The 115,343-nt window shown below is 44.0% G+C and carries 93 protein-coding genes, 19 pseudogenes and 4 riboswitches (1 of these 116 running past the window's edge); of the genes and pseudogenes, 29 read left to right on the top strand and 83 right to left on the bottom strand.

Annotated elements, in window-relative coordinates; genetic code table 11:
- Nucleotides 1-284 carry the 3' portion of a branched-chain amino acid aminotransferase gene (locus tag MOF34_RS12900; RefSeq protein WP_268400422.1) on the top strand. The gene continues 808 nt to the left of window position 1, outside the view, so only the last 284 of its 1,092 coding nucleotides appear in the window; its start codon lies beyond the left edge, outside the window; the stop codon is at nucleotides 282-284.
- Between the two features lie 32 nt (nucleotides 285-316).
- Here MOF34_RS12900 and licH read toward each other — a convergent pair whose 3' ends face one another.
- From licH to MOF34_RS12865, 7 genes are all read right to left on the bottom strand, one after another.
- A complete protein-coding gene (licH, locus tag MOF34_RS12895) occupies nucleotides 317-1,645 on the bottom strand; it encodes a 6-phospho-beta-glucosidase LicH (protein WP_268400421.1) in 1,329 nt (442 codons plus the stop codon).
- Nucleotides 1,642-1,974 carry a PTS lichenan transporter subunit IIA gene (gene licA / locus MOF34_RS12890; RefSeq protein WP_019716187.1) on the bottom strand — a complete coding sequence of 111 codons (333 nt, stop codon included), beginning with the start codon at nucleotides 1,972-1,974 and terminating at the stop codon, nucleotides 1,642-1,644. The genes licH and licA overlap by 4 nt, the downstream gene beginning before the upstream one ends.
- Before the next feature lie 18 nt (nucleotides 1,975-1,992).
- Nucleotides 1,993-3,351: a PTS lichenan transporter subunit IIC gene (gene licC, locus MOF34_RS12885; RefSeq protein ID WP_019716188.1), complete on the bottom strand. Its 1,359-nt coding sequence runs from the start codon at nucleotides 3,349-3,351 to the stop codon at nucleotides 1,993-1,995.
- 15 nt (nucleotides 3,352-3,366) lie between these two features.
- Nucleotides 3,367-3,675: a PTS lichenan transporter subunit IIB gene (gene licB / locus MOF34_RS12880; RefSeq protein ID WP_003218755.1), complete on the bottom strand. Its 309-nt coding sequence runs from the start codon at nucleotides 3,673-3,675 to the stop codon at nucleotides 3,367-3,369.
- Nucleotides 3,676-3,808: 133 nt separating this feature from the next.
- Nucleotides 3,809-5,728 (bottom strand): transcriptional regulator LicR, encoded by a 1,920-nt coding sequence (gene licR / locus MOF34_RS12875; RefSeq protein WP_268400419.1) that lies wholly within the window; start codon nucleotides 5,726-5,728, stop codon nucleotides 3,809-3,811.
- A gap of 162 nt (nucleotides 5,729-5,890) precedes the next feature.
- Entirely contained in the window at nucleotides 5,891-6,049 is a 159-nt protein-coding gene (locus MOF34_RS12870) for a hypothetical protein (protein WP_019716190.1), read from the bottom strand.
- Between the two features lie 28 nt (nucleotides 6,050-6,077).
- On the bottom strand, nucleotides 6,078-6,668 hold the full coding sequence (locus tag MOF34_RS12865) for a DNA-3-methyladenine glycosylase (RefSeq protein ID WP_019716191.1): 591 nt from the start codon (nucleotides 6,666-6,668) through the stop codon (nucleotides 6,078-6,080).
- Nucleotides 6,669-6,801: 133 nt separating this feature from the next.
- On the opposite strand from MOF34_RS12865, the gene katX reads away from it, so the two are divergent.
- Together katX and MOF34_RS12855 are read left to right on the top strand one after the other, a co-directional pair.
- Nucleotides 6,802-8,445 (top strand): catalase KatX, encoded by a 1,644-nt coding sequence (gene katX / locus MOF34_RS12860; protein WP_268400418.1) that lies wholly within the window; start codon nucleotides 6,802-6,804, stop codon nucleotides 8,443-8,445.
- A gap of 97 nt (nucleotides 8,446-8,542) precedes the next feature.
- Nucleotides 8,543-8,774, top strand: a pseudogene (locus MOF34_RS12855) (MFS transporter); the annotation flags it as partial.
- Nucleotides 8,775-8,816: 42 nt separating this feature from the next.
- Here MOF34_RS12855 and MOF34_RS12850 read toward each other — a convergent pair.
- The 6 genes and pseudogenes from MOF34_RS12850 to sigY all read right to left on the bottom strand — a co-directional run bounded on the left by MOF34_RS12850 (nucleotide 8,817) and on the right by sigY (nucleotide 11,718).
- Nucleotides 8,817-9,594, bottom strand: a pseudogene (locus MOF34_RS12850) (ABC transporter permease).
- A pseudogene (locus MOF34_RS12845) lies at nucleotides 9,591-10,474 on the bottom strand (ATP-binding cassette domain-containing protein). Before MOF34_RS12845 ends, MOF34_RS12850 begins: the two co-directional pseudogenes overlap by 4 nt.
- A gap of 6 nt (nucleotides 10,475-10,480) precedes the next feature.
- Complete coding sequence (yxlE, locus tag MOF34_RS12840; RefSeq protein ID WP_019716195.1) at nucleotides 10,481-10,669, bottom strand: sigma Y negative regulator YxlE; 189 nt, start codon at nucleotides 10,667-10,669, stop codon at nucleotides 10,481-10,483.
- On the bottom strand, nucleotides 10,666-10,872 hold the full coding sequence (gene yxlD / locus MOF34_RS12835) for a sigma Y negative regulator YxlD (RefSeq protein ID WP_019716196.1): 207 nt from the start codon (nucleotides 10,870-10,872) through the stop codon (nucleotides 10,666-10,668). The genes yxlE and yxlD overlap by 4 nt, the downstream gene beginning before the upstream one ends.
- Nucleotides 10,872-11,189: a YxlC family protein gene (locus tag MOF34_RS12830; RefSeq protein ID WP_268400417.1), complete on the bottom strand. Its 318-nt coding sequence runs from the start codon at nucleotides 11,187-11,189 to the stop codon at nucleotides 10,872-10,874. Before MOF34_RS12830 ends, yxlD begins: the two co-directional genes overlap by 1 nt.
- Complete coding sequence (gene sigY / locus MOF34_RS12825; RefSeq protein WP_268400416.1) at nucleotides 11,182-11,718, bottom strand: RNA polymerase sigma factor SigY; 537 nt, start codon at nucleotides 11,716-11,718, stop codon at nucleotides 11,182-11,184. Before sigY ends, MOF34_RS12830 begins: the two co-directional genes overlap by 8 nt.
- Nucleotides 11,719-11,928: 210 nt before the next feature.
- Between sigY and MOF34_RS12820 the strand changes: the two genes are divergently transcribed.
- Nucleotides 11,929-13,302 carry a cytosine permease gene (locus tag MOF34_RS12820; protein ID WP_121643600.1) on the top strand — a complete coding sequence of 458 codons (1,374 nt, stop codon included), beginning with the start codon at nucleotides 11,929-11,931 and terminating at the stop codon, nucleotides 13,300-13,302.
- Nucleotides 13,303-13,329: 27 nt separating this feature from the next.
- On the opposite strand, the gene MOF34_RS12815 is transcribed toward MOF34_RS12820, so the two are convergent.
- The 5 genes from MOF34_RS12815 to cydA all read right to left on the bottom strand — a co-directional run bounded on the left by MOF34_RS12815 (nucleotide 13,330) and on the right by cydA (nucleotide 20,074).
- The gene (locus MOF34_RS12815) at nucleotides 13,330-14,160 is read right to left on the bottom strand and encodes an NAD(P)H-hydrate dehydratase (RefSeq protein WP_268400415.1); all 831 of its coding nucleotides are present in this window, start codon (nucleotides 14,158-14,160) and stop codon (nucleotides 13,330-13,332) included.
- Between the two features lie 83 nt (nucleotides 14,161-14,243).
- A complete protein-coding gene (gene cydC / locus MOF34_RS12810) occupies nucleotides 14,244-15,971 on the bottom strand; it encodes a thiol reductant ABC exporter subunit CydC (RefSeq protein WP_268400414.1) in 1,728 nt (575 codons plus the stop codon).
- Nucleotides 15,968-17,671, bottom strand: a complete 1,704-nt coding sequence (cydD, locus tag MOF34_RS12805; RefSeq protein ID WP_268400413.1) for a thiol reductant ABC exporter subunit CydD — start codon at nucleotides 17,669-17,671, stop codon at nucleotides 15,968-15,970. The genes cydC and cydD overlap by 4 nt, the downstream gene beginning before the upstream one ends.
- The gene (gene cydB, locus MOF34_RS12800) at nucleotides 17,671-18,687 is read right to left on the bottom strand and encodes a cytochrome d ubiquinol oxidase subunit II (protein WP_268400428.1); all 1,017 of its coding nucleotides are present in this window, start codon (nucleotides 18,685-18,687) and stop codon (nucleotides 17,671-17,673) included. Before cydB ends, cydD begins: the two co-directional genes overlap by 1 nt.
- Nucleotides 18,671-20,074: a cytochrome ubiquinol oxidase subunit I gene (gene cydA / locus MOF34_RS12795; RefSeq protein WP_268400412.1), complete on the bottom strand. Its 1,404-nt coding sequence runs from the start codon at nucleotides 20,072-20,074 to the stop codon at nucleotides 18,671-18,673. The genes cydB and cydA overlap by 17 nt, the downstream gene beginning before the upstream one ends.
- Nucleotides 20,075-20,621: 547 nt before the next feature.
- Between cydA and cimH the strand changes: the two genes are divergently transcribed.
- The 3 genes from cimH (at nucleotide 20,622) to MOF34_RS12780 (ending at nucleotide 24,042) form a co-directional block, all read left to right on the top strand.
- The gene (gene cimH, locus MOF34_RS12790) at nucleotides 20,622-21,974 is read left to right on the top strand and encodes a citrate/malate transporter CimH (protein WP_268400411.1); all 1,353 of its coding nucleotides are present in this window, start codon (nucleotides 20,622-20,624) and stop codon (nucleotides 21,972-21,974) included.
- A 122-nt stretch (nucleotides 21,975-22,096) separates the two neighbouring features.
- Nucleotides 22,097-23,785: a M56 family metallopeptidase gene (locus tag MOF34_RS12785; protein ID WP_268400427.1), complete on the top strand. Its 1,689-nt coding sequence runs from the start codon at nucleotides 22,097-22,099 to the stop codon at nucleotides 23,783-23,785.
- A 56-nt stretch (nucleotides 23,786-23,841) separates the two neighbouring features.
- A complete protein-coding gene (locus MOF34_RS12780; RefSeq protein WP_268400410.1) occupies nucleotides 23,842-24,042 on the top strand; it encodes a hypothetical protein in 201 nt (66 codons plus the stop codon).
- A gap of 13 nt (nucleotides 24,043-24,055) precedes the next feature.
- Here MOF34_RS12780 and MOF34_RS12775 read toward each other — a convergent pair whose 3' ends face one another.
- Nucleotides 24,056-24,895: a polysaccharide deacetylase family protein gene (locus tag MOF34_RS12775; protein WP_268400409.1), complete on the bottom strand. Its 840-nt coding sequence runs from the start codon at nucleotides 24,893-24,895 to the stop codon at nucleotides 24,056-24,058.
- 180 nt (nucleotides 24,896-25,075) lie between these two features.
- On the opposite strand from MOF34_RS12775, the gene MOF34_RS12770 reads away from it, so the two are divergent.
- On the top strand, nucleotides 25,076-25,441 hold the full coding sequence (locus MOF34_RS12770) for an Ig-like domain-containing protein (RefSeq protein ID WP_019716207.1): 366 nt from the start codon (nucleotides 25,076-25,078) through the stop codon (nucleotides 25,439-25,441).
- A gap of 53 nt (nucleotides 25,442-25,494) precedes the next feature.
- Here MOF34_RS12770 and MOF34_RS12765 read toward each other — a convergent pair.
- The 3 genes and pseudogenes from MOF34_RS12765 to MOF34_RS12755 all read right to left on the bottom strand — a co-directional run bounded on the left by MOF34_RS12765 (nucleotide 25,495) and on the right by MOF34_RS12755 (nucleotide 28,196).
- Nucleotides 25,495-25,981: pseudogene (locus tag MOF34_RS12765) on the bottom strand (hypothetical protein).
- A 104-nt stretch (nucleotides 25,982-26,085) separates the two neighbouring features.
- Nucleotides 26,086-27,183 carry a maltodextrin ABC transporter ATP-binding protein MsmX gene (msmX, locus tag MOF34_RS12760; RefSeq protein ID WP_019716209.1) on the bottom strand — a complete coding sequence of 366 codons (1,098 nt, stop codon included), beginning with the start codon at nucleotides 27,181-27,183 and terminating at the stop codon, nucleotides 26,086-26,088.
- A gap of 119 nt (nucleotides 27,184-27,302) precedes the next feature.
- Nucleotides 27,303-28,196 (bottom strand): PucR family transcriptional regulator, encoded by an 894-nt coding sequence (locus MOF34_RS12755; RefSeq protein WP_268400408.1) that lies wholly within the window; start codon nucleotides 28,194-28,196, stop codon nucleotides 27,303-27,305.
- 184 nt (nucleotides 28,197-28,380) lie between these two features.
- Between MOF34_RS12755 and MOF34_RS12750 the strand changes: the two genes are divergently transcribed.
- Complete coding sequence (locus MOF34_RS12750; RefSeq protein WP_268400407.1) at nucleotides 28,381-29,838, top strand: aldehyde dehydrogenase family protein; 1,458 nt, start codon at nucleotides 28,381-28,383, stop codon at nucleotides 29,836-29,838.
- A 40-nt stretch (nucleotides 29,839-29,878) separates the two neighbouring features.
- Here the strand turns inward: MOF34_RS12750 and MOF34_RS12745 are convergent.
- The 3 genes and pseudogenes from MOF34_RS12745 to MOF34_RS12735 form a co-directional block, all read right to left on the bottom strand.
- Nucleotides 29,879-30,094, bottom strand: a pseudogene (locus tag MOF34_RS12745) (YitT family protein); the annotation flags it as partial.
- 799 nt (nucleotides 30,095-30,893) lie between these two features.
- Nucleotides 30,894-31,571, bottom strand: a complete 678-nt coding sequence (locus MOF34_RS12740; RefSeq protein WP_100739812.1) for a hypothetical protein — start codon at nucleotides 31,569-31,571, stop codon at nucleotides 30,894-30,896.
- 75 nt (nucleotides 31,572-31,646) lie between these two features.
- Nucleotides 31,647-31,796 carry a hypothetical protein gene (locus MOF34_RS12735; RefSeq protein WP_268400406.1) on the bottom strand — a complete coding sequence of 50 codons (150 nt, stop codon included), beginning with the start codon at nucleotides 31,794-31,796 and terminating at the stop codon, nucleotides 31,647-31,649.
- Nucleotides 31,797-32,713: 917 nt separating this feature from the next.
- On the opposite strand from MOF34_RS12735, the pseudogene MOF34_RS12730 reads away from it, so the two are divergent.
- A pseudogene (locus tag MOF34_RS12730) lies at nucleotides 32,714-33,019 on the top strand (transposase); the annotation flags it as partial.
- A 209-nt stretch (nucleotides 33,020-33,228) separates the two neighbouring features.
- On the opposite strand, the gene MOF34_RS12725 reads toward MOF34_RS12730, so the two are convergent.
- Nucleotides 33,229-34,065 carry a YitT family protein gene (locus tag MOF34_RS12725; protein WP_268400405.1) on the bottom strand — a complete coding sequence of 279 codons (837 nt, stop codon included), beginning with the start codon at nucleotides 34,063-34,065 and terminating at the stop codon, nucleotides 33,229-33,231.
- A 69-nt stretch (nucleotides 34,066-34,134) separates the two neighbouring features.
- Nucleotides 34,135-34,237: riboswitch (guanidine-I (ykkC/yxkD leader) on the bottom strand.
- Between the two features lie 387 nt (nucleotides 34,238-34,624).
- On the opposite strand from MOF34_RS12725, the gene MOF34_RS12720 reads away from it, so the two are divergent.
- Nucleotides 34,625-35,164, top strand: coding sequence for a DUF4352 domain-containing protein (locus tag MOF34_RS12720; RefSeq protein ID WP_136975890.1), 540 nt, complete (start codon nucleotides 34,625-34,627; stop codon nucleotides 35,162-35,164).
- A 75-nt stretch (nucleotides 35,165-35,239) separates the two neighbouring features.
- Here MOF34_RS12720 and galE read toward each other — a convergent pair whose 3' ends face one another.
- Entirely contained in the window at nucleotides 35,240-36,259 is a 1,020-nt protein-coding gene (gene galE / locus MOF34_RS12715) for a UDP-glucose 4-epimerase GalE (RefSeq protein WP_268400404.1), read from the bottom strand.
- Between the two features lie 227 nt (nucleotides 36,260-36,486).
- On the opposite strand from galE, the pseudogene MOF34_RS12710 reads away from it, so the two are divergent.
- From MOF34_RS12710 to MOF34_RS12685, 6 genes and pseudogenes are all read left to right on the top strand, one after another.
- Nucleotides 36,487-36,732: pseudogene (locus MOF34_RS12710) on the top strand (response regulator transcription factor); the annotation flags it as partial.
- Nucleotides 36,733-36,781: 49 nt separating this feature from the next.
- Nucleotides 36,782-38,014, top strand: coding sequence for a peptidase T (gene pepT, locus MOF34_RS12705; protein WP_268400403.1), 1,233 nt, complete (start codon nucleotides 36,782-36,784; stop codon nucleotides 38,012-38,014).
- A gap of 506 nt (nucleotides 38,015-38,520) precedes the next feature.
- Nucleotides 38,521-38,799, top strand: a pseudogene (locus MOF34_RS12700) (hypothetical protein).
- A 171-nt stretch (nucleotides 38,800-38,970) separates the two neighbouring features.
- Nucleotides 38,971-39,459 carry an LURP-one-related/scramblase family protein gene (locus MOF34_RS12695; RefSeq protein WP_268400402.1) on the top strand — a complete coding sequence of 163 codons (489 nt, stop codon included), beginning with the start codon at nucleotides 38,971-38,973 and terminating at the stop codon, nucleotides 39,457-39,459.
- 65 nt (nucleotides 39,460-39,524) lie between these two features.
- Nucleotides 39,525-39,631: riboswitch (SAM riboswitch) on the top strand.
- 83 nt (nucleotides 39,632-39,714) lie between these two features.
- Nucleotides 39,715-40,848: a 5-methyltetrahydropteroyltriglutamate--homocysteine S-methyltransferase gene (locus tag MOF34_RS12690; protein ID WP_268400401.1), complete on the top strand. Its 1,134-nt coding sequence runs from the start codon at nucleotides 39,715-39,717 to the stop codon at nucleotides 40,846-40,848.
- A gap of 68 nt (nucleotides 40,849-40,916) precedes the next feature.
- Nucleotides 40,917-41,023: riboswitch (SAM riboswitch) on the top strand.
- 78 nt (nucleotides 41,024-41,101) lie between these two features.
- Nucleotides 41,102-42,238, top strand: coding sequence for a 5-methyltetrahydropteroyltriglutamate--homocysteine S-methyltransferase (locus MOF34_RS12685; RefSeq protein ID WP_268400400.1), 1,137 nt, complete (start codon nucleotides 41,102-41,104; stop codon nucleotides 42,236-42,238).
- Between the two features lie 52 nt (nucleotides 42,239-42,290).
- On the opposite strand, the gene MOF34_RS12680 is transcribed toward MOF34_RS12685, so the two are convergent.
- Nucleotides 42,291-42,947 (bottom strand): 3-oxoacid CoA-transferase subunit B, encoded by a 657-nt coding sequence (locus MOF34_RS12680; RefSeq protein WP_268400398.1) that lies wholly within the window; start codon nucleotides 42,945-42,947, stop codon nucleotides 42,291-42,293.
- Nucleotides 42,944-43,660 (bottom strand): CoA transferase subunit A, encoded by a 717-nt coding sequence (locus MOF34_RS12675; protein WP_268400397.1) that lies wholly within the window; start codon nucleotides 43,658-43,660, stop codon nucleotides 42,944-42,946. The genes MOF34_RS12680 and MOF34_RS12675 overlap by 4 nt, the downstream gene beginning before the upstream one ends.
- Nucleotides 43,661-44,367: 707 nt before the next feature.
- Nucleotides 44,368-44,469: riboswitch (purine riboswitch) on the top strand.
- Nucleotides 44,470-44,596: 127 nt separating this feature from the next.
- Here MOF34_RS12675 and MOF34_RS12670 point away from each other — a divergent pair.
- The gene (locus MOF34_RS12670; protein ID WP_019716227.1) at nucleotides 44,597-45,790 is read left to right on the top strand and encodes a NupC/NupG family nucleoside CNT transporter; all 1,194 of its coding nucleotides are present in this window, start codon (nucleotides 44,597-44,599) and stop codon (nucleotides 45,788-45,790) included.
- Nucleotides 45,791-45,830: 40 nt separating this feature from the next.
- Here MOF34_RS12670 and MOF34_RS12665 read toward each other — a convergent pair whose 3' ends face one another.
- The 3 genes from MOF34_RS12665 to MOF34_RS12655 form a co-directional block, all read right to left on the bottom strand.
- The gene (locus tag MOF34_RS12665) at nucleotides 45,831-46,502 is read right to left on the bottom strand and encodes a DUF3298 and DUF4163 domain-containing protein (RefSeq protein WP_268400395.1); all 672 of its coding nucleotides are present in this window, start codon (nucleotides 46,500-46,502) and stop codon (nucleotides 45,831-45,833) included.
- Between the two features lie 104 nt (nucleotides 46,503-46,606).
- Complete coding sequence (locus tag MOF34_RS12660; RefSeq protein ID WP_019716229.1) at nucleotides 46,607-46,897, bottom strand: hypothetical protein; 291 nt, start codon at nucleotides 46,895-46,897, stop codon at nucleotides 46,607-46,609.
- A gap of 49 nt (nucleotides 46,898-46,946) precedes the next feature.
- Nucleotides 46,947-49,007, bottom strand: coding sequence for a catalase (locus MOF34_RS12655; protein WP_268400392.1), 2,061 nt, complete (start codon nucleotides 49,005-49,007; stop codon nucleotides 46,947-46,949).
- A gap of 194 nt (nucleotides 49,008-49,201) precedes the next feature.
- Between MOF34_RS12655 and citH the strand changes: the two genes are divergently transcribed.
- Both citH and MOF34_RS12645 read left to right on the top strand, forming a co-directional pair.
- Nucleotides 49,202-50,482 carry a citrate transporter CitH gene (gene citH, locus MOF34_RS12650; RefSeq protein WP_268400390.1) on the top strand — a complete coding sequence of 427 codons (1,281 nt, stop codon included), beginning with the start codon at nucleotides 49,202-49,204 and terminating at the stop codon, nucleotides 50,480-50,482.
- A 98-nt stretch (nucleotides 50,483-50,580) separates the two neighbouring features.
- Entirely contained in the window at nucleotides 50,581-51,159 is a 579-nt protein-coding gene (locus MOF34_RS12645) for a DUF421 domain-containing protein (protein WP_268400388.1), read from the top strand.
- Between the two features lie 37 nt (nucleotides 51,160-51,196).
- On the opposite strand, the gene MOF34_RS12640 is transcribed toward MOF34_RS12645, so the two are convergent.
- From MOF34_RS12640 to MOF34_RS12620, 5 genes are all read right to left on the bottom strand, one after another.
- Nucleotides 51,197-52,183 carry a hypothetical protein gene (locus MOF34_RS12640; protein ID WP_268400385.1) on the bottom strand — a complete coding sequence of 329 codons (987 nt, stop codon included), beginning with the start codon at nucleotides 52,181-52,183 and terminating at the stop codon, nucleotides 51,197-51,199.
- A 215-nt stretch (nucleotides 52,184-52,398) separates the two neighbouring features.
- The gene (locus MOF34_RS12635) at nucleotides 52,399-53,820 is read right to left on the bottom strand and encodes a glycoside hydrolase family 1 protein (protein ID WP_268400383.1); all 1,422 of its coding nucleotides are present in this window, start codon (nucleotides 53,818-53,820) and stop codon (nucleotides 52,399-52,401) included.
- A gap of 20 nt (nucleotides 53,821-53,840) precedes the next feature.
- A complete protein-coding gene (locus MOF34_RS12630; RefSeq protein ID WP_268400381.1) occupies nucleotides 53,841-55,673 on the bottom strand; it encodes a beta-glucoside-specific PTS transporter subunit IIABC in 1,833 nt (610 codons plus the stop codon).
- A 312-nt stretch (nucleotides 55,674-55,985) separates the two neighbouring features.
- A complete protein-coding gene (gene licT, locus MOF34_RS12625; protein WP_268400379.1) occupies nucleotides 55,986-56,819 on the bottom strand; it encodes a transcriptional antiterminator LicT in 834 nt (277 codons plus the stop codon).
- 94 nt (nucleotides 56,820-56,913) lie between these two features.
- A complete protein-coding gene (locus MOF34_RS12620; RefSeq protein WP_268400377.1) occupies nucleotides 56,914-57,594 on the bottom strand; it encodes a hypothetical protein in 681 nt (226 codons plus the stop codon).
- 205 nt (nucleotides 57,595-57,799) lie between these two features.
- On the opposite strand from MOF34_RS12620, the pseudogene MOF34_RS12615 reads away from it, so the two are divergent.
- Nucleotides 57,800-59,086 (top strand): annotated as a pseudogene (locus tag MOF34_RS12615) (MFS transporter).
- A gap of 20 nt (nucleotides 59,087-59,106) precedes the next feature.
- On the opposite strand, the gene dbpA reads toward MOF34_RS12615, so the two are convergent.
- Nucleotides 59,107-60,546, bottom strand: coding sequence for an ATP-dependent RNA helicase DbpA (dbpA, locus tag MOF34_RS12610; RefSeq protein WP_019716239.1), 1,440 nt, complete (start codon nucleotides 60,544-60,546; stop codon nucleotides 59,107-59,109).
- An 81-nt stretch (nucleotides 60,547-60,627) separates the two neighbouring features.
- On the bottom strand, nucleotides 60,628-61,776 hold the full coding sequence (locus MOF34_RS12605; protein ID WP_268400375.1) for a GDSL-type esterase/lipase family protein: 1,149 nt from the start codon (nucleotides 61,774-61,776) through the stop codon (nucleotides 60,628-60,630).
- Nucleotides 61,777-61,940: 164 nt separating this feature from the next.
- Here MOF34_RS12605 and MOF34_RS12600 point away from each other — a divergent pair, with 164 nt between their 5' ends.
- Nucleotides 61,941-62,282, top strand: coding sequence for a helix-turn-helix transcriptional regulator (locus tag MOF34_RS12600; protein ID WP_268400373.1), 342 nt, complete (start codon nucleotides 61,941-61,943; stop codon nucleotides 62,280-62,282).
- Nucleotides 62,279-62,800, top strand: coding sequence for a DUF2812 domain-containing protein (locus MOF34_RS12595; protein ID WP_268400372.1), 522 nt, complete (start codon nucleotides 62,279-62,281; stop codon nucleotides 62,798-62,800). Before MOF34_RS12600 ends, MOF34_RS12595 begins: the two co-directional genes overlap by 4 nt.
- 213 nt (nucleotides 62,801-63,013) lie before the next feature.
- Here the strand turns inward: MOF34_RS12595 and MOF34_RS12590 are convergent.
- A pseudogene (locus tag MOF34_RS12590) lies at nucleotides 63,014-63,142 on the bottom strand (hypothetical protein); the annotation flags it as partial.
- 775 nt (nucleotides 63,143-63,917) lie between these two features.
- Between MOF34_RS12590 and MOF34_RS12585 the strand changes: the two are divergent.
- On the top strand, nucleotides 63,918-64,142 hold the full coding sequence (locus MOF34_RS12585) for a hypothetical protein (RefSeq protein WP_019716243.1): 225 nt from the start codon (nucleotides 63,918-63,920) through the stop codon (nucleotides 64,140-64,142).
- Nucleotides 64,143-64,178: 36 nt separating this feature from the next.
- On the opposite strand, the gene MOF34_RS12580 is transcribed toward MOF34_RS12585, so the two are convergent.
- The 32 genes and pseudogenes from MOF34_RS12580 to MOF34_RS12425 form a co-directional block, all read right to left on the bottom strand.
- Complete coding sequence (locus tag MOF34_RS12580; protein ID WP_268400371.1) at nucleotides 64,179-64,853, bottom strand: hypothetical protein; 675 nt, start codon at nucleotides 64,851-64,853, stop codon at nucleotides 64,179-64,181.
- A 147-nt stretch (nucleotides 64,854-65,000) separates the two neighbouring features.
- Nucleotides 65,001-65,544, bottom strand: a pseudogene (locus tag MOF34_RS21025) (protein rep); the annotation flags it as partial.
- A 162-nt stretch (nucleotides 65,545-65,706) separates the two neighbouring features.
- A pseudogene (locus MOF34_RS12570) lies at nucleotides 65,707-66,179 on the bottom strand (YxiF family protein).
- Between the two features lie 142 nt (nucleotides 66,180-66,321).
- Nucleotides 66,322-66,876: a DUF4240 domain-containing protein gene (locus MOF34_RS12565; protein WP_268400370.1), complete on the bottom strand. Its 555-nt coding sequence runs from the start codon at nucleotides 66,874-66,876 to the stop codon at nucleotides 66,322-66,324.
- A gap of 512 nt (nucleotides 66,877-67,388) precedes the next feature.
- Nucleotides 67,389-67,715: pseudogene (locus tag MOF34_RS12560) on the bottom strand (DNA-binding protein); the annotation flags it as partial.
- A 225-nt stretch (nucleotides 67,716-67,940) separates the two neighbouring features.
- Nucleotides 67,941-68,348 (bottom strand): hypothetical protein, encoded by a 408-nt coding sequence (locus MOF34_RS12555; RefSeq protein WP_268400369.1) that lies wholly within the window; start codon nucleotides 68,346-68,348, stop codon nucleotides 67,941-67,943.
- Between the two features lie 3 nt (nucleotides 68,349-68,351).
- A complete protein-coding gene (locus MOF34_RS12550; protein WP_419901031.1) occupies nucleotides 68,352-69,146 on the bottom strand; it encodes an RHS repeat-associated core domain-containing protein in 795 nt (264 codons plus the stop codon).
- Nucleotides 69,147-69,257: 111 nt separating this feature from the next.
- A pseudogene (locus tag MOF34_RS12545) lies at nucleotides 69,258-69,569 on the bottom strand (YxiG family protein).
- Between the two features lie 59 nt (nucleotides 69,570-69,628).
- A pseudogene (locus tag MOF34_RS12540) lies at nucleotides 69,629-69,906 on the bottom strand (DNA-binding protein).
- A gap of 231 nt (nucleotides 69,907-70,137) precedes the next feature.
- On the bottom strand, nucleotides 70,138-70,746 hold the full coding sequence (locus MOF34_RS12535; RefSeq protein WP_268400368.1) for a hypothetical protein: 609 nt from the start codon (nucleotides 70,744-70,746) through the stop codon (nucleotides 70,138-70,140).
- A gap of 16 nt (nucleotides 70,747-70,762) precedes the next feature.
- Nucleotides 70,763-71,642: pseudogene (locus MOF34_RS12530) on the bottom strand (RHS repeat-associated core domain-containing protein); the annotation flags it as partial.
- Between the two features lie 38 nt (nucleotides 71,643-71,680).
- Nucleotides 71,681-72,079: a hypothetical protein gene (locus MOF34_RS12525; RefSeq protein ID WP_268400367.1), complete on the bottom strand. Its 399-nt coding sequence runs from the start codon at nucleotides 72,077-72,079 to the stop codon at nucleotides 71,681-71,683.
- A gap of 723 nt (nucleotides 72,080-72,802) precedes the next feature.
- Entirely contained in the window at nucleotides 72,803-73,180 is a 378-nt protein-coding gene (locus MOF34_RS12520; RefSeq protein ID WP_268400366.1) for a DUF2750 domain-containing protein, read from the bottom strand.
- A 15-nt stretch (nucleotides 73,181-73,195) separates the two neighbouring features.
- The gene (locus tag MOF34_RS12515; protein ID WP_268400364.1) at nucleotides 73,196-80,218 is read right to left on the bottom strand and encodes a DNRLRE domain-containing protein; all 7,023 of its coding nucleotides are present in this window, start codon (nucleotides 80,216-80,218) and stop codon (nucleotides 73,196-73,198) included.
- 169 nt (nucleotides 80,219-80,387) lie between these two features.
- Nucleotides 80,388-81,323 (bottom strand): DMT family transporter, encoded by a 936-nt coding sequence (locus MOF34_RS12510; RefSeq protein ID WP_268400426.1) that lies wholly within the window; start codon nucleotides 81,321-81,323, stop codon nucleotides 80,388-80,390.
- A 104-nt stretch (nucleotides 81,324-81,427) separates the two neighbouring features.
- Nucleotides 81,428-81,643, bottom strand: a pseudogene (locus tag MOF34_RS12505) (universal stress protein); the annotation flags it as partial.
- 36 nt (nucleotides 81,644-81,679) lie between these two features.
- Nucleotides 81,680-83,089 (bottom strand): aryl-phospho-beta-d-glucosidase, encoded by a 1,410-nt coding sequence (bglH, locus tag MOF34_RS12500; RefSeq protein WP_268400363.1) that lies wholly within the window; start codon nucleotides 83,087-83,089, stop codon nucleotides 81,680-81,682.
- A 24-nt stretch (nucleotides 83,090-83,113) separates the two neighbouring features.
- Complete coding sequence (gene bglP, locus MOF34_RS12495; protein ID WP_268400362.1) at nucleotides 83,114-84,958, bottom strand: PTS beta-glucoside transporter subunit IIABC; 1,845 nt, start codon at nucleotides 84,956-84,958, stop codon at nucleotides 83,114-83,116.
- 293 nt (nucleotides 84,959-85,251) lie between these two features.
- A pseudogene (locus MOF34_RS12490) lies at nucleotides 85,252-86,046 on the bottom strand (T7SS effector LXG polymorphic toxin); the annotation flags it as partial.
- Nucleotides 86,047-86,362: 316 nt separating this feature from the next.
- The gene (locus MOF34_RS12485; RefSeq protein WP_268400361.1) at nucleotides 86,363-87,781 is read right to left on the bottom strand and encodes a glycoside hydrolase family 43 protein; all 1,419 of its coding nucleotides are present in this window, start codon (nucleotides 87,779-87,781) and stop codon (nucleotides 86,363-86,365) included.
- 128 nt (nucleotides 87,782-87,909) lie between these two features.
- Nucleotides 87,910-88,137, bottom strand: coding sequence for a hypothetical protein (locus MOF34_RS12480; RefSeq protein ID WP_268400360.1), 228 nt, complete (start codon nucleotides 88,135-88,137; stop codon nucleotides 87,910-87,912).
- A 343-nt stretch (nucleotides 88,138-88,480) separates the two neighbouring features.
- Nucleotides 88,481-90,184 (bottom strand): ABC transporter ATP-binding protein, encoded by a 1,704-nt coding sequence (locus tag MOF34_RS12475; RefSeq protein WP_311766030.1) that lies wholly within the window; start codon nucleotides 90,182-90,184, stop codon nucleotides 88,481-88,483.
- Nucleotides 90,185-90,995: 811 nt separating this feature from the next.
- Nucleotides 90,996-91,475 (bottom strand): DUF6773 family protein, encoded by a 480-nt coding sequence (locus tag MOF34_RS12470; RefSeq protein ID WP_268400356.1) that lies wholly within the window; start codon nucleotides 91,473-91,475, stop codon nucleotides 90,996-90,998.
- A 1-nt stretch (nucleotide 91,476) separates the two neighbouring features.
- Entirely contained in the window at nucleotides 91,477-91,671 is a 195-nt protein-coding gene (locus tag MOF34_RS12465; RefSeq protein WP_268400354.1) for a helix-turn-helix transcriptional regulator, read from the bottom strand.
- 261 nt (nucleotides 91,672-91,932) lie between these two features.
- Complete coding sequence (locus tag MOF34_RS12460; protein WP_268400353.1) at nucleotides 91,933-93,234, bottom strand: pyrimidine-nucleoside phosphorylase; 1,302 nt, start codon at nucleotides 93,232-93,234, stop codon at nucleotides 91,933-91,935.
- 29 nt (nucleotides 93,235-93,263) lie between these two features.
- Nucleotides 93,264-94,445 (bottom strand): nucleoside permease NupC, encoded by a 1,182-nt coding sequence (gene nupC, locus MOF34_RS12455; protein ID WP_268400350.1) that lies wholly within the window; start codon nucleotides 94,443-94,445, stop codon nucleotides 93,264-93,266.
- Between the two features lie 95 nt (nucleotides 94,446-94,540).
- Nucleotides 94,541-95,212, bottom strand: coding sequence for a deoxyribose-phosphate aldolase (gene deoC, locus MOF34_RS12450; protein ID WP_019716261.1), 672 nt, complete (start codon nucleotides 95,210-95,212; stop codon nucleotides 94,541-94,543).
- A 105-nt stretch (nucleotides 95,213-95,317) separates the two neighbouring features.
- Nucleotides 95,318-96,259, bottom strand: coding sequence for a DNA-binding transcriptional repressor DeoR (gene deoR, locus MOF34_RS12445; RefSeq protein WP_019716262.1), 942 nt, complete (start codon nucleotides 96,257-96,259; stop codon nucleotides 95,318-95,320).
- Nucleotides 96,260-96,394: 135 nt separating this feature from the next.
- Nucleotides 96,395-97,222, bottom strand: a complete 828-nt coding sequence (locus MOF34_RS12440) for a DUF1206 domain-containing protein (RefSeq protein WP_268400349.1) — start codon at nucleotides 97,220-97,222, stop codon at nucleotides 96,395-96,397.
- Between the two features lie 189 nt (nucleotides 97,223-97,411).
- Nucleotides 97,412-98,224, bottom strand: coding sequence for a sugar-phosphatase (gene yidA, locus MOF34_RS12435; protein WP_268400348.1), 813 nt, complete (start codon nucleotides 98,222-98,224; stop codon nucleotides 97,412-97,414).
- Nucleotides 98,225-98,263: 39 nt separating this feature from the next.
- A complete protein-coding gene (locus tag MOF34_RS12430) occupies nucleotides 98,264-98,824 on the bottom strand; it encodes a hypothetical protein (protein WP_268400347.1) in 561 nt (186 codons plus the stop codon).
- Nucleotides 98,825-98,843: 19 nt separating this feature from the next.
- Nucleotides 98,844-99,138 (bottom strand): annotated as a pseudogene (locus MOF34_RS12425) (DUF3255 family protein).
- Nucleotides 99,139-99,237: 99 nt separating this feature from the next.
- Here MOF34_RS12425 and cotNE point away from each other — a divergent pair.
- Nucleotides 99,238-99,603, top strand: coding sequence for an inner spore coat protein CotNE (cotNE, locus tag MOF34_RS12420; protein WP_268400346.1), 366 nt, complete (start codon nucleotides 99,238-99,240; stop codon nucleotides 99,601-99,603).
- 249 nt (nucleotides 99,604-99,852) lie between these two features.
- A complete protein-coding gene (locus tag MOF34_RS12415; RefSeq protein ID WP_268400344.1) occupies nucleotides 99,853-100,206 on the top strand; it encodes a hypothetical protein in 354 nt (117 codons plus the stop codon).
- A gap of 41 nt (nucleotides 100,207-100,247) precedes the next feature.
- Here the strand turns inward: MOF34_RS12415 and MOF34_RS12410 are convergent, their stop codons facing one another.
- A complete protein-coding gene (locus MOF34_RS12410; protein WP_268400343.1) occupies nucleotides 100,248-100,646 on the bottom strand; it encodes a hypothetical protein in 399 nt (132 codons plus the stop codon).
- Between the two features lie 172 nt (nucleotides 100,647-100,818).
- On the opposite strand from MOF34_RS12410, the gene MOF34_RS12405 reads away from it, so the two are divergent.
- Nucleotides 100,819-101,784 (top strand): iron-hydroxamate ABC transporter substrate-binding protein, encoded by a 966-nt coding sequence (locus MOF34_RS12405; protein ID WP_268400342.1) that lies wholly within the window; start codon nucleotides 100,819-100,821, stop codon nucleotides 101,782-101,784.
- A 29-nt stretch (nucleotides 101,785-101,813) separates the two neighbouring features.
- Here MOF34_RS12405 and fba read toward each other — a convergent pair whose 3' ends face one another.
- The 10 genes from fba to iolA form a co-directional block, all read right to left on the bottom strand.
- Entirely contained in the window at nucleotides 101,814-102,686 is an 873-nt protein-coding gene (fba, locus tag MOF34_RS12400; RefSeq protein ID WP_268400340.1) for a class II fructose-1,6-bisphosphate aldolase, read from the bottom strand.
- A 20-nt stretch (nucleotides 102,687-102,706) separates the two neighbouring features.
- The gene (iolI, locus tag MOF34_RS12395) at nucleotides 102,707-103,543 is read right to left on the bottom strand and encodes a 2-keto-myo-inositol isomerase (RefSeq protein WP_268400339.1); all 837 of its coding nucleotides are present in this window, start codon (nucleotides 103,541-103,543) and stop codon (nucleotides 102,707-102,709) included.
- A gap of 86 nt (nucleotides 103,544-103,629) precedes the next feature.
- Nucleotides 103,630-104,499 carry a sugar phosphate isomerase/epimerase family protein gene (locus tag MOF34_RS12390; RefSeq protein ID WP_268400337.1) on the bottom strand — a complete coding sequence of 290 codons (870 nt, stop codon included), beginning with the start codon at nucleotides 104,497-104,499 and terminating at the stop codon, nucleotides 103,630-103,632.
- An 18-nt stretch (nucleotides 104,500-104,517) separates the two neighbouring features.
- Nucleotides 104,518-105,552 (bottom strand): bifunctional inositol 2-dehydrogenase/D-chiro-inositol 1-dehydrogenase, encoded by a 1,035-nt coding sequence (gene iolG / locus MOF34_RS12385; protein ID WP_268400336.1) that lies wholly within the window; start codon nucleotides 105,550-105,552, stop codon nucleotides 104,518-104,520.
- A 22-nt stretch (nucleotides 105,553-105,574) separates the two neighbouring features.
- Nucleotides 105,575-106,903, bottom strand: coding sequence for a myo-inositol transporter IolF (gene iolF / locus MOF34_RS12380; RefSeq protein WP_019716273.1), 1,329 nt, complete (start codon nucleotides 106,901-106,903; stop codon nucleotides 105,575-105,577).
- A 14-nt stretch (nucleotides 106,904-106,917) separates the two neighbouring features.
- Nucleotides 106,918-107,811, bottom strand: coding sequence for a myo-inosose-2 dehydratase (gene iolE / locus MOF34_RS12375; protein ID WP_268400335.1), 894 nt, complete (start codon nucleotides 107,809-107,811; stop codon nucleotides 106,918-106,920).
- A 16-nt stretch (nucleotides 107,812-107,827) separates the two neighbouring features.
- Nucleotides 107,828-109,741 (bottom strand): 3D-(3,5/4)-trihydroxycyclohexane-1,2-dione acylhydrolase (decyclizing), encoded by a 1,914-nt coding sequence (gene iolD, locus MOF34_RS12370; protein WP_268400333.1) that lies wholly within the window; start codon nucleotides 109,739-109,741, stop codon nucleotides 107,828-107,830.
- A 32-nt stretch (nucleotides 109,742-109,773) separates the two neighbouring features.
- Nucleotides 109,774-110,751 (bottom strand): 5-dehydro-2-deoxygluconokinase, encoded by a 978-nt coding sequence (iolC, locus tag MOF34_RS12365; RefSeq protein WP_268400332.1) that lies wholly within the window; start codon nucleotides 110,749-110,751, stop codon nucleotides 109,774-109,776.
- 23 nt (nucleotides 110,752-110,774) lie between these two features.
- A complete protein-coding gene (gene iolB / locus MOF34_RS12360; RefSeq protein ID WP_268400330.1) occupies nucleotides 110,775-111,590 on the bottom strand; it encodes a 5-deoxy-glucuronate isomerase in 816 nt (271 codons plus the stop codon).
- A 74-nt stretch (nucleotides 111,591-111,664) separates the two neighbouring features.
- Nucleotides 111,665-113,128 (bottom strand): methylmalonate-semialdehyde dehydrogenase, encoded by a 1,464-nt coding sequence (iolA, locus tag MOF34_RS12355; protein WP_268400328.1) that lies wholly within the window; start codon nucleotides 113,126-113,128, stop codon nucleotides 111,665-111,667.
- Between the two features lie 417 nt (nucleotides 113,129-113,545).
- Here iolA and iolR point away from each other — a divergent pair, with 417 nt between their 5' ends.
- Both iolR and MOF34_RS12345 read left to right on the top strand, forming a co-directional pair.
- Nucleotides 113,546-114,301 (top strand): myo-inositol utilization transcriptional regulator IolR, encoded by a 756-nt coding sequence (iolR, locus tag MOF34_RS12350; RefSeq protein ID WP_019716279.1) that lies wholly within the window; start codon nucleotides 113,546-113,548, stop codon nucleotides 114,299-114,301.
- A 53-nt stretch (nucleotides 114,302-114,354) separates the two neighbouring features.
- Nucleotides 114,355-115,287 (top strand): aldo/keto reductase, encoded by a 933-nt coding sequence (locus MOF34_RS12345; RefSeq protein ID WP_268400327.1) that lies wholly within the window; start codon nucleotides 114,355-114,357, stop codon nucleotides 115,285-115,287.
- Nucleotides 115,288-115,343: the final 56 nt, after the last annotated feature.

Below are 115,343 nucleotides of genomic sequence, written 5' to 3'. Positions count from 1 at the left end.
AGCATTGGGGCCTTCAAGTTTCAGAACGGAAAATTGCGATCGATGAGGTCATCCAAGCCCATAAAGACGGCATCCTTGAAGAAGCCTTCGGAACTGGTACAGCAGCTGTAATCTCCCCAGTCGGCGAACTGATCTGGCAGGATGAAACACTTTCGATCAACAACGGTGAAACAGGTGAAATCGCCAAAAAACTATATGACACGATTACAGGCATTCAAAAAGGCGCCGTCACAGACGAATTCGGATGGACGACCAAGGTTGCAGCGCTGACTGAAAGCAAGTAAGAAACAAGCCGGCCACTGAGGGCCGGCTTTTTTTACGCTTCAATTTTGTTAAAAAACTGCGGCAGATGTGCTTTGTGTGCCTCCAGCATTTCGTCTAAAATCTGCTTAGCCACAGTGTCGGACGGAACGAGCGGGTTAATCGTCATGGCGAGGAGCGCTGTTTGGTAATCACCTGTGACCGCCGCTTCTGCCGCGACACGTTCAAAGGATTTGATTTGCTGGACGAGGCCCCGGACAGACACCGGCAAGTCGCCGACAGCAATTGGCTGAGGGCCGTTTTTCGTCATCACGCAGTTCACTTCAACCGCGGAATCGTCTGGGATACTGGCTATTGCTCCGTTATTCATCGTGTTCACCGGCTGAATGTCGTGTGTATCATTGTAAATGGAGCTAATTAAATTACATGCTGCATCGCTGTAATAAGCACCGCCCCGCTTTTCCAGCTGCGGCGGCTTGATCGCCAAATTTGGATCCTTATAAAGCTCGAACAGCTCTTGCTCTACCTTTTGCACCACTTCAGCACGAGTGCCTTCCGTTTGTGATGCTTCAAGCTCGTGTTCGAACATTTCTTTTGTTTTGAAATAGTAGCGGTGATAGCCGCAAGGGATCATGTCGAGAGCTTTTAAGAATTCTGGCTCCCACTCAGCTCCGGAGATGTTTTTCATTGTCATCGCGTTTTTCGGATCACCCATCGCTTCAATGACTTTATCCTTCACGCTGACGCCGTCTAAGAAGACATCCAGTCCGAACACCATATGATTCAGTCCGGCGAATTGGACTTCTACGCGGTCCACATCTACATGAAGCGCTTTGGCTACGCCCATTTTGATGCCGATTGGAACGTTACAGAGACCGACGACTTTCTTCAGGTTGGAGTAGCGAAGCAAGGCTTCCGTCACCATGCCGGCAGGGTTTGTGAAATTGACGAGCCATGCGTTCGGACAGAGGTCTTCAATGTCCTTTGCGATCTCAAGTATGATAGGAATCGTGCGCAATCCTTTAAACAGACCTCCCGGGCCATTCGTTTCCTGGCCGATGACACCGTATTTTAATGGAATGCGCTCATCCTTGGCTCTCGCCTGCAACAGTCCGACCCGGAATTGAGTCGTCACAAAGTCTGCATCTTTCAGCGCCTCCCTCCTGTCCAAAGTGAGGTGAATGTCGATCGGGACACCGGCTTTTTCAACCATCCGCTTGGCGAGCGTGCCGACAATGTTCAATTTTTCCTCGCCTTCAGGAATATCAACGAGCCATAATTCACGAACAGGAAGCTCATCATACCGTTTAATCAACCCTTCTACGAGCTCGGGCGTATAGCTTGAACCTCCGCCAATCGTTACAATCTTCAATCCTTTTGTCATATGCTTGCTCCCCTTTGCTCGGTGATTTTTCCATATAACTCAATGATCTCCGCCGCAAGATCCTTCACTGTCATTGCATTCATTAAATGATCCTGTGCATGCACCATCAGAAGCGTCATTTCCGTTTTTTCTCCGCCCGCTTCATTTTGAATCAGCTCTGTCTGATAATGATGGGCTTTTGATAATTCTTCTGCCGCGTCTTGAAGCTTTTTCCGCGCTTCTTCTGCGTCACCGCTTTTGGCAGCGGCAATGGCCTCCATTGCGGAGCTCCTTCCGTTTCCTCCGTGAAGGATAATCTGAAATATGATTTGCTCCATTTTTTCATTCACGCGATACACTTCCTTTCTCTACAGAGCAGCTTCTTTGCCATCTGATGCTGCAGGCGTTTGGACCAGCTCCAAATCGGTTTCTTCTTTCAGCTTCTGTTTATCCCACATTCTGAAGAACGGATAGTAGACAACAAAGGATACGGCGATATTAATGGCTTGCATGACCGCGCCTGAAACTTTCCCCCCTGTCGCCAAATAGCCTGAAAAGATTGGCGGCATGGTCCACGGCACTGCGATCCCCGCCGGTTTGGCGACAAGTCCGGTGCTCATTCCGATATAAGTGAGTGTCAGTGTGATAAGCGGTGTGATGATAAACGGAAGTAAAAGCATCGGGTTCATGACGATCGGCATTCCGAAAATAATCGGTTCGTTAATATTGAAGATGGCCGGGCCGATCGCAAGCTTTCCGAGCTGCTTCATTTGTTTGCTTCGGGCGCGCAGGAACATCGTGACAACCAGTGCCAAAGTTGCGCCGCTTCCGCCGATATTGATCCAGATTTCGAAAAATTGCTGGGTGAAAATGTTTGGCATTGCCTCACCAGCTTGGAAGGCGATCCGGTTGGCATCCATGGCACCATACCAAATCGGTGCCATGACGCCGCCGACAATGTTAGCGCCGTGAAGACCGCAGGCCCATAAAAGCATTTTCACAGCTTCTGCGACAAGGCTTCCCCCGAGGCTTCCTCCCAGAATGGAAAGCGGGGTTCCGAGTAAAACGCTTACAATATTATGAAGGCTTTCAAACGGTGTCGCTTCAACAATCAGCCGGGCTGCCCAAATCAGAAAGATGACGGCAAAGCCGGGGATTAACGCGACAAATGACTTGCTGACTGCCGGCGGAACGCCATCCGGCATTTTGAAGACCAAATTGCGCTGGACAATGAGACGGTAAATCTCTGTCGACAGCATGGCGATAATCATGGCGACAAACAGGCCTTTGCTTCCCATCAGCGAGAGCGGAATCCCGCCGCCGACCATGATTTCTTTGGTCGAACCATCAGGCATAAATGGCACTTGATACGGTGTCGCTAGCAAAAATGCCGCTAGGGAAATGGCTCCGGCCGACAAGGCATCAACGCCATATTTCTCGGCGAGCCGGTAGGCGATGCCGAACGCGGCGACAAGACCCATAATTTCAAAGGTGGCGTCAACTGGGTAGGCCAGTTTTTCAGACCAAGAGCTGCCAAACGTTTTTGCCATAAACTCAGCGTATCCCGGTATCGGGAGGTTGCCGATGATGAGAAAAAAGGAACCGATGATAATCAGCGGCATTGTGAGGATGATACCGTCACGCAGCGCCTGCAAATGGCGCTGTCCCGCAATTCTTCCCGCTATAGGCATGACCTTTTCTTCTAAGATCTGATTGACTTTATTCACATAGCCCGCCCCTCTCTATGACACATGTCCAAGCTGTTCGGCTGATTTCAGCACTTCCGCCCCGTTGCACGTGCCATAATGGACGGTATTAATGACATCGACCGGAACCCCCTTTGACTCTCCTAATTTTTTTAGCTGAGGAAGCATATAGCGGACTTGCGGGCCGAGAAGCAATACATCCGCTTTATCAATATGATTTTGTACAGAATCGCCTGAAACTGCCCAAATGGTATAGTCTTTTCCTTGTTCCTGCGCACTTTTTTCCATCTTGCTCACCAATAAGCTAGTAGACATTCCTGCTGCACAAACGAGTAAGATATTCATGTAAAAGACCCCCTAGAGTTTGATCAATTTTGTCATGTCCTGCTATTGATATCATCATATTATGAAATCGCTTTCATAAACACTCAAGGTTTTTCCGCAGGAAACGGAAAAAAGGTATATACAGGCTGTCAGCTCAGCATTTTTGGTCAAACACATCAGATAGTTCTTGATACGAACGGCATTTGATCAGCTGGTTCACTGCTGCCGGGTCATCCAAAATACTGCCAAGCAGTTTATACATGCTTTGCAAATCCGCTTTGTTCTCCTTTTCGACACAAAGCAAACAGACAAATTGAACACGCTGATTCTCCCAATCTATCGGTTTTTTGAGCGTACTAACGGCCCAAAACGTAGTTTTTGTCTGCGGAACGAGCGGGTGCGGGATGGCAACAAGATTACCAAAGCATGTTGGCGACATGTCTTCTCTTTCAAAAATGGAATCTATGATTTCTTCATCGGCATAGCCGCATTCGACCGCTTTTTGCCCTAAAAATTGAATCACTTCTTCTTTTGAGCGCAGATCCTTCTGGAAAAAAACGAGTTCTTTTTTAAGATAACGGGCCGCTTTTTCTTTTTCATTACTCAGAATGGATTCGATTTTTGCAAAGTCAGTTCCGCCTAAGAGTGTATTGACCTTCAGCACTGGTACAGGGAGCTCTTTTTTAATCGGGATGGTGCTGATGACAAAATCAATGGATTCATAGGACATCTGGTCAAGACTGTAATACTCGGCAGTACTGAGAATATCGAGCCGCTTGCCGAAATGGGAGCGGAGTTTTTCACGCAGTAGCTGGGCGCTTCCGGCACCCGATGCGCACACAATGATACATTGTTTTGGCGGACTTTCTGTTTTTTTCCGTTCAATTGCGGCGCCAAAGTGAAGAGCCAGGTACCCAATTTCATTTTCATGAATGTCGATGTCCGTTTGTTCCTTTATGACCATCCCCGCAATGATCCCGGCTTCAAAAGCGAGAGGATAATGTTCCTTGATCGCTGCCAGCATCGGATTTCGAAGGTTCATGCCGTATCGGTTGCGGCTGATCGCCGGCTTCACATGCAGGGCCAAGCCGATTTTCAGCTCTTTGTCATGCAGGATGCCGAGCTTCAGTTCGCGATCAACGGTTTCAATCATCGCAAATGTCAGCTGATCGGTTTCCTCGTCTATTGAAAATGCGTCCTCCCCGCAGTGTGGTTGTGTCATTCGTTTAGCGCCGAGGAGATGCATGGCGATATAGGCCGTCTCGTCTTTCGGAAATATAACAGCAAGTACTGATTCCAGCTCTTTTACGATGGATTCGGCAACCTGATATTCTTTTTGATGCAGGATATGATCCATATCTTCCGGGAAAAGAGATACATAGTTTTCCGTTCTGATCCGTTTACAGGCGATGGCGATATGGATAATGAGGTTATTCAGCCCTAAGTTGGACAGAGGAATGCGGTCGTTTTTTATTTTTTTCAGGATGGCGGAACGGATGATCTCAATTTCTTCATTTGGCAAAATATCAGCCTTTTCATTCAGAATATCAATCTCCGTTTCTCTTTCATCGACAATGTACTCCGCCATACAGTACCTCATCTGCACCTCGTCCCCGCGCAGCTTGAAGCCATAATTTGGGCGTGTTTCCATGACGATGCGGTAAGGCAGCAGCCGTTTCTTTACTTCTTTTAAATCCGTTTGGAGTGTAGACTTTGAGATAAATAGTTCTTCAGCCAGTTCATCGAGTTTGAGGTAATGCTCTGCCAGCAGCAGCCGTTTCATGAGATAAGCCATTCTCTCCTCCGGCAATACCGGCAGGCTCTTTTTTTGCTGAAACACATCTTGCAGCAGCGTTCTGAATGTCTGCTCGTCATGAATGCGGAGTTTGTAACCGGAGCCCCTTACCGATTGGACATAGGCGCCATAGCCGCTTAGCACACTTTGCAGTTCCTTTATATCATTGCGGACCGTCCGCGTCGTCACATTTAAATGCGCGGCAAAATACGAGCTTGTCACCGGGATTTCAGCCGCCATCAGCAAGCGCAGAATATCACGAAGTCGCCCATGAAGCATGAGAAAAACCTCCTATCAAGTAGATGCAGGGATAAAGTGAATAGGCAGAAAAGATGATGAAGGAATGCGAAATGTATATAAATTCTATAATGGGGAGAATGGCAAGTCAATGAACATCGGGAAGACTAGAGGGAAAACTGACCCATAAAAAAACAACCGGGGTCAGCCGGCTGTTCGGGATGCGGACATATTCTTTCGTTTAGACGCCTTACGATCCTTCATGATTTTTCGCACAACTGGGTAAATGACCGGCGCCCATTTGATAACGGTTTTGATCATCTTTTTCAAAGCTCCGATTCTCCCTTCTTTTTTCTCAACCATTCCCCTGATTGCCTTGCGCTTAAACATTCTACCGTGATACGTACCTGTTTCCCGTCACCCAGAAACGCCAAGGATAATCGCGCGCCTCTCCGCTGTTGTCGATGCCGATACGCGGGCCGGTTGAAATGTCTTCCGGTGTATACCCGCTTTCGATGTAAAGCGGCTGTTCCGTGATCCAGCGACCGTAGTCATTCATCGTGACACCAAGCGCTTTCGTCAGTTTTCCTGGCCCGTTTGTCCATTCCCTCGGATGCCGGTCCGGGCGTCTCTCTTCCATTAACAGCTGGCCTTCATGAGGCTCAATCGCCCTGATTAATACCGCTTGCGGGACATCTTTTTCTGCGGCAACGACATTCAGCAATGTATGAGTGTGCATCACGTATGTATACACCCTCCCAGCTTCTGCAAACATTATCTCAGTCCGCTTCGTCCGGCGGTTATTAAAGCTGTGGGCCGCTCTGTCTCCGGCACCCATATAGGCTTCTGTTTCCACAATATAGCCTGACACTGTGCCTTCATCTGTCTCTTTTACGAGAAGGCAGCCAAGAAGCGCCGGGGCAAGCTCAAGAGCGGTTCTTTGGTAAAACGTGATGGGCAGCGGATTTTTTTCTCTCGTCACGAATCGACCTCTCCTTTTACCGATTTTTGTACATTGTACCATTCCCGACCCCGATGAAAAAAAAAAAAACAGCTGTTTTAAAATCTTTCCATTAAGGGAATATTATTACCGTTCAAAAAAGGAGGGTCAACCAATGAAAGATGATCATCAAAACAAACAGCATGGAACCAATGCCCATCGCGGTGAGGATGCGCTTTCTCATAAGACATCCGGGGAAAACGAGTCAGAGGATACCTTAACGAACAGACAGGGCCACCCTGTCACTGACAACCAAAATGTGAGAACGGTCGGGAACAGAGGGCCTACAACACTTGAGAACTACGATTTTCTCGAAAAAATCAGCCACTTTGACCGTGAACGCATCCCGGAGCGGGTTGTTCATGCCAGAGGAGCGGGGGCACACGGGTATTTTGAAGCGTATGGAAGCTTTGGAGACGAACCGATTTCAAAATACACGCGGGCCAAGCTCTTTCAGGAAAAAGGCAAGAAAACACCGGCATTTGTCCGTTTTTCTACGGTGAATCATGGAAAACATTCACCTGAAACATTGAGAGACCCGCGCGGTTTTGCCGTTAAGCTTTATACTGAAGACGGCAACTGGGATTTGGTCGGGAACAACCTGAAAATCTTTTTTATCCGCGACCCACTGAAATTTCCGGATCTTGTGCACGCATTTCAGCCTGATCCAGTGACCAACATCCAAGATGGTGAACGTATTTTCGACTTCATTTCTCAATCTCCTGAAGCGACACATATGATCACATTCTTGTTTTCGCCTTGGGGCATACCAGCCAACTACCGGCAAATGCAGGGTTCGGGCGTACACGCCTATAAATGGGTGAATGAGGAAGGCAAGGCCGTACTCGTGAAATACCATTTCGAACCGAAGCAGGGCATCCGCAACCTGACACAAAAGGAAGCGGAAGAGATTCAAGGGAAAAACTTTAACCATGCCACACAGGATTTGTATGAAGCGATTGAAAATGGCGATTATCCAGAATGGGAAGTGTATGCCCAAATCATGAGCGATGATGAGCATCCTGAACTGGACTTTGATCCGCTTGATCCGACAAAGCTTTGGTATAAAGACGATTTCCCATGGAAGCCGATCGGCAAATTGGTACTAAACAAAAACCCGGAAAACTACCATGCGGAAGTGGAACAAGCTTCATTCGGAACGGGAGTGCTTGTTGACGGACTTGATTTTTCAGATGACAAGCTGCTTCAGGGGCGGACGTTTTCGTACTCAGATACGCAGCGCTACCGTGTAGGAGCAAATTACCTGCAGCTTCCGATCAACTCGCCGAAAAAACATGTTGCCACCAACCAGGAAGGCGGGCAAATGCAATATCGGGTCGATAGAGCAGAAGGCCAAAACCCGCACGTCAACTATGAACCATCGATTATGGGCGGGCTAAAGGAAGCGAAGCAGGATGGAAAAGATCATACGCCGCATGTTGAAGGTGATGTTAAGCGTGAAGCGATCGACAGACCGAACAACTTCGGACAGGCTGGAGAGACCTACCGGAGATTTTCTGAATTTGAACGGAACGAATTGATCTCAAATCTAGTCAATACCCTTTCCACATGCCGAAAAGAAATTCAGGATCAGATGATTGAAAATTTCACAAAAGCTGATCCCGACTACGGAAAACGCGTGGCGGAAGGACTGAAAAAAGCCTCAGAAAACAACAGCAACGGACCGATCGGTACAACAGAGACTGAACAGGCTGCCATGCAGGCTGAACAGGAAAGCCATCCGTCTGATCCGTATTAAAAATGGCAAACAGGACTTTTTAAGGTCCTGTTTTTTATTTTCTATTGAAACGCTTTCAACACTTGTGTTGTACTGGAAAAGAAGGTGGAGAGGAAAGATGGAATTACAGCAGGACATGATGTCACAGAAAAAAACAATCAGTGCTTTAGATCACGCCGTTTTCTTATGCATGGTATTTTGTTTTTGGTTTTCAGGCTATATTTACGTACCTGTTTTCAGCCTGTATTTAGGACCTGCACTTTTCATACGGTGCCATCGGCATCATTCTCGGAGGCTACGGGGTGACGCAAATCCTTCTTCGATTTCCGCTCGGCCTTCTGTCAGACATCCGCCCTTCTAGTAATGCTTGTGCAAAAACGAAATATGATCAATTAATAGCTTTCATACTGCCGGAAACGCCACACTGAAAACATGGCCAGAAGCACGATGCACAAAATGGAAAATGTGAGCGACCACCCGAAAAAATTCGCCCGCTCTCCATGAAGAATGATGTGCTCAGCCTGCTTGCAAAGCGTGGCCGGAAGCCATTTCGCTCCATCAGGAAATAGCGAAACAACAGAGGAAACTGCAGCTGTCAGTCCGATCCCGGCAGCCGCGGCTGCTCCGAGAGACCGAAACATCGTGCTTCCGGCAAGGCCTGCAGTCACAATAAACATGATTCAAAGAGCGTAGAGGGCAAGGCTGCCGGCAAAACGGCTGAAGGATGTGTCCTCAAACAGCAGCTGGATGTAATAATAAGCAAGACCATATCCAGCTGCAAACGACGCAATGCCGATCACGCTTTGGGTAAGCCATTTGCTCACGATATAATGGACTGCCGTCACAGGCCGCGACATGATCAGAGACGTTTACGCCTTGATTTCTTTCATTCGCCACGCAGCCCATGACACTGAAGACAATTAGAGCCATGCCAAGCGTGTTGAATTGAGAAAGCGTACTGAGCATCACTTCAGACCCGGAAGGCATCGTAAAACTGATTTTCATGCCGTCAGGAAGGTTTCCTCCGTGTTCAATGATTTCCGGCATATAATAAATGGTCAGCGGCTGTGTCAACCCCACAATCATCATCGCGATCGGCAGCCAGATCAGCTTGCCGCTTTTCCACCCATCGAGCCACTCTTTCTGCAATAGCGTTATCATCACCTTCATGCGTGCACCACCTTTAGATAAACGTCTTCAAGCGACTCCGTTTTCTGTTCAAAATGGGTGACGGTCAATCCCGTTCGGATACAATCACTCAGCAAAGTCCGGCCAGCCTGTATATCTGACAGCTCGAAAACAGCTTGAGACGGATTGATATAGACAATAGCTGAGACGTAAGGCTTCTTTTCTAGCCAGCCCTTCAGCTTCTCATTCACTGTAAGGGTGAAAACGTTCGTTTGATGCTGTTTCTTAAGCTGCTGTAATTCGCCTTTCCATGAAATCTCCCCGTTTTTCATGATCACCACCTGATCACACACCTGCTCCGCATCATGCAAAACGTGTGTAGAAAAAAGGATAGCCATATGCTTCTTTAGCTCCCGCATCATGTCCAGCACCTCGAACCGTCCTGATGGATCAAGAGCAGACACCGGTTCATCCAATATCAGCAGCTTCGGTTTATGGAGCAGCGCTTGTGCCAGCCCGAGTCTTTGTTTCATGCCGCCTAGCCGCCGATTCTTTTGTGCGCGGATTCCTGCAAGCCGACAAATTGTAGCATCTCGCCGATTTCCTCTTGGCATTTTTTCTTCGAAAGACCCGACAGTCTCCAGGCAAAGGTTAAAAACTCGGTTGCAGTCATCCACGAATAAAAAGCAGGATACTGCGGGAGGTACCCAATCAAACGCCTGTCCGGCTTTTTCTCCCCTAACAGCTTGATCGTTCCAGAAGTTGGCGAAAGCAGCCCGGCCAGCATTTGCAGCGTTGTTGTCTTACCAGCTCCATTAGGGCCTAATAGTGCGACACACTCGTTTTCATTCACGTGAAAACTGATTTTCTTTACAGCTTGATGATGCCGGTACGATTTGCATAATGACTCAATAGACAGCATGCCTGCTCACCTTTGCTTTCTGCCGACGGTAAAAAATAGAATCGGCCCGATAATATTGATACATACAATAACCGCTGCCCACATCCACTTTGGGCCGTTTGTCTGCTCTTCCTTTATACAGCTGATAAGGGCGAATACCGCCAGCACAAGCTGCAATACAATCAGCGGCAAAATCATTTCCCAAGAAATATTCATTGCTTGATCCCCCTTTTCTCCCGGTCCGGCTTAATCACAAAAAAGTAATAGCAAATCAGAGGCATCGGCGCTTGAATCAGCCCGACAATTCCCCATACCCATGCCAAACGATCCCGTTTTTTGGCATCAATGAATAAAAAGGTTCCCTGTGCCAATAGGATGAGACAAGCAGCCACCGCTACGATCATTTCTGTTTGGGACATCAGCGCTTCACCTCACGTTCGCCGAGGTATCGTTTTTTCTCAGCCGCAATCAAAATCGGCAGGATAGCCAGCGCACAGACCTGAAGCACGACAAAAGCAGCGGGAACTTGAGTAAATGCCAGCATCGCCGCGCTTACCATCCCCAGCGCACAGAACATAAATAACATCACTTCTTTCAGCAGGTTTTTTCTTCGTTCGGCTTTTTTTTGTGACAATTGATCAAGCAACTCTTTTTGACTCGGTATGTTCGGGTTGGCGCATTGGTCGATTCTCTGTAATTCCGATTTTAAATGAACAGATCGCTTTTCTTTATTCATCAGTCCACTCCTTCCTGATTTGCTGGAGCCCTTTATGTACCCTAGACTTAACCGTGCCTTCCTTGATCTGCAGCATCAGCCCGATTTCGGCGTAGGTATAGCTGTAATAGTGCCTTAATAAAACAGGCGTGCGCAGCTTCGGGTCAAGCTTAGAAAAGAGATCAAGCGTTTCGCTCCACTCAGATCCTTTCATCGACATGTCCCACTTTATTTTGCGTATTGTTTCCTCTGTAACCGCCTGATTCCGTTTCCATTCTCTCTTTCTCTTTTTCTGGTGATCGAGGTAGAGCCTCGATGCAATAGAGATCAGCCACGTGGAGAATTTGGAACGGCCTTGGAAACTCCTTAAATGAATGTACCCTTTTAGAAAGGTTTCCTGAACAAGTTCCTCGCTGAGATCAGGGTGAAGGGAAAGCTTCAACAAGTATTTATATAAAAAAGAATAATGATAGTGGAATAGGGCTGAAAACGCCTCGTCGTTCCCCTCTTTCGCCTGCTGAATCAGCTTCTGTTCTTCATGTGTATCCAATGGCCGCGATCCCCCCTTTTTTGTTTTTCTGCCTTATGAGACGACACCGGATTCAAAGCCGTTCATTTTTTTTACAACTCTATTCAGCTATGGACAGATAGGCTTCCCGGCCGATTGGCCGCATATCCTCATTTGTAAACCCCCTCATAGTCTGTTAAGCTATGTCTTTATGTCGATTTTAAAATAACATCCAATATGGAGGACGATGCATTGAAAGTAGAAAGGCGAACGATTGAACATATTCCAAATGAAGAAAGACATGGTAAAGCGAAAGATTTATTCCCCGTGTGGTTTGGGGCTAATATGCATATCACTACGTTAGTGACCGGTACTCTTCCCGTGGCAATGGGGCTTAATCTGTTTTGGAGTGTTGCCGCTATTATTTGCGGAACCTTACTCGGTGCCATATTTATGGCGTCTCATTCCGCGCAAGGCCCTCAGCTTGGCATCCCGCAAATGATTCAAAGCCGTGCCCAATTCGGCGTAATCGGAGCGATTCTTCCCCTCTTCTTAGTCATGTTTATCTACCTTGGTTTCTTCGCAAGCAGCACGATTCTGGCGGCCGGAACCTTAAGCAGCTTTGTTCCCATCCCGGGATCATGGAGCATTATAGGCTTAAGCGCCGTATGTTTTTTACTCACCATTTTCGGCCATGATTTGATTCACAAAATGCAAAAAATCCTGTCTTGGACCTCTTTTGCTGTATTTTTTGCTGCAACGATTCTTATTTTTCAATTGCCGATCCCGGCAGGCAGCTGGATTCCCGGGGCGGTTGATCTGCCTGTTTTCTTGGTTGCGGTCAGCGCAGTCGCGACGTGGCAGCTGGCATACGCGCCGTATGTTGCCGATTATTCACGATATCTGCCAGTTCAAACACCGGCTTCTCAAACATTTTGGTACAGCTACGCAGGCACATCTGTCAGCTCCATCTGGATGATGCTGCTCGGCGCTTTACTGACGACGGCACTGCCTGACTTTACAACAAACTCAGGCAGCCAGATTGTCCAACTGTTCGGCCCTTTCTCGTTCATTATGCTGATCATCGTGTTATTCGGGCAAATGGCGATCAATGTCTTTAACCTGTATGGGGCTTTCATGTCCACAACCACAACGCTTGAGCCATTTCTGAAGTTAAAAGTCACGCCCAACGTCAGAATCATCATGATCCTCGGTGTCACGCTTGTCGGTACAGTCTTAAGCCTGCTCGGACAAAGTAATTTTATGGAGCTGTTTTTGAATTTTATCTTTTTCATCAGTTATTTCTTAATTCCATGGACGGCAATCAATTTAGTCGATTACTACTTCGTCCGCCATGGAAACTATCAAGTCAAAGCCATGTTCGATGTAAACGGGCCGTATGGAAAGGTCAATTGGATCACGACGATGGCGTTTGTTCTTTCCATCTTGCTAGAGATCCCGTTTATCAATACATCCTTTTACATCGGGCCGCTGGCCAAAATGTTTGGCGGCGGAGACATCGCATGGATTGTCGGCTTGGTCGTGCCTTCTGTTCTATATTATGTATTGATGAAACCGCGTCTGAAAAAACAAGCCGGTTATCAAGAAAAGCTGTCTTCCTTGTGAAGACAGCTTTTTATGTTACTGCTATTCTTATTCAAACCGTTTCCACACGCGAGGCAATACATCCGAAAGCTCGTGAGCGAGCAGGGTATGGGCGGAGTGCTCGTCGGTCCAGAGCTCGGCGCACGCACCGTGCAAATAGACCGCGTTTAATATCGCATGTTTCGGGTTTTCATGACAGCAGAGCATGCCCAATATCATGCCTGTCAGCGTGTCACCGGTGCCGCCCTTGGCGAGCGCCCCGTTTCCAGTTTGGTTGCACCAGCAGTCGCCATCGGGAAACGCGATCATGGTTTGATTTCCTTTTAACACAATGACAGCCTGCAGCTGAGCCGCCCATTCCTTTGCATATTCGGCTCTTTTGTTTTGCAGCTCTTTTACAGGCACCCCTGTCATGCGGGAAAACTCACCCGGGTGCGGCGTGAGGATGGTGGGCGCCTTCCGTTTCGGATACGTGCGCTTGACCAGCGCTCCGGCATCCAAAATAACAGGGCAATCCGCCGCAAGCACATGATCAACTGCCTGCTGCACGCTTTCGGTTTGCGGAAGACCCGGACCGATGGCAATGGCCCGGTACGTCTCTTCAAGCTGAGCGTCCGCCGCTTTTTGCCAGCCATTACGCCAATAGGTCGCCTCGGGCAGAACAGGAACGACCAGCGGGATCACGCTTTCCGACGTGCCGATGACAAGCTTTCCGAGACCGCTCCGCATAGCCCCAAGCCCCGCCAGAAGCGTTGCGCCCGGCATATCGTCGCTTCCCGCCAGAAGCAATGCGGTACCGTACGTGCCTTTATGGCTCTCCGCCTCTCTTTCAGGAAGCGAGGCCCTCACATGCTCCTCCGTCCAAATTGAAATCTTCATCTCTATCCCTCCTCTGCATTCTCTTCCTATTTTTCCTGCACCTTTTCTATTTCAAACAAAAAAGACAGCCTTAGGGCTGCCTTCTATTTTACAGGAACATCAAGATGGTACAGGCGGCGATACCGTTCGTTTGCCGCCAGCAGTTCTTCGTGTGTTCCTTCCATTTCTGTTTTTCCGTTTTCAAGAAACACGATTTTATCGGCCGCTTCCACTCCGGCGAGGTGGTGCGTAATCCATAAGATTGTTTTTCCTTTCAGCACGTCAAACACCGTATCCATTAGTTCACGCTCTGTAATAGGATCAAGGCCGACTGTCGGCTCATCGAGAATAATGATCGGCGTATCCTGAAGCAAAATGCGGGCGAGCGCAATCCGCTGGCGCTCCCCTCCGGAAAAGCGGATGCCGGTTTCCTGAACAGAGGTATGATATCCGTCAGGGAGTGACTCAATATAATCATGGAGCTTCACCTGCTTTGCGGCGCGGCGCACATCCTCGTCGCTTGCGTCTCCATTTCCAAGCCTGATGTTGTTTAGAATGCTTGTATCAAAGAGGTGCGGTTTTTGGTTTAACACAGCTACCGCATCGGCAATTTGATCCTTTACCAGCACAGTCTCCACTCCGTTTAACGTTACAGATCCTGAATCCGGCTTCAAGGCGCCCTCGATTAATGCGAGCGACGTTGATTTCCCAGACCCGCTTCGGCCGAGCAGCGCCATTTTTTCTCCTTGGCGCAGTGTAAAAGAAAAGTCGTGCAGCACGTGGCTGGTGTTGTCATACGAAAACGCCACATCACGAAAGGACAGTGTGACATCTTGGAGATCGAGTGTTTCAGCCGCAGTTTCTGTTTGTGACGCCTCCGGCTGAGAGGCCACCTTGTTCATGCGTCTAATGGAATCCTGATAGCCGGGCACTTCTCCCAAGGCATCGGACAGCGGCAGAAAGGCTTCTGTCAGCGGGAACACCACAAGCACAAAAGCTGCGATCATCGTGTTGGCGAGTTCGCCGTCCGCATGCTGCCCAGCCGTCCAAAACAGCATCAGCAAAATAAGGCCGGCGACAAGGCATTGTGCGGCAAAGTCCCGCCATCTTATAAAGCGGTGTTTGTTCCGTTCAAGCTCAAACCAAGCAAGTTCTTCTTTTTCATAGGAGTCTACAAACTCATGCCGGCGGCCGCTGAACATCCAGTCGCTGACACCCATCACGGCATCTGTCAGTCGGCTGTACAGCACGTTCCTCCCGCTTTTCAGCTTTGCATTCTTCGCTCTTGTCACGAGCAAAGACACAACTGGAAACAGCACAACGAGAACAAACAAGTAAAGCCCAAGCAATACGGCAAACGGCCAAGAAAAGAACCCGAGTGCAATCACTGAAACAGCGTACAGGAGCAAGGCTGAGATCGCAGGAAAAATCGTTTTTAAGAAGGCATCCTGCAAATGTTCAATGTCCTCAGACAAAATGCCGAGCATATCCCCCGTGCGAAAACGGGAACGCAGCATCAAAGCACCCGGCTCAAGCATGTTGTACAGGCGGACACGCATGTCGGACACGATTTTCAAAATGATATGATGCCCGACGAGGCGTTCCACATATCGTGACACAGACCGTGCAATCCCAAAGGTGCGGACAGCGACAATCGGCACATAAATGAGCAGGATGTTTTCCGGTCTTGTCGCCGCCTTAGAGATCAAAAACCCTGAGGTGAACATGAGAAAAGCAGCAGAAAAAATTGTCACCGCGCCCAAAAGGATAACCAGAACGAACAGACGGGCATTTTGCTTGATATATGGCAGAATCCATTCTTCTTTCTTCATGCTCTTTCCCCCAGTTGTGCCTCCACGAGTTTGGCGTACACACCGTTTTTCTTCAGCAATTCATCGTGAGTCCCGATTTCCGCAATCCTGCCTCCGTCCAGCACGATTATTTCATCCATATCGAGCATCCAGTGAAGGCGGTGAGTCGCGAGAAAGACGAGCTTATCCTCAAATAGATCCAGCATCGTTTCTTTGATTTCATATTCTGTTTCGATATCAAGATGGGCGGTTGGCTCATCCAGCAGCAGGATCGGACGGTTTCCCAAAAAGGCGCGAGCCAGGGCGACACGCTGAGCCTGGCCGCCGCTGAGCGCCCGGCCACCTTCCCCGATCCGTCCCTCTAGTCCGTCCGGCAGTTTGTCCACCAGCTCTGCCAGTCCCGCCGCGGCAGCTGCGCTGGCCGCATCCTCATCTGAAGCGCTTGGATGATAGAAGCGAACGTTATTCGCCAACGTATCATCAAAAATGTACGGATGCTGCGGAATATATAGAAGGTTTTTCTGCCAGCTGCCGTCCTGCAAATGGGACCGTTCTGAACCGTTGACCTCTATCGTACCGCCATTTGGCTCTAAAAAACCGCCGAGGATATCAATTAAAGTTGATTTTCCCGCACCGCTTGCGCCAATGATGCCAATTTTTTTCTTGCCTTTGCATGACAGATCAATATCGGACACTGACCGGCCGACTGACACGCCTGACAGCTTCAGCTCATCCTGTTCGGACCAAGCCTCAAGCTGAAGCGGCGCCTCTTCTTTAAAACCAGGCTGCGACAAAATTTCTTGAATGGTTTTGCCTGCTTCCTGTCCGTTCAGCGTCGCATGATAATCATTTCCCACTTCCCGCACCGGCAGAAAATACTCAGGTGCGAGAATAAGCGCCGTTAAAGCTGGACCAAGCAAAATATCGCCGTCAATCAGGCGCAGGCCCAGAAACACGGCAACTGTTGCCACCGACAGCATGGCGAAAAAATCGAGCGCGAATGAAGATAAAAATGCCACCCGAAGCGTGCTCATCGTTGCTTTGCGATACCGCTCACTCACGTAGAAAATGTTTTTGCTGTGCGAGGTGCTCAAACCTAAAAAACGCAATGTCTCCAGCCCGCGAAGAGAATCAACGAAATGATTGGAAAGCCTCTGATAGGATTTCCACTGGCGATCCGCTTTTCTCTGCGCGACAAGACCGAGGAGAATCATAAAAATAATGAGAATCGGCATCGCCGCAACCAAAATAAGGGCTGATGTGCGATCCTGAAAAAACACATAAATGACAACAGCCGCAGGCACAATCGCCATGCTGACCATTTTCGGCAGAAACAGCTCAAGGTAACGGCGGAACTGGCTGATGCCTTCCATCGCCAGCGTCACCATTTGCCCCGTCCCCTCTTTCTTTGCAAAGCGGGGACCTAACCGGAACAGCTGATCAAGAAAACTCTTTCTCATATCTGCTCCTGTCCGGGCAGCATATTGATAGACGATTTTCTGGCGCGCCACCGCGACCCCGTGCCGGGCGACAAAAGCGATGAGGAAAAAGCCGATCACCGGAAACAGGGAGGCCATACTCTTCCCGTTGAACAGACCGGTTACGGCTTCACTCAGCCACTCTGCCTGCATAATAATGGCGGCTGTCTGAAATAACGTTAAACAAGTAATCACGGTGAGAATTCGCTTCATTCCTTTATATCGAAACAGGTCTTTTCCCATTAATAAATCATAGGCTCCTTATGGCTGACGCGCTTCCGGAAGACATAATAACTCCAGATCTGGCTGCCAATAACAAACGGCAATAGCGTTAACGCCAAAATTGACATGACTTTAAGCGAATAATCACCGGAAGAAGCGTTAGCTACTGTTAAATCGTACGCGCTTTGAAGGGAGCTGACCATGACCCGAGGGAATAATGAAATAAAGATCATTCCTACAGTCAGCGCCAGCCCCGCGCCTGTCATCCCAAATGTCCAGCCGTCTTTTTTCTTACGGATAAAGACAGCCGCGAGCATAAAGCAGATGACAATCAAAACAACAAGCGGAATGGTAATCTCGCCGCGGCGTGTAAACATGTCTGTCTGATAGGCAGAAAGGGCGGCGAAGGCAAGAACCGCTACAAAAACAACACCCATTATCTTCTGCGCCATTTTGCGGGCGCGGTTTTGCAAATCACCAATCGTACGCAGCGTGATAAATATTAATCCATGCTGGAAGCAAAGGAGTGTTACAGTCACACCGCCAAGTACAGAGTACACATTGATATAATCGGATACATGCGCGTGAATGTTCATATCGGCATCAATCGGCATCCCGCGGAATAATGTCGCGAACAATACACCGAGCACAAACGGAGGAATCAGACTGCCGAAGAAAACGACCCAGTCCCAAACCTTCACCCATTTTCCATGCTCCACCTTGCCGCGGAACTCAAATGCGACCCCGCGGCCCATTAACGCTAGAAGCACAATGACAAACGGAATGTAATAACCGCTCAGCATCGTTGCATACCAGTTCGGAAACGCCGCGAAAATGGCGCCTGCACCAGTCAATAGCCATACTTCATTCGCGTCCCAAAACGGCCCGATCGTGTTGATCAGCACTCTGCGTTCTAATTCATTATGGCCAAGAAAACGGGTCGCCATGCCGACTCCGAAATCAAAGCCTTCCAAAAAGAAGAAACCTACAAACAATACAGCAACGAGTATAAACCAAAGATCATGAAGAGACATGATATACCTCCTGACTAAATGGGTCTGTTGATACAGGAACATCATGATGATCACCATGCTCCGCGCCTTTTTTAATTTCACGGACAAATAAGAAGACAAGCAGTGCGCCCAGAATCAAGTACATCACACCGAATGCGATGATTGAGAATAACAGGGAGCCCGCTGTTACGTTAGGCGACACGGATTGAGCGGTTGTCATCAAGCCCATGACCGTCCACGGCTGACGCCCGATTTCTGTCATAATCCAGCCCGCGGAGTTGGCGATAAACGGGAAGGAAATCAAGGCGATCATCAATCGCAAGTACCATTTGCTGGTTTCAAGTGTTTTGCGGCGGTTTAGCCAAAGGCCGCCTAACGTGGCAAGAATCATGACAACACCTGCGCCAACCATGATGCGGAAACTCCAGAATGTCGTTTTAACAGGCGGAATATAGTCGCCTTTTCCGTATATTTTTTCGTACTCAGCCTGAAGTGTTTTCATCCCTTTGACACTTCCGCTGAATTTTTGATACGCCAGGTAGCTCAATGCATAAGGAACTTTGATTTCATTTGAGCTTTTTTCATTTTTTGTATCGATCATGGCAAAAGCTGTCCAAGCAGCAGGGTCACCGCTGTCTTCCCAAAGGCCTTCACTGGCAGCCATTTTCATCGGCTGAGATTCCATCAAGTGCTCAGCCTGCGCATGGCCGCTAAGTGCGACGCCAAGACCGGCGCAAAGGCCGACGATCATTGCGAGTTTAAAAGAATGCTTGAAAAACGGCACTTCTTTTTTCTTCAATAGTTTAAAAGCACTCACACCGGCGATAAAGAAAGCCCCGGTGGCAAGCGCACCGAAAATGACGTGCGGAAATTCAACCCAAAGCTGAGGGTTTGTGATCAGTGCGGCAAAGTCGTTCATTTCCGCGCGGCCGTTTTTGATCGTAAAGCCGACCGGCTCCTGCATAAAGGAATTGGCGGTTAAAATCCAGAAAGACGACATAATTGTTCCAAATGAGACGAGCCAAATACAGAGAACGTGAATTTTTTTCGGCAGGCGGTCCCAGCCGAAAATCCATAATCCGATAAAGATTGATTCCATGAAAAACGCCAATAATGCTTCAATTGCAAGGGGAGCGCCAAATACGTCTCCGACAAAACGGGAATAATCAGACCAGTTCATGCCAAACTGAAATTCTTGCAAAATCCCCGTTACAACACCGACTGCGAAATTTATTAAGAATAAGTGCCCCCAAAACTTTGCCATTTTGAGGTACAGCTCATTTTTTTTCACAAGATAAAGAGTCTCCATCAACGCAACCATAAATACAAGCCCGATAGACAACGGCACAAACAAGAAGTGAAACAACGTTGTTGATGCAAATTGAATGCGGGCTAAAACCAATTCACTCATGCTTTCTCCTCCATTTCCGGTTAGTATTTGCTCAATACTTCACAATCAGCACCAAGACTTTGATCAGTATTTCACAAAATAGACGAAAAAAATGTTGCTCAATATTTCACAAATGTGTCAGTAAGTCATTCAATATGATGCTAGATTGCCAGACTGATCAAATGACACATTCTCTGACTAGTTCATATTAAGTACTTTACAACGATTCATTTCAAAAATAAAGCCTAAAATACCTAAAAAGTCCCGCACTATGTGACGGATTATTGTCTATTTTATTGCTGATTGATGACGGTATTTAGGATGAATGACCCTTTATTATCGTACATCAACACATCGTTCCTTGCGAATAAAATGCTTGTCCAGCACCCACACTCCTTTCTCAGCACTCCGTCATAGCCCGTTTTTAGTCAGAATGCCTCTTTCCATTTGAAGCGTGAAGATTTGAAAAGCTGAATAGTAAATTTTTAATATATTAATAATTTCAATTTTTTAGTATGCTTAACATAGTGAATAATTTCACTGCATCAAGAATAGGGGAGGTTTTTCAATGGGAGAGCTTCAAACACAAATGCAATTGCAAACGGATACAATTCACGAAGGGGTTCGAAAAGGGAATTGGTTTGCAAAAGCCATGAATATAAAAGTAGGCATCATACCGCTTCCTGTGTATGTCTTGCTGTTTATATTAATCACTGTTTTTGTCATGCATCACGATGTAAAAAGTGACATCTTGACATCCATTGCGGTCATGGCATTTTTCGGGTTCACCTTTGCCCAAATCGGCAAATCGATCCCGATTGTTCGTTCTATCGGCGGCCCGGCCATCCTAGCTACTTTTATTCCGTCCGCTGTCGTCTACTATCACCTGCTGCCTAATGATATCGTTAAATCCACCACGGAATTTACAGAAAACTCAAACTTTCTATACTTGTTTATCGCCGGGATTGTCGTCGGAAGCATCCTCGGCATGAAAAGAGAAACACTCATAAGAGCATTCATGAAAATCTTTATTCCGCTTATTGCCGGTTCTGTCGCAGCCGCTATTGTCGGACTGGCTGTCGGCACTTTGCTCGGGCTCGGATTTCAGCATACATTGCTGTACATTGTTATTCCTATCATGGCAGGGGGAGTCGGAGAAGGTGCTATTCCGCTGTCCATTGGTTATTCTGACATTATGCCCATGTCTCAAGGGGAAGCATTTGCACTTGTTCTGCCGTCTATCATGCTGGGCAGCCTGTGCGCGATTATCCTAGCGGGATTGCTGAATAGAATCGGAAAGAAAAAACCGGAATGGACAGGCAACGGCAAAGTGGACCGCTCTGAAAAGGAGTCCCCTGCGCTGGAGGAATCGCAAAGCGGACAGCAAATGTTTAACCTTTCCTTATTTGCGTCAGGCGGTATCCTTGCTGTTTCTTTATACTTAGTCGGCATGCTCACTCACGACTTTTTTGGATTTCCGGCACCTGTTGCCATGCTGTTACTGGCTGTCCTGATTAAGCTGTTTAGATTGGCACCTGCCTCAATAGAAAATGGCGCGTTTGGGGTGTCCCGCTTCTTTTCAACTGCTGTGACCTATCCGCTGCTCTTTGCAATCGGGGTGTCCATGACGCCGTGGGACAAGCTTATCGCTGCCTTTAACCTTAGCAATATCATTACGATTCTGTCTGTCGTTGTGACCATGATGGCCGTCGGCTTCTTCACTGGAAAGTGGCTGAACATGTATCCGATTGAGACCGCCATTATCAATGCGTGCCACTCAGGACAAGGAGGCACCGGAGACGTCGCCATTTTAAGCGCCGCAGAAAGGCTTGAGCTAATGCCATTTGCCCAGGTGTCTACCCGAATCGGGGGAGCAATTACAGTATCCTTAACCTTATTGCTGCTTCACCAGTTTTATTGATACACCGCAAGCAAGCTCTTCGTAACATGAAAGAGCTTGCTTTTTTGCATGTTCCTATTTTTTCAAGTTCCCGCATCATGCTATAGTAATAGTTGGAAATAATAGATAGAAAGGACTCTAGCATACCTATGGGAACTGAACTACTTCTCTGTATGATTCTCGGGCTGGGATTATATTTTATATCAGCTCTGGCAACAAAATTTATTCCACTTATAGACTTCTGGATTGATATCGTTCTTTGGGTTTTCGCTGCTGTTTATATTTTCTCTTATCAATCATTCATGGACGGCATTGTCTCGATCGCGACAATGCACTACTGCTACTGGACAGCAATGGATCTCACTGTCTCCGAACGCGCGGCAAAACCTTCGGGAGACTGGCAGGAAATCGAGCTTGCCAGAAACAAAACACGCCTCCTGTCAGACATCACGCTTACCGCCGTTGTGTTTGCGGGCGCCGTCATCTTTTTGATCTATGGACCTGACCCAAGCCCCCTCAAATATGTGATCCTTTTCGGCATGATCTCCGGCGGAGGGGCAATGGTGAAACGCATATTGAATGTTTTCAGCGTGAACGTTTTGTATTCAGCATCCTTAGAAAAATTGCACATCAGCTCACGTTATGAAACCCGTACATACCCGCTTTCCGATTTGAGAGACATTCAGCTTGAATCAACGGCTGATCTCTTAAAGCTTCATCCGCTTTTGACGATGTATTCATCCCGGTTAGACCTGACAACAAGCTTTCATCAAGTCATCAAACTGTCTCTTCCCGGTGAAACGCTGTTTCTGACGGTGAAGGAACCGCAAAAATGGAAAGCGTTCTTCCGTCAATACACAGAATCGGAAAACAACGAGGATACTGTGATTTCTGTTTTACCGTTTTATCATAGGAAAAATGTGAAGCGGCTGCTTGGGAAGCTATATTTTGCCGCCAGTGTAAAAGGCGTCTCGGCTTACGCCTTATTGGTGCTCGTTTTATATGGATTACATGCCTCTCCATGGATCATGGCCGTTGCCGTGATGCTGTACTGGATACTCAACATGTATCTGTCAGACCGTGTTTTGCGGGCGGCAATGGATACCAAGCCTTGTCATCATCCGCATGTACAGGCAGCGGCCGACAGGATTTTCAGCAAGGCCGGCATTTCCCATGTCCGCATATACGAAACGGAGAGTGATGATTACAACGGAATGGCAGTCGGCATGAATGTCGGGAGGTCAATGGTCATTCTGACAAGTGCCACACTAACACTTCCGTTGCGTGTCATTGAAGGCATTCTGGCTCATGAGGCGATACATATTAAAAAACGTGACGTACTGTCATCACAGCTTTTGCGATTTCTATATCTAGGAGTCGTCGTTGGGATCATCCTCTTATTTGAACAGCATATCGTCCATCCCGAGGCCCATAAAATTGTGCTTTGGGTCTTCATCATGGCAATCATCATCCTGTTTCAGCTCTATCAATCCTTTTGTTCACAATGGATGGAGGTACGCGCTGACAACCTTGGCGCATCACTGCTGGAAGGCGGGCACAAACAAATGGCTGAAGTTTTGAGGATCTTGGCGGTTCGGCAGGATCGGAATATACAGAAACAAAGCGCCTACAGCTCTGAAGCAGATGAGGACGCGCTTCAGATCGACTCTCTTACCCGCGATAAAAGCTGGCTTTTCAGATTCATTGATTTTCAGTTCGCTCCTCATCCCCCTATGTACTGGCGTGTCAGCACGTTATTGTCAAACAAAGGACACGGGGTGCTGAAGCGCTGGCTCAGAGACCGTCTGAAAGAATCGATCTCTTTGAAGTGAAACTGATCTGCGTTTCACCCGTATAACAGATATGGTGAAAAAAGGGAGTGATCAAAGTGATTGTGATCATCTTATTGATTATAGCTATTATTGTTTTTCTTTCAGTCATCCAGCCGCAGCCCTCGGAAAACAAAAGCCGCCAGCAGGCGGACAGCGGGTTTTCCGGTTATTCTGGCCATAGCTCGCACCATGATGGATGCGGCAGTGACGGAGGTTTCAGCGATTCCGGCTGTGGCGGCGGAGGGGGCGGCGATTGAGCGCCGCCTTTTTTTATTTCATGGATTCGATGTACGCGCCAAAAGCCGCGCCTGACATGCCCGGGGACACGCGCACGCGATGGAGGGCGTACATTCCCTGGTCTCTAGATGCCGCGCCCGGTTCTGTCGTCACGCCCATTTGATAGCCCGTTTCCTTGGCAGCCTTCAGCGTCTCCTCATTGTAGCGCCCTACCGGATAGCTGATGATAGAGGTTTGCTGATGAAACATGTTGTCAAACAGCTTTTTCGAATCAGCCATCTCACTGTACTGCTGTTCAGGCGTTAACCCGTTCAGTTCAAGGTGGTTAATCGTATGGCTTTCAATGGATATGCCATGCTTCGCCATTTCTTTCATTTGCTCCTCTGTCAGATGGTGTTTATGTGCGATTGAGTTGCCGATCATAAAAATCGTCGCCTTCATCCCGTACTGTTTTAGCACCGGATACGCTTCTAGGTAATTGTCGGTGTATCCGTCATCAAACGTAATCAGCACGCATTTCTCACTCGGCTTTTTATCCTGCGTCAGCATGAGATACGCCTCTTTCGGCGTTAATGTCTGATAACCGTTTTCGTGCAGCCACTTCATATGCGCTTCGAATTCTTCCTTCGGAACACGGAGGCTGTTTCCAGAGGAAATGCTGTGGTACATCAAAATCGGTAGCTTTGCCGGTTTATCTGTTTTAATCCATGCGGATGTATCGTCTTCTTTTTTCTGTACATGTACTGTCTTTTCTTCCGGTTTCTTTTGTTCGGCTTTCGGCACCTGCTGCTCCGCGTTCGCCTCTTGATCAGCGCAAGCCGCGAGAGCCAAGCAGCTTCCCAAAAGAAATATGCTTAGGATAAAACGTTTCATCGTTTCCCTGCTTTCTGTCTATTTCTTCCTCCCTTTTCATCGGTTAATTTGTAGAATTTTCAAGTGTAAGAAGGCAACTTCCAAATGTTCACAAATAGTTTACATATATTTACAAGGATATTTAATTATGTAAATTGAATAGGTTACTTGTAATAAAAAATGACATTTGGAGGAATTGATATGAAAATGAAGAAAACGATTGTTTCCTTACTTTCTGTTTCAGCTGTTGTTTTATCAATCGGAGGTCAAGCTTCTGCTAAAGAGGAAACTCAGAATTCTACAGTTGTTCCAGAAAGTCAAACTGTCCCTGCATCACTCGCTCCTATTGAGGCAAAATTAGCTGACTTAAATGTACAGGTCGGTCATGCAAAAGCAGTCCCAAGCCATTTATTGGGGTCAGGATTTTCATATCATAGTGACAACAAAGCTGTTTTCACTGTAGATGCTAATGGGATCGTAACAGGTCAAAGTGTAGGTCAGGGAAAACTTACTGTTTTTAAAAACGGTTCACTTTATGGACAATTAAGTGTTTCGGTTTATCGATAATGCGAAAAAAAAGAGAGTGGATAAGCCACTCTCTTTTCAATACATTTCATAACTTAAGAAAACTGATTCAAAACCAAAGAGGTTAACAACCCAAGTGCAGCGATTAACCCTGTCATCGGGCCGCTGTCTTCGTACGCCTCAGGCATCATCGTCGAAGCAATCACCGCAATGATCCCCCCGCCTGCAAATGCTGCAATTGCTGACATCACTTCTTCAGAAGCACCGTCGAGAAAGAAGTATCCTCTGGCAGCTGCTTGTCCCGATCTTTTTCTTTGTGACGCGCCTCTTTTGGAAACCGCGTAATCAAAAACCGTAAACACGGCAGCTCCCATATTAAATCCGGCGCCTGTCGCTGCCATTCCGCCTTCTGCTACTGCATCTCCGAGAAGTTTGTAAGCGGCCGCGCCAATTAATACACCTGTGCCAAAAGCCATAATATAGCCGATGATCTGTTTGTGAATCGAAAAAAAACATGGACGCCGGCACGCCCAGTAATACAGCAGAGCCTGAGATCCCGCCCCACATTGCCGGATGCCACATCTCTATCTCCCTTTCTTACCAACCACTACCCGCTGTGTTTTTTTCTGTGACCCTTAAAAAGAACACAAAAATGCCGGACATGTCTCTATGTCCGGCATTTGAGCTTATCGAATTCTCACTTCAGTCTCACTGTCAAAGAAATGGCCTTTATTCATATCAAACGCAACTGTCAGCTCATCACCTGATTGAATATCGAGGCGAGCGTCAATCCGCGCAATAAAATCTTGATTATCAATCTGCGAATAAATCATGATTTCAGAACCGAGCAGCTCAGCGACATTGATTTTCGCTTTAATCGAAGAATTTTTATACGACTCCACGACAACCAATTCATCATGGATATCCTCAGGACGGATGCCGAAGATGACTTCTTTGCCAATGTAGCCCTTTTCACGCAGCACCTTCATTTTTCCTTCCGGCACGGTTAATGCCGCAGATCCGATTTTGATTAGGCCATCCGTCAGCTTTCCTTTGAAAAAATTCATCGCCGGTGAGCCGATAAATCCACCGACAAAGACGTTTTCAGGGAATTCGTATACATCCTTCGGCGTCCCGATCTGCTGGATTTTTCCGTCTTTCATGACCACGATCCGTGTCGCCATTGTCAGCGCTTCTGTCTGGTCATGCGTCACGTAAATTGTTGTGGTTTGCAGCCTCTGGTGGAGCTTAATGATTTCCGCCCTCATTTGCACCCTCAGCTTCGCGTCCAGGTTTGACAAAGGCTCATCCATCAGGAACACCTTTGCATCTCGCACGATTGCCCGTCCAAGCGCGACCCGCTGTCTCTGCCCGCCTGACAGCGCTTTCGGTTTTCGGTGCAAATATTCCTCCAGCCCTAGAATTTTAGCGGCTTCCTCTACCCTTTTCTTGATCTCAGGCTTCGGCATTTTCCGAAGCTTCAGCCCGAATGCAATATTATCGTAGACAGTCATATGCGGATAGAGCGCGTAGTTTTGAAATACCATCGCAATATCCCTGTCCTTTGGCGCTACATCATTTACACGTTTTCCTCCAATATAAAAATCGCCTTTCGAAATTTCCTCAAGCCCTGCGACCATCCGAAGCGTCGTTGATTTTCCGCAGCCGGACGGGCCGACGAATACGATAAACTCCTTATCGTCAATGTGAAGGTTAAAGTCATCAACAGCCGCTTCCTTCTGATCATAATATTTATAAATGTGCTCCATCCGCAGTTCAGCCATCTAACATCCCCCTTTGTTATTGTAAACGCTTTCTTAATTAGAGTGTAACAGCATTCCTCTATCGCTGAAATGGGCAGCATTCATAAAATCAGCAACCATTTTTCGTGCATGTTTCCAATTTATTCTGAAACTTCGCTTTGCAGGCAGATAAAATAGGCAAGCAGCGCGCCTTTATACGTTTTAATGTCTATCCCTGACCGCTCAATAAATTTATCAATTCGATATTGCAGGCTGTTGCGGTGCAGATGCAGCTTTTTCGCCGTTAACGTCACGTTTGAGTTGTTTTCAATAAAGAGTTTGATTGTCTTCCTCAGGTCAGATTCATCTCCGAACAAAAGCTCGGCTTCTTCAGAGAGCAGCGTTTCAAGTTTTTCTTTTTCTGCTTCTAATAATAAAAAAGGAAAGATCATCTCAAAGGTCACACTCTGCACCTGAGGCAGCCGTTTTTCAGCAAATAGAAAATACGTCTGCTCACGGGCGTAATGTGTTCGCAGACTTTCATCGGGCTCGTAAAATCTCCCGGTGTAAAAACGGACACTGAAGTAGAAATCACTTTCAAGAACCTTAGCGAGTGATTCCAGTTCGTCCTTCCCCGCCGCCGCTTCACTTTCCTGCTCGACAATCACGCCTCTGTCCTCATGCATCCACACAATCACAAAAGGAACCGGCCAGAAATGGCGGACCGCTTCCGCAAAAGATGCCCGCTCTATTTTACCGAGTAAATGAAAATGAACAAATCTCGTTCGCTTCTTTATATTCGCCGGTACTTCCCCTCTGGAAAAAAGAAACGCAAACCACTTGTTTTCTTCCGGCGATTTCAAAGACATTTGATTGGCCTCATCCGCAGGCGTCAAAAATGATTGCAGCAGCAACGTCTCTTTCTCACTGATCTCCGTTTTCGGAATGGATATATACTTCTGACTGTTCTCATCAAAAAAGCATAGATAGTCTTCCTTTACGCAAAGCTCCTCAGACACATTCAAACCGGGATAAATAGACAGCAGCGATTTCATAAGGTCTCCTCTCTTATGTAAGGATTTGTATATCCAGTATAAGGCGAAACGCTTTTGTTCTCCAATAAAAAAGAGTATATTTGGCATAGATGGACGGAAACTGAAAGGGAAACCTCATTCGTTTACATATTGGCATCAACGGAAATAGAAGAGGATATGCAGGACCAAAGGAGGATGATCAATAATGGGACTAGAAGCGTTAAACAAAAGTTTTATTAACGGAAAATGGACCGAAGGGGAAAGCGGGCGTACGGAGGACATTTTGAATCCGTATGACCAGTCTGTCATTACAACAGCATCGTTGGCAACAAACAAACAGCTGGAGGATGCGTTTGACATTGCACAACAGGCGCAAAAAAAGTGGGCCAAGAGCACAGCAGAAGAACGAAAAGCAGTTCTGCAAAAAGCGCGCGCCTACTTACAGGAAAACCGTGATGACATCATCATGATGATTTCCCGCGAAACCGGCGGAACAATCATTAAAGCAACGATCGAGCTTGAACAAACAATTGCGATTTTAGATGAAGCCATGACATATACTGGCGAATTAGGCGGCGTCAAAGAGGTTCCATCCGACATTGAAGGGAAAATCAATAAGATTTACCGCCTACCGCTCGGTGTCATTTCATCGATTTCTCCCTTTAATTTTCCGATGAATTTATCAATGAGAACAATTGCGCCTTCGATTGCGCTGGGAAACAGTATTGTACACAAGCCTGATATTCAAACTGCTCTTTCCGGTGGAACCATCATTGCAAAGGCATTTGAACACGCCGGTCTTCCTGCGGGTGTCCTCAATGTCATGTTGACGGACCTAAAGGAAATTGGGGACGGCATGCTGACCAATCCAATTCCGAAATTAATCAGCTTTACGGGATCAACCGCAGTCGGGCGCCATATCGGTGAAATCGCCGGGCGTAACTTTAAACGAATGGCCCTTGAGCTCGGCGGCAACAACCCATTTGCCGTCCTTTCAGACGCGGATGTCGATCGTGCTGTAGACGCCGCGATTTTCGGAAAATTTATTCACCAGGGACAAATCTGCATGATTATCAACAGAATCATTGTTCATCAAGATGTGTACGATGAGTTTGTTGAAAAATTCACCGCACGTGTCAAACAGCTTCCGTACGGCGACCAAACCGATCCGAAAACCGTTGTAGGTCCGCTGATCAACGAGCGCCAAATCGAGAAAGCGCTGGAGATCATTGAGCAGGCAAAGGCAGACGGCATTGAGCTTGCGGTTGAAGGAAAACGCGTCGGAAACGTGCTCACACCTTTTGTCTTTGTAGGTGCAGACAACAACAGCAAAATTGCCCAAACGGAGCTGTTTGCCCCGATTGCCACCATTATCAAAGCCTCCAGCGATCAAGAAGCGATTGATATGGCAAATGATACAGAATACGGCCTCAGCTCGGCTGTTTTCACTTCTGATTTAGAAAAAGGCGAACAATTTGCCCTGCAAATTGACAGCGGCATGACTCATGTCAACGACCAGTCCGTTAATGACTCGCCGAATATCGCCTTTGGCGGCAACAAAGCCAGCGGTGTCGGCCGCTTCGGAAATCCATGGGTGGTCGAGGAATTTACTGTGACGAAATGGATATCAATCCAGAAGCAATACCGCAAATATCCGTTCTAAACGAACAAATCCCTCTGCTTCAAGTGCAGAGGGATTTTTATTATTTAGATATATCAACAAACCCTTCGCCAAACACATCGCGTACGTCATGAACAATCACAAACGCCTTTTTGTCACAGCTTCTGATAATTTTCTTCAGCATGGACAGTTCCTGTTTGTTTATGACGATGTACAAAATCTCTTTTGATTGCCCCGTATAGTTTCCCTTCCCTGATAAAATCGTCACGCCCCGATCCATCAAGGTATTTACTTGCTCTCACTTTCGAACCGGATAAATAGCCAGCTACGATTTCATATAGTCTCCTTATGTAAGAATCTGTATATCCAGTATAAGTCGAAACGCTTTTGTTCTCCAATAAAAAAGAGTATATTCGACATAGATAGACGGGAAACTGAAAGAGAGACCTCATTCGTTTACCTATCGGCTTCAACGGAAATAGAAGAGTAATGCAGGATCCAAGGAGGATGAACAAAAGTTTCATCAATTGATGTTTCAATTTCTTTAGTGGGCTGATTCTTGGGTTTTTATTTAGATATCTGTCAGTTTAGTGTCTATTGAGTCGTTACGCCTCGAAACTCTTTGTTAAAAGTGAGGAAGCTTCTCAATTATTGTCCAAACATCATCTAACCATACTATCACGCACTTCGGAAATTCAATAACTCTTTCTTTACAGCTCTCCATTCTTCTTCAATAGTTGTAAGTAAAGAAAGTTTCGATAATAAAGTCTTTTAGATATTAGGTCGATTCATACCCGTTTGATAATAAATTATAATAAGTGAACGGATGGTTTTGTTGAGAGAAGTGATGTCTGTCTAATACTAAACAAAAAAAGAAAAGCTTTAAATATAATTCACAGGAAAGGTGAACTTGCTCTTTACAAGCCTTGACTGACAATACATGTGTGTCAAATAAAAACACCTTCTATTTTGAATAAGGATAGTTATTATCCGTTATAATACTAGAAGGTGTTTTTTCTATGGGGACAAGAGTGAATTACCCGGTTGTCCTTTTAATACGGTTTAGTTAAGTTTCGTTTACTAAAATTACCTTTTAACTAAGCCTTATATACTGTCCAATAACGACCATCTTTTATTCTGAATTCTAACTTAGCTAGATAACTTATACCACTAATTCCAATTTGCAACTTCTGCATTGCTACAGCATCCCTACTTGCTGTTTCACTAGCTCTATAGATCCCTCTATAATCAACACTAGAGACAGCTCCCAAATAGTACCAATCGTAAGCTCTTAAAATTTTAGCATATCCGATTAAAGGAAAATCAATCTCAACTTTAAAAGATTCATATCCCCAAGCCGCAGTATTAGAGATCTTTAAAATTCTGTGCTCATTCATACCTCCAATTTGCTCTATTCCTAATGGTCTAAATACATTTTTATTTTCTTCTTCAGTAATATCTTCTATACTATTTTCAATAAATGATCCATCTCCAAATTCTATACGCTGATTAGGGTTTTCTTGACTAGCAATTTCAACCCCTTTAGATTCATCACTTTCTAAATATTTGTCAGCATCTAATTTTTCACCTTTTTTTATTTTTTTTGCAAGATTATGTATATGTTCAGACTCTACACCTTTTTCTACTAATTCGTCTTCAATTTCACTTAAAGATTTAGCATTAATAGATTCTTTGTTTTCCTTCGCCCCTACAGGATTAGCAGATAAAATTAAAAATCCCAGACACAAACTTAGTAGTAATGTTATTTTTTTCATATTAATCCTCCTATTTACAATATAACCAATATTAACATATAGAAATAAAAAAAATCCACCTTGCAATGGATTTTTTTATCTTTTATTAGAAATATCATTTAGTTTTTCCTCAATCTTTTCTAATTTTGCCCTTGTTTTATTAGATGATTTAATAAAAGCAAAAATAACAGACACGATTAGTGCTAGTATGAATATATTGATTATAACAAATACAATATCCCCCATTTTAGAGGAGCCTCCTTTAATTATTATTAACTTATTATATATACACTAAAAGCAGAGATCTATTTGGCCCACCGCAAGTCATACTAAGCATATAAACCTCCCCAACAAGTTAATTGTTTTTTGGTGAGCTTCGAATACTACTGCATCTGTATTAATAAGCTCATGTTTCAATGTCAAAACTTAATCATAAGTTAAAATTTTTTTACGGTTTTTCTGATCCTTTCGAATGAAGCTTTTTTACTTTTCTTTAGCACTTTTCCCTTTTTGACATTGTATTATTAGCGTCTCATTAAGTTTGATGGTAACGCCTTCCTCATACGAATAAACATATCTCCCAAACGTAATTACTTTATGATATACTCTAATTAGAAAAATATTTCCCCTTGCCATGAATGTTTTACCGTTAACTGAAGTAGGCATCTTTTACCAAATAAAAACATAAAAGAGATTCATTAACTTAATAATAATATATCACTTTGTGATTTAAGTGTCCATCTAACATACAAAAAACTATTTACTGATTACAAAATCCATAAAAGACCCTCAAGGGCCTTTTGTTTAGTGAAAATCACGATACACTCTCTAGCAGGGATCTTATTTGGCACTATAGGATTCAAAAACGAACTTCCTTTAATATCATTAATATTAAATACAATGAGGAGCCGATAACCTTTTTTGATTTTTCCCATCTTCTCTTTGTCTTTTTAGTTATTGGTTCATTACTTTATTACAATTCCAGGCAACGATACTTGCAACAAATCAACATCTAGCTGTTGGAAAATATCTTTATTTAATTTTTAGTTGATTTAATAGATAATGATTCATAGTCCAGGCTGTCGAGAAATCTCGACAGCCTTTATTTTCCCCTTAAAATATCCATTCTCCAAAAAAAGACTAAAAAGGACGGTGTCTTTCTTATGTTCCACACAAGAAATCCTTCTCAAAATGCATCCGAATTTGTTCTGCTTGACCAACTCGTCGAAGAGGATCATTTGCTTCGAAAATTGATAAACACATAGACTCTTCTTTTATCCTTGAAAGGGTTAAGCCTTACTACAGCGAAAACAAAGGCCGCCCCTCACTCGACCTGATAATTTTCTTCAAAATGATGTTTATCGGCTACCTCTACGGTATTCGTTCAGAAAGACAGCTCGAAAAAAATTTACTACAATATGGCGTACAGATGGTTTTTGGGACTGAATAACAATGACCCTGTTCCGCATGCCCATTGCTTACACAATTCACAAGATCAAAGAACCGCCAGAAGGTCATCACCCAGCCAAACAGGGCTTGGTATGTGGGAGCTCTTTTTCAGTTTTTGAAATACGCTGAAAATCCAAAGAAACAGCACACAAAAAAAGCTTGGAGAAAAACATAGTTTTCTCCACAAGCTGAGCCCAGTAATACTTATCTTGTTGATTTATCATGTAAATTATTTAGATATATCAACAAACCCTTCGCCAAACACATCACGTACGTCATGAACGATCACAAACGCTTTTTTATCACAGCTTCTGATGATTTTCTTCAGCATGGACAGCTCCTGTTTGTTAATGACGATATACAAAATCTCTTTTGACTGGCCCGTATAGCTCCCCTTCCCTGATAAAATCGTCACGCCCCGATCCATCAAGGTATTTACCTGCTCGGCAATTTCACCCTTATTTTCCGAAATGACCGTAATCGCTTTTTTCGTATTCAAGCCTTCAATAATAAAGTCCATCACTTTCGTTCCGATATACAGCATTACGATCGTAAACATCATTTTTTCCGCACCAATAATAAAATAAGAGCTAAATACTACGAGTAAATCAAAAAACAGAAGCGCGTAGCTGATATTCCAGTCTAAATATTTATTAGCAATTCTGGCCAGAATCGCAGAGCCGGCTGTCGTTCCGCCGACACGTATAATCATGCCGATACCGACACCCGCAAATACACCCGCGAAAATCGTATTAATGATCAATTCATCAGACGGTGTGCTCCACCCATGTGTCAGATGAAGGAAAAGCGAATTCGCCGCTACGGCAATGATTGTATAGACAGTCGTTTTACCGTCCAGAAACTTGTAGCCGATTAAAAGCAGAAGTGCATTTAAGATAAAGTTCGTTACCCCAGGAGACCATTGAAACACATAATACAAAATCAGCGTAATCCCAGTGACCCCGCCTTCCCCAAGGTCATTGGGAATCGCAAACAAATTCACTGCAAGCGCGAAGAAAAAAGCGCCAATCAGAAGCATTAGCACATCAAGCATTTTCTTTTTCATCACAAAACACTCCTTCTCAATATAGTATCAACAAAAAAACCCAGGAGTACGCTCTCGCAAAAGAGCAGAAACTCCTGGGCTTTTATCCCACCGTGTCATAACAGCCGGGCTGCTATGTGTTTTCTCTCGGTCACAGTCCAATTTGCATTGCGGAACCCTAGAAAACCACTGTTTTTATCATATCATCTTTACTTTCCAATATTAGCATTATAAGGGACGGTTTGAATTGGTTCAAGAGGTATGTGCGGAGATTTATTCAGATGAGCTACAGAAAAAAAGATTTTCCTATTAACAAATAACAGAAATGACCGATAAGAAAAAAAGCATATATTTTAAAGGTAAAATTAACTATAAATGATAATATTTATAAGATATTCATAATTTTATATTGACTAAGTGAAATAATATAGGCATTATAGTACATATGTTTTGTACATTTAATTACATAGGAGGAAATAGAATGGCAGGAAAACTAGTACCCTGTAAAGCTTGCGGCCAAGAAATTGCAAAGGGTGTAAAAAAATGTCCTAACTGCGGTAAGGATCAACGTAACTTTTTTATGCGACATAAAATCATTACGTTTATTCTCGCAGTTGTTGTCATCATTATTATTGCTAACATTGGCGGCGGAGGCGGTTCAGAAGCCACTTCCAAAACATCGAGCAGCAGCAAAGCAGAAACTGAAAAAACATACAATATCGGTGATACTGTAAAAACTGAAAAAACTGAAGTAACAGTTACAAAAGTAGAGGACAGAGATACTGTCGGAACTCAATATGTTGAAAAGAAAGCCTCTGATGGAGGTACGATTGTAGCTGTTCAATATACAATTAAAAACGTATCTAAAAAGCCGATAAGTTCTTTTTCAATTCCAACTGTTAAATTAGTTGATGCTGATGGCACTTCTTATGATTCTGATATTGATGCTTCTGTAAACTATGCAACTGAGACAAAAGTTGATAACTCTAAAATTTTGAGTGATCTAAATCCTAATATTAAAGTAACAGGTGTGAAAGCATTTGAAGTTGACAAAGAAGCTTATGCAAAAGGAACTTGGAAACTCAAATTCAGTAATGATGTTATTGTAAAAATCAAATAATAGCAGACAAGGGTGCTTTAACAGGCACCCTTTTTCTCTAATAAAAGGCCTTCTCTGTTGAGAAGGCCTCCATTCTTATTCCGCACTCTTATACCCATTCACATTAGAAGACTGCCACCTCCATGAATCGGCACACATTTCCTCAAGGCCTCGTTTTGCTTCCCAGCCTAGTTCTTGCTTGGCTTTTGCAGGATCTGCGAAGCAGGTGGCGATGTCTCCAGGACGGCGGTCCGCAAAACGGTACGGAATCTCTTTTCCTGACACTTTTTCAAAGGCTTTGACCATTTCAAGCACACTGTAGCCTGTGCCTGTTCCGAGGTTGTATGCATCTGCTCCAGTGGAGTTCAATACTTTTTCAAGCGCTTTGACGTGGCCCTCTGCGAGATCAACGACGTGAATATAATCGCGCACGCCTGTCCCGTCTTTTGTCGGATAGTCATTGCCGAATACGCTTAATTGCTCAAGTTTGCCGACGGCTACCTGCGTTACATACGGCATGAGGTTATTCGGAATGCCGTTCGGGTCTTCACCGATCCGTCCGCTTGGATGCGCGCCGAACGGATTAAAATAACGAAGCAGTGCAACGCTCCACTCATTGTCGGCTGTGTACAGATCACGCAATATTTGTTCTAACATGAGCTTCGTCTGCCCATAAGGATTTGTCGCGCCTAATGGAAAGTCCTCCGTAATGGGTGATGTTTCCGGAACGCCATACACCGTCGCAGACGAACTGAATACGATTTTCTTTACGCCGTATTTCTCCATGACCTCACATAAAATAAACGTTCCCGTCAGGTTGTTATGATAATATTTGAGCGGAATCGCAACAGATTCACCGACTGCTTTTAACCCCGCAAAATGAATCACAGCTTCAATCTTGTTCTCTGCAAAAACCGAATCTACCGCTTCCCGATCCAATAGATCCGCTTTATAGAACGTTAAATCTTTTCCTGTAATCTCTTTTACACGGTTCAGTGCCTCAGCTGAACTGTTGGACAAATTATCAAGAACAACAATCTCATAGCCGCTGTTCAATAACTCCACACATGTGTGGCTTCCGATGTACCCGGCACCGCCAGTAACAAGTATTGCCATGATGTAAACCCTCCTAAAAAATGACCTGATTTAATTATATAGTGTTTATGACTGGTCTACATCCATTTTCAAGAAGTTTAATCGTTTATTAATAGTTTTTTCATATTTGCAGGCTATCCGATATAGGTTTACAGCCTTTTCACGCCATATTATGCCGAATGCGTGTAGCAGCTGTAAAATCAATCTGCCGGTTGACGTTTTCTTTTCCAATATTCGCTATGCTTAATATCAGTGACACATTTCGCACGAAGCAACAAACTCAAGCCGAAGAACTGGCAGATCCGTTTACAAAAAGAGAGCTCGAGGTTCTTCAGCAAATGGCCTATGGGTTGAGAAATGAAGACATTGGTGAAAAGCTTTTCGTCAGCGAAAGCACTGTGAAAACTCACGTGCACCGCATCCTGCAAAAATGCAATGCCCAAGATCGGACACAGGCAGTCGTTTTTGCGATTCGAAACGGTATTGTGCAATAGAAAACTCGCATCCTGTCATGATAAAATAAGAGAAAGGAGATGATTGGAAATGAAAGAAGAGATTATTGAACGGTTTACTACATATGTAAAAGTCGACACGCAGTCCGACGAATCCGTCGACACCTGCCCTTCCACACCCGGCCAATTGACACTAGGAAACATGCTCGTTGATGAATTGAACTCCATTGGCATGCAGGATGTAGCCATTGATGAAAACGGCTATGTCATGGCGACTCTTCCCTCCAATACTGAAAAAGACGTGCCGACTATCGGCTTTCTCGCTCACGTCGATACTGCCACAGACTTTACCGGCAAAAACGTGAATCCGCAAATCATTGAAAACTACGATGGAAAAGACATTGTGCTTAATGAACAGCTGCAGGTGATCCTGTCGCCTGATCAATTCCCTGAACTGCCCGGCTATAAGGGCCATACTCTCATTACCACAGACGGCACAACCCTTCTCGGCGCAGACAATAAGGCCGGTATCGCCGAAATCATGACAGCCATGGATTACCTTATCAAACACCCTGAAATCAAACACGGCACCATCAGAGTCGCTTTTACGCCTGATGAAGAAATCGGAAGAGGGCCGCACAAATTTGATGTGAAACGATTCAATGCGTCCTTTGCCTACACAGTTGACGGCGGCCCGCTCGGCGAACTAGAATACGAAAGCTTCAATGCAGCTGCTGCAAAAATCACAATCAAAGGCAACAACGTACATCCCGGAACGGCAAAAGGGAAAATGATCAACTCTGCGAAAATCGCAATGAAGCTGAACAGCCTGCTGCCGGCAGACGAAGCGCCTGAATATACAGAAGGGTACGAAGGCTTCTACCACTTGCTGTCGATTCAAGGAGATGTAGAGGAAACAAAACTCCACTACATTATCAGAGACTTTGACAAAGGCAACTTCCAAAGCAGAAAAGAAACAATGAAGCGTGTCGTTGAAGAACTTCAAAACGAATACGGGCAAGATCGGATTCAGCTTGATATGAACGATCAATACTACAATATGAGAGAGAAAATTGAACCTGTGATCGAAATTGTCCACATTGCCAAGCAAGCGATGGAAAACCTCGGCATCGAACCGAAGATTTCTCCAATCCGCGGGGGCACGGACGGATCCCAGCTGTCCTACATGGGACTCCCTACGCCAAACATCTTTACCGGTGGGGAAAACTTTCACGGCAAATTTGAATACATCTCAGCCGATAACATGGTGAAAGCCGTAAATGTCATCGTCGAGATTGCAAAACTGTTTGAAGAACAGGCATAATACCAAGAGCCAGTCCTAAAAAGGACTGGTTTTTTTGTGTAAATATGAAACATTTTGAATACTTCCTCCGTAAAACAAGTATCAACAGTTGAGGAGGAAAACAATGACAAAACATGCTATAGCTGCAAAAAGTCTATTGAAAAAATGGATAAGGAGCAGGCCGCTTAACATACAAAAGAAATCGAGCCCATTTCAAAAAATCAGAAAAATGTTCAAACGCTTCTTCTAACATTCTTCCAAATCCACAAAACCACAATCAGCATACCCTCGTACCGCCCAAATGCTCCGAAATTTGGGTTTTTTGTGTTTAATTCCGCAAAATAGGGTATAAACCAAACAAGAAAGAAAACAACAACCTAAAACAGGTAATTTGAATTATTAATTTTTAGGTTAAAAGTAATATAAAAGATTTTATTTTATCGTCGATAGTAACTATAGAACCAATCACCAACCAGAACTAACACCCTGTTGTAAGACTATTTTCAGGTCAACAGGTTAGACTGTTTTTGAGGGGCAGTTATTTATTTTTTATTGATTTAGAATTTTTTGAATACTTTTTGGCTTTTTATCCGTACAATAGATAATACCAAAACTTTTTTTGGGAGGTATGTAAAATGATCCTATTTATTATCATCGCATTATGTGGCTATCTTCTTTTTTCTTTCAGCAAGGACAATCGCCGTAAACCGCAAAAGACAAGCCCTCTGCCAGCAGCTGCACCTCATCACAACAACCTAATCGACCTTGACGCGATCCGCCAAAAACGCCGGATGCATCTTTCCTAATCCTATATTTTAAACGAAAAGGCTGCTGAATGATGCAGCCTTTTCAATTTAAAAACATTTATCACTCGGGAAAACAACCAGCAGGTTTCTGATTACTAGATTTGGAACTTGAAACTTTCTTGCCGCCAGTCCGTAATTTCTTACAAGGCAAATCTAAAGGAGACTTCAGCAATGATCGAATTATTTATGAAACAGAAAATGTTCTCTTTTAAAGATGAATTTCACATTTATGACCGAGATGAACAAGAGGCTTTCAAGGTCGAGGGCCGATTCTTTTCGTTAGGGGACTCGCTACAAATGACAGATTCATCCGGTAAAACACTCGTTTCCATAGAACAAAAAACAATGTCTGTTCTGCCGCGATACAAGATTTCCATTGGCGGGGAAACAGCTTGTGAGGTGGCGAAGAAACTAACGTTTTTCAAACCGAAATTTGAAATTTCCCAGCTCAACTGGGAAATTGACGGTGACTTGTGGAAGAATGAATTTCAACTGACGGACGGGGAGAATGTCCGTATGTCAGTGAGCAAAAAGTGGCTCAGCTGGGGTGATTCCTATCATTTACAGATTGCAAAAGAGGAAGATGTGCTGATCTGTACAGCCATTGCTATCGTGCTTGATATGGTATTATATAACGACGAAGATGAGAGCATTTTCTAAAAAAGGTTGACAATTGAGTAAAAAGTAATAATATTAAGATAATTGAAATCTGAATATGAAGATATACCTTATCAAGAGAGGTGGAGGGACTGGCCCTATGATACCCGGCAACCGCTGTTTCAAACAGAATGGTGCTAAATCCTTTAGAACATTGTGTTCTTGCAGATGAGGCGGAGATTTGATCATTCAAGCTCTTCCTTACACAAAGGGAGAGCTTTTTTATGCTCACCACATTGCAGAAAAGAGGCGAATGACATGGCTCAACAAACAAATGTTGCAGGACAAATAACAGAAAAACAACGCAAAGCTCCTTTCCGTGCCGATCATGTCGGCAGTTTACTGAGATCTGCTCCAATAAAAGAAGCCCGGCAAAAAAAAGCGGCCGGCGAGATCACTGCAGATCAGCTTCGTGATATCGAAAATCAAGAAATCACCCGCATTGTAGAAAAACAAAAAGAAATCGGTCTCGATGTGGTAACAGATGGGGAATTCCGCCGATCTTGGTGGCATTACGATTTCCTGGAAGGCCTTGACGGTGTGGAAGCGTTCATCCCGGCTGAAGGGATTCAATTCCATCATGCGAAAACAAAAGCACGGAGCATCAAAGTGACGGGTAAACTCGATTTTACGAGCCACCCAGCGCTTGCCGATTATCAATTTTTACATGAGATCGCCGGCGACGCGACACCAAAATTGACGATTCCGAGCCCGAATATGCTGTTTTTCGGTGAAAAGGCGGATAAAGAGATTTATGACGACCAAGAGGAATATTTTCATGATCTGGCCCAAACGTACAAAAAAGCAATTAAAGCCTTCTATGATGCTGGATGCCGCTATCTTCAGCTTGATGATACGTCATGGTCTCTCTTCTTTGAGGAAAAAGGCAGAGAGGTCGTCCGGGCACTTGGCGGTGATCCAGAAACATTGCCTGCCTTATTCGCCAAAACGATTAACGATGCAGTGGCAGACCGCCCTGATGATTTAGCAATCACGATGCACATTTGCCGCGGCAACTTCAAGTCGACTTGGGCGGCATCAGGAGGCTATGACGCTATAGCGGAAACAATTTTGGACGGCTTGAATCTGGATGGGCTGTTCTTAGAATACGATGATGACCGCTCAGGAAATTTTGATCCGCTCCGTTTCGTAAAACGCAAGGATCTGCGCATTGTGCTCGGCTTAATTACATCCAAATACGGCGATCTGGAAAATCCTGAGGATGTGAAGCGCCGCATCAATGAAGCGGCGCGCTTTGTCAGCCTTGACCAGCTGTGCCTCAGCCCGCAGTGCGGTTTCGCCTCTACGGAAGAAGGCAATCTTTTGACAGAAGAGCAGCAATGGGCGAAGCTGCGCCACGTCATCGACATCGCCAACGATGTGTGGAGATAATCTATCATTGACAGAAACAGAAAATGTGTGAATAATAGATACTATCAGAAAATTTCATAAAATGGTTTTCCTTATCAAGAGAGGTGGAGGGACTGGCCCTGCGATACCCGGCAACCGCTGTTTAACAGAATGGTGCTAAATCCTTTAGAGCATTGATTGCTCTTGAAGATAAGGTTGAGATTGTCACACAAGCTCTTCCTTATCCAAAGGATGAGCTTTTTTATATTCGAAATGGAAAGAAGGAATGGACAACATGTCACAACAAACAACACACACAGAACAAAAAGCACGACAAAGAAAAAAGCCGCCGTTTCGCGCGGATCAAGTTGGAAGCCTGCTGAGATCTGAGCCCGTTAAAAAAGCGCGGCTGCAAAAAGCGGCCGGCGAGATTACAGCTGAGCAGCTTCGCCAAATCGAAAACGATGAAATCATCCGCATTGTGGAAAAACAGAAGGAAACCGGCCTGAACGTCGTGACAGACGGGGAATTCCGCAGAGCATGGTGGCATTTTGATTTTCTGGAAAATCTGGATGGGGTTGAGCCGTTTATTCCTGAGCAGGGCATTCAATTCCATAATGTACAGACAAAAGCACGAGGCATTAAAGTCACCGGTGATATCGACTTTTCAACTCATCCAATGCTTGAAGATTACTCATTTCTCCATAGCATTGCCGGTGACGCGACGCCAAAGATGACGATCCCAAGCCCAAATATGCTGTTTTTCCGCGGAAAGCTGGAAAAGGATGCATACAAAAACGACTATCACCTTTTCCAGCACGATGTATCCAAAGCATATAAAAAAGCGATTCAAGCGTTTTATGACAGAGGCTGCCGCTACCTCCAGCTTGATGATACAGCATGGGCTGTTTTCTTATCTGAAAAAGGCTTAAAACAAATCGAAGCGTTCGGCACAACGCCTGACGAGCTTCGCCAGCTGTTTGCGAAATCTATTAACGACGCGATTGCAGACCGTCCGGATGACTTGACCGTAACAATGCATATTTGCCGCGGCAACTTCCAGTCCACTTGGACAGCGGAAGGCGGCTATGACGCAGCAGCCGAAACCATTTTTGACGGCTTGAACCTGGACGGGCTTTTCCTAGAGTATGATGATTCACGCTCAGGCGGATTTGAACCGCTCCGTTATGTGAAGCGCTCTGATCTTCAGCTTGTCCTTGGCTTAGTGACATCTAAATTCGGTGAGCTTGAACACCCGGATGATGTAAAACGCCGTATCGAAGAAGCGTCCCGCTATGTAAATTTAGACCAGCTTTGCCTCAGCCCTCAATGCGGATTCGCTTCCACTGAGGAAGGCAACAAGCTGACTGAAGAACAGCAATGGGCGAAGCTGCGCCATGTGGTTGAGATTGCTAACGATGTTTGGAAATAAGCAAAGAAAAAACACACTTGATTCCCTGGCGGAGCAAGTGTGTTTTTTCATATCAAGCGTTTGATTTAAGCACCGCCTGGCTGACAGCAAAATCGGCATCTGTTTTTTCATAAACCTCATCCATTGTGACACCTTCCTGAAGTTCAGTTAGTGTCATGCGGCCGTGATCAAAATCAAACACAGCCAAATCCGTAATCAGCCTGTGAACGACTCTCTGCCCCGTCAGCGGAAGAGAGCATGTCTTTTTCACTTTTGGCTCGCCATGCTTATTGACATGCTCCATGATGACAACGATCCGTTTCGCCCCGTTGACGAGATCCATGGCGCCTCCCATCCCTTTGACCATTTTCCCCGGGATCATCCAATTGGCCAAATCCCCCTGCTCAGAAACCTCCATGCCGCCAAGAATAGCCAAATCGATATGCCCGCCTCTTATCATCGCGAATGACTCAGCGCTGTCAAAATAGGAAGCGCCCGTCACTTCAGAGATTGTTTCCTTTCCTGCATTGATCAAATCCGCGTCTTCCATTCCTTCCACAGGATACGGGCCGATCCCGAGCAAGCCGTTTTCTGACTGAAGCATGACGTGAACGCCGTCGGGTATCTCATTTGCGACAAGCGTGGGCATTCCAATCCCAAGATTGACATTCATTCCATTCTTGATTTCTTGTACAGCGCGTTTGACCATTCGTTTTCTCGCTTCCTTCATTTCGCCTCACCCTTTCCCGCCGCTTGTCGGACTGTTCGCTTTTCAATCCGTTTTTCATGGCTCGCGCCAAGCACCACATGCTGTACGTAAATGCCCGGCGTATGGATGTGATCTGGATCGAGCTCTCCCGCTTCCACGATGTCTTCCGCCTCGGCAATCGTGATCTTGCCTGCCATGGCGGCAACGGGATTGAAATTTCTCGCCGTTTTCCGAAAGATCAAATTCCCCTTAGTGTCCGCTTTCCACGCTTTGACAATCGCCACGTCGCCGATGATGCCTTGCTCCAGCACATATGTCCGGCCGCCGAACGTTTTATGTTCTTTTCCCTCTGCTATTGAAGTACCAACACCTGTTGCCGTGTAAAATCCCGGTATGCCTGCCCCGCCTGCACGAATTCTCTCAGCGAGCGTTCCCTGGGGAACAAGTTCAACCTCAAGCTCTCCGCTTAAAAACTGCCGCTCAAAAATTTTATTTTCACCGACATAGGATGAGATCATTTTCTTGATTTGCCTATTAGCCAGAAGCAAACCGAGCCCCCAGTCATCGACTCCGCAATTGTTGCTGACAACGGTTAAATCCTTTGCTCCCTGATCTCTGATCGCCAAAATGAGCTGTTCAGGAATGCCGCACAGCCCGAATCCTCCTGCGATCAGCGTATCTCCATCACAAATCAGTTCCGCGGCTTCTTTACTTGATGACAGTACTTTTCCCATATTGACGCCCCTTTCGTTTTCTCCAACAACCTTACGGACGAAAGCGTTTACAATTATCTTGATTGTTTTCTTCCCCTTTCCATATGTACGGGGAGCCGAGGCCAACTATTCCGAATAAAAAGGAAAGCTCTTTTTTCGGAGCTTTCCTCTGCCTAATAGGATATCGAAATCAACCGTTTCTTTTTGCTTCATGGAGTTTCCCTCCCCTGTACACAACCATTATTCATAAATGGGAAATAATTATTCGACGATTGCTTGTTTTCCAAATTCCTCATGAGTCAGAAAATGAATCAATGCGTCTGCGGTTTCTTAGGAGACTGTAACTTTCCTGCTTCCTTTAACTGAATGAATTCATACATAAGGAAAATCTTCTTTGCGAACCGAGCGGATTTTTGACGTGCTGTAGCAGCTTTGTGAAGGCAATACATATTTCGCTGACTAAAAAGGATCTGTCGAAGCCTTAGGCAAAAAGCTCATCCATTCTAACCACCGGCTGTATGTCAAGACAGGCCGATCAAAGCCTGATTAACAAGACCCCCAATGATAAATGCTTCATTTTTCCCCTCCTGATTTCCTAAACATCATAGCAGCATAACAACTCCACATGTATTTCCTTTATTTTCTCAAATTCAAGATATAAATTTTATTATTGTGAAAATAGTTAAAAAGGTTGATTTTCAAAAAGTGAAAGGATAAAATACTGCTATCATCTTAGAAAAAGACATTCTTGTATATGATCAGTAATATGGTCTGATTGTTTCTACCTAGTAACCGTAAAAAACTAGACTACAAGAAAGTTTGAATAAATTTGAACGAGTTGAAAAGGACAAGTTCTTTTCTGTTTGCTCTTATTTTTCACACTTTCTGCACTTCCAGAATTTGTGAAGGATAGGAGCTTTTTTTGTTTCCAAAATAAACCTCATAGGAGTTGCTATCATGTACTTTTTATTAAACCTTATCGGTCTCATTGTGATTATGGCAGTTGTATTCCTATGTTCTCCGCAGAAAAAGAAAATCAAGTGGCGCCCGATCATTACATTAATTGTTCTGGAATTGCTCATTACTTGGTTTATGCTGGGAACAAAAGTCGGGAGCTGGACCATCGGTAAAATTGGGGATTTCTTCACTTGGCTGATTGCTTGCGCCAGTGACGGTATCGCGTTTGCCTTCCCGTCAGTCATGGCGAATGAAACAGTAGACTTTTTCTTTAGTGCACTTCTTCCAATTATCTTTATCGTCACATTCTTTGATATTTTAACATATTTCGGCATTTTGCCTTGGCTTATTGATAAAATCGGATGGGTCATTTCAAAGGCTTCCCGGTTGCCGAAATTAGAAAGCTTTTTCTCTATTCAAATGATGTTCCTGGGAAATACTGAAGCACTTGCGGTCATCCGCCAGCAGCTTACAGTATTAAATAACAACCGCTTGCTTACATTCGGCTTAATGAGCATGAGCAGCATCAGCGGCTCCATTATTGGATCTTACCTGTCAATGGTGCCGGCGACATACGTGTTTACAGCGATTCCTTTGAACTGCTTAAATGCGCTGATTATTGCAAACCTGCTGAACCCTGTCCATGTGCCGGAGGATGAAGATATCATCTATACACCGCCTAAAGAAGAGAAGAAGGACTTTTTCTCTACGATTTCTAACAGTATGCTTGTCGGCATGAACATGGTTATCGTTATTTTGGCAATGGTGATCGGATATGTAGCATTAACGTCTGCAGTCAATGGCATTCTTGGCGTTTTCGTACACGGACTGACCATCCAGACAATTTTTGCTTACCTCTTCAGTCCGTTCGCATTCCTGCTTGGGCTGCCAGTACATGATGCAATGTATGTTGCTCAGCTGATGGGAATGAAATTGGCAACGAACGAGTTTGTTGCGATGCTTGATTTGAAAAACAATCTTACAACACTTCCGCCTCACACAGTTGCGGTGGCGACGACATTCCTGACGTCATTTGCCAACTTCAGTACTGTCGGCATGATCTACGGAACGTACAACTCTATCCTTGACGGCGAAAAGTCAACGGTCATCGGGAAAAACGTGTGGAAATTGCTCGTCAGCGGAATTGCGGTATCTTTACTAAGCGCTGCGATTGTCGGCCTGTTTGTGTGGTAGAAACATTGAGCCATATCCTTTTCTGGATATGGCTCTTTGATTATTGATAAATAGAGGAAGGCACCTGCACATCCCGGATTCCAGCTGCATATGGTCCTAATTCATACTGGCCGAAGACGATGGCGATTCCGTTTTCTGTAAAGTAAAACGTTGTGTTTTGGTTAAGGGTAATATCCTCTTTCTTTACATCAGGGAAAAACAGCGTGTCATGTTTTTTGATATAGCTGTATAGGTAATCTTTCGTTTTGCTGACTTTTGCTTTGGTATTCAGAATATGATTCAGTGTCACACGCTTTTTGGCTTTCAAGTCATAATTGAAGGTTCGGACAGTTGTTGAACCGTGGGCACCGCCTGAATACATATCATTGAGTGTTTGAATGCTGAGCTTGCCCGCCGCATTGTATTTGACGCTGAAGGATGTTTGGTATTCCGCTTTGAATCCCTGCTGTTCGCCTGCTTTTTTGTTTTTCAGGTATTCCTGATATGATTGTTCAATGTAGGCTTTCAGCTCTTGATTGATTTTCTTTTCAAACGCGGCATTCCCGATGTGATGCACCTGAGGATACTTTAATTCCTTTATCTTTTTGTACGTGTGGCTGCTGACAGTTGGTGTTTTGGCCTGCACCGCTTTTAATGATGGGGCCGCATATGCCATTAAAGAAAAAAGCACAACCGCAATCCCCGCGGCTTTCAGCATGTGATTCCATTTCATACGTTCTCCTCCTTTGATGTCGTTGTTTATCATTCCCTTTTAGAACTGATAAAATGAAAGAAGTATCTAAATAAAAAAAGAAAAAGAGGCAAGATGCCTCTTTTTTACTGTTTACGCTCCAAAATTGCTTCATGAACCGCTTGTGCCAAATCTATATTTCCAAACATCTCTAACACCGCAATGACGGTTTGGTCAGGAATATGCTCTGACTCGTGTTTCGGCACGACCAGTTCGTCCATGGTTTTTTTTAAGCTTTCATTGATCTCTTGCTGCGGATACGCTTTGGCATATAGTTTTAGCGGATCAAGATCATGGTTCACGCACCATTGGGCAAACACCAAAATCATCATATTTTCATCGCGTTCGTATGCTTCAGCGAGCTGTTTTTCGTTCATCTGTCATGCTCCTTATGAAAAGTATCTTCCTTTAAGATACAGGAGCGGATCAAATACGTCTATCCCAATGGCGGTGAGCGGCGACCGCCTCAATAAACGCCTTGCTGAAGTCGGTATAGTCCGCTTCATCTTTCGCAGTCACGATGCCCGGACTCTCTTTTGTCCCGACAGCTGTCTGAAGAAGGTCAATTCCTTCATTTGCCGCGCCGATCGCCTTATAGTGGCTATAGGCTTCTCTGATAAACGCCATCGCTTGTTTGTTGCCTTTGAGCTCCGGACCTCCTGTAGCATAGACTGCATCATACAGAAGAGAATCAGCCGTCAGGAACGTGGCGCCGGCCTCGAGCTGCTGGCCTGTGCCGCTTGTGATGTACCCCAGCGTTTGGCTGATGATATCTGCTGTGATCCCTTCATGCTTTAAGGCGTCCAGCACAGTTTGCAGCTCTTCTTCATGAAATCCGTTTCCGGCGAGAACGGCGACTTTTCTCGTTGACGCCGTTTTCACCGTGCGGGCCTGGCTTAACGCGGGTGAGGTAAGAATTTCGTTTGATGCTTCTCGTTTCGCCGGCGGCGCCACACCAACTCCTTTGGCGATTTCTTCCGCTAAGCCTGTATCGACATTGCTGAAGACGTCAACAACCTGCCGCTGCACGTCCTTGCTTTTGACTTTCCCGACCTCGAAGCAGAATGCAGAGATGATATGCTGTTTTTCGACAGGAGACATGCTGTTCCAGAACAACTTTGCCTGTGAATAATAATCATTGAAACTGTCACTCCGCTGGCGGATTTTTTTGCCCTCGACTTTTTCCTGATAGTGGACGTACCCGCCTTCTTCAGCTGTCGCAGGCGACGGGTCATTATTTTGCAGAGAGTTTTTATGATAAGCGACCGGCCCCTTATTGATCGTCATCCGGTGATAGCCGTCGTATTGGTTATTATGGAACGGACATACCGGCCGGTTAATCGGTATCTCATGAAAGTTCGGGCCGCCAAGACGGATGAGCTGTGTGTCTGTATACGAGAAAAGCCGTCCCTGCAATAGCGGGTCATTGGTAAAGTCGATGCCCGGCACGACATTTCCCGGGTGGAATGCGACTTGTTCCGTTTCCGCAAATACATTGTCCTGGTTGCGGTTCAGCGTCATTTTCCCAATAATCTTCACCGGCACGAGCTCTTCCGGCCACAGCTTAGTCGGATCAAGAATATCAAAATCAAATTTGAATTCATCTTTTCCATCAATCATCTGCACACCGAGCTCATATTCAACCGAGCCCCCGTTTTCAATTGTTTCCCAGAGGTCGCGGCGGTGGAAATCGGGATCTTTCCCGGCAATTTTCTGCGCTTCATCCCACACGAGAGAATGCACGCCGAGCACAGGCTTCCAGTGGAATTTCACGAAACGCGCCTTTCCTAGTTCATTCACAAAACGAAACGTGTGAACACCGAAGCCCTCCATCATTCTGTAGCTGCGAGGGATACCCCTGTCAGACATCGTCCACATCACCATATGTGCTGACTCAGGGTTATTGGCAACGAAATCCCAAAACGTATCGTGAGCGGTCGCGGCCTGAGGCATTTCATTGTGAGGTTCAGGCTTAAACGCGTGAACCAGATCCGGAAATTTGATCGCGTCCTGAATGAAAAATACTGGGATGTTATTTCCCACAAGGTCATAGTTTCCTTCTTCCGTATAAAATTTCGTCGCAAAGCCTCTGGCATCCCGCACCGTGTCTGCGGAGCCTTTGGAGCCCGCCACCGTTGAAAACCGGACAAAGACCGGTGTCTTCACCGAAGGGTCCTGAAGAAATTTCGCGCGGGTGAATTCTGTCATCGGTTCATAAACCTGAAAAAAGCCATGCACGCCATATCCGCGCGCATGCACAACACGCTCCGGTATCCTCTCATGGTCAAAGTGCGTCATTTTCTCCCGAAAGTGAAAATCTTCCATCAACGTCGGGCCGCGGACCCCAGCCTTTAACGAGTGCTCATCCTCTGACACCCGCACGCCTTGGTTTGTCGTCATTTTCTTCCCGCTGTTATCGGCCCTATACTGTTCGAGCTGTTCGTCCTTTGAGTGTTCATTGACTCGTTTGTTATGATCATCACTCATGTCTGCTCCTCCTTTTCAAACGAAACATTCTACAGCACATTTACCCGTGGCATTCTTCATATAAACTGCTAATCCGCTCAATAGGATTTTAGGTCTACATATCAAGATGAGGTCATACATATTTGAAATAAGCCTTCTTTCGAAAATATGGAAGCGCTTACCAAAACTGTGCTGTTGAATGGGGAGGTCATATCGTGCTTGCCATACTCGGTTTTGTGATGATGATTGTCTTCATGTACCTTATTATGTCTAACCGGCTTTCTGCTCTTATTGCTTTAATTGTCGTTCCTGTTGTGTTTGCCCTGATCAGCGGATTTGGCAAAGACCTCGGCGAGATGATGATTCAAGGCGTTACAGACCTCGCTCCTACCGGCATCATGCTGTTATTCGCCATCCTTTATTTCGGCATTATGATTGACTCAGGTTTGTTTGATCCTCTTATCGCCAAAATTTTATCAATTGTTAAAGGAGATCCGTTAAAAATCGCCGTCGGCACAGCGATTCTGACGATGACCATTTCGCTGGACGGAGACGGGACAACAACCTATATGCTTACCATTGCGGCGATGCTGCCACTGTACAAACGGCTCGGTATGAATCGTTTGGTGTTAGCGGGAATTGCGATGCTCGGTTCTGGAGTCATGAATATTATTCCGTGGGGCGGACCGACGGCGAGAGTTTTGGCTTCCTTAAAATTGGACACGTCGGAGGTCTTCACGCCGCTGATTCCCGCTATGATCGCCGGCATTCTCTGGGTGATCGCCGTTGCTTATATCCTTGGAAAAAAAGAGCGGAAGCGTCTCGGCGTCATTTCGATTGAACACACGCCGTCCTCTGATCCGGAAGCAGCACCGCTCAAGCGCCCTGCCCTCCAATGGTTTAATCTGCTGCTGACTGTTGCTCTGATGGCCGCTCTGATCACCAGCCTGCTGCCCCTCCCTGTTCTTTTTATGACCGCATTCGCCATCGCTTTGATGGTCAACTATCCAAATGTAAAAGAGCAGCAGCAACGAATTTCGGCGCATGCAGGAAATGCATTAAACGTTGTCTCAATGGTGTTTGCGGCAGGGATTTTCACAGGCATTCTCTCCGGCACAAAAATGGTGGATGCAATGGCACATTCTCTCGTTTCACTCATCCCTGATGCCATGGGCCCGCACCTGCCGTTGATCACTGCTATCGTCAGCATGCCATTCACCTTTTTCATGTCAAACGACGCCTTTTACTTCGGTGTCCTACCCATCATCGCAGAAGCTGCATCCGCTTATGGAATAGATGCCGCTGAAATCGGAAGGGCCTCCCTGCTGGGACAGCCGGTGCATCTTCTAAGTCCGCTTGTGCCTTCCACCTATCTATTGGTCGGAATGGCAGGCGTCAGCTTTGGCAATCATCAAAAATTCACCATCAAATGGGCCGTGGGGACAACAATTGTAATGACGGTTGCGGCACTTTTGGTTGGGATTATCTCGTTTTAATGAGAAAAGGATTTCCGCTTATCGGAAATCCTTTTGTTCTGTATAATCGGAATACCCAAGATCATACTATGGAAAAACCCACATAAAAAGGTGATTGCATGTATTTTGCTTGGGAAGCACTCATTTTAATATTATCCGGCATTATATTGCTTAGAATATCTGGAAGAAAGTCAATCTCTCAAATGACGTTAGCACAAACTGTGGTTATGATTTCGATTGGAACGATTATTGTCCAGCCGATTATAGAGACAAGTTTATGGAAAACCCTTGTGGCAGCCAGTATTTTTACTGTTGCTCTCATACTCATGGAATGGTTCCAGATCAAAGCCAATTGGGTGGAAAAGTTCATAACCGGCAAAGCGAAATTAGTCATTGAAGATGGCAAACTCAATATAGAAAATATGAAAAAATTGAGGCTGACAGTGGACCAGCTTGAAATGCGAATGAGGCTTCACGGAATCTCCAGCATAAAGGATGTGAAGAATGCAACGATTGAAGCAAACGGCCAATTAGGATATGAATGGCATGAGGACAAGAAGCCGCTAACCATGGGTGATTTTAAGAAATTGATGAATATTCCTGCTGCAAATACAATGAATCAGTCTGAACCAGATAAACAAGATAACATTTTTGAAGAGTTAAAAAACACTAGTCATTCTTCTGGCAAATTAAAATAAGGCTATTTCATTGTAATGAAATAGCCCAAGTGAATACTTATTGAATATACGAAATGACTGGCAAGCTTTCAACGCCTGATGCGTAATAGTAATTTAAAACACTGAAAAAGTCGATTGCTTTGCCGGTTTTTACATCAACGATTAAAATATGATCACCATAGTTTTGATCATCTGCATCAATTCTTCTAGGTGTTTTTTTGCCTAACGTATCAAGAAAAGAGTCTTCGTATCCTACCCCTGATTGATACGCTGATACATGATGCATAAACAGCGTTCCTGTATCTAAGTAAACCATCACTGCCGCATTTGAACTCGCATAACTTGAACGATAAATAACAGGATCAGAAACGTTTTTCACCCTTACATCGGAAATAGAATGGGCGCGCTGATTATACTCGCCGCCATACGAAAAATAATATTTCCTTTCCCAGCTTAATGAAGAAGTTTTTGTGCTGGTATTGTACAACAATGTTCCGTTTGCATAGACAGAACCGTCTGCGTACTCAGCGACAAAGGCTTGCAGATTAGAGGTGATTGACTTCACACTTGTGTAATTTGAAGGGTTTTTGGCATTTAACTGAATGTTGTATGAATCTCCCAGCGTTCCTTCAGAATAAACCCGAATCATATAATCGCCGGCCGGAATCTCTTTTAAAAGAACTAAGTTCCCCGCATCCATTGCAATATTTGTCGGCTGTGCTTCACCCGTATCCCAATTGACTACATACAATTTTACATAATACTGACTGTTAGCAGACAATATCCGTGTAATCAACGTTCGATCTGACGAAGTGCTGAAAAAATACATATCGTCCGGGTTATTTTCGTTAAGTACAGATGTAGTATCGAATACTTGGTCTTCAGAGTTGTACATGGAAGTTGTTTTAAAAACATTCTCATTGGCAGGCTTCTTTACCTTAATGGCTTCTGCATTGTGATCCGTTTTAAGGCTTCCTGCTTCTGCTTGCTTTAAAGAAACATCCTTCATTTCCTTATGGTTTTTCAATGTTTCCTGCTGTTTCATGATTGCTTTCTCTTTTGGCACGTTTTGCGCTGCAGCAGCATTTGAATTTAGACAAAAACTAAAGGCCACAATCAAGACAGCACACAATAGGGGTAATGAACATATTTTTTTGTTCTTCATATACAAACCCCTTCCAGATTTTGTACTGTACATATCGGCAGGAAACTTTAACTATTTACATTTATTCTCCATGTTCATCATTTGTATATTTTTAACTACCCCTTCAACGCTCCACCATTTGAAGCAATCAGCTCTTTATACCAATAAAAACTTTTCTTGCGAATACGGCGCAGATCCTTTAAATCAAATTCATCACGGTTGACGTAAATGAAGCCGTAGCGTTTCGAGCAGCCTTGGTGCGTAGAAATCAAGTCAATGGCTGACCATGGGGAATAGCCGAACACATCGACGCCGTCTGTGATAGCCCACTGAATTTGTTCGATGTGCTGTTTTACATAATCAATGCGGTAATCGTCATTAACCGTATCGTTTTCTTCTAGTTGATCGAAAGCGCCAAGCCCGTTTTCTGTGATGATCAATGGCAGCTGGTAACGGTCATAGATTTCTCTTAGCGTGGAGCGGAAACCGACCGGATCAATCTCCCAGCCAAAGTCATTTTTCTTCAAATAAGGGTTGCTGCTGCCGCGGTAAACGCCGTCTTCCCCCGTTTTCAAATGCTGGTCTCCTCCGCGCGCCACTTCATCCGATCCGTCGCCTCTGCTTGCTTCTGCTGTTTGAGAGGTGTAGTAGTTAAAGGCGATAAAATCAGGCTTCGCAGATTTCAGAATCTCCATGTCACCATCTTCAATAACTGGCGTATAACCTTTTTCTTTCATATAAGCCCACGCCGTCGTATTGTAGCGCCCATGAACAGCCATGTCTAAATAGAGCCAGTTCCGGATCGCATTATAGTTGAAAGCCGCCATAATATCCTCCGGTTTAGAAGACGCCGGGTAGATGAGCGCAATATTCGGAGCAGGGCCGATTTTTGCGCCCGGCAGCATGTCATGGCAAAGGTTCATGGCTTTTGCCTGCGCCACCAGCATGTGATGGTTTTGCTGATACAGCTCTTTTTTCGGATTTTCAAGATTCGGGTCCAGTGTCCCTAAAGCGCTGCCGTGAAGAATCATCATGTTTTGTTCGTTGATGGTCAGCCAGTACTTCACACGTTCACCGAAGTGCTCAAACAGCACCTTAGCATACCGTTCAAACGCGTCAATTGTGGCTCTTTGTGACCAGCCGCCTTTTTTCTGCAGGGCATTCGGCAAATCAAAATGATACATCGTAACAATCGGCTCAATCTTATATTTGAGCAACTCATCAATCAAGTTCCTGTAAAACTCAATTCCCTTTTGATTGATGTCTCCGTCGCCATCAGGAATAATCCGCGTCCATGCGATGGAAAACCGGTACACTTTAAAACCCATTTCAGCAAACAAGGCAACGTCTTCTTTATAGCGATGGTAATGGTCGCTGGCGACTTTAAAATCAGTCGTTCCCTCAGGATAGCTGTCGCGTGCGTCAATCACTGACGGGCCTTTGCCGTCTTCGTTCCACGCACCTTCCACTTGATAGGCAGAAGTAGATGCGCCCCACAAAAAATTCTCCGGAAATGCTGCAAGTGTTTTATACTTCATCGTCTGTTCCTCCAATGGTTTTAGATTAAAGAAAAGATTCTTTCTTCTATTTTGACTTGCTTTTGATCTGTTTGAATAACGTCAGTATACTGACCTGCATTTGTAATGACGATCGGCGTGTTCATATCAAATCCCGCCTTTAGTAAATCATCCAGGTCGAATTCAGCAAGCAAATCACCTTTTTTGACGGCTTGTCCTTGCACGACTTTAGGATAAAAGTGTTTTCCTTCCAGCTTCACCGTATCAAAGCCAAGGTGAATGAGGATTTCCGTTTCCTGATCGGTGACCATGCCGAATGCATGGCCCGTTGGAAAAACGGTTGATATCACGCCATCCGCTGGCGCGACGAGTCTGCCTTTCTCCGGCAAAATCGCTATTCCCTTTCCGATTGTCTCCGATGCAAACACTTTATCCTTCACTTCTGTTAATGGCATCACTTTTCCTTCTAACGGACTGCTGATCTCTTCACGGCGGGCTGCTGGTGCAGGTGGCTCTGTTTTGATTTCTGTTTGTTCGGCGGGATCTTCAAACCCGACAATATACGTTAGGATGATTGATAGAATAAAAGATACCAAGATTCCCAAGATAAAACCGGCAAAGCCCTGTCCGTAGAAAATTGGAACCGTCAACAGACCCGGTGCGCCAGAAGCGATGGCGACGCTGTGAGCCTGCCCGATAATTGCCCCACCAATGGCCGCACTAATGACACCGCATACAAAAGGTTTTTTCAGTCTGAGCGTGACGCCGTAAACGGCTGGTTCTGTAATCCCAAAAATCCCTGTGACAGCGGCGGAACCGGCAAGCGCCTTTAATTTTTTGTTTTTCGTTTTCAGCATGACACCCACAGCAGCTCCCGTTTGTGCAAACACGGCTGCCGCTGTAGCCGGCTTGATCGAATCCTGCCCATTGACCGCAATGTTATTTAAAATGACCGGCACAATCCCCCAGTGGATGCCAAAGATAACAAGAATCTGCCAAAGTGCCGCGATCACAGCGCCGGCCAGCATCGGGTTAAAGCTGAAGATGGCCAGAATCGCAGATGCGATGGCATTTCCCGCGTTTACTCCAATCGGGCCGAATACAATTAATGTGAGCGGCACAATGGTTACCAGACAAATCAGCGGGGTGATGAAGGTCTTCACACTGTCATGAATCACCCGGTTCAAATACTTCTCAACATAACTCATCACAAAAATCGCCAAAATGATAGGGATCACAGTTGATGTATAGTTCATTAACACGACTGGAATCCCAAAAAAGTCCGTTTCCGCATTGCTGTTCTTCAGCTCAATGATCGTTGGATAGATAAGCGCCCCGGCAACTGTGACAGAAACAAAGAGATTCGCGCCAAACTTTCGGGCAGCGGTAATGGCCAGCAAGAGCGGCAAAAAGTAAAACAAGCTATCCGCAGCGGCATACAGTATCGTGTAAGTCGTTTCCTCTGCTTGGAGCCAGCCGGCATTTGTACATATCATCAGCAGGCCCTTTAAAATTCCCGCTCCCGCCATCACGCCAAGCAACGGAGTGAAAATGCTCGATACGATATCAACAAGCCGTCCGAACAGATTCCCTTTCTGGGCAGAACGTTCCTCTCGGTCATCATTCAGCAGATTAGACATCTTTCCAATCTCTTGATACACCTCTGAAACGTGATTGCCAATCACGACCTGAAACTGTCCGCCGCTTTCCACTACAGTTACGACTTCATCTAAAGCTTCGATTTTATCTTTATCTGCTTTTGACCGGTCGTTCAGCGTAAAACGCAGGCGCGTCGCACAATGTACAAGAGAACGCACATTTTCTTCCCCGCCGACCAGCTGTAAAATCTCTTTTGCCGCTGCTTGAATCCCCATTTTCCTCTCATCCCTTCTGCAAAAAAATAAAAAACCTAAACTACCCCTATCGCAATAGGAACAAGTAGTTTAGGTTTTGCCTGCCTGACCAGTAACAATCCTATGAAATGCCCTGTCTCGTTTTTTTCTGTAAAACGCCCTCATCACCATCCCTCTGAAAAAATAAAAACCTAAATTACCATCAGCACGACAGAGATCATCGGCACTCATTGTAATTTAGGTTTTGCCTGCTTATCAGTAACAATCCTAACATCATCATATATGAATGTAAGAAAAAATTAACACAAGGAAATGAAAATGTCAACGCTTTCATTATGTTTGTTTGACGACCCTTTCTATATGAATCGTTACATACAGCAGTTCGTCACTAGTGAGCTTGTGTTCATACTCCTGCTCAATATAGGTTTGGATTTTCTTCGTGCATTCATACGCACGATGATACTTTTCTTTCACCGTCTCCAGCAAAAAATCGTCCTGGCTTTCCATGTGTGTGCCGTTAAATAGACGCTGCGCGAAAAACTTTAAGTGAGTGACAAACCGATAATAGTGAAGCGATTCCTCATTGAATTCAATCTTAAAATGGTATTTTACGATACTCAAAATCTCTTGCATGACTTTTGTAATGTTGATGATATTAGGCATCTCTTCGTTCAGCTCGGCATTTACGATATGCAGGGCAATAAAGCCAGCTTCATCCTCCGGCAAAGACACGCCAGTCTTGTTTTTCACCATCTCCAGCGCTTCTTTGCCGATCGCGAATTCGTCCTTGTACAGCCGCTTTGTTTCCCACAGCAAGGCGTTTTTGATATCAAGCCCCTTCTGATTGCGCTGGATGGCAAAATTAATATGATCGGTCAGCGACACATAGATGCTGTCGTTGAGCTTTTTGCCGAGCTGCAATTTCGCATAGCTGATAATCTCTTCGGATACTTCCATATACTCGATCGGTATATCATACAAAAGGGTTTTAAATTTTTCTGATACATCCTTGTTATCGAGCGTGAATACCTTCTCAATACGGGCTTCATCGACATCATCACCGGACTTTTTCTGGAACGCGAGCCCCCTGCCCATGATGACCAATTCTTTTCCCTGTTCATTGACCACGCTGATCACGTTATTGTTGATCACCTTCGCAATTTTCATGACATGTCCCTCCAATCAACTAAGAACAGACTACACCTTGATTGTACATTCTTTTTGTACTAGGTCAATATCATCAGGGAAAGACGGGAACAGATTAATACAATTCACTCAGCATCGGCTTCCCGGGCCGTTTTCGAAGCATTGTCTCAAGATGGCGTTCAAATGATGCCTTGTCAGCCCCCTGCTTCTTGACAATGCTGTTCATGATTCTGACGCTTTCAGCGCTGTATCGCGTATATTGTTTTTTCAACTGATCCAGCTGCCGTCTTGTCTTCTTCGCGTTTTTCGGTGTCACTTGGCTGATGAGTTTGATCATGCTTTCTGTGACCTCGAAAAACGCGGCTCTATTTTCTTTCAGCTGTTGCATTTCGTTGCGGCTCATTTCTTGATTGCGGGTTTTTTGGAGCAAAGCAACTGCCTCGCTGTTTTGCTTTTTGAGCTGTTTATTTTCAAATTGAATCGATTCAAGGTTCTCCTTCGCAATGTCCGCTTCTTCTTCAGTCATGCTGCTCCGAACGAAGTATTCAGGATTGCCGATTCCATAATCAAATGCTTCGCTTACACGTATGATGGAACTGAATACAATGGCCAGCTGCATATCGCTTGGGAGCGTCTGGAAGTCCCGATTATTCTTATTGCTCATTGGTTTGGTTGTGGTTTGTTTTACTGTGGCTTGATCACGGTCTGCAAACGTCTGAGCCTCATCTTTACTTTCGCATGCGCTCATCACAAGAACGGTGACCAGCAGGCTTATATACAAGCCTAATCGCCTCATGCTCCGTCTCCTCTCTGCTGCACCTGTTCTGGAGTATACGGAAAATATAGATAAATGGTACCAGATGCACCTATGGCCAGCAATAAACCAAAAGTATGATTTGAAGCATAAAAACATAAAAATTTTGTAAAAATTGACGTTGATTCCATTCTTTTCAGGCCTATTTCTCGTACAATAGAAGTATCGTTACCGGAGGAGGGCGCTGATGATGAAACGTTTTACGAAACAAGAAAACAGCTGGATGTTATATGACTGGGCAAATTCAGCTTACTCGATTGTCGTAACCACCGCGGTGTTTCCGTTATTTTATAAATCAGCGGTTGCAGAAAGCGGTATCGGCGCCGCTCAATCGACTGCCTATTTAGGATACACCATTGCAATTTCAACGTTTATTCTTGCCATGCTCGGGCCGATTTTAGGCACGATCGCCGACTATGAAGGGTGCAAAAAAAAGTTCTTCGGTTTCTTTGTGTCAGTGGGTGTCGCCAGCACCGCGATACTTGCCTTTATTCCGAGTGAACATTGGCTGCTTTTATTGCTGTTTTATACGATATCGGCGATCGGTTTTTCCGGCGCCAACGTGTTTTATGATGCCTTTCTCGTTGACGTCACGTCGGAAAAACGGATGAATATCGTCTCTGCGCGGGGTTTTGGCTTGGGTTACATAGGAAGCACGATTCCATTTATCATCAGTATTGCTGTTATTCTGCTTGCACAAGCAGAAACGATTCCGATGTCTGTATCGGCCGCAAGCCAGCTATCCTTTTTCATAACGGCTGCCTGGTGAGGGCTGTTTACCATTCCGATGCTGAAACATGTCCACCAGCGCTATACCATCAAAAGAGAACCTCATATCGTCCTTAACAGCTTTAAGCGGCTCGGCCAAACGATGAAGCGGATTAGGCAATACCGTGCGCTGTTCCTCTTTTTGCTAGCTTATTTCTTTTATATCGACGGAGTCGGCACGATTATTACGATGTCGACCTCCTATGGGTCTGATTTAGGGATCAGCCCCACAAGCCTCCTGATCATCCTGTTTGTCACCCAAGTCGTCGCTGCGCCTTTTTCTATTGTATACGGAAGGCTTGCGGAACGCTTTACGGGAAAAACAATGCTGTACGTTGGGATCGTCATTTATATGATTGTCTGTGTGTACGCTTATTTTATGGAGACAACGCTTGATTTCTGGATACTGGCTATGCTTGTCGCTACCTCGCAGGGCGGCATTCAAGCCCTGAGCCGTTCTTATTTCGCCAAGTTGGTGCCAAAGCGCCACGCCAATGAATTCTTCGGTTTCTACAACATTTTCGGTAAATTCGCTTCGATTATGGGACCGCTGCTCATTGCCGTTACCGCTCAGCTTACCGGGAGATCCTCGACGGCGATATTCAGCCTGATTGTTCTATTTGTAATCGGCATTGTGATTCTTGCATTTGTTCCTGAGGAAACCCGTGCCGATGTCAGTAAACACCAAAATGACCTGCCCCTTTAACTGGAGCAGGTCATCATACATCATTTATTCGCTTTATTCACCTTGAGCTTCTTCCCTTTGACAGTTGTATCCTTCATCACTTTGAGAACATGAGGGCCTTTTCCGTTTAAAATTTCCACGTAAGAGGCGTTATCCATGATCGTGATAATGCCGATGTCATCAGCTGACACACCATCAATTTTGGCAATCGTTCCTACAAAATCAACGGCTCTGATTTTCTTTTTCTTTCCGCCGTTAAAATACAGCTTCATAATCTCTTTATTGAGCTCTTCGCTTTTGTCCTTTTTGAATGCCGGACGGTCATTCAATTTAGATAGAAAATCAGGCTTCTTCTTGGCCACTTCTTCTTGAGAAGGGGCTTCTTTTTTTTGAATCTCAAACCCGATATATTCTTCAATGTCGGCTAGAAACCGTTTTTCGAAGGCTGTGACAAATGAAATGGCCTTTCCTTTCTTCCCTGCGCGCCCGGTCCGGCCCGTGCGGTGGACGTAGCTTTCCTTTTCAAGCGGCAGATCATAGTTGATGACAAGGGAGATATTTTCAATATCAATCCCGCGCGCGGCGACATCTGTCGCAACGAGGTACCGGTACTCGCCCCGTTTAAATTCATTCATGACGTCGAACCGGTCCTCCTGAATCATTCCGCCGTGAATTTTATCGCACGGATATCCTAAGTCATCCAATTCATCGGTCAGCTGATTGACATGTTCTTTCGTCCGGCAGAAAATGATGGAGCTGTCGGGATTCTCCGTCATCAGCACATCCTTCAGCAAAGAAAACTTATTCTCTTCTGTTACTGGTATCACCGCATGTTCAATATTCCTTGTCGTTAGCCCGGCCGCTTTGATTTCGATATGCTCCGGGTTTTGCATATATTGACGGCTCAATTTCTCAATATCCTCCGGCAGCGTTGCCGAAAACAGCATTGTCGTGCGCTCAGTCGGCAGATGCTTGATGATCGCCTCTACTTGCTCGATGAAGCCCATATTCAGCATCTCATCGGCTTCATCAATGACCAAATAGGAGAGACGGTCTAACGGCAGCGTGCCCTTTTCGATATGATCCAGTACACGTCCCGGTGTGCCGACAACGATGTGGCTTTTTTGCTTTAGTTCAGCTTTTTGTTTGTCAAAGGATGACTTTCCAAACACGGCGGTCGCTTTAATCCGTTTAAAGCGTCCGATGTTTGTGATATCCTCTTGCACTTGCACCGCAAGCTCACGGGTTGGTGTTAAAATCAACGCCTGTGGCTTGTTTTCATCCCAATCCGCCAGCTCACAGAGAGGAATTCCGAACGAAGCCGTTTTTCCGCTTCCCGTCTGTGATTTGACGACAAGATCCTTTCGTTCAAGGGCAACGGGGATCACGCTTTGCTGCACCTTGGTCGGTTCTGTATATCCCAGTCCTTCTAATGCTCGTAAAATGTCATGACTGATTTGATAGTTTTTAAAATGACTCATGTATAAACTCCTGTCTCTTGCAGATGTTCTCATTATACTCTAATTGGCGAAGCCATATGTGTTTTGTTGAAAAATGACGTATTAAAAGCCATCGATTCCCTGGCGTTGTAACTCCTGAACAGCCAATCGCGCCAGTGCGTCGGCTCCCGCGCGGTTTGGATGCAGCGTATCTCCGTCCATGTATAGCGCGAGAGTTTTTTCCGGGCCGATTGATGTAAAGTAAGCCGAGCTGAGGACATTCAAGTCAATGAGGTGCGTTTCTTCCTCTTCGGCCAAGGCCAAAATAGAAGCCCTGTACCATCGGTTGACAGACGAATGGATGCCTTCAGGCGTAAAATCTGTCGCCCGTCCCTGTGGTGTGGAAAGGATGACTTCCGCACCCTTTGCTTTCACCTGACGGATCATATCACGCATCATCTCCTTAAATTCCGCTTCCGATTCATTATGCTTCGGATTTGTGTCATTGATGCCAAGCTGCAACATAAAATAGTCCCCCGGCTTGATATACTTCAAGATCGCCTCCAGCTGCCCGTCATTTCGAAACCCTCTCGCGATCTGCCCGCCGGACGCCATGTTTCTCACTTGAAAGGTGTGTTTGTCGATATAGTGAGGCAGCATCTGCCCCCAGCCCGCCTGCTTGCTGCTGTTGAGCGGATAATAATTGCACACCGTCGAATCGCCGCCGATATAAATGGTTCGATTCGTCACCGGCTGATCAGACAATTTCTTGATTTTCAAGGCGCTCAGCGTAAAAGCGGTGCCTGCTTTCCCCTCTGTCACCAGCAGATTCAGCTGCCCGTCAGTGACAGGGATTTGGAACGTATCCTCCGCGCCGTCCCCCGTCATATTGATGACCTGAAACACACCCTCCGCCGCCACACTGGCCCTCGCCGTATTGCCAAGCGTCACCTTCACCTCATAAAGTCCGTTCGGAAGATCCACGTTAAACGTATTGTCACTTTTCGTCCCATACGCCAAAAACTGAACCGCATCGCTCTTCACACCAGTCCCGGATGCCGCCACATCCTTCATATTCTCCGGTGTTTGAAAACCATAGCCCTTTGACCGCTCATACCGATCAGACGCCCTGACACCAATGTAACCAGGCTCCACCGAACCGCTCCCAAAATCAAACTGATACACCTTCGGCTCCGCCGCCTTCACACTCTTAATCCCTCCGAAACACAATATCAACAACATCACAAAAACCGCAGCCATCCATTTTTTCATCAAGACTCCCCCTCTATGAAAACGTATACATTAATGCATACTCGGTGATTGTTTCTTTATGATGACTGAATGCAGAAAAAAATAGCGTTGACATGCAAAAAGGAAGATTTTAATATATCAATAAGTGATATATCATTTATGGATATATGAAATGAGGTGACACCTTGCCAAAGCAACGTCCACAGGAAATGGATCAGCTTACCGATCCAGCCTATTATATTGTCTTAACATTGCTGGAGCCAAAGCATGGATATTCGATCATGCAGGAGATTGAGGAAATGACCGATGACTCCTTTACGATCGGCCCAGCTACTTTATATACATTGTTAAAGAAATTACTGCAGGGAGAGATCATTGAGCTTGTCAACAATGACAACCCGCGCCGCAAAGTGTACCAGACCACCCTGCACGGCCAAGAATTACTCAAAAAAGAAATTCAGCGCAGAAAAGTGATGGCTGAACACGGCGAACGCGCTTTTCAACAATTGAAAGGGGATCAGTCATGAAACAGAAAAAATATATGATGTCCGACGGCTTGGCTTTTTCAGAAGAAAAAGATATGAAGAGACTAAGCGATATGGCCGGCAAAGGCTGGGTACTCGATTCTTTTGCGTTTATGGGGTATAAGCTTAAAAAAGCTGAGGCGCGGAAGTTGATATACAGCATTGACTATCATGGTGTTGAGGAAGAAAGCTTGGCAGAATACATCGAGATGTTTGAAGCGGCCGGATGGGAACATGCCTGCTCTTCCCATGGAATGCATATCTTTTCTGCTGAGCCTGGGACTTCACCGATATACAGTGATCAATCCACAATGAGAGAGAAATATAAAAGAAGCGAAAAAGACGTTCGAAACGTCGCCTGCACATTGAGTTTCCTGACTCTTTTATCCATTATACTCCATTATGTAACCGGATTATCAAATTGGGTGCCTTTGGCTTTTCTGATTGTGACATTACCGTTTCTCATGACATATGCAGCAGCAAAAGCAAGAACGCTTGGAAAGTGGGGAAAATCAGTGTGACTTCTTGTCACACTTGATCACATCCCATCCTCCGCAATAGAAACTCATTTGGTTTTCTTGAATATACACATAATAACGAAGCCTTTCCCACTGATCATCAGTCGGTAAAATCTCCAATTCAACCCCATCGATGGATTCAAGATCATCCAGCTTCGATGCACTGATGTCTTCAAACCGCAAATGAATGTCGCAGGTTTGAGCTGATAGTTTTAATTCAAACACAGGGATATGAGTATAACGTTCATCTGCTTTCATATAGAAAGTAAACTCGTTGAATGTAAATGGACCTGTATCCTCATCAGAAAGATGCTTTTTCATTTTCTCGTATTGTGTGATATTCATATGGATTCCTCCTATTTTTAGGATTCATCGCCAACCATATAGATGTCCACAGCATCGTAAAAAGCCCCCAAGAAAAGTCCTGTTGAAAAAAAATAAAAGTTTCTATATGTAAAATTATTGTAAAATACCAATCATCAAATTCATCCTTAGGCACTGACTATGAGGGCTAAAGATATATCCATCATTCTGCTAATCTAATGCGTACATTACATTGTTCGTTCCGGTACGTGATTGAAATACTTTAAAATAGAAGCCTCTAAATTCCCCAGCACTCTGCTCTTCTCCTACCTCTTTTTAACTAATAACGCCTTACCACAAAGCAGACTAATAAATTACTTCGTATATTGTTTTATCCAACCATAAATCATTTTTTGACACGGAGCTCTTCGGAAGACAAAAGAGCTTCCATGGTAAAAATCACAGGTGAGAAAAACATGAATATCCCCCAAAGGGGAGTAATTTGTCCCTTTTGAAGCTGACGTGCGATGAAAGGCAATTTTTATTTTAATTTGTCAAACAACAGGAAGAGTTCAATCAAAAGGTATGAAACGTATTGAACCTATTGAGAAACAGTAGCAAGATAGATACGAAATGCTGAGGAAGTCTCTCCGTACCTTCCCAGATAACTCAAAAAATGCTGGCCGCAGCCCACGAGAAATTATGGTAGCAATTATGGAAGTAATAGACTTTACAAACAAACTTATAGTAAAATGACTAATAAAGAGATTCCGTTTCCCTAATGCTCATGAAAAAGATAAAAAGGGAGGATAGTTTATTGTTTTTTAAATCAGATGAAAATGCAGACAAAACAAGTGTTAATATAGCTTTTTACTGCTCATTCATTTATTGGTCTGGATTTTTATTAATCAATAGCATTCTTGATTTATTTAATAAAAGTATAAAAATAAATTCATTTTTATTGTTAATAACAGGATTAATAGTTTTTTATGTCAGTGAATTTGTAGCGAAAAGTATCAGAAAAATAAAAAATAAAAAATAAAAAAAGTGTGAGCGTAAAGCTCACACTTCATTCTTTTTATTGAGATCTACAACTATATGAATTTGTCGCTCCTGAACCCATTTTTGTAATTATGATACCTTTTCCTTTAGAATTACAAGAATCAATAACACTCATACCTAACATTGGGACGGCTGCTAACATTAGCGTAAGGGCAGTCGGATTTTTAGCAAAGATTTTAGCTATAGCTGTAGCTGTGGCCCAAAATCCACTATTATAACCAACCGCACTACTCAGTTGCTTTATTTTGGAGTTGCTAATTTTATATTCTTTATAGTTTATACCCAAGCCCATTGTAGTGAAAGTTTGTTCCTTCTGGTTACTTAGCTTATTTTCATTTAACTCACCAACATATTCACTGAATATTACAAGCGCATCAGTACTTGTTAAAGAAGCAAATGTTTGATTTTTATAACTCACAATAGAATCGTACAACTTCTTAGCTTCAGGGGTCAGTTGGTTGGTTTCTTTTTGAGAATTAGCCGACAGATTTTCCATATCCAGCTTTGCATCTAATTCATTGATTGCCTTAACCAAAACACCAGTATTTTCTACATCCTTTCCAGATACACTTATCACTTCACCACTAGATATGGTTTCATCTACAGACGGTTTCTTACTAGCTGAAGCAGTGAAAGGAATCATACTAAACAAAAACACTGATGATAATAGAAGCACAAAAGTTTTTTTCAATTAAATTCTCCTTCTTTTCTATTAATTTAGGCTGCAACCAATGCCCATACTACAACAAATTATTAGTAAAAGTAAACATTTTTGGTAAATATTATATTTTAATACTCTTAAAATCAAAATAAAGAACAGGACACCGATCCTGCTCTCTTACTTGATTATGTGATTTTTGATCCCCGGATGCCAATGGCCATATTTCAAACGCACCGTTTGCCACCTCGTCATCGTCTTCTTCTATTTTAACTAGATCGCCGTCCTCTACATCACCGAGAGTCAGTTCCTTATGTTTACCTGAGAGCGCTTCATCCAGATGATAAGCCGTATCCAAGTTAGCCTCCGTCACTTTACTTCCGCACAACATGTCCGAAGCCTTCACCTGGTATTTTGAAATTTCCAGAACGGCCTTTTACCCTTCCATCGCCTCGCGCACTTCACTGTCAATCTGCTCCGCGTTGATCTTGGCTTTCCCTTTGACCCGCTGTATGTGTACCCATTGGCGTATAATCAATCCAATTACGGGGTGATATGTATATGTTATTCATGATTTTTTGTAATTTAAAGTTCGGAAATTGTCTAAGATTCTCCTCCCTCTACATTCCGAACCGTCAGAGTGAAAAAACACCCCAGCACAATGGTATTGCCGATTCGCCTTTTCTACGATTAGATTATTATGATATGCGATTTTTAAAGACCGCAGTCAGGCTCACATTGGGCACAACCTCCTCTTCAATTTTATCCCCTGTATTCAAAGTACTAAATGATTTGTTATAAGTATACAAGGCACCGTACTGATATAAAGACATTGAAGCTTTTTCCGTAAAAAATATATTCCAAAGGTTTCCTCATAAGAAAACATCTACCAATAAACAAGCTCGCACCCGTATTCCGTGTGCAATATACATAAACCAACCTGACACTCAGGCTCAACCAAAATAAAACTATGATGGAGAAGCCCTTCGTCGAACTCAATACATTCCAATAAGCCGTCAAGGTGCTCGAGACATTTTCCAAAGGTACAAACTAACGCACCAATTTCGCTGCTGTATTGATGAAACAGCAGAACGTCCCTGTGTCATCATAGGCAACATAGGACTGAGATGTTTTCAAGATCAGCTGTTTCGCCTCCGTTTTTCCGAGAGCATCAACCTCACGGGTGTTGGCTGGTATTGAATTTGATAAAAACAGCTCAAGCAACTGCTTGCTTTTCGCCGGATCAACAAAACGATAAGTGAAGCCTCTTTCTGCACAAGGGACTAGTTTTTCTTTGATTTCACTCTTCAACAAACGTCTTTTATTCTCGGCGAGTTTTTCGATCAATCTGTTTTGCATGAGCCACCTTCCCTCCGCCGTTAATTTCTCAAGTTCTATTAAATTGTTTCATCATTCTCTTGTCTTCTTTGTCATGTATCATTCAGATTTGTTCTAAAAAAAGCTTGTATCGCTTATTGATACAAGCTTCATATTCTACTACTTAAAACTCGCCCAGCGGATTTTCCCCAAAACGCTTCCACAGTTTTGGAAACCTTTCAGGCAAATCTTCTTCTTCCCAATCGAATTCAATCTCGTCCGATTCGGCAAGTCCCTTTTGTTCAAGCGCATCTAAAAGCTCGTTGTGTACTTCATCATCCCATTCATCGTCGCCAGTCTTTATATATGTCAACGCTTCGATTGCCACTGACAGCAAGTCTTCATTTTGCGGATAGCCTTCCTCGTCAAGCGTTTCCTCCGTGATGTATGCTGCCAAATACTCGTGATCACCCAGCACTTTTTCGAACGTCTCTTTGCCTTGGGCAATCAGCCATCCGCGGAAATAATCAAATGTATCGTCCGAACAACCATCCATGAGAATGTAGGCAGCTCCCCATAGGGAAGACTGGTAGCTTTTTTGCATTAAAATTTGAATCATAAACTCAAAATCCACGATCTCATCGTTATCTTTTTTCAATAATGCATCACGCAGCCACTCATTGGGTTCTTCTTGGCTGCCAGCTTGGTCAATAAGCTGCCAAAAAGATGTTTCATTCATTTGGTTATTCCCCCTCTGATATCCCTCTTATAGATCCCAAAGTCTGATATTGCATAAATAGCATTACTTGTTAGTTTCAGCTGTTGTATCGAGAGCTCCTGCCCATCTGGATCACAGCACTTCACCTCTTGCACCGGCATACTGACATCAGCCGGGATGAGGGACAGTGAATGTTCATCTCTGCATATCCAAAACCCGTCATCTGAAATTGCAAGCTGGTCATATACTCCAGAATATTCTTTATCAGAAACAATCCACACTCGTCTCACGTCAATCTCATCAAACGCAGCAATGACTGTATAAGAGTAATACAGCATGTATATCAGTCCATCTTTTTCTGCAAGTGCATAGCAGTCATCTACTACGGGCGCATATATTTCTGAAAGCTGTTGATCAATATGAGTTTCCTTTAGTTGTCCGTCTAAAGTGAAGCACAGCACACTTTGTCCATTCGAGTTCTCATCATCATAAATGCCTTCATCACTTAAACCGACCCATAGGTTTTGTTTCTCATCCAGAAGGCTGCATGAAGTCCCTGAAGGCAAGTAATAAGCACTTTTCACTCTTCCCTCTTCTGAAAAAACCTTTACCTTTGGCTCGTACGATTCGTAATAAACAAAGACATAGCCATTTTCATATTGTTGAAAGAGCTGAATATCGTTGTAAGCCACCTGCTCTTTCACTGTGAAATCCCGAATATCACCAGTAGGATCATAGATTGAAATGGTCATATCACCTTTCACACCTTTTCCAATGTAGACACGCCCCTGTGTATCAGCATGGAAAAAACAACCATGGGTGTCCGTGTTGATGATTTTATTCATTTTTAATTTTTTCATTGATTATGCTCCCAGGTTAGAAATGAAGTGATAGGAATAAGCCATTTATTAGCTATTAGTAACGGACCGTGACTAAGATAGTACAGTCTGGTTTCATTAATCGTTTTGGGATAAATCTACTTTCCAATCCAGCCTTTTAATTGCGATGACGTTGTCTTTTACCTATTGTCTGGTTGCTGTTACGTTGTATAAGAAAAGAGAGGCTAACAACCTCTCTTTCTTTATTTAGTTGTTTAATTGGTATGCATAAAATGATTGATCATCAAAGCGAACTGTTTCAGCTTCTATAGCAATCAGCATTCTGTTCATGTCAATGAGAAAGTTAGCATTTGATTGATACTCCGGAATTACAGAATTTGATAGATTTCCGATTCCTTCTAGATGATAACTCATCTCAAAAACTTGCCAATTGTATTCTTCCGAATCTATTTTTTCCAATCTTATATCACCGTCACCTCCATTAAAATAAACAGAAGCAACATTTTGAAAAATAATATTATGCGTATATTCACCTTTGTTTTGAACAACCTGAATCTCAATTAAGAGCTCTTTTTTAAACACATTAAAGTCGATTTGAAGTACACTGCATCCCCCATCTATGTAATCTACCCATTGGTTAATTGTTTTGTACATAATTTATCTCCCCTTACGTAATCTTTTATTGATATTTCTATATGAATGCCACCTTAGTTTAATATGAGTCTCAGCTTGATTATTTGAATAGTGTCCCTTTGCGTTCATGGCCCCTTTTTTATGATGACTCATTCGATAATAAGGTCTTTTCCTTTGTCCTGAATTCCTTCCCATTAATCTTACTGTATGTTTTTTAGTAGTAACTACCCAACCTTTTTTAGTTTTAGCCCTTTTAATTACGCCTTTGTTTGCCTTTGCAACTTTTCTAGCATTCCAATACGTTTTAGATAATTTTCCAGCTTTATATAGAGTACGTCCTACTCGTAGATAGTTTCCTCCGATTGCTCCGCCAGCAGCACCTAAGGCTACAGATCCAACTAACCTCCAACCTCTTGCTCCCTTTGCCTTGGCAGCTTTGTAAGAAGAGACTCCTCCAATTAAAGCACCTGCTACCATCCAAACCCAATGCCCATCCGGATCAACATTCATCACCGGGTTATTGTTTCCATAAGCATACCCATTCTGATCCAATGAATCTCCGTCGCTGCCCGGGTCTGGGTCGAGCGATAGGAACACGCCGTTTCTTGGCTCGTAGTAGCGGGACATGAGATAGTACAGGCCGGTTTCTTCGTCGTATTGGTAGCCTGCGTAGCGGTAGCGGTTGTCTTTTACTTCATCGCTTGCTTCGGTTTTTGTCGTAGAAGTAATTGGTGACGTGCCTATTAACCAATTTTTGAATCCTGTTTCCTTTTTCACCATTTGTTTGTACGAACGGTTTGTCACGCCTTTTTTCGTCACGGCTGTATGTTGCTCGCGCATCCCACGTATTACATGTATTTGCCGTCAGATGTGTAGTTTGGTTTTTATCATATAAGAAAAGAGAGGCTGTTCACCTCTCTTATTTTTTTATTATGGTTTTGGATGATATGCATAAAACGATTGATCATCAAAGCGAACTGTTTCAGCTTCTATAGCAATCAGCATTCTGTTCATGTCAATAAGAAAGTTAGCATTTGATTGATACTCCGGAATTATAGAATTTGATAGATTTCCGATTCCTTCTGGATGATAACTCATCTCGAATACTTGGCCAATTGTATTCTTCCGGATCTATTTTTTCCAATCTTATATCACCGTCACCCCATTAAAATCTAAATGAAGGACACTACACCCCTCATCTATATAATCAACCCAATCATTAATTGTTTTGTACATTGTCATCTCCTACCTCGTTTTAATCAATAACGCCTTGCAACAAGCAGAAAAATTAATTACTCCGTCTATGGTTTGATCCAATCATTTAAATCATCTGTTGAATGCAAATAAGCATCAGGAGAATCTTTCAAATCAATCCCGCTTAAAAGGATTAATATATCCCAGACTCTATCGTTTTTTACTTCAGGGTCACCCGCATAAACATAAGTGCCCGCCCAATCTGACACTTCTTCTCTTGTTGTTTGTCCATTTAAGACACTTTTGATTTTATTTATGCATTCTATTAGCTTTGGCTCTGTCAAAATGATCTCCACCGTATTCAAAGTACTAAATAGTTTGTTATTAGTTTACAGGTTTTTTTTCATAAAAGAGTTCACAACCATATTTGGTGTGAACTAAACAGATTGCACATGTATAGATTGCGCGCGTTGTTCTACCTCAACAAACTGATAAGTAAATCCATTTCCCTCACACCTTTTTAGTTTTTCATTCACTTCTTTTATTAAAAAATGCCTCGTATTTTCCTTGAGCTTTTTAGCTAATTTTCTTTTCACTTTTCTATTACCTAAAAACCCTATCTCATTTGATAATTTTGGATAATTTTGTTTTTCACTTCATTAGGAATAATACCATCTTCATAAATCTGCTCCTGCAATTCTAAAACATCATCATCTAATGTTTTCCAGTTATTCTCTTCCAGCAATTCTCCTTGTTTGTCGGTAAGTCCAAGAATACATATTTCTTGATCTATATTTCCCCATATAGCCCACTTTCGAGAAGGAGATAACCATACAACCGTCGTTGTCGTAAATTGAATGGAACCTATTTCTCCTGGGCGGACACCATTGGGTTCAGTCCATAATAATTCAGAATACTCTTCTTTTGTTAAAGAAGAAGGAGTCCATATCCAATTGTAGTAATCTGAAAATTTCCGGTAAGTTTCCGGTGGCGTATCAAGAACTGCTGTAAGAATTTGATTATCAGAATAATAGTTTGCCAGTAACTTTAAAGTGTCCCAAATGTCGTCGCCCCACAACGCGGAAAATTCTTGAAACCAAAAATATTTGTATTGTTCATGAAAGACTTGATCAGGAAACATTTCACTCGTTTTAAATGTTTGATTTACCCATTGTTTGAACTGTTTTAATTGATGTTTATCTTCTATAAAGAAATTTTTTTTCAATGCGAATTTGCCTCCTTTATCTCCTTAATCTAATTTTTAATTTTGCTCTTTTGGCACCATATGGATAATAATCTGCCGTAGGAGAACCCTCTTTAGAGTGCCGTCTAATAAAATATCGCCTTCCATTTTTATGCATACTTATTCCTTTTAATTCATTTCCTTTTCTAACTATAGACTTTCTCCATCCCTGTCTCCTCAAATTTTTTTCAAAAGTACGGGCACCTATATTAGTTGTTCTATTTCTAGTTATCGCTTTCTTTCCCGAAGAATTACTATATCTAGAATATGCACCTTTTCTAGCCCGTACACTTTTTCTAGAAAGTTTATATGTTTTAGCAGCTTTATAAACCCTCTTAGCACCCTTAAATATCTTCCCAGGCCCAAAGTTAGAAGCAGCCGCCCAAGCAGCACCTTTCCATCCTTTACCTGATTTATATGCCTTATACCCATCATAGGCTGCAAATCCGGCATTTACCACAAGCCATACCCAATGCCCATCCGGATCAACATTCATCACAGGGTTATTATTTCCATAAGCATACCCATTCTGATCCAATGAATCTCCGTCGCTGCCCGGGTCTGGGTCGAGCGTTAGGAACACGCCGTTTCTTGGCTCGTAGTAGCGGGCCATTAGGTAGTACAGGCCGGTTTCTTCGTCGTATTGGTAGCCTGCGTAGCGGTAGCGGTTGTCTTTTACTTCATCGCTTGCTTCGGTTTTTGTCGTAGAAGTAATTGGTTACGTGCCTATTAACCAATTTTTGAATCCTGTTTCCTTTTTCACCATTTGTTTGTACGAACGGTTTGTCACACCTTTTTTCGTCACGGCTGTATGTTGCTCACGCATCCCACGTATTACATGTATTTGCCGTCAGATGTGTAGTTTGGTTTTTATCATATAAGAAAAGAGAGGCTGTTCACCTCTCTTATTTTTTTATTATGGTTTTGGATGATATGCATAAAACGATTGATCATCAAAGCGAACTGTTTCAGCTTCTATAGCAATCAGCATTCTGTTCATGTCAATGAGAAAGTTAGCATTTGATTGATATTCCGGAATTACTGAATTTGATAGATTCCCAATTCCTTCCGAGTGATAACTAATCTCCCAATTGTATTCTTCCGGATCTATTTTTTCCAATCTTATATCATCGTCACCTCCATTAAAATAAACAGAAGCTACATTTTGGAATATAATATTATGCGTATATTCAGCTTTATTTTGAACAACCTGAATCTCAGGTAAGAGTTCTTTTTTAAAGAACTGATAATCGACCTTTAAAACATTGCAACCCCCGTCAATATAATCTATCCATTGTTCAATTGTTTTGTACATTCTTCCTCTCCTGACTAATCTCTGTTTATATACCAACAAATCCGTATATAAAAGGGGCTTGATGAAAATCATAAATTCTCATCAAGCCGAAAAAGTATATACCTTTTATCCAATCATTAAATCATCTGTTGAAAACAAATAAGTACATGAGAGTCCTTAAAATCAATCTCGCTTTTGATTTTAATTATGCATTCTATTAGCTTTACCGCGGTTAAATTGATCACCACGTATTCAAAGTTACTAAGAGGATGGTCCTTGCAAAATAAAGCTAATAGAAAGTAATTGACCTTCAAATTCAATAAAATTAATAAACAGTCTAGATGCGCAATTTCTTTCAGGGTACTCTTGATAGCTCCCACTTCATCACTATGTGTATGAAATAGATAGACAATATCATTTATGCTCTAAAACCCAAGATAAAAATGGTTTCTTTTAATAACTGTTCAGCTTCCTTTTTGCTATTCACCGTGAATTTTCGCGCAACATACATTCAATAGAATTTGATAAGACTGCTTCCAATAAATCGCGGCTTTTCCCTACATCAGCGAATTGGTAGGCAAAACCTCTTGCCGTATCTTTTTTACTTTTTATGATATCCATTTAGTTTTTCAGATATTTTTTTCATAAAACACTACCTTTTTTAGTTATTGATAGAAAAACTCCTTTCACAGTTAATTAAATTAAGAGCGAGCGAAGATTGTCTGTCTTAAAAAGTCTTTATAATTAATAGTTTTCTAATTCATCCTCGATATCAGAGTGAACTTGAGGAATTGGTATTGAAATTGAATCATTATTATTGAAAAAAATAGAAATGCTGACTTTATCTTCAAGCATACCAGGAAGCCAGTTCTCTACAAAATCCTCTAAACTTATTGATTCCGGGTTTGTATCTTTCCACTTCTCAATTGCACAATATTTTGCATGCTCTTTTGTTGGCCAAAAATGAAGTTGTATTTTTCCATTATCGTCTTCAGATGTAACCCATCCTTTCTCATTACTTAATGACCAGACTTCTTCATAATCAACAACTTTCTTAATAAAATAACGATATCTTTTATTAGGATCTAACCTTAACGTCATTACAAGTTCTTTTTCATTCATTTTTTATTCTCCTTATTATCTCCTATATTTCCATCGAGTACTTTTATTTTTTCTACCTTTACCGTAACCATCATGCAAATGCTGCAACCTATGATTTCTTATTACTTGTAAATTAGAATGCTTATAGCTCGAACCTTTTCTTGCCTCATATCCTCTTTTGTGAGCTAGTTCATATCCTTTTGGGACACGGATCGATTTCCTATTTTTGTATTTTTTATGCCTAATTTCATTTTTTATCCACCCTCTAACATGCCTAGGTTGTTTAGGATCCTTTAATAAAGATTTTAACTTAGCTTGTTTTCCTTGTCTGCCTGCAATTTTTGCAAAACTATAAACCCTCTTAGCACCCTTAAATATCTTCCCAGGCCCAAAGTTAGAAGCAGCCGCCCAAGCAGCACCTTTCCATCCTTTACCTGATTTATATGCCTTATACCCATCATAGGCTGCAAACCCGGCATTTACCACAAGCCATACCCAATGCCCATCCGGGTCAACATTCATCACCGGGTTATTATTTCCATAAGCATACCCATTCTGATCCAATGAGTCTCCGTCGCTGCCTGGGTCTGGGTCAAGTGATAGGAACACGCTGTTTCTTGGCTCGTAGTAGCGGGCCATGAGATAGTACAGGCCGGTTTCTTCGTCGTATTGGTAGCCTGCGTAGCGGTAGCGGTTGTCTTTCACTTCGTCGCTTGCTTCGGTTTTTGTTGGATTTCCCCATGCGTCGTATTGATATTTGGCAACGGTTTTTCCTGCGCTGCCTGATATCGCGATGACGTCGCCGTGTGCGTTGTAGTGATAGAAATACTTCTTGCCATCCTCTGTGTAGGATAACAGTTGGCCGCTGTCACCGTATGTGTATGATTTTGTGACTTTGTTGTCCGCGTCTGTTTCATACAAGACGTTCAAACTGTCTCCGTCATAGAAGTAGTTCGTGACATTTCCGTTGACGGTTTTTTGGATTCTGTTTCCTTTTTCGTCATATTTGTATGTTGCGAAAGGCTTGTCTTCGCCTTTTTTTGTAACGGCGGTCAGGTTATCTTCCGCATCCCACGTATATGTGAATTTGCCGTCGGATGTGCGGTTGCCGTTTTTATCGTAAGAGATGCTTTCCTCATTGACTTTTGTCAGCTGGTTCATGATGTTGAAGGAAGCGTTCACTGTTTTGCTTGAGCCGTCTTTTAGAGTTGTAACGGTTTTCCGGTTCCCGAATCCATCATATGTGTATTCAATGACAGTACCGTCTTCATGGGTTTCTTTGACAAGCTGATTCAGCTTCCCATACTCATATTGCACCTTGCCGCTTGCTGAGCTGTTTATCATTGTGCGATTGCCGTTGGCATCATATTCATAGCTTTCCGTCAGAATGTTTCCGCCGTTTTTGTCGCCGATATGCAGCGAGCTTACAAGGTTTCTTTCGTCATATGAGAAACTTGTTCCGCCGCCGTTGCCCGTAATAAAGGTTTGGACGTTGCCATTTTCATCATAATCGAATGAATAAGAAGATGTACTGTCTTTCATCTCAATCATTTGATCCAGCTTGTTATACGTAAATTGATTCGTTCCTTTTTGGTCCCCATGGCTCCATGAGAAGGTTTTCAGCTTATCGGAGTCACTAGGATATGTCCAAGTTTGGCTGCCGCCGCGGTCAGTCAATTCGGTTAAACGGTTTTTGTTGTCAAATGTCCGTTTCTTTGTGGTGTTCTGCTCTTTATTGACGACCGATGTTTCATTTCCATTTTTGTCATACGTGAAATTGTATTTTTCTGTACCGTTATACGATTTTGATTTCACCCGGTCTGTTCCATCATAAGAAAGAGATACTTCGTTGCCATTCGGTGAAATGGTTTTGGTCAGGTTGCTGTTGGCATCATATTCGCTTGCTAGCACATTGCCCAGTGGGTCAGTTGTTTTGACAAGCTTGCCCATGACATCATATTCGTATTGATAGGTTTGATCTGCTCCCGCCCGAATGGTTTTGCTTACCTCATTGCCTTCCTTATCATAGCTGTGAAGGATAGACGTACCGTTGGAGAGCGTCATGTTAGTTAATTGGTCTGCCTGATCATACGTATAGGTTGTTTTGTCGCCTTTTGCATCCGTTTCAGCTGTTTTCTTACCAGTTTCATCGTAATCAGTTGAAGTGGCGTAACCTAGTTCGTCCTCTTCCTTGGTCACATAGTTACCATTACTGTCATACGTGCTTTTGGTTAAAAGGCTTCCTTCAATCAGGCGGATATCATCAAACCAGACTGTTCCTGTCGCACTCTTTTGGAACAGAATGCTGATATCGACTTTATTAATCGGTTTTGTTTTTGGTATAACAACAGCTGCGCGGTTCCATTCCTGTGTTCCAGAAGGGAATTTGGCATTGAATACACCTGTGCTGCCGTCCGCGTAAGTGACATTAGCCTGCAGAGAATAGTCTTTTTCATCTGTAAATTTGACACTGCTTGCTTTCGACATGCCTGTCAGTGTGAGATAAACCGGTTTGTCGTTTGCGCTTTGCCCTAAGACAACGGTTTGTTTTGTTACTGATCCGGCTTGGGACGCACTGGTCCGGGCAGCTTTTAATGATACATCATCATTAAAGCCTTCTTCAGAATCAACGGATGCCCCGCTTATATTCCAGTTTTCCGTTGCTGCTGTGAAACTGCTGTTTTGAACTGGGTTATAGCTTGACGATACCTCGCCTTTTTCCAGCTGGACTTCATCAAACCATGCTTTCCCTTTGCCATCTTTATCTTTATGATCGACTTCCATATACACAACAGCTTTTCCTGCATTCGCAGGAGTCGTAAAAGTGATTTGCCGTTTTGTCCAGTCATTTTTTCCGGCTAATGCACTGTATTCATTGTGAATCCATTGAATTCGTTTTTGATCTTTGTCTCGCAAATCAATGTTAAAGTAGGCTCTTGATTTCGCTAAATCTGTTTTGATTTTCCCGCTTAATGTATAGGTTGTATTTGGCTCCAGCCCAACTGTTTGTGTCGCTGACGAATATCCGTGATCTGTTCCGGCAGACGTTGATTGACTCAAGACTTCCAATGCCTTTGATCCGGAAAGAACCCCGCTTTTATCGGAGATCACTGAGATTTTGCCGCTGTCTTTAGATGCAGTCAGATTCCAGCCGGATTTTTGTGCTTCAAAGCTTCCATCTTTCAGGATATTGGTTGAGGCTGATAACTCTTTGCTGGATTGAATCTGGTTTCCGTATTTATCATAAACAGCTGCTGAAGATGATTTTCCGCTCTGATCGGTTTCGGATACAGCATCCAGTCCGTCATAGGCAATATCTGTGACGTTCCCCTCGGTATCCTTCATCTTTGTAACATCGTTGTTTTTGTTGTATTCGTATGTCTCAGTTCCATATGCGTCTTTAACCGACGTAACGTTGCCGTCCTTGTCATATTGATAGCTTTCCGTTGCTTTTCCGGTGCCGACGTCGTTTGGATCTACATCTTCTATGACATTGTTGCCTTCATATTTTGTATTCGTTGTAATTTTTAACCCTTCCGCATCATCAATGACCTGAATCGGATTTCCCGCTTCATTATAGCCGTACTGTACTTTCCGGCCATTCGGCTGTGTCATGAGAAGCGTCTTTTTATCAGCATCATAGCTATAGACATATGTTTCTTTTTTAGCGTTGATCGCTTTATCGAGACGGTGCCCGCTATACTGATATTCGGTAAAGGCAGGCTTTGCTTCGGTACTGTTGGCTGAATACTGTTTGACAAGGCGTCCTTCGCCATCATAGTCATAGCTTGTGACAGTCCCATCTGTATCCGTGACTTTCTTCAGCAAATCATTTTCATATGAGTAGGTTACTTTCTTATTCTTAGGTCCGGTGATGGAAGTCACATGGCCATTTTCATCATATGTGAATGTGAGCTTGCGGCCTGATGCATCTGTAATGGCTGTCAGTTGATTCTTGTCATTATAAGTGTAGACGGTTGCATTGTTATGGCCATCCACTACCTTTTGAAGCTTGCCGCCTTTTTTATTGAAATAAGCGTTTGTTTGGTCCTTTGTTTTTAATATGAACTGATCAGTTGTTTCTGTTAATTCAAGATAGACACCGGTCGGCGGCTGATACGTGCCATCGGCTTTTTTAGTAAAGCGATGTGTAGTAGCGTCTTCATCAATATACATTGCCCCGCCGTTCGTCGAGATGACAGATGTTTCTGCATCAGCATACCAGCCTTGTCCAATTAAGTGATCAGAGCTGTCAAGACTGTTGTAGGTTCTCGATAAGCCAAGTCCCGGTCCGCGCCCGTCAATTGACAGATCTTCTTCATTCACAATGACATTGCCTGTCGCACCATTTAACTGGCCGCTTGGGATATCAATGATAGACCAGTATTCTTCTGTTCCAAGGAATTCTGCGCCTTCATGGAACGTTGGGTTAAAGGGTGCCGTTGGAATCGTTTCACCATTCGCATCATAGGCGGAAAGAGTGAAGGAATAATTCTTCTTCCCTTTGTAATTTCCATTTGCATTGTTATAGACAGGTGACGGGTCAAGTGCCAATTCACGGCCTTTTCCGTCTGTATGCAGCTTGTAGCTTCCGGCTTTTATTTCCTCAGAAGTCGGCCAAATGTTTTTATTTTGGGTTGTCCAATGATCCACGTTACCAACATCATAGGACTGATATTCTTTGCCGTTATAGATATTAATTTTATAGCCTTTCGCATTTTGAACCTTTTCCCATATCAAATTCACATAGCCAGTTTGGCTTGATTTTGTGTTTGTATACACATAACCCGATAAGTTCTTTGGTTTAGCGATATCAGGAAGTGTCGGGTTGGCAGCCGGTGATGCAATGGCTTCGCCGTCTTTGTTATAGGCGATCAATTTAAACGAGTAATTTTTTTTGACTCCGTCTCCTCCAGCGTTTTTATAGGTTGGTCCGGGATTGATCGGCAGCTCTGCTCCATTTCCGTCCTTTAGATGAAGAGCATATTTTCCCGCTTTAATTTCTGCACTTGTCGGCCAGATCTTTTTCCCCTTGGTGGTCCAAGACGTCTGATTTCCGAGATCAAGTGTTTCAAAGCCTTTCCCATTGAACATCTGAACTTTATAGCCGGTTGCACCTGAGACAGCTTTCCAAGAAAGATCGAAGTATCCTGTGGCATTTCCATTATTAAAGCCCTTTGTTGACGGTGCTTGTGCTTTCCCTACATGAGGGATAACGGGCTTTGCCGGTGCGGACATTGCTCCTTCTCCCTGGTCAAATATTGCACTGACGCCAATCCAATAGTTTTTGCTTGTGGCATAGCTTCCGCCGGAATTTTTATACACGGGAGATGGATCTAGCGCTAATTCAGTTCCGCCTTTACCATCAAGGTGAAGCTTGTACTTACCGGATGAAATTTCTGCACTTGTCGGCCAAATGTTTTTCCCTTTTGAGCTCCAGGATGTCGTGTTGCCGACTGAGATCGCTTGATATTCTTTCCCATTATAAATCCACACCTTATAGCCTTTTGCACCATCGGCCTTTTTCCAGCTGATATTGAAAAAGCCAGTGCCGTTCCCGTTACTGTATGCTTTAACAGCAGGTGTGCTCGCCTTCGGGATGGTGTATGTCACTTCAATATAAGGCTTATTGTTTGTGTTCGCTGAGGAAATCAGTTTTTTCCAGTATTCCTTACCATTTCCGTTTGCATGAAGCTTAAATCCATAGTTGGACCCGCCGGAGTTCCATGACTTGACAGCGGCGGTCACATCGTAACTCGCCCACTGTCCTTTATGGACGTCGGCTTTTCCGATATTTTTAGATGCGGGTTTCGTGTTCCAAGTTACTTTTGCATGATCATAATTGCTGTTGACTGTATCCAGCCAAAGACCGGTTGCCTTTGTTCCATAATAGGAATGGGCGACGTATGTTTTTAATGTCGCTTTGGTGACTGTCATATTTTGAATCGGTTTTAAATTGTTAAATTTCATGAACGCGTAGTTTGTGCCTGTTGTTTTGTCATAATAGCCCGTTTTCAGCACATAAGACTTTAGATTAGCATCCCATTTTTGTGAGGATGCCGAGTAATTCGTCGTCGGATAGGCACTCATGACAAACGTATCTGATGAAACAGATAAAGATGTTGACGGGTCGATAGAGACTGGATATACGCGTTCCGGGTCTTTCAGCCAATTCTCGTCTGCTGTGAGGTGAAGCAAATACCCTTCTTCATTCTTTTCCAGCTTGTAGCTGACTTTGTCTGACCGTTCTACCTCGCCGGAAAGCTCATCTAGCTTTGAATCCGTCATAAAAGGTCTAGGCACAGAAAAAACAACTATGCCTTTTTCATCAGAAAAATCAATGGATCCATCATCTTGTTCTTTAGCCTGCAAATCGGTTTTGACCTGAAATGTAAATGTGTTGTATCCATCATACTGATGAAGGACTACATCTTCTTTGATGTTTTCGTTGAATATGAAAGTCTGAAGATCAATATTCGGAAACACATCCGGATACACAATCTCATTACTGTTAGTCTTATAATCTGCTGAGGTGTCTTTCGGAGTAAGTGAAGTTTTGTTTGGGCCTTTCGCTTCTACAAGTGAATATGTAACCTTGTGGTTATCGTGCTCAAAAGTCGCATAAAGCCCGTTCTTCATTTGCTTTTGAAAATCTGAATTCAAAATGGCATTCTCTGTCTCGACTTGATTAGTTGTCGACTCTTTTAACTCAGGAGAAATGTCTTCCCAGTCAGCATTCGGTGTTTCCTTTGTATGAATAGAGTCAAGATATACTTCCTGTTTATAGACACCGTCTCCTTCATAATAAAGCTTTGTATTTTCTGTTCTTTCTGAGGTGATCTCTCCCTCTTTGTTTATATCTTTTGAAGGAAAAGGTACGGCTTGTTCTGTTTGTTCATTCTGAAGAGTTTCTTCTGGATCAGCTGCCGCAACACCATTTTCCGCCTCTTCTTCTTGCGTATTTGCCAGTACGTCTGCCGGCAATATTGAAATCATTAAAGCCAACACTAAAAATGCCGCAATGAACCTATTAAAGGTCCGCCTCTTTCTTTTTTTCATTTCCTCTCTCCTTTTGTAACAAACGTAATATTCACCCAATAATCTTAACCAGACTGAAATATTATTACAATATTTTTCTAGAAAGTTTATCTTATTTTAAGGATTAGCAAGAGCCAATTGACCTAAAACAAAAAAAGGCCGCTTAGGCCTTTTTACATTCTTTCTATCATTATTGAATTTGTTCCATATCCTTACCCTCAGCAACCACATCCGATTTCCTCTGTCTCCTGACAAGCGTCAAGGCCATGCCCGCAAAGATCATCACGATGCCTAGTGTTTGATAGAGATCTGGGCGGAAACCTGTGAAGACGGTATCGAGCACGATCGCGACAGCCGGGTCGAGGAAGACAATGATTGAAATAAATTTCGTTGATAAAAATCGCAAACTGTCAAAAAACAGCAAATACACAATACCCGTATGGATGATACCGGTAGACACCACCATGATCCAGTTCCCCTGAGACAGGTCGGCAAAAGCGCCGAAGTGAATAAACGGAATCAGGATGATGACCCCTAAACCCGTTTGCAGGAAGGTGGTCGTGTAAGGGCTGAGGTTGTGAATGCCTTTTCCCAATAAAGTGGTGAACGCATAAAACAGTGCGGCGAGAACGGCCCAAATGATTCCTGATCCCATTAGCTGTGTTAATGATGTGCTGCCATTAATCCCGGAAATCAGTGCCGTTCCCAGAAAACAGATGATGATGGAGCTGACGGAGATGACGTTTAATTTTTCTCTGTAGATAATGCTCCCCAGGAGAAGAACAAGCACCGGCGCAAGATGATAAACGGAGATGGCGATCGTGACAGATGTTTCTTCAAAAGACTTAAATAAAAACACCCAGTTGAAAACAAGAAAGAAACCGCATGCTAATGTTTGCAGCACTTCTCTCTTGCTCCACTTTTCGGTTTTATACTGGCCGGACGCCAGCCAGCAGAAGCTTAAAAATAGCGTCGCGCAAAGGCAGCGGACGAATACCAATTCAAATGACGGCAGATTGGTATGCTCCGAGAAAAAGCCGATGGAACCGAAAATCACCATAGAGATGACCATTTTCAGCACGGCTGTTGATTTTTGTTTCGACGAAATAGAAAAATCCTGTTGCACCAAGCGTATTCTACCTCCAGTACTGCATAGCATAAATTGCTTTTTATAAATTCAGAAATCTATACATGGAATTCCTTTTTTTACATGCAGATATTATAACACTTCTATTCTAAATAGAAAAAAGCGCCCGAGGGGCGCTTTTTTAACAAATCTATCGATAATTGATACATTTTATAGCTGACGCTTCCCAGCTTCATTTCTTTCAGGCCGCTGATCCCCCGTCTGCCGACTACGATCAGGCCGACGCGTTTCTCTTTTGTGTTATTTAGTATCTCATGAGCCGGCTCGCCATTCGCGAAAATGATTTCAGCTTGAACACAGTTCCGCCTGCTTTTTCTCTTGCATTTTCAAAGTGGTCAGAGACTCTCTCCGTTTGTGGCGATGACCTCTTGATACCAGCTGAAGCTTTTTTTCTTGATGCGGTTTAATGTTCCGTTTCCTTCATTGTCCCGATCAACATAAATGTAGCCGTAGCGTTTTTTCATTTCCGCAGTGGAGGCGCTGACAAGGTCAATTGGCCCCCATGATGTGTATCCGATTAAATCAACGCCGTCCGCAATGGCTTCGCGCGCTTCAATTAAATGATCACGAAGATAGTCGATTCTGTAATCGTCCTGAATCGTACCGTCCTCTTCCACTTTGTCTACAGCGCCAAGGCCGTTTTCAACGATGAACAGCGGCTTCTGATAACGGTCATATAAGGTGTTGAGCGTGATGCGCAAGCCTTTCGGATCAATCTGCCAGCCCCATTCTGATGATTTGAGGTAAGGGTTTTTGACTCCGCCCAGCAGGTTGCCCCCTGATTTTGCAAGCTCTTCCGGATCAGTGCTCGCCGCCATCGACATGTAGTAGCTGAATCCGATGTAATCCACTGTATGTTCTTTTAAAAGCTCTTCATCGCCTTCAGCCATTTCAATCGTAATATTGTTTTCTGCCAGATAGCGTTTCATATATCCCGGGTATGCGCCTCTTGCCTGCACATCTGAGAAGAAAAGTGTTTTACGCTCATTCTCCAGCGCTGCGAAGACATCCTCCGGATTAGAAGTCATCGGATAGGTTGTCGTTGCCGCTATCATACAGCCGATTTTCGAATCAGGGATGATCTCGTGACCCGCTTTGACGGCAAGAGCACTGGCCACAAACTGGTGGTGTGCCGCCTGGTACATTGCGTTTAATTTGTTTTCTCCTTCTTCAAAGACAAGACCGCCGCCTGTAAACGGCGCATGAAGGACCACGTTAATTTCATTGAACGTCATCCAATACTTCACTTTGTGCTGATAGCGTTTGAAAACCGTTTTAGCATAGCGTTCATAGAACTCGATGACTTTGCGATTCTTCCAGCCGCCGTAATTCTTCACTAAACCGAGCGGCATTTCATAATGAGAGATGGTTACGACAGGCTCAATCTGATGCTTTAACAGTTCATCAAACAGATTATCATAAAATGTGAGGCCTTCTTCATTTGGTTCCTCTTCATCACCATTTGGAAAAATTCTTGTCCACGCAATAGATGTGCGGAACGCCTTGAAACCCATTTCCGCAAACAAGGCGATATCCTCTTTATAACGATGGTAAAAATCAATTCCGGTATGATACAGATTTAAAGAAGTCATCGATTCATCAAATGGAGACATGATGCCGTTCGGTGATACGTCAGCTGTCGAAAGCCCCTTACCGCCCTCGTTATAAGCACCCTCCACCTGATTGGCAGCAACCGCGCCGCCCCATAAAAATCCTTCTGGAAATTGTTTTGTATTTGAACTCATATATTAATCACCTCATCAGTTTTTTTAGGATAAAGCAAGCAGCGCTTCCTTTGTCTGCACTTTGCCGATTTCTTTCACTGGCGAAAACGAATATTGGTCTGTGTTGGTCACGATCACCGGGGTAATGACGTCATATCCCGCGGCTTTGATTTGTTCCAGATTAAAGGACACGAGCGGATCTCCCGGTGCGACCTTGTCGCCTTCTTTGACGTGAGCCGTGAACCATTGTCCCTCCAGCTTCACCGTGTCCAATCCAATGTGTATGAGGATTTCAGCTCCCTGATCACTCGTAATGCCAATGGCGTGTTTTGTTTTAAAAATAGTGGTAACGCTTCCATGGACAGGTGAAACAACTTCTCCTTCTTCAGGCTCAATGGCAAATCCTTTTCCCATGATCCCGGCAGAAAATACCCCGTCATTGACTTCGCTTAATGCTTTCACTTCCCCTTTAATCGGGCTGTGAATGATTTCTCCGCTACTCCCATAGCTTTTTCCTGCAGCCGGCTGCTGACTGCCGTCAGACGGTACATCCTCAAATCCAAGCAAATACGCAGCTGCTGTTCCCGCCGCAAACGCAATCACAAGACCAATCATCGCGTAAATAAACGTTGGGCCGATAAAGACAGGGATGCTCGGCAGACCTGCATTCCCCCCGACGATATAGGAAGCAACACCCATCATTCCGTAAAATGCGCCACCGGCTGCACCGCCAACCAAAGCGGCCGCAAACGGTTTTTTCAATCGCATGTTCACGCCGTACATCGCGGGCTCTGTGATCCCCATCAGCGCCGTGATGCTTGTGGTAAGCGCAAGTGATTTAAATTTTTTGTTTCTGGAGCGAAGGAAGACGGCAAATGATGCCCCGGCTTGTCCCATATTCGCCAAAAACATAGCCGGCAGTAAATAATCGTGGCCGTTTTGAGCGATGTTGTTGATCATAATCGGCACAAAGGCATAGTGCATGCCTGTCATAATGATTAAAGAGAACGTTCCCGCCAGTAAAATCATCGCCACAAGCCCTGCATGATCAAATAAATAATGAACCCCAGCAGACAAGTATTCTCCTAAAATAGCGCCGAGCGGACCGACTGTAATCAATGTCAGCGGCACGACAATCAATAATGTGAATGTCGGAACCACAATCAATTTGAGAGAAGCGTGTGTGAAACGGTCAATCCATTTTTCTACGTACGAAGCAATCCAAATTGCCAGCAAAATTGGAATGACTGTTGACGAATAAGTGGCAGCGGTTACAGGAAGTCCGATAAAGGAAATCGGTTTATCAGCACCAAGCAGTGCCGTCAAATCCGGGTGCAAAATCGCTGCCGCAATGGCTGCCGCTACGTAAGGATTGCTTCCGAATTTTTTCGCCGCACTCATCGCAAGCAGAAGCGGCAGGAAGTAGAACGCGCCGTCACCGACAGCCGTCAAAATGACATGAACCTGACTGTTCTCAGCCATCCAGCCAAACGTGACCGCTAGCGCAACAAGCCCTTTGATCATCCCCGCTCCCGCAATCGCAGGAAGAATCGGGGTAAACACACCAGAAATCACATCAAAAATGGCACCTAACACATTCTTTTTCTGAGATGATGAACCTGAACCAGCGCTCTTCTCATCACTGAGATTGCTGTGCTTCAGCATCGCCTGATACACCTTCGGCACATCGTTTCCAATGATAATTTGAAACTGTTCGCCGCTGATATTGGTGCCCATCACACCCGGCAGCTGCTCCAACTGACTGCGCTCCGCCTTCGAATTGTCATGAAGATTAAAGCGCAGCCTCGTCATGCAGTGAATCACGCGCTGAACGTTGTCTTCACCGCCTACGAGTTGTAATATGTCTTTCGATAATTTATCATAATCCATGTGTATACCTCCTTTTTATGGGGGAACCGCTGGATGGAAGGTGGCCGCCTTTCACCAGCTTTTTTTGTATCAAATGCCGCATCACCTCCTACATGAGAATAAAAAAAACCTAAATGAAACAGATTGCCAGAGTCTCCTCCTGCATCTGCACCATTTAGGTTTTGCCTGCTTTCACAGTAACAATCCTGACGGGTCACTGTATTTGTTTGTAGGTATACTTTAGCACTAGATAATCTGTATGTCAACGCTTACATTTATATCTTATTTATACCTTATTCTTAAAAAGTGACAAGCTTTGCCGTTTCCAGTGCTTGGGTTTGCTGGCCGTCAAATTGAAAGAGCTTATGCAGGGTGTCTGTAATCAGCCGTTCAGCCTGTTCTGTTTCCATCCGAAAAAAGGAATCATTGACTGTGGGCAGGCTGACGATGTGATTAATGGCTGATGTCTGGCGATTGACTGCGTCTGTGAGCTGCTCTGTCACTTCTCGTGCATGCTTGATCCCATGTCTGGCATCGTGTGAGAGAAAAGCCTCCGCAATCATGCCGTGGGAGTCAGATTCTACAGAGGAAATCGCATGCTGTGTTTGTTTCAGCACTTTTTTGTATTCGTCAATAAACATGCCAAAGAAAAGGAGAAAAGGCTTATGGCACTCCTCGTAGAAGGTCCGGATGGCATCTCCGCCTTTTCCTTTTAACGCATCCTTCATGCCTGCCAGATGCTCAACGCTTTTTTCCAGCTTCTCCAGCTGCTGTTTTTGCTTGTCCAGCTTCTCAATCGTATGCTGAATGCCCTCGTGAAGAGCGTGGACATCTAATGAGTGGATTTTTCCTTCTATGCTTTCGATGATTCCGCTGACCTGTTCACTTTTGATTTGACGATATGCTTTGTTCATTCCTTCACGAATATCTTCAAACCGCTCAGCATGTGTTCCTCTCCATGCCTCTCGGTTAAGATGAGGCCGGGGAATGAGATGCTGGGCCTCAGAAAATTCGTGTTTGATTTGCCTGATTTCGTGCAGCACTCGTTTTAACTGATGGATTTGTTCCTGTTTTTCATGTAAGTCGGCTTTTACCGAATGTAACAACATTTCACTATGCACGCCGCAACACCTCGTGTTTCTATCAAACTGTGTCAATACTTTACAATACAGACTATTTTCATAATGATGGGTCATATTGGATAAATAGGTAAAAAGGTTTGTCTTAAGAGAGATTCATTTGATTCTAAATTGCTATAAATTCGCTTTCCGACGTTTTGATAAGGAGGATAATAAGAATAAAGAGGACTTTGAGTTTAGGTCTTTAACCTTATCAACATCTTAGATTTTTTCTTCCGTTGAACTGTTATTTATAGTCAATAAAGCTGATAAAAAAAACGCCTTCCTACGAAGGCGCTTCTCCAACTTATTTAGATCCCCAAACAGTCTCACCGCTCCCATTCAATACACTAAACGTCATCACGTTTTTCTCTCTCACTGAATCCCACTGCTGTAAAAACACTCCGCTATACTTCTTGCCGGCTAACGTAAGTTCAGCTGTATTTTTTCCGGTTTTCTTCCATGTTCCAGTCATTTCCCCGGAAATGGTATGGTTTTTGTTGAGCTGGATGTTGATGGTTTTTTTGATGTCGGCTGAGATGTCTTTTCCGTGCTGGATGAGTTTGTATGTTCCTGTGATGTCTTTTTGCTTAACTTCTTTCAGTGTTTCTCCTGCGTAACGATATGGCGCTGTTACCGGCCAGCCGTCTTTGTTCATGAACATTTGGTGGACTCTGACTTCGTGTTCTTCACCTCTGCCCGGGAAGCGGGTGTGGAAGATTAAATAGGAGCGTCCGGTTTTTTCGTCATAATATGCGGAGTTGTGGCCTGGTGAGACGTAACCGGTTCCTTTTTCTTTTTCTGTCTCAAATGAATAGCTGCCCATGAGTTTGACACCGTACGGTTCAATGGAACGGTCATCGAAGAATGTGCCTTCTTTTCCGCGGACGTCAAGCATCGAGTTGCCTTCTGCGTCATAGTAAGGACCGTCCGGTTTTTTGGAGCGAGCCACACGAAGGTTGTAGCCGCCTGTAGCGTCGAGACCGCCATATGATAGGTATAAGTAGTAGTATTGGGTGTCTGGATTGTAGAGAACATATGGGCCTTCGATTCGGCTGTGGTTGCCGCCGAGCAGTTTTTTCCCGTATCCCTGTCCAGGAAGCGGGAAGCCCGTTTTCGGATTCATTTCAAGAATGAAAATGCCGCCTGAGTATGATCCATACACCATCCACAGCTTGCCGTCTTTATCAAAGAAGGTATGCGGGTCAACGACATTCGGGTGTTTGGTGCCGTCATACGGTGTTCCATCGTTGCTTGTGCCTTCCATGCCTGATTTCAAAAAGATGCCTTTGTTTTTGTAGGGGCCTTCGATGTTATCAGCGACGGCAACGCCCATGGCGGATCTTGGCGAATCGCCGCGGCAGGCGTTGTAATACATGTAGTATTTACCGTCCGCCAGCTGCGTGACGTCAGCAGCCCACAGAGTTTCGGATTGCGCCCATTCGAAGGTATCTTTTAATTCTTCGTAGACATTCGGAATCAGAGGATTGTTGTTGCTTACGTTAGTGGTCAGCTGCTGCCATTGCATGAGGTCATTTGTTTTCGCTGAAGCTAAATGAGATCCGAAAACGTAAAAGGTGCCGTTCGTCTCAATGACGGAAGGGTCATGGACGCTGACTTCTTTAAATACGGGTTTTTCTGCCTTTTGTGCATAGACGGAGTTTGGCAGGGTAAAGGCCATGATAAGGGCTGCAAGAAAACAGACACGGAACATTCGATTTAACATCTACACAATTCGCCTCTCTTTTTGACTAATTTTTTAAGCGCTTACATTTTTCTATGAAGAAACACCGGCCCGTTATCTAGGCCTGATGTTTTCATATTCAAACGGATAGGTGACTCCCCACTGTTCTCTTACACTGTCCATGATTCATGACATCCATGGAGAGACTGATGGTCTGGCTGATGCAGGACTGCTGCTTGCATATCCTCTACTCCATAGTTCAACCCTTTTGCCGTTTCTCCTTCTTTTATCACTTCTGTTTTTCCATTTGCGTACGTAATTACTGCTTTGTCCGGTCGTGTAAAGTCATCGACTGTAATAAAGCCAGTTTCTCCGACAATTACGCCTCTTTTTGGCAATTTTGCCTGTCAGCGATATGACACCCATTTCTTTTTAGCATACATCACTGTTTCAAACACCCATCTTTTACAATATGACCTATTTAATAATACTGTTTTAATTATCTCCTCACAGATAAGTTTTTTGATCTTTAAACTCGAAATGCTATTAATAAACTACTTTTATCCTTGACCGCCTAAAAGCCTCATCTTAAGTTATTTAATAATAAAGGCTATCGTGGAGTCACGACAGCCTTAAACGAAACAAGTTTGCGGTCTCTAGAGATTATTATATAAATATTACAAATAAATTCTAGGTCCTTTATAAATAGATAACAAAAGTTTCTTCATCTTAAAATCTCCCTTAATTGCTTTGTATATTAATTAAAGTTTTATACATGTTACTTTCTTTAATCAAATCGTTATGCTTCCCTATACTTGTTACAGTCCCATTTTCAAGAACAATTATCTTGTCAGCATTCCTAATGGTAGAAAGTCTATGTGCGATTACAATTGTGGTTCTTCCCTTTGAAAGACTATCAATCGCACCTTTGATCGCACTTTCCGATTTTGAATCAAGATTTGCAGTAGCCTCATCTAATAATAAAAAAGGCGTATCTCTTAAGAATGCTCTTGCAATAGCTATTCTTTGTTTCTGTCCCCCAGATAAATTTATACCTCTTTCACCAACCTCAGTATCATACCCATCTGAAAAACCAGCTATAAAATCATGACAGTTGGCCATAATAGCTGCTTCTTTAATTTTACTTTCATCAATAGTTTCTTCTTCTAATCCGTAAATAATATTTTCCTTAATTGTCCCAGAAATAATTGTTGAATCTTGTGAAACATAACTAAATAACTTTCTCCATGAACTTAATTCTATATCTCTGTAATCAATATCATTATAAAAAATTGTGCCTTTAGTCGGTTGATAGAAACGTTCAATTAAATAAAACAAAGTGGATTTACCAACACCACTAGGCCCCACAATGGCAGTAGTCGTATTCGGTTGTATTTCAAAAGAAATATCATTTAAAATCATTTTATCCGAATACTTAAAGGAAATTCCTTTAAAAATTAAAGAACTAACCGTATCAGAACAATCTGTAGATGGCGCTTTTATTATCTCTTCTTTTTGATTAAAAATTTCGGAGATTCTTTCAGTCGCACCACTTGCAGCTTGTACATTTGTAATAAATCCTCCAATCGTGCCTACAGGAACGACAATTTGAATAAGATACATAATGAAAGCCAACAACTCACCAGATGTTATAAATCCTTGATTAACTCGATACGCTCCATATCCAATAATAAAAACAATAGTTAAGGATATAACTGCTCCCAACGATGGAATTAATAGCGCTTCAATTTTTGCCCTTTTCAAACCGTTTATGTATAAATTATCAATGTATTGTATTCCTCGATTGAGCTCTTTATTTTCTGCATTATAAGCTTTTACAAGTCTAATCTCTGATAATATTTTATTTGTAAGGCCTGAAAATTTTGAGACTTTTTCTTGTTGTGCATATGATACATCATAAATTTTTTTACTAATAGGTAGTATGATGAATATAATCACTGGAATACTTGATAATAAGACAATAGTCATTGGTAAGTCTAGAATGCAAAGAATAACTATTGAACCTATTATTGAAAGAACTCCAGATATTAGTTGCGATATTTCACTTGATAATAGGTTCATTGTAACAGATGTATCATTTGTTAATCTGCTAACTATTTCTCCGACTGCATTGCGACTATAAAAATCTACTTTTAGTTTCAAAAGTTTATCCCATAGTTTTATACGAAGATTTTTTACAACCTGTTGGCCAATAGAGGCTAACAAAAATACGGATATAGACATAGTGATAAATTCTAGAATAATAAGAATCACTAATGGGATTAACAATGCCATAGAAAAAGATTTCGATAATAGTTCTACCTGCTCTTTAAGCAATAGTGGAATAATTAAAGAACAACAAGTATTTAATAAATTTAAAATTATACCGATTATCAGCTTCGCTTTCGGTGGATTTGTGTAATACCACATTTGTTTTAGCTTCAACGTTAAAATCATTCCTTTTTCTTATTCTTATTTATACAAATCCATCCATGTATAAATATAGTAATATACACCTTGTCAGAATGCAATATTTTTATTATACGTATCTTATTTCACACAAAAAATAAAATTTTCATGATTATCCCAAAAAAATAGGTTGACAGATTTATATGATTTTATTTATATTCGTTAATGTAATATTTTGATATAAGTTTTAAATAAAGGAGAAAAATATATGTGGAGAAAAATTGGTGAAGCTCTTGCTTTTACTGCAGGCAAAACAATTACTAAAAAAATTGGTGATAAAATATTAAATTAATTTACAAAAGAAGATAAAGATTAAACCTAACTTAGGCATTTAGTAAGCTATCACTATTAAATCTTTATTAATCCTTTCTTTTCGAGGAGGTGAAATACTTTATGTGGGGAGCTCTTGCTAGAGGCGCTGCTTGGGGCGCTGGCTATATAATTGGTGATAAAGCTGCAAGAAAAATCTTTGGTTAATTCTTTCTTTTTCTTTTCAAGGAGGTGAAATACTTTATGTGGGGAGCTCTTGCTAGAGGCGCTGCTTGGGGCGCTGGCTGGGTAGTTGGCGAAAAAGCTGCAAAAAAAATCTTTGGTTAATTCTTTCTTTTTCTTTTCGAGGAGGTGAAATACTTTATGTGGGGAGCTCTTGCTAGAGGCGCTGCTTGGGGTGCTGGTTATGTAATTGGTGATAAAGCTGCAAGAAAAATCTTTGGTTAATAACTACATATTTTCAAAAAGCTGATTAATAAATTTTGAAGGTCTATTAATCAGCTTTTTAATATTTTTCTCAAATATCTGTATTTTTAAGGTTTCTTTTCCAGGTAATTAATATGATTAAATAGCTTATTATAAATAATAAGGCTGTAATACCAATAAATATAAATAATAACTTTATGTAAAATAATGCATCAGTAGGGAATCCAAATTTAAAACAACTTATAACAGCAACAAAAATTGGCGGAATTATTATTTCTTTAAAACTTTTTCTTAACCTAGCTTTAAAATCCTGTTTGGTTTGCAAATTTGGGTATAATACGCCCGAAAAAAGTGAATCAAAGAAACTCCAAATTAGATATATTACAAAGATTACTAGACTAGAAACCCATTCTTGATAAGGTTTATGAAATATCCCACCTCTAATAATTATATCCAAAAGTGCTAAAATAAATACAATCGCACCACTTCGAGCCAATACTTTATATTGTATACCTTGTAATCGTTCATCTTCAGTTTTAGATTCCCCAAATAGCGATAAAAATCTATTCATTTTAATCCTCCCAAAATAATTCATCTAATGTTTTGTCTAAAGAGTAACATATTTTTTTACATAAACTTAAAGTTGGATTATACTTATCTAATTCAATTAGACCTATTGTTTGCCGTGTAACCTTTGTAAGGTCTGCTAGCTGTTGCTGAGTTAAGCCTTTCTCTATACGGGTCTTCTTTACCCTATTTTGATTCATAACATCACCTCACTTTATAAATTGATTACTCATGCAACTTATATATTACATAATTTATCATAACTGAACTTCAAATGCAATATTTATATGTCATTTTTCAATAAAATATTTCTGGTTATATTTATGTTAGTACATTTTTTCGAATTTCCTTAATACCGTACTTTTCAAGTAAGTATTCCCTATAATAAAACACTACTCATTTTATGTTTGTTTATAAAACAAAATAATTGAGTAGTGTTTTAGAATTTATCTTATTTTTCCTTATTCCGTAATTAACGTATGAATCAGCTTCGGCGCCTTCGCTTCTGCTGCAATGCAGATGTTGTCATATACTTTCGCAATGACTTCATCCACGTTTTCGCGATTGGCGTAAAGCGTGACAAGTGGTTCACCTTTTTCTACCTTGTCGCCGACCTTTTTGCGGAGCATGATGCCGACAGCTAAATCGATTTCGTCTTCTTTTGTGGCGCGTCCGGCACCTAACAGCATCGCTGCAACGCCGATTTCGTCCGCGACAATTTCGGAGACAACACCTGTTTCTTTTGCAGGCACATCAATTTGATATGCAGCCTGCGGAAGCTTAGACGGCTCATCAACAATCGAGCTGTCGCCGCCTTGGTTTTTCAGGAAGTCCTTGAATTTTCCAAGCGCTTTGCCGTTTTTCATGACTTCTTCCAGCTTCGTTCTCGCTTCATCCAATGTATCAGCTTTTTTCGCAAGCACAACCATTTGGCTTCCGAGCGTTAAGACAAGCTCATGAAGATCCTCAGGGCCCTCACCTTTGAGCGTGTCGATCGCTTCTTTGACTTCAAGGGCATTTCCGATCGCAAAGCCGAGCGGCTGGGACATGTCAGAAATGACAGCCATTGTTTGGCGGCCGACGTTATTTCCGATGCGCACCATCGCTTTGGCGAGTTCAGCCGCGTCCTCTTCCGTTTTCATGAAGGCGCCTGCTCCTGTTTTTACGTCGAGCACGATGGCATCCGCCCCGGCAGCGATTTTTTTGCTCATAATCGAGCTTGCGATCAGCGGAATGGAATTGACCGTTCCCGTTACATCACGAAGCGCGTACAGTTTTTTATCAGCCGGCGTTAAATTGCCGCTTTGGCCGATGACGGCGACCTTGTCGCGGTTCACAAGCTTAATAAATTCGTCCTTCGACAATTCTACATGAAAACCGTCGATTGCCTCTAACTTATCAATCGTACCGCCCGTATGGCCGAGGCCGCGGCCGGACATTTTGGCAACCGGCACATCAAGAGCCGCAACAAGCGGGGCGAGAACGAGTGTTGTCGTGTCGCCGACGCCTCCGGTGGAGTGTTTATCCACTTTAATCCCTTCAATGGCAGAAAGATCAATCGTTTCACCGGAGTTCACCATCGCCATCGTCAAGTCCGCGCGTTCACGGTCACTCATATCCTGGAAGAAAATCGCCATTGCAAGCGCGCTTGCTTGATAATCAGGAATGCTTCCGTCCGTATAACCTTTTACGAAAAATTGAATTTCTTCAGTGGTGAGTTCTTTTCCGTTTTGTTTTTTGATGATGATATCTACCATTCTCATGTTTGGTCACCGATCCTTTTCGATTAAGTTCAGTAAATCAAGCCCACAATTGCTGCTGATAAAAAGCTGACAAGCGTAGCGCCGTATAATAATTTTAAGCCGAAACGAGCGACAACATTTCCTTGCTTTTCATTCAGTCCTTTTACGGCACCGGCAATGATGCCGATTGAGGAGAAGTTCGCAAATGACACAAGGAATACCGATACGATCGCTGTTGTACGGCCGCTGAAATGGAAGCCGTTTTGCGTTAGCGACGTCATGGCGACAAATTCATTTGATACCATTTTTGTTGCCATAATGCTTCCCGCATTAACAGCCTCATTCCATGGGATACCCACAAGAAAAGCGAATGGAGCAAACACATATCCAAGTATGCCTTGGAAGGAAATACCGAATACTGCATTGAAAATGCCGTTAATTAAAGCAATAATCGCAACAAATCCGATCAGCATCGCAGCGACGACAACTGCTACTTTGAAGCCGTCAAGGATGTATTCTCCGAGCACTTCGAAGAAGGATTGTTTTTCTTCTTCTTCGACACGGAGCATATCCTCTTCTTTTTTTACTTCATAAGGATTAATAATTGAAGCGATGATGAAACCGCCAAATAAGTTCAAGACGAGTGCCGTTACAACATATTCCGGTTTCAGCATCGTCATATACGCGCCGACGATTGACATTGATACGGTTGACATCGCAGAAGCACATAGCGTGTACAAGCGCTGCTGATTTAAGAGACCGAGTTCTTTCTTCAAGGAGATAAATACTTCTGACTGACCTAAAATGGCTGAAGCGACTGCGTTATACGATTCTAGTCTTCCCATACCGTTTATCTTGCTGAGGGCAAGGCCGATATATTTAATAATAAACGGGAGGATTTTCCATTTTTGCAGAATCCCAATCAAGGCGGAAATAAACACGATTGGCAAGAGAACGTTCATAAAGAAAGTCGTTTGATCCGCGTTCACCAAGCCGCCAAACACAAAGTTGATTCCTTCTGCCGCGTATTCAAGCAGGTAACCGAATCCTTTTGCAAATCCTCCTACGAGGAAATTCCCTACCCCGGTATTGAGGAGAATGTAGCCGAGAATAAATTGCAAAATGAGCATAACAACAATTGGGCGGATCTTAATTCTTTTTTTCCCGCTGCTTGCGATCCACGCGAGGCCTAAAAATACGATCAAACCGATGATCCCAATCAAATACTTCATATGTGTTTCTCCTTTATTTGTATTCGCTTACAATAACTGCTTCCCCAGAAAAGAAAGATGAGTAACGGAAGGGCAATGTGCCTCCCGTCAGCTTCTTAATAGTTGTCTCCGCCTGATGTGTTTTCGCCTTTTACAATGGAAACGCCTGCACTTGCACCAATTCGGCTTGCTCCCGCCTCGACCATTGTGTCTACATCTTCTTTCGTTCTGACGCCGCCGGATGCTTTCACACCGATATCAGGGCCTACTGTTTTGCGCATTAAGGCGATATCTTCCTTCGTTGCGCCGCCTGTTGAGAATCCTGTTGATGTTTTCACGTAATCCGCTCCAGCAGAAACTGCTAAACGGCATGCGCGTTCTTTTTCTTCATCAGTCAAAAGGCATGTTTCGATAATGACTTTGACAAGCGCTTTTCCGGCTGCAGCTTCCACGACACCGCGGATATCCGCTTCAACCACATCGTCTTCTTTGTCTTTCAACGCGGCAATGTTAATGACCATGTCTACTTCAGTAGCGCCTTTTGAAATCGCGTCTTTTGTTTCGAACGCTTTTGTTTCTGTTGTGTTGGCACCAAGCGGGAAGCCGATGACCGTACAGACGTCAACTCCAGTTCCCTCAAGCTCTTTTGCAGCAAGCTCAACCCATGTCGGATTGACACAAACTGAAGCAAATTTATATGTTTTCGCTTCTTGAATTAATGTTAGAATCTCCGCTTTTTGTGTATGCGGTTTCAAAGCTGTATGATCAATTATGTTAGATAAAGACATCCTTCGCACACTTCCTTTTTTGTTAAGATATTTTTTAGCATAACCGACTTTTGAACATATGTAAATTGGTAATTGAAATTTTGTTCAACGAACGGTTTGCCCATGTCACAAATCATTAACAAGCGCCCTCGCAGTATGCTGGTCAATGATTAAAACATTTGCGTATTTTCCGGTTAATGCGCCGTGTATGGAGGACACTTTTCTGCTCCCGCCGGCCACTAAAATGGAGCGTTCTTTCAGCCTAAGGTCTTCAAGCTCAACGCCAATGGTTCGGTCATTGATGGCGCTGCTGCAAATATTCCCTTTCGCATCGAAAAAGCGTGAACAAATATCCCCGACGGCCTGTTTTTTCAACAGGGCTTTCTCTTCTTCGTTAAAATATCCGAGCCGGAACAACAGCGCTTCGTCACGGACTGTTCCCACCGTGAAGAGAGCGATATTCGCCTGCTTGCCCATCTCGATGATCCGCTCAATATGACGGTCTTTCTCCACCATTCTCTTCACATCCGCATTATCAAACACGACGGGAAGCGGGAGATAGCGCGGCATCGTCTGAAATGCCTCTGCAAACAGCTGAATTGTTTCAGCGGAATACGTGTTTACCCGGGAATGGCTGATGCCGCCTTTCAGCTGGACGACCTCGACCCCTTTTACCTGTTTTGGCTGCATGTTTTGCGCCATTTGGTACATGGTGGTTCCCCAGCTGACACCGACAATGTCGCCGTCTTTTACCGTTTCATGCATATATTCTGCACCATAGCGGCTGAGGTCATGAGTAATTCCTGCGTAATCGGGTGTCGGGGAAAATACAACATGCGCCTCGAGAAGCCCGTATTTCTCTTCAAGCATGGAACCGAGCGCATCCAAATCCTCAAAAGGGTCCATGACGCGAATCTGGACAAACCCTTTTGCTTTTGCATATTGCAGCAGCCGGGAAACGGTCGGCCTTGAAATGTTGAGCTGCTCAGCAATTTGCTGCTGACTGTAGTCAGACTGATAATAAAGCCTTGCCGCTTCTATGCTTAATTGCTGTTTTTCCCGATCCATTCCGCACCTCCCTTTGGATCAGTTCATGATGAAACTGCTTTGGATTTGCTTTTATTATACAGGCTGGCCCCAGCTTTCATCCACCTGATTTCTGAGAAACTGAAAAACGCTCTGGGCGCAGGACCTGTCCAGAGCTTACTTCTCCCATGTCATATGCTGAAAAATCCCTTTCATAATAGCGTACATTCCATATAAGATCAGCCCGAACGCCAGTATAGATAGAATCATTTTGCCATGCGGCTGCTGCGCGAGTTCAGCGAGCGCACCGTCAAAGCCTCTTGTGTCGTCAGGATCAGCAGTCATGGCTGTCTTGATGAGAAAATAGCCGATAGCCGAGAAAATAATGGCCCGGGCGATATGGCCCGCGCGCCCGGTGTTTTTCGCGATGCATATCATTTGTTTATTCATTTTTGACGTATCGAATTCTTTCATAAAAGCAGCCCGTACACCCTTCACAAATTGAACGATCGCAAATAGGATAAAACCCGCACCTGTAAGCCCTGTGAGCCATTGGCCGAATGGCTGCGCCAATACATAAGCGGACCACGTCTGTTCTGAAGTGCTGCCGCTCCCTTGATCAAAAACAAACCGAAGGGCATTCCATGCAATCGATGCGTATACGGCGGCGCTGAATAAATTTCCCGTTCTTCGTGACAAGCCCCGCCTGCTTGATCCGTGGCCTTCCGTATCCTTGAACGCACTCAGCACCATCCAGATCACATAACCGACGAGACCGATGCCAATGAAAAAAAGCAAGAACGACCCGTACGGCATGCGTGATAACGTTTGGAGCGCTCCGCTCGAATCTTTCGCGTCGCCCGCTCCGGCTGCCGTCATACATGCTAAAATCCCGAGTAGAATAAACACGCCGCCGAATGCAAAATAACCAAATCTGCCGAATCGCTTGATCCAAGGCTTGGTTTCCTGTTTGATTTTTGACATACACTGGTCTTTTACGGTCATGTGTCTAACCCTCTTTCACAGTATCCTTACTGTTACATTCCCTATTGGTGATAGTTAAAACCGCTTCTGCCTCTGCTCTGGCCGGCAGGGCATGTTTTCGTCTTCCAGGCAGACACTCCGGCAGGCGTGATTCCGCTAGTACAATAAAGCCCCGATAAAAAATCCAGCCTCCTAAAAGGCTGGATTTCATTATTTCGACAAAACAAGCTCGTGAATCGCATGCGCAACGCCGTGTTCATTATTGGAGCGCGTTTGAAAGTTTGCTGCCTCCAATATTTCCGGGATGGCGTTTGCCATGGCAACACCGCAGCCCGCCCATTCAATCATTGTCAGGTCGTTCCCGTTGTCCCCTATGCACATGACTTCGGCCTGTTCAATGCCAAGCTGCTGTGCCAACTGGCGAACGGCATTTCCTTTACTGGCTTCCGGATGCAGAATTTCATAAAAGAAAGGCGCGCTTCTGACCATTGTATATTTTTCTCTCACGTCTTTTGGAATCGATGTAATGACGTGGCTTAAGTTCTCTGGTTTATCAATAAACATCACTTTCGGGATGAGGATATCTTTTGGCATCTCGTCAATCTTACGGAAATGAAGCGGCACTTGCGTCACATAGGATTCATATACGGTAAATTCGCTAATATCCCGGTTAGGCGTATATAAATTAGATGAGTCAAAGAAATGCATCGGCGTCTTCAGCTCTAAGCTCAGATCATATAATGAAGTCAAATCATCATAACCGAGTGACAGCTCCGTGACCACTTCGTTTGTATGGGTATTTTGAACAAGCGCTCCATTATACGCGATGACATAATCGCCATCTTCAATTAAATTCAGTTCATCTAAATATCTCCGCACACCCCCGATCGGCCGGCCGGTGCAAAGCACAATCTTGACACCTTCCGCTTTAGCCGCGTGAAGTGCGTTGCGGACCTCCTCTGTTACTTCATGATGATCATTTAAAAGTGTTCCATCCATATCAATTGCAATTAGTTTGTACATCCTGCATCTCCTTCGTGTCGTTTTCAGGCTATAGTCCCATCATATCGTTTTTTCTTTTTGATATTCAACCGGAAGAGATGATTTTCTCCGGATTCTGTTTAGACGCCGGCCTTGTCTTCGGGTACGCGTACGCGGTTTCCGCTTTCTTTTTTTCTCCACGCCGCCGTTTTCTGCTTTTTCCTGTTTCATCAGCAGGAAGCCGGCCGCTAAAAAAGGAATGCCGGTGATATTCAAGATAGCAAGCTTCACACCCGCCGCCGTCAAAAAGAATACCCATGAAGAGCTAGGGTTCCGTCTGATCATGACGTAAGCCGCCATTTCCAGAACAATCAAGATGGCATGAAGCACTATACAATAAATAAGCAATACTAGCGCAAAAAACAACACATCATTCACGATTGCCCCTGAGTACATCATAGCGCGCATCATTTGTATAAACGATAAGGACTGCATCGATCCACTGATCACATTAGGATTATAAATTGTATAGTCACTAAATAAGTGTTTGATCTTGAGAAAAGCCCCTAATATCAATATCCACTGAATGATATGTAAAATAAGTCCTGTTAGCACCAGTCTTTCAGCTTTTTTATTTCTCATCTTTCTCCTCCTTGCCAGTCTATGATTTGATTCTTGTCATCGTTTTTGCCTGGCCATTTTGCTCCCATATCAGCGTCCCGTTTTTTCCTCTTTTCAGCGTGCTTTTGAGCGGATAATAAGGTCCGCGATACTGAATCCCCACCTTGTAGGATATAAAAGGCAGCTGTACCTCTTCGTCTCTATCACCTCGTCTTTGGTAAAGGTGACTGTTGCTGATTTTACGCCCCCCATGAGTCCCGGGGGCAGCCCGAAAACATGATGCACACAGCAGGTAAAAGCAAAATGCCACATTTGTTTCTCAAGGTGATCACCATCCTTTCCTCCCTTTTTGGGCAAATGCCGTGGCACTGTGCCAATGACCACATAAGTTATAAGGAATACACCCACATTTTATTTTTAAGGAGATTGATGACATGAATCCATATCAGCATTACAACCCGCAGCTGCCTCAGCAGGAACCTTACTATAACCAATATGAATACAACCCTTATCCTCAGCAGGATGTATACGAGCCCTACCAAATGGATAGACAGCCGGCTTTGGAACGAAGAATCGCAGCACTCGAACGGCAAAATCAACAGCAGGCGAGAGAACTAACCCGTCTGACAAACGAAGACCGCCGTCAAAATCGGGAAATCGCACGGATTGCTGAACAGGTTAATCAGTTAAGCCAGACTGTTGAACGCCATACACGCCGCTTAAACCGGCTCAATCAGCGTCTCCGCTCAGTAGAAAACAGGCTGAATATCCCATATACTGCAGGAGAAGGCGGTTTCTGAAGCAGGCAAAGAAAAAAAGCGGAATACGATTCTCCCGATTTCAGGGTTTCGTTTTCCGCAATTCTTATGGTTTTAGAACGGAACATTTACATAAAAAGGGTTTGTACCAGTATACAATCTTTACTGTTTTCATTCAAAGATGGAGAAACTGAGGAAAATAATTGTAGTTCCTCATTTGGAGAATTTCTTTTCATTTTAGTTGCATGATAATACCGACTTACGTCAATCGACCACATGGAGGGATAACTCATGCATCATACACAACACGGCTTGCAGCAGTTGAACCAAGCTCGCCAGACTGCTCAGCAGCTGATTCAGCAAACACAGCAAAGCAGCCAGCAATATCGCCAAATGCTTCATCAAGAGCAGCAAAACATCCAAATGCTGCAGCAGATTCTAAACCACGAACAACAAGCTGCACACACCATTCAGCAAGCGCTGCACGGACATGACACGGCCATTCAAAAATGCCAGCAGGTTGTCAACATGTGCAACCAAATGCAGCAGGAGCTCACTGGACAATCCAGCATGATGAATACGAATGTGTCTACACTGCCATTCGGACAACATACGCCATTCCAGCAGCAATCCTACCAGCAGTAGTATATAAAAAGCTCAACACACTGTTCGTGTTGAGCTTTTTCTTACCGTTCTTTTCGAATATGCATATCCTGAATAGACTGTTTCGGTGCATCAAATCTGCTCTCGGCTTCACTTCTTGCCTCAGCAAAAGCCCGCGCCTCCACATGATCTTTGTAGACATCCAGCTGAATCAAATACAGCGGACGCACTTTAAAACCATGAATAATGGTTACAGCCCACAACGGGAGCACAATAAAAACGCCGGGCCGATCGGGCAGCACAAAACCAAACGCAAATACGAAAAAATAAATGATTCCGTACATGATCCACTTTCTATTTCTCACCTTAATGCCAATAAATAAAAAAGCAAAAAAACTGGTAATGGCAAAAGGCATGAGAATAAACAGCATCCACCAGCTATTCAGCCACTCCCACGCGGCACCTCTTTTAGTAATTCCCATATTTCCCTCCTCCTATTTACCTATAATAATTGATTAAGAATACCGCGTCACCTTAAAAAGAAATTTCTCTCCTTAAAATAGTAATAGACGGAACACAAGTTTCTTGCTATATTATTAATTGATAACGATAATCATTATCAATAATTCAAAATACATATTGGAGGGGTTCTTGATGAAAAAGAACACATTGCTCGCAGGCATGCTGGTACTGCTTCTTATGTTTGCCAGCGCTTGCAGCGGCACGGCCTCGAAAGGAAGCTCAAGTGATTCAGCTTCCGAAAAGATAGAAATGAGAACATACAAATCAACAAAAGGGGACGTCAACATTCCTGCACACCCGAAACGCATCGTTACTGATTTTTATGCTGGAGAATTGCTGTCTGTCGGAGCGAATGTGGTCGGCTCGGGCTCATGGTCATTTGATAATCCGTTTTTAAAATCAAAGCTGAAAGATGTGAAGGATGTCGGTGATCCGATCAGCGTTGAAAAAGTAATGGAGCTTCAGCCTGACTTAATTGTTGTCATGAATGAAGAGAATGTCGATCAATTAAAGAAAATCGCTCCAACTGTTGTCGTTCCTTATAACACAGCGAAAAACGTAGAAGACACAGTCAGCATGTTCGGAGATATCGCTGGAGCGAAAGATGAAGCAACATCATTTATGGATGATTTTAACAAAAAGGCAGCAGCAGCCAGAAAGAAAATTGCCGGCGTCATCGACAAGGATGCAACATTCGGTATTTATGAAAACACGGATAAGGGCGAATTCTGGGTGTTCAATGACAATGGCGGACGCGGCGGCCAAGCTGTATACAACGCGCTAGGGTTAAAAGCGCCTGAAAAAATTGAACAAGATGTCATTAAAAAAGGAGAAATGAAACAGCTCTCTCAAGAGGTCATTCCTGAGTATGCCGCAGATTATATGTTCATTACGGACTACAATCCGAAAGGCGAAAGCAAAACACTCGACAAGCTGGAGGACTCCTCTATTTGGAAAAACCTAGACGCTGTCAAACATAACCGTGTGTTTATCAACGACTTTGACACATTCTACCCGTACGATCCGATTTCCGTCAGCAAACAGGTTGATTTGATTGCTGATATGCTGGTGAAGCGTGAGAAAGAAAACCAAAAATAAGCACTCACGACATTGTGAGTGCTTTTTCTTCAGCTGACTTGCTGTTTAGCGGCTTTTCCCGCTGAGCCGAATTCTCTCATTTTGCTTTTCACTGTTTCTTTTACTGCGTCAATTCCCGGCGTCATATAAGCACGGGGTTCATATAAGTCAGGATTTTCTTCAAACATATCGCGTGTTTTTTCTGCCCATGCCACCATACATTCTGTATTGATGTTGATCTTCGCGTGGCCAAGCTGGATTGTTCTTGCGATTTGATCAGCCGGAATTCCCGATGCGCCGTGAAGAACAAGCGGAATGTTCGTTGTATTAGCGATTTCCTCCATCTCTTTGAATCCGAGCTTAGGCTCACCTTGATACTTTCCATGAACTGATCCAAGCGCAGCAGCCAGGGCATCAATATTGGTTTCTTCCACGAGACGCTGGCACTCATGTAGATCAGCGTATTTTACACCGCCCACAAGACCGTCCTCCATGCCGCCTACCGTGCCGACTTCAGCCTCCACTGACACACCGTGAGGCTTGGCATAGACCGCTACCTCTTTCGTCATGGCAATATTCTGATGAATCGGTGAATGTGATCCGTCAATCATGACCGAGCTAAAGCCTGCTTCAATGGCTTGCTTACAGCGCTTCACACTGCTGCCGTGATCAAGGTGAAGGACAACGGGAACCGTGATTGACAATTCTTCCATCAGCGCATTGACCATCGCGGCTACGGTTTTAAATCCGCCCAAGTAGTCGATCAGCCGATCCGATGCCGCCGCGATAACAGGTGACTGTTCTTCTTCCGCAGCCTGCAAAATCGCCTTCGTCCACTGCAGGCCGTTGATATTAAACTGGCCGATTGCATATTGCTCCCGCTTTGCATCTTCAAGAAGCTCTTTCATCGATACAAAAGCCATGTCCACCCCTCCTTTACCCATTACATGTTGAAGTATTTTGATACGACATTAACCGTTGTTTTTTTCGCTGTCTGAATGGCTTCCTCAGCATTCAGCTTATAGTATTCAGGCCGGAACAGCTCAACCGATACAACACCAGAGTAGCCGATTTCCTTAAGTGCTGATAAGTGGGCATCTAAGTCAATCGCCCCGTGGCCCGGCCATACACGATCCTCATCCATTAAAAAGCCGATAGGGAAATCTTCGGTATCGTCGATATGATAGATGAAAATCTTCTTTCCATCTGCCTGCTTTAAGCTTTCAATATTTGACCCCATTGCATGGAAGTGGAAACTGTCAAGGACAAGCCCAACATTGTCACGGTCGACTGTGTTTACGATGTCGTACGCCTGTTCAAACGTATTAACTGTACACTGTGGATGGCCGACAAATTCAAGCGCAATCTTTACGCCGTACGGCTCCGCGATATCTGAAAGCTCAGTCAGCACCTCTACACTGCTCTTTTTGATCTCTTCTTTCACAATCTTCTGCTCAGTCACCAGCGGAACGGCCACGACATATTTCACACCGAGGGTCTTGCACGTTTCCATCATGTCTTTAAATTCAGTGATGATCTCATCGTGGCCCTTTTCATCACGGTTGTTGAAAAACACGAGTGCGTTTAAGGCAAGCGGCTTGATGTGATGGGTTTGAAAATATTCTGCAAGATCAGCCAATGAATGGTCTTTTAAGTACTCCGGGAGCTTATCCATTGTGCGGATTTCAATATAATCATAGCCATGCTTTTCGCATAATTCTAAATCTTGTTTAAGGTTTGAGTTTTCCAATGTTGTTGCCTCATTAAAACAAAGTTTCATGTCAGACTCCCCCATCTGCATTTTAGATATGAAGGGAGTTCGGCAGGATGGCTATTCGCCATAACCCGCCGAACTCCATGCTCAGCTTATGCCAGACCTAATTCTTCTTTCATTTTCCGAAGCATAAATCGGCTTGATTCATCCGCTCTTTCGTCAACCCAAGCAAAAACGGCATTCGTCGCAATTCCGTCAAACTTCATTTCTCTCAGCTTTCTGAAAATCGTATCAAAATCAACCTCGCCTTGGCCAATGTCCAAATGCTGGTGAACCGTTACTTTTGCGTCAGGCGGATTGACGATGTAACGCAGGCCATGAGCCGCCTTATGATTAAAGGTATCTGCAAATAAAACATGTGTGAGGCGGTCGCCGGCTTGGTCAAACATGGTCTCGATATCGCCTTTGCCGTCATCATAGAAGAACGTATGCGCAGTTGAGTAGACAAGATTGATCCAATCCTTGTCAAGCGCGCGGATCATATCCATCGCACCCTTGTGCGTTTCGATAAAATCGTACGGATGGGCTTGAAGATTGAGTTTAATGCCTTCTTTTTCAAAGACTGGCAGAAGCTCATCCATGGATTTGATAAACTTTTCTTCACTTGTTAAAGGATCATATTTTGAACCGCTGAATTCACTGTTCATCAAATCCACTTCAAGCTCAACCGCAATTTCGATTGCCCTTTTCCAGTTGCGCACCGCAGCCTGGCGGCGGTCTTCATCAGGGCCTGCCCAGTGATAAAGCGGAAGGAGTGATGAAAGCTTAACGCCTGTATCCCGTAAAAGCCGCTTTAATTGTTTGATCTTTGCTGAATCGACTTTCGGATATTTATAAAATGGACAGAAATCCTCACGCGGCGACAACTCGATATATTCATAGCCAAGCTCTGCCGTTTTATAGACCATTTCCTCTAACGTTAAATCATCTCGATACATTGATGGATCTAATGCTAATTTCATGTTTTCACTCCTCTTTTTTTAGTTTTCTACTGTTGTAAAAGATTGATAGAATTCCGGTTTTTCCTTTAATTCAACCTTTTCTTTTTGTCCAGATTCCTGGGCTTTGACACACGCGTCAGTCGTAACAGCAGCAATATAGCCGTCCCATGCCGTCGGGCCGCTGACCTCGCCTTTCTTTTGAATCGAATCAATGAAGTCTTGGATTTCCACATCGTACGCGGCTACAAAGCGTCTCTGCCAATCCATCAGAATATCTGTGCTGAATTTGCCTTCTTTTCTCATGCTGATGCTTGATGGTTCAGGAAGCTTGATGATGCCGTCTTCTCCGACGATCTCACATTGAATGTCATAACCGTATTTACAGTTGACATAGATTTCAGCATTGATGACGATACCGCCTTTTGTTTCGATTAAAACGATTTGCGGATCTTTTAAATGCGGAAGGGCATTTTTCGATTTTTTCGGATAGATGACCTGAACGGACTCGTAGTCATCATTTACGAGCCAGTGCAGCACATCAATTTCATGAACAAGCGTGTCGACTACGGCCATATCCGTTGTGTAGTTGTCTCCCACAGTCGGGTTGCGGTGCGCACAGTGAATCATAAGCGGCTCGCCGATGACACGATTGTCGAGCGCTTCTTTCAGCTGTACGTAACCGCTGTCATACCGGCGCATGAAGCCAACTTGAACAAGGCGTTTGCCCACTTTCATTTCTTCTTCAACGATGCGCATGCATCCCTCAGCCGTTGTCGCGAGCGGCTTTTCACAGAACACATATTTCTGGGCTTGAATGGCTTTCAGCACGCTCGATTCATGCGCAGGCCCCCAGCTTGTCACTAAGACGGCGTCTACATTTTCGTCTGCAAGCAGGCTGTCATCATTGGGATAAACCGTCGCGTTTAATTGGTATTGCTCAACAACCTTTTGTGCAGCTTCTTGATTGACATCCGTAACAGCAACGATTTCTGCGCCGGATAGTTTGTTCGTGATGCGGTTAATATGTTCTTTTCCGATTGCTCCAGTTCCAATTACACCAATACGTAAATTCATTGACAGCCACTCCTTCTGTTGGTTACATCATTTTGCTATCTGTTCCTTGCTTTACTTGGCCCTGAGGAGATCCAGCTCCGTAGAGTTCCTCTTGAATTTGTTCAAGCGACTTGCCAGACGTATTCGGCGCGAAGAGAAGCCCGATGATCATACTGGCCGTCACACAACCTAGGAGAATTGCAGCCATCGTTCCAATGCCGAAATTGGTCATAATCATTGGGACAAACAGACTCCAAATCCCTATTGAAATACGGACTAAGAAAAACATCAGTCCCTGTGCAGAAGCACGATACTGTGTAGGAAAGATTTCACTTGCCCATAACTGATAGTTCGCTTGCTGCCCGGCTCCGTTATTGATGCCGATTACGACAATAAACAAGAGCAGAACCGGCAGGCCTTCAACCGGCAGCAGAAACAGTGTCCATCCGATCACCGCCATAAAAGCGGCGATTCCAAATACGGTTTTTCTATATTTGTCGGCAAAGGGCATGAAGATAAAGGCGACCCCTAATCCGGTGAAGATAAACAGGCCCATTTGCAAAAGGTTTGCCATGTTGGCAGATACACCGCCGACCTGCTGATAAATGTATGGCATAAAGAAACCCATCACTCCGGCGGCTAAATTCCAAACCAAGTACACACCCATCAAAAACAGTATGTTTTTTACATACATTGGCTTGAGCAAATCAAAATACGATGTTTTATTCAGTACGGCCGGCTGCTCTGACTGAGCATCTCCCAGCTGATTTTTAGGCTGCCAGGCGTCTGACTCCGGAAGCCTGATTCGCAGGATATACGTAATCAGTGCAATGACAAGCAGATGGGCAAATACGATTTTGTTCCCCAAGAGGCCTAAATCACCGACCAGTACGGAGAGAAGCAGCACAACGACTGCCCCCGCCGCCCAAGCGACTTGTGCCACGCCGCAATGGCGGGCCCGGTTTTTCTTTGGCGCATTTTCTGCAATAATGGTCCATGATGCCGTAATGTCAGCTCCCACTGATAAACCGATAATCATGTAACCGCTTAACAAAATGGGGAAATTCACCCCAAACAAAACGAAACAAATCCCTATTGCATAAACCAGCATGCTATTGGTATAAACAGCCTTCCGCCCGACTTTATCAGCCAAATACCCGCCAAGCAGTGCGCCGACAGCGGCAGAAATTGCGTTTGCGCTTAGCGCGCCGAGCAGCCCGATTTGCGTATCAGATAGCTTTAGGTAACTGACCCATAATGATAAACCAGCAGAGCCCGCCACAATGGAACCGGCATCAATGTAGTTGGCCAAAGCTGCTGCGATTGTCCGTTTATTGAAGGCCGAGGCTGAATCTACATTGGTATTACCCATATATTCAGTCCCCATTAAGCCAGATCCAACAACTGCTCATCAATATAGTTTCTCGCGATCAATGCATACTCAAGCGGGTTTGCAACATCGGGGTCCTGTTCAGCTTCAACGACAATCCATCCGGAATAATCGTGCTTCAACAGCTGTTGATATACTTCTCTAAAATCAATGCATCCATCACCGGGAACCGTGAACATGCCTTTTAAAAATGCTTGCCGAAACGATTCCCCTCCAAGCCTGCATTGTTCCATGACATTCAGGCGGGCATCTTTAAAGTGCACATGCTTAATGCGGTTGATATGCTTCTCAAGCATCCCCACATAGTCACCGTCAGAAATATACGCATGGCCTGTATCATAGAGGAGGTGTACATGCGCAGGGTCTGTTCCTTCCATCAGGCGGTCGACTTCTTCTGCCGTTTGGACACCGGTGCCGAGATGGTGATGATAGACGAGCTTCAGGCCATGCTGGTCAGCAATTTCGCCAAGGTGATTCAGCCCTTCGCAAAGCCTTTCCCATTCATCATCCGTAAAGTGCGGCTTCTCTGTGAACACGTTTTTCTCCAAGCCTTGCACGCTGTAGGTTTGTTCAGAGACAACTGCGACATCCGCGTTTACTTGCTGCAAGTACTCACAATGCAGGGTAAATGCCTTTGCCGCTTCACCAAGTCCGTCACGCAACATAAAACTGCTGAACCATTTTCCCGCAATGCGTAAATTCCGAAGCTTCAGCTCTTTGTTCAGGATGGCAGGTTCGGGGAAAAAGCCCCCGACCTCCGTGCCTTGAAAACGTGCGACAACAATATCACTTAACAAATGCTGAAGTGTATTTCCCGCTCCAATTTCAGGCATATCATCATTCCGCCACCCAATGGGAGCGATCCCCCACAGGATTTTATTTTTGCCCATCTATGGTGCCTCCCCTCTAATACTGCTTCGCAGATTCCAGCATTTTCTCTTTTGCTTCGTATGCTTTCTGTATGCTTTCTTGTTCAGATACCTCTGCTACGCCGACATGCCACCAGCTGTCATAGCCGTCCGTCATTGTTTTTGGTAGAACCTTCATCTCAATTAACGTTGATACATCTTGTTTCTTCGCATCCTCTAACGCCGCTTTTAATTCTTCTACTGTGTTTGCACGGTAGGTTTTCGCGCCGTATCCTTCAGCAACTTTTGCATAATCGACATTTAAAATCTGGTTGTCTTCTGTGCGGAACTCACAATAGTAGCTGCCGCTGCCGTGATCCATTTGCAGGTTGTTGATGCATCCAAAACCAGAGTTATCAAAGAGCAGCACATTAATTTTCTTATTGTACTGAATCGCCGTAATTAGCTCGGAGTGAAGCATCAAAAAGCTGCCGTCTCCGACAATGGAATATACTTCTCTGTCAGGATGGGCCAGTTTAAGACCCAGTGTCCCGGACACTTCATAGCCCATGCAGGAATACCCGTATTCCAGGTGATACGTATTCGGAACATTTGAATGCCACAGACGCTGCAAATCTCCTGGAAGGGAGCCTGCTGAACAGATGATCACACTGTCTTCAGGTATCGTCTCGTTGATTGCCAGCAATGCCGTTGTTTGCGGAAGCTCAGTATGCAACGCGTCAGCGTATTCATTTAGAACCTCTTGAGAGAAATGATGTTTGATTTCCGGATCAAATGCTTCTCGTTTAAACGTCACTTTGCTGAGGCGTTCACGTTCAGCGAGCCATTCATCCTTCAGCTCCTTAATCGTTGAGCCGAAATCGCTCTTATAGCCTTCAAGCAGGCCGTGCAGTTCGCCAAGGGTCACTTTCGCATCCGCTACCACTTGGAATGCGTCGAGTTTGTACGCCTGCATTCGGCTGACATTGATGTTCAAAAACTTCGCTTTATCGAAATCAAAAGCGGTCTTAGAGGATGTCGCAAAATCGGTATATCTTGTGCCGATACCGATAATTAAATCAGCTTGGCGGGCCGCTTTATTTGCCGCAAGTGTTCCTGTGATGCCCATTCCGCCGAGGTTGTTGGCAAAATCCGCTTCAACAGTCGACTTTCCTGCCTGCGTTTCAACTAACGGAATGTGATACGCTTCAGAAATAGCAACCAATTCATCGCGTGCACCGGAGTATTTTGCGCCTCCGCCGACAAGGATTACAGGATTTTTGCTGGCTTTAATCAACTCCGCAGCACCTTGAAGCTCACGCTCGCTCGGCTGCATGCGATCAATATAATGAACCCGTTTGACGAAGAAACTTTCATCAAAGTCGTATGCCTCTCCTTCGACATCCTGAGAGATACAAATCGTTGCCGGACCTGCTTTTGCCGGGTCAGTCATGACTTCAAACGCGCGCAGCAAACTGCTCATAAGCTGTTCAGGGCGCGTAATGCGGTCCCAGTATCTCGAGACAGGTTTCAATGCATCGTTTGTCGTAATCGCCGCACTGTATTCTTGCTCCATTTGCTGCAGTACAGGGTCTGGCTGTCTTGTCGCAAATGTATCTGCCGGAATCAAGAGAACCGGGATATTGTTTGCCAATGCAGTGCCGGCTGACGCCACTAAGTTGGCCGCTCCCGGCCCGACGGATGTAGAGACCGCATATATTTTTCTTCTTAGCATTTGTTTGCTGTACGCCATTGCGGCATGCGCCATTCCTTGTTCATTCTTCCCTTGATAGACTTTCAAATGGCCTGCATCCTGCTCAAGCGCCTGGCCGATCCCTAATACGTTTCCATGACCGAAAATCGTGAAAATCCCTTCTACAAAAGGCTCTTCCTTTCCATCTACATGGATGTACTGCTGGTTTAAGAATTTAATCAGCGCTTGTGCTGTTGTTAAGCGAATTTTCTTACCCACAAACGATCCCACCTTTACTCGATCTTTTTCAATTATGACTGTGCTTCAATAAGCTGTACGATTTCATCCGCCGTCGGCATGGCTTCCGATGAGCTGTGCTTGCTGACAACAATGGAGGCTGACGCGCTGCCGTATTTCAATGCCGTTTCAATGTCTTTGCCGCTGACAAGGCCATAGATAAAGGCTGACGCATAGGAGTCACCGGCTCCAAAGGTTTTCAGCACTTTTGTCTTGTACGCTTGGGCGCGGAATACCTCGCCAGATTTGCTGTAGGCGTAGGAGCCTTCGACGCCGTGTTTGATGACAACAAGGTCGGCTGAATGATCAAATAAATGATTGACGGATTCCTCATTGCTACCGCCTGTGCGGTTTTCCATCACATCAAATTCATCGCGTGTGCCGATGACGATATCAGACTGCTCGGCGACCAAAGAATAGTAAACGGCTGTTTCATCGGCTGACTGCCACGTGTACGGGCGGTAATCCAGTTCGAACACCACTTTAACCTGATGCTTCTTCGCATATTGAACAGCTTTTAACACCGCTTCCCGTGACGGGCTTTTGGCAAGTGCAGTCCCGGAGACAAGCAGCATTTTCGCATTTGCGATATAGTTCTCGCTTACCTCTGAAGGCTCAAGATAAAGATCCGCCACATCATCGCGATACATGAGGATGCTGCATTCTTCGGGGCTGAGGATTTCTGTAAATGCTAAGCCTGCTTTGTGTCCATCCTGATCAACAATCATCTGCGTTGTATCAACGCCGGTTTTTCTCATATAGGACTCTATGAATCTTCCATGCTGGTCATCTGGAATTTTGCCGATAAAGCCTGCTTTTAAGCCAAGCTTCGCGCTGCCGATCGCGATATTCGCAGGTGAACCGCCGACGTATTTGGAAAATGTCATCGTTTCTTCCATTGGGCGGTTGTATTCGACTGCGTTCAGATCAATACATGCCCGGCCGATGGCAACAATATCAAAAGCCTTCTCTTCATTGAATGTATACTTCATCGTAAACAGCCACTCCTCACTTGTTAGCGTTCTAAAATCCACTCATGCGCCGGGTCATTATGAAACTTCCATTTCCGCGTCGGCCCTGCCATGACATTTAAATAGTAGGATGTGTATCCGTCCGGCACGCCTACCGGGTGGTATCCAGCAGGAACAATGACAACGTTTTCATTTTCTACAGTCATTGTCTCGTCAATGGAGCGGTCATCTGTATATACACGCTGAAATACAAAGCCCTGTCCCGGGTCTAATTCATGGTAGTACGTTTCTTCTAAGAAAGATTCCTCAGGCAAGTTGTCTTGATCGTGTTTATGAGGCGGGTAGCTGGACCAGTTGCCGCTGTCTGTATAGACTTCAACTACTAATAGGCTGTTAGCTGAAGGGTCTGAATCCGGAAGAATGTTATGAACAGTACGTTTGTTTGAAAACTTCCCGCGATGCTCAATTCCGTTGTCCTCCGCTTTGATCAGCTTTGTCGGCAACTGGTTTTCCGATGGAGAATAGCAAAGCGCAACCCTTGCGTCGCTGACCGCTGCGATCTCAAAGGAACGGTCATTTGAAATATAGACGCTGTCTGTCGGTTTTCGTTCAAATACGCTTTCACGTGTGCCGATATGCTCAAAAGTTGACTCATGATCGGTCACTGTAATCTTTCCTGTTACCGCCACAATACAGATTTCTTGTTTTTTCAATTCCTCTGCATAGCTGGAACCGGAAGCGATATCTAGCACCTTAAATTCTACATAAGTGAGATCAGAGTTGGATTTCGTTACTTCATGCACCAGTTTGACCCCATTAGACACTTCATTCGACTGCGGCTTACGCAACAAATCACTCATAGTGAAGCCCTCCTCTTTCTATTGGTAGAATGAGTCCAAACAGCGCGCATAGACGCCGTTCGGCTGTTGGTCGTTTAGTTGAAATCAGGTGCAGGATATCTTGCCGTAACCACTTTTTTACGTGTATAGAAGTCGACGCTGTCTTTTCCGTTCGCATGCAGCGTTCCAAAGAATGAAGACTTCCAGCCTGAGAATGGGAAGAACGCCATCGGAGCCGGAACACCCAGGTTGATGCCGAGCATACCCGCATCAATGTTTTCACGGAAGTAGCGGATTGCGTTTGAGTTGGATGTGAACAGGCAAGCACCATTCGCAAACTCAGACTTATTGGCAATCTCAATTGCTTCTTTCAGGTTTTTCACGCGGATGACAGATAAGACCGGAGCAAAAATTTCATCTTTCCAGATCGTCATCTCTGTCGTGACATTATCAAAGATCGTCGGGCCGACAAAGTAGCCGTCGTCAGACACATTTTCACGTCCGTCACATACGAGTCTCGCGCCTTCTTCCAGCCCTTTTTCGATATAGCTGAGCGTGCGCTTCTTGTTGTCTTCGCGAATCACCGGTCCTAAGAACACGCCGTCATCAAGGCCGTTACCGATTTTAATGTCAGCCACTTTTTCCTGCAGCTTCGCCATAAACTCATCAGCAATTCCTTCTTCAACCGTCACAACCGCACAAGCCATGCAGCGTTCACCGGCAGAACCGAAGGCTGCTCCGACGATGTTTGTGATTGTATCTTCGAGATTTGCATCATTCAGGACAATCGTATGGTTTTTCGCGCCAGTCAGAGATTGAACGCGTTTTAAGTTTTCGCTTCCTTTTTTGTAGACGTATTCGCCGACCGGCTTGGAGCCTACTAATGAAATCGCTTTAATTTCAGGATGCTCAAGGATGCCGTTCACAACGTCATGCGCACCGTATACGACGTTGAATACCCCTTTTGGAAGGCCCGCTTTTTCAAAAAGCTCAACCAATTTCTCTGTTAACAGCGGTGTCCGCTCAGATGGTTTTAAAATAAACGTGTTGCCGAGCGCGATTGCCATCGGGAACATCCAGCAAGGAACCATCATCGGGAAGTTGAATGGCGCAATTCCGCCGACAACTCCGATTGGATAGCGGTAGTTGGCCGCTTCAACATCTGTTGCGATGGAAGCAAGTGAGTCACCCATCATCAGGGAAGGTGCTCCGGCCGCGAATTCTACGTTCTCAATTCCGCGTCCCACTTCTCCCAGTGCTTCTTTTGTGTTTTTTCCATTTTCAATGGTAATCAGATGAGCAAGTTCTTCTCTATGCTGAGACAGCAGCTGCTGGAAGTTAAATAGGATTCTGGCCCGGCGCGGAACCGCCACTTTTGACCAAGTTTCAAACGCCTCAGACGCTTTTTCCGCTGCGTAATCGATATCCTCTTTTGTTGAAATCGGCACTTGGCACAGCACTTCTTTCGTCGCCGGATTCACAACGTCTTCATATTTATCTGTTTTGCTTTCAACCCATTCACCGTTAATATAGTTTTTTAATTTTCTGATTTCTCCCATTCTGATTGCCTCCTTCATTAGTAAACACATACACTTGTATGGATGGTTCAGGATAGATTCATATCAATATCCACTGTTTCAGTAAGCCAAGAATTAAACGCTTTCAAAAAAACCAAAAAAATAAATGGCGGTTCAGTTTTAGATACAAGCAACCATTTCATAAACATCAGGTTACTTTTTGGTCATTTCTTGGTTATATTCTAATCGCATAATACCCATAAGTCAATCACAAACTCTAAATTTTTTCATTATTTTTATTATATTAATCTTTTAACTAATGAAGAGAGTAACGAGAAGTCCGTTGAATCTTGCAAAAGATATACACTGATGTTATCATTTTTTAAGCAACTATTGATCAATTCTTGGGTTTTATTATATATTTATGTTACGTAAAGATTCAAGAAGGAGTTTATTTATATGAAACTGATGCGGATTCAAGAAATGGAGGAGTACATTTTATCGCATGGCACTGTTTCCTTAGATGAGCTGTGCCAGGTATTCAATGTCTCTAAAAACACAGTCAGACGTGATATCAATAAGCTAACAGAAAAGGGTGCGATTGAAAAAGTATACGGCGGCGTAACATCTATTGAGAAAACCGCATTAGTTCCTTTTGAGAATCGCACCATTCAGCACCAAGACGAAAAAACAAAAATTGCTCACTATGCATCCCGTTTTATTGAAGATCACGATCTGATTTTCATTGATTCAGGAACAACAACAAAGTCTATTCTCGATACGCTTGATCCTGCCAAAGATGTCACCATTTTGACCAACAGTTTAGACATTATCAATGCGGCGTCAGCTTTGAAGCATATCAACTTAATCATTATCGGAAATAATTATAAGAGAAAAACGCGCTCCTTTGTCGGAATGGACGACCCGGCTATGCTTGATAAGTACAATATCAACAAAGCCTTTATGTCTGCTACCGGAACGACGCTGACACACGGATTGACCAATTCGGATCTGCTCGAGTACGAAATTAAAAAAAGGATTTCGGAAAAAGCAAAAGAAGTGTATTTATTGGCTGACCATTCTAAATTCGGAAAATCAACGCTGCTGACGTATGCACCGTTTGACAGGCTGCATTGCATTGTGACATCCCAGCCATTAGATGACGAGTACACGCAGTATTGCAATGAGCACCAAATCGGCATTCATCTGGCCTAGCGGTTACAATAGTGTTGAGATTCTTTCATCCATTTTATTCTAGGAGGCAGATCATGAAAAAAGCTACGCTCGGAAAATCAGACTTGCAGGTATTCCCTATCGGATTAGGAACAAATGCTGTCGGAGGACATAACCTCTACCCGAATCTGAATGAAGAAACCGGAAAAGAATTGGTTCGCGAGGCGATTCGTAATGGCGTGACAATGTTGGATACCGCTTACATTTACGGAATCGGCCGTTCTGAAGAATTAATTGGCGAGGTGCTGCGTGAATTCAACCGTGAAGATGTTGTCATCGCGACGAAAGCCGCGCACAGAAAACAAGGAAATGACTTTGTCTTTGATAATTCACCAGAATTCCTTAAGAAATCAGTTGATGAAAGCCTGAAGCGTTTGAATACCGATTATATCGATTTGTTCTACATTCACTTCCCGGACGAACATACACCTAAGGATGAAGCTGTCAACGCGCTGAATGAGATGAAACAAGCCGGAAAAATTCGCTCCATCGGTGTATCAAACTTCTCTATAGAGCAATTGAAAGAAGCAAACAGAGACGGATTGGTAGATGTATTGCAAGGCGAATACAACCTGTTAAACCGTGAAGCGGAAAAGACATTCTTCCCGTATACGAAGGAGCATAATATTTCATTTATCCCTTACTTCCCGCTCGTATCAGGATTATTGGCAGGCAAGTATACAGAAGATACAACGTTCCCTGAAGGAGACCTGCGAAACGAACAGGAACACTTCAAAGGCGAGCGTTTCAAAGAGAATATCAGAAAGGTCAACAAGCTTGCGCCGATTGCTGAAAAGCACAACGTGGACATCCCTCACATCGTATTGGCTTGGTATTTGGCAAGACCGGAAATTGATATTTTAATCCCTGGCGCAAAACGTGCCGATCAGTTGATTGATAACATCAAAACAGCTGACGTGACGCTTTCTCAAGAGGATATTTCGTTTATTGATAAGCTATTCTCATAAGAAATAGAAAACAGCCTTCTCCAATGAGAAGGCTGTCAGGCTGTCGAGAAAATCTC

Origin of the sequence: Bacillus sp. T17B1, assembly GCF_026796395.1 — a bacterium.
In the GTDB taxonomy this organism is placed as follows: domain Bacteria; phylum Bacillota; class Bacilli; order Bacillales; family Bacillaceae; genus Bacillus; species Bacillus spizizenii_A.
The sequence above is the reverse complement of the archived record's forward strand: the minus strand, read 5'-3'. Positions and strand labels throughout refer to the sequence as shown.

Excerpts from the sequence above, each read along its gene's own strand:
- cotNE (WP_268400346.1), top strand. The coding sequence starts at position 99,238 with ATGAATCCATATCAGCATTACAACCCGCAGCTGCCTCAGCAGGAACCT.
- MOF34_RS12665 (WP_268400395.1), bottom strand. The coding sequence starts at position 46,502 with ATGAAATGGAATCACATGCTGAAAGCCGCGGGGATTGCGGTTGTGCTT.
- iolC (WP_268400332.1), bottom strand. The coding sequence starts at position 110,751 with ATGAAGTATACATTCAATGAAGAGAAGGCTTTTGATATTGTTGCCATC.
- MOF34_RS12440 (WP_268400349.1), bottom strand. The coding sequence starts at position 97,222 with ATGACCGTAAAAGACCAGTGTATGTCAAAAATCAAACAGGAAACCAAG.
- MOF34_RS12430 (WP_268400347.1), bottom strand. The coding sequence starts at position 98,824 with ATGAGAAATAAAAAAGCTGAAAGACTGGTGCTAACAGGACTTATTTTA.
- MOF34_RS12515 (WP_268400364.1), bottom strand. The coding sequence starts at position 80,218 with ATGAAAAAAAGAAAGAGGCGGACCTTTAATAGGTTCATTGCGGCATTT.
- cydD (WP_268400413.1), bottom strand. The coding sequence starts at position 17,671 with ATGGGAAAAGACCTGTTTCGATATAAAGGAATGAAGCGAATTCTCACC.
- iolR (WP_019716279.1), top strand. The coding sequence starts at position 113,546 with ATGAAACTGATGCGGATTCAAGAAATGGAGGAGTACATTTTATCGCAT.
- MOF34_RS12595 (WP_268400372.1), top strand. The coding sequence starts at position 62,279 with ATGAAACAGAAAAAATATATGATGTCCGACGGCTTGGCTTTTTCAGAA.
- yxlD (WP_019716196.1), bottom strand. The coding sequence starts at position 10,872 with ATGTCCCAAACAGAAATGATCGTAGCGGTGGCTGCTTGTCTCATCCTA.
- galE (WP_268400404.1), bottom strand. The coding sequence starts at position 36,259 with ATGGCAATACTTGTTACTGGCGGTGCCGGGTACATCGGAAGCCACACA.
- MOF34_RS12770 (WP_019716207.1), top strand. The coding sequence starts at position 25,076 with ATGAAAATGAAGAAAACGATTGTTTCCTTACTTTCTGTTTCAGCTGTT.
- MOF34_RS12620 (WP_268400377.1), bottom strand. The coding sequence starts at position 57,594 with ATGAGGCGATTAGGCTTGTATATAAGCCTGCTGGTCACCGTTCTTGTG.
- MOF34_RS12775 (WP_268400409.1), bottom strand. The coding sequence starts at position 24,895 with ATGAAACGTTTTATCCTAAGCATATTTCTTTTGGGAAGCTGCTTGGCT.
- MOF34_RS12750 (WP_268400407.1), top strand. The coding sequence starts at position 28,381 with ATGGGACTAGAAGCGTTAAACAAAAGTTTTATTAACGGAAAATGGACC.
- MOF34_RS12755 (WP_268400408.1), bottom strand. The coding sequence starts at position 28,196 with ATGAAATCGCTGCTGTCTATTTATCCCGGTTTGAATGTGTCTGAGGAG.
- MOF34_RS12415 (WP_268400344.1), top strand. The coding sequence starts at position 99,853 with ATGCATCATACACAACACGGCTTGCAGCAGTTGAACCAAGCTCGCCAG.
- bglH (WP_268400363.1), bottom strand. The coding sequence starts at position 83,089 with ATGAGTTCAAATACAAAACAATTTCCAGAAGGATTTTTATGGGGCGGC.
- MOF34_RS12675 (WP_268400397.1), bottom strand. The coding sequence starts at position 43,660 with ATGGGAAAAGTACTGTCATCAAGTAAAGAAGCCGCGGAACTGATTTGT.
- MOF34_RS12410 (WP_268400343.1), bottom strand. The coding sequence starts at position 100,646 with ATGGGAATTACTAAAAGAGGTGCCGCGTGGGAGTGGCTGAATAGCTGG.
- MOF34_RS12640 (WP_268400385.1), bottom strand. The coding sequence starts at position 52,183 with ATGAAACAGCAGGAAACATTGAAAAACCATAAGGAAATGAAGGATGTT.
- MOF34_RS12485 (WP_268400361.1), bottom strand. The coding sequence starts at position 87,781 with ATGTTAAATCGAATGTTCCGTGTCTGTTTTCTTGCAGCCCTTATCATG.
- MOF34_RS12390 (WP_268400337.1), bottom strand. The coding sequence starts at position 104,499 with ATGAAATTAGCATTAGATCCATCAATGTATCGAGATGATTTAACGTTA.
- MOF34_RS12605 (WP_268400375.1), bottom strand. The coding sequence starts at position 61,776 with ATGAAAAAATGGATGGCTGCGGTTTTTGTGATGTTGTTGATATTGTGT.
- dbpA (WP_019716239.1), bottom strand. The coding sequence starts at position 60,546 with ATGAGTCATTTTAAAAACTATCAAATCAGTCATGACATTTTACGAGCA.
- MOF34_RS12465 (WP_268400354.1), bottom strand. The coding sequence starts at position 91,671 with ATGAATCAAAATAGGGTAAAGAAGACCCGTATAGAGAAAGGCTTAACT.
- MOF34_RS12830 (WP_268400417.1), bottom strand. The coding sequence starts at position 11,189 with ATGAATAAAGAAAAGCGATCTGTTCATTTAAAATCGGAATTACAGAGA.
- MOF34_RS12520 (WP_268400366.1), bottom strand. The coding sequence starts at position 73,180 with ATGAATGAAAAAGAACTTGTAATGACGTTAAGGTTAGATCCTAATAAA.
- iolF (WP_019716273.1), bottom strand. The coding sequence starts at position 106,903 with ATGGGTAATACCAATGTAGATTCAGCCTCGGCCTTCAATAAACGGACA.
- MOF34_RS12740 (WP_100739812.1), bottom strand. The coding sequence starts at position 31,571 with ATGAAAAAAATAACATTACTACTAAGTTTGTGTCTGGGATTTTTAATT.
- katX (WP_268400418.1), top strand. The coding sequence starts at position 6,802 with ATGAAAGATGATCATCAAAACAAACAGCATGGAACCAATGCCCATCGC.
- MOF34_RS12695 (WP_268400402.1), top strand. The coding sequence starts at position 38,971 with ATGATCGAATTATTTATGAAACAGAAAATGTTCTCTTTTAAAGATGAA.
- MOF34_RS12655 (WP_268400392.1), bottom strand. The coding sequence starts at position 49,007 with ATGAGTGATGATCATAACAAACGAGTCAATGAACACTCAAAGGACGAA.
- MOF34_RS12555 (WP_268400369.1), bottom strand. The coding sequence starts at position 68,348 with ATGTACAAAACAATTAACCAATGGGTAGATTACATAGATGGGGGATGC.
- MOF34_RS12565 (WP_268400370.1), bottom strand. The coding sequence starts at position 66,876 with ATGAATGAAACATCTTTTTGGCAGCTTATTGACCAAGCTGGCAGCCAA.
- licH (WP_268400421.1), bottom strand. The coding sequence starts at position 1,645 with ATGACAAAAGGATTGAAGATTGTAACGATTGGCGGAGGTTCAAGCTAT.
- MOF34_RS12735 (WP_268400406.1), bottom strand. The coding sequence starts at position 31,796 with ATGGGGGATATTGTATTTGTTATAATCAATATATTCATACTAGCACTA.
- MOF34_RS12670 (WP_019716227.1), top strand. The coding sequence starts at position 44,597 with ATGTACTTTTTATTAAACCTTATCGGTCTCATTGTGATTATGGCAGTT.
- MOF34_RS12345 (WP_268400327.1), top strand. The coding sequence starts at position 114,355 with ATGAAAAAAGCTACGCTCGGAAAATCAGACTTGCAGGTATTCCCTATC.
- MOF34_RS12870 (WP_019716190.1), bottom strand. The coding sequence starts at position 6,049 with ATGGTTGAGAAAAAAGAAGGGAGAATCGGAGCTTTGAAAAAGATGATC.
- MOF34_RS12815 (WP_268400415.1), bottom strand. The coding sequence starts at position 14,160 with ATGAAGATTTCAATTTGGACGGAGGAGCATGTGAGGGCCTCGCTTCCT.
- iolI (WP_268400339.1), bottom strand. The coding sequence starts at position 103,543 with ATGAAACTTTGTTTTAATGAGGCAACAACATTGGAAAACTCAAACCTT.
- yidA (WP_268400348.1), bottom strand. The coding sequence starts at position 98,224 with ATGTACAAACTAATTGCAATTGATATGGATGGAACACTTTTAAATGAT.
- cydC (WP_268400414.1), bottom strand. The coding sequence starts at position 15,971 with ATGAAGAAAGAAGAATGGATTCTGCCATATATCAAGCAAAATGCCCGT.
- iolE (WP_268400335.1), bottom strand. The coding sequence starts at position 107,811 with ATGGGCAAAAATAAAATCCTGTGGGGGATCGCTCCCATTGGGTGGCGG.
- MOF34_RS12720 (WP_136975890.1), top strand. The coding sequence starts at position 34,625 with ATGCGACATAAAATCATTACGTTTATTCTCGCAGTTGTTGTCATCATT.
- MOF34_RS12635 (WP_268400383.1), bottom strand. The coding sequence starts at position 53,820 with ATGAAGTATAAAACACTTGCAGCATTTCCGGAGAATTTTTTGTGGGGC.
- deoR (WP_019716262.1), bottom strand. The coding sequence starts at position 96,259 with ATGGATCGGGAAAAACAGCAATTAAGCATAGAAGCGGCAAGGCTTTAT.
- MOF34_RS12685 (WP_268400400.1), top strand. The coding sequence starts at position 41,102 with ATGTCACAACAAACAACACACACAGAACAAAAAGCACGACAAAGAAAA.
- MOF34_RS12645 (WP_268400388.1), top strand. The coding sequence starts at position 50,581 with ATGTATTTTGCTTGGGAAGCACTCATTTTAATATTATCCGGCATTATA.
- bglP (WP_268400362.1), bottom strand. The coding sequence starts at position 84,958 with ATGGATTATGATAAATTATCGAAAGACATATTACAACTCGTAGGCGGT.
- MOF34_RS12725 (WP_268400405.1), bottom strand. The coding sequence starts at position 34,065 with ATGAAAAAGAAAATGCTTGATGTGCTAATGCTTCTGATTGGCGCTTTT.
- msmX (WP_019716209.1), bottom strand. The coding sequence starts at position 27,183 with ATGGCTGAACTGCGGATGGAGCACATTTATAAATATTATGATCAGAAG.
- MOF34_RS12630 (WP_268400381.1), bottom strand. The coding sequence starts at position 55,673 with ATGGGGATTCAAGCAGCGGCAAAAGAGATTTTACAGCTGGTCGGCGGG.
- MOF34_RS12660 (WP_019716229.1), bottom strand. The coding sequence starts at position 46,897 with ATGAACGAAAAACAGCTCGCTGAAGCATACGAACGCGATGAAAATATG.
- licB (WP_003218755.1), bottom strand. The coding sequence starts at position 3,675 with ATGAATATCTTACTCGTTTGTGCAGCAGGAATGTCTACTAGCTTATTG.
- MOF34_RS12470 (WP_268400356.1), bottom strand. The coding sequence starts at position 91,475 with ATGAATAGATTTTTATCGCTATTTGGGGAATCTAAAACTGAAGATGAA.
- fba (WP_268400340.1), bottom strand. The coding sequence starts at position 102,686 with ATGGCTTTTGTATCGATGAAAGAGCTTCTTGAAGATGCAAAGCGGGAG.
- MOF34_RS12460 (WP_268400353.1), bottom strand. The coding sequence starts at position 93,234 with ATGAGAATGGTAGATATCATCATCAAAAAACAAAACGGAAAAGAACTC.
- pepT (WP_268400403.1), top strand. The coding sequence starts at position 36,782 with ATGAAAGAAGAGATTATTGAACGGTTTACTACATATGTAAAAGTCGAC.
- nupC (WP_268400350.1), bottom strand. The coding sequence starts at position 94,445 with ATGAAGTATTTGATTGGGATCATCGGTTTGATCGTATTTTTAGGCCTC.
- MOF34_RS12405 (WP_268400342.1), top strand. The coding sequence starts at position 100,819 with ATGAAAAAGAACACATTGCTCGCAGGCATGCTGGTACTGCTTCTTATG.
- licT (WP_268400379.1), bottom strand. The coding sequence starts at position 56,819 with ATGAAAATTGCGAAGGTGATCAACAATAACGTGATCAGCGTGGTCAAT.
- MOF34_RS12525 (WP_268400367.1), bottom strand. The coding sequence starts at position 72,079 with ATGTACAAAACAATTGAACAATGGATAGATTATATTGACGGGGGTTGC.
- cydA (WP_268400412.1), bottom strand. The coding sequence starts at position 20,074 with ATGAGTGAATTGGTTTTAGCCCGCATTCAATTTGCATCAACAACGTTG.
- yxlE (WP_019716195.1), bottom strand. The coding sequence starts at position 10,669 with ATGAATATTTCTTGGGAAATGATTTTGCCGCTGATTGTATTGCAGCTT.
- iolB (WP_268400330.1), bottom strand. The coding sequence starts at position 111,590 with ATGAGTGATTTGTTGCGTAAGCCGCAGTCGAATGAAGTGTCTAATGGG.
- cimH (WP_268400411.1), top strand. The coding sequence starts at position 20,622 with ATGGGAGAGCTTCAAACACAAATGCAATTGCAAACGGATACAATTCAC.
- iolG (WP_268400336.1), bottom strand. The coding sequence starts at position 105,552 with ATGAATTTACGTATTGGTGTAATTGGAACTGGAGCAATCGGAAAAGAA.
- deoC (WP_019716261.1), bottom strand. The coding sequence starts at position 95,212 with ATGTCTTTATCTAACATAATTGATCATACAGCTTTGAAACCGCATACA.
- MOF34_RS12690 (WP_268400401.1), top strand. The coding sequence starts at position 39,715 with ATGGCTCAACAAACAAATGTTGCAGGACAAATAACAGAAAAACAACGC.
- iolA (WP_268400328.1), bottom strand. The coding sequence starts at position 113,128 with ATGGGAGAAATCAGAAAATTAAAAAACTATATTAACGGTGAATGGGTT.
- MOF34_RS12680 (WP_268400398.1), bottom strand. The coding sequence starts at position 42,947 with ATGAAGGAAGCGAGAAAACGAATGGTCAAACGCGCTGTACAAGAAATC.
- licR (WP_268400419.1), bottom strand. The coding sequence starts at position 5,728 with ATGCTTCATGGGCGACTTCGTGATATTCTGCGCTTGCTGATGGCGGCT.